General features: G+C 48.0%; 75 protein-coding genes (1 of these 75 running past the window's edge). 30 read left to right on the top strand and 45 right to left on the bottom strand.

Translation table 11 applies throughout. The annotated features are described in order from the left end of the window. The 3 genes in view from ICL07_RS09270 to ICL07_RS09280 are tightly spaced (at most 28 nt apart) and all read left to right on the top strand, a layout consistent with a single transcriptional unit that may run on beyond the window. Positions 1–241 carry the 3' end of a SusD/RagB family nutrient-binding outer membrane lipoprotein gene (locus ICL07_RS09270; protein WP_188087627.1) on the top strand. It extends 1,337 nt beyond the left edge of the window, so only the last 241 of its 1,578 coding nucleotides appear in the window; its start codon lies off the left edge, out of view; its stop codon occupies positions 239–241. Between the two features lie 28 nt (positions 242–269). Then, on the top strand, positions 270–1,304 hold the full coding sequence (locus ICL07_RS09275; RefSeq protein ID WP_188087628.1) for a DUF1735 domain-containing protein: 1,035 nt from the start codon (positions 270–272) through the stop codon (positions 1,302–1,304). A 20-nt stretch (positions 1,305–1,324) separates the two neighbouring features. Further along, positions 1,325–2,104 (top strand): zinc metalloprotease, encoded by a 780-nt coding sequence (locus ICL07_RS09280; RefSeq protein ID WP_188087629.1) that lies wholly within the window; start codon positions 1,325–1,327, stop codon positions 2,102–2,104. Between the two features lie 178 nt (positions 2,105–2,282). Here the strand turns inward: ICL07_RS09280 and ICL07_RS09285 are convergent, their stop codons facing one another. Next, a complete protein-coding gene (locus ICL07_RS09285) occupies positions 2,283–3,686 on the bottom strand; it encodes an outer membrane protein assembly factor BamB family protein (protein ID WP_188087630.1) in 1,404 nt (467 codons plus the stop codon). Positions 3,687–3,887: 201 nt separating this feature from the next. Between ICL07_RS09285 and ICL07_RS09290 the strand changes: the two genes are divergently transcribed. Continuing rightward, positions 3,888–4,229: a DHCW motif cupin fold protein gene (locus ICL07_RS09290; RefSeq protein ID WP_188087631.1), complete on the top strand. Its 342-nt coding sequence runs from the start codon at positions 3,888–3,890 to the stop codon at positions 4,227–4,229. A gap of 3 nt (positions 4,230–4,232) precedes the next feature. On the opposite strand, the gene ICL07_RS09295 is transcribed toward ICL07_RS09290, so the two are convergent. The 3 genes from ICL07_RS09295 to ICL07_RS09305 all read right to left on the bottom strand — a co-directional run bounded on the left by ICL07_RS09295 (position 4,233) and on the right by ICL07_RS09305 (position 6,093). Further along, positions 4,233–4,640 carry a hypothetical protein gene (locus tag ICL07_RS09295; RefSeq protein WP_223151789.1) on the bottom strand — a complete coding sequence of 136 codons (408 nt, stop codon included), beginning with the start codon at positions 4,638–4,640 and terminating at the stop codon, positions 4,233–4,235. A gap of 3 nt (positions 4,641–4,643) precedes the next feature. Further along, positions 4,644–4,994 (bottom strand): DoxX family protein, encoded by a 351-nt coding sequence (locus tag ICL07_RS09300; protein ID WP_188087633.1) that lies wholly within the window; start codon positions 4,992–4,994, stop codon positions 4,644–4,646. A 154-nt stretch (positions 4,995–5,148) separates the two neighbouring features. Beyond that, positions 5,149–6,093, bottom strand: coding sequence for an FkbM family methyltransferase (locus ICL07_RS09305; RefSeq protein ID WP_188087634.1), 945 nt, complete (start codon positions 6,091–6,093; stop codon positions 5,149–5,151). A gap of 243 nt (positions 6,094–6,336) precedes the next feature. Between ICL07_RS09305 and ICL07_RS09310 the strand changes: the two genes are divergently transcribed. The 5 genes from ICL07_RS09310 to ICL07_RS09330 all read left to right on the top strand — a co-directional run bounded on the left by ICL07_RS09310 (position 6,337) and on the right by ICL07_RS09330 (position 15,936). Beyond that, positions 6,337–7,209 carry an archaemetzincin gene (locus tag ICL07_RS09310; RefSeq protein WP_188087635.1) on the top strand — a complete coding sequence of 291 codons (873 nt, stop codon included), beginning with the start codon at positions 6,337–6,339 and terminating at the stop codon, positions 7,207–7,209. A gap of 301 nt (positions 7,210–7,510) precedes the next feature. Further along, complete coding sequence (locus ICL07_RS09315) at positions 7,511–9,613, top strand: T9SS type A sorting domain-containing protein (protein WP_188087636.1); 2,103 nt, start codon at positions 7,511–7,513, stop codon at positions 9,611–9,613. Between the two features lie 5 nt (positions 9,614–9,618). Further along, positions 9,619–12,870 carry a SusC/RagA family TonB-linked outer membrane protein gene (locus ICL07_RS09320; RefSeq protein ID WP_223151790.1) on the top strand — a complete coding sequence of 1,084 codons (3,252 nt, stop codon included), beginning with the start codon at positions 9,619–9,621 and terminating at the stop codon, positions 12,868–12,870. Between the two features lie 2 nt (positions 12,871–12,872). Then, the gene (locus ICL07_RS09325; RefSeq protein ID WP_223151791.1) at positions 12,873–14,636 is read left to right on the top strand and encodes a RagB/SusD family nutrient uptake outer membrane protein; all 1,764 of its coding nucleotides are present in this window, start codon (positions 12,873–12,875) and stop codon (positions 14,634–14,636) included. 208 nt (positions 14,637–14,844) lie between these two features. Then, positions 14,845–15,936: a hypothetical protein gene (locus ICL07_RS09330; protein ID WP_188087638.1), complete on the top strand. Its 1,092-nt coding sequence runs from the start codon at positions 14,845–14,847 to the stop codon at positions 15,934–15,936. A gap of 62 nt (positions 15,937–15,998) precedes the next feature. Here the strand turns inward: ICL07_RS09330 and ICL07_RS09335 are convergent, their stop codons facing one another. Together ICL07_RS09335 and ICL07_RS09340 are read right to left on the bottom strand one after the other, a co-directional pair. Further along, entirely contained in the window at positions 15,999–16,757 is a 759-nt protein-coding gene (locus ICL07_RS09335) for a rhamnogalacturonan acetylesterase (protein ID WP_188087639.1), read from the bottom strand. Between the two features lie 18 nt (positions 16,758–16,775). After that, positions 16,776–18,185 (bottom strand): Gfo/Idh/MocA family protein, encoded by a 1,410-nt coding sequence (locus ICL07_RS09340; RefSeq protein ID WP_188087640.1) that lies wholly within the window; start codon positions 18,183–18,185, stop codon positions 16,776–16,778. A 129-nt stretch (positions 18,186–18,314) separates the two neighbouring features. Here ICL07_RS09340 and ICL07_RS09345 point away from each other — a divergent pair, with 129 nt between their 5' ends. Continuing rightward, on the top strand, positions 18,315–19,514 hold the full coding sequence (locus ICL07_RS09345; protein ID WP_188087641.1) for a Gfo/Idh/MocA family protein: 1,200 nt from the start codon (positions 18,315–18,317) through the stop codon (positions 19,512–19,514). A 2-nt stretch (positions 19,515–19,516) separates the two neighbouring features. Here ICL07_RS09345 and ICL07_RS09350 read toward each other — a convergent pair whose 3' ends face one another. The 5 genes from ICL07_RS09350 to ICL07_RS09370 form a co-directional block, all read right to left on the bottom strand. After that, complete coding sequence (locus tag ICL07_RS09350) at positions 19,517–22,156, bottom strand: carboxypeptidase-like regulatory domain-containing protein (RefSeq protein ID WP_188087642.1); 2,640 nt, start codon at positions 22,154–22,156, stop codon at positions 19,517–19,519. Beyond that, positions 22,153–22,665, bottom strand: a complete 513-nt coding sequence (locus ICL07_RS09355) for a DUF4402 domain-containing protein (protein ID WP_188087643.1) — start codon at positions 22,663–22,665, stop codon at positions 22,153–22,155. The genes ICL07_RS09350 and ICL07_RS09355 overlap by 4 nt, the downstream gene beginning before the upstream one ends. 12 nt (positions 22,666–22,677) lie before the next feature. Then, complete coding sequence (locus ICL07_RS09360) at positions 22,678–30,678, bottom strand: hypothetical protein (RefSeq protein ID WP_188087644.1); 8,001 nt, start codon at positions 30,676–30,678, stop codon at positions 22,678–22,680. A gap of 79 nt (positions 30,679–30,757) precedes the next feature. Then, entirely contained in the window at positions 30,758–31,588 is an 831-nt protein-coding gene (locus ICL07_RS09365) for a fimbrial biogenesis chaperone (protein WP_188087645.1), read from the bottom strand. A 153-nt stretch (positions 31,589–31,741) separates the two neighbouring features. Further along, positions 31,742–32,257, bottom strand: coding sequence for a DUF4402 domain-containing protein (locus ICL07_RS09370; protein ID WP_188087646.1), 516 nt, complete (start codon positions 32,255–32,257; stop codon positions 31,742–31,744). Between the two features lie 261 nt (positions 32,258–32,518). On the opposite strand from ICL07_RS09370, the gene ICL07_RS09375 reads away from it, so the two are divergent. From ICL07_RS09375 to ICL07_RS09390, 4 genes are all read left to right on the top strand, one after another. After that, positions 32,519–33,334 carry an AraC family transcriptional regulator gene (locus ICL07_RS09375; RefSeq protein ID WP_188087647.1) on the top strand — a complete coding sequence of 272 codons (816 nt, stop codon included), beginning with the start codon at positions 32,519–32,521 and terminating at the stop codon, positions 33,332–33,334. 70 nt (positions 33,335–33,404) lie between these two features. Further along, the gene (locus tag ICL07_RS09380; protein ID WP_188087648.1) at positions 33,405–34,106 is read left to right on the top strand and encodes a hypothetical protein; all 702 of its coding nucleotides are present in this window, start codon (positions 33,405–33,407) and stop codon (positions 34,104–34,106) included. Further along, entirely contained in the window at positions 34,103–35,035 is a 933-nt protein-coding gene (locus ICL07_RS09385) for a c-type cytochrome (RefSeq protein ID WP_188087649.1), read from the top strand. Before ICL07_RS09380 ends, ICL07_RS09385 begins: the two co-directional genes overlap by 4 nt. 28 nt (positions 35,036–35,063) lie before the next feature. After that, entirely contained in the window at positions 35,064–35,477 is a 414-nt protein-coding gene (locus ICL07_RS09390) for a DsrE family protein (RefSeq protein WP_188087650.1), read from the top strand. A 64-nt stretch (positions 35,478–35,541) separates the two neighbouring features. Here the strand turns inward: ICL07_RS09390 and ICL07_RS09395 are convergent, their stop codons facing one another. The 5 genes from ICL07_RS09395 to ICL07_RS09415 all read right to left on the bottom strand — a co-directional run bounded on the left by ICL07_RS09395 (position 35,542) and on the right by ICL07_RS09415 (position 48,428). Next, the gene (locus ICL07_RS09395) at positions 35,542–38,508 is read right to left on the bottom strand and encodes a LamG domain-containing protein (RefSeq protein ID WP_188087651.1); all 2,967 of its coding nucleotides are present in this window, start codon (positions 38,506–38,508) and stop codon (positions 35,542–35,544) included. A 16-nt stretch (positions 38,509–38,524) separates the two neighbouring features. Continuing rightward, positions 38,525–40,855: a YyaL domain-containing protein gene (locus ICL07_RS09400; protein ID WP_188087652.1), complete on the bottom strand. Its 2,331-nt coding sequence runs from the start codon at positions 40,853–40,855 to the stop codon at positions 38,525–38,527. Next, positions 40,852–43,407 carry a hypothetical protein gene (locus ICL07_RS09405; RefSeq protein WP_188087653.1) on the bottom strand — a complete coding sequence of 852 codons (2,556 nt, stop codon included), beginning with the start codon at positions 43,405–43,407 and terminating at the stop codon, positions 40,852–40,854. Before ICL07_RS09405 ends, ICL07_RS09400 begins: the two co-directional genes overlap by 4 nt. A gap of 69 nt (positions 43,408–43,476) precedes the next feature. Next, positions 43,477–45,267 carry a RagB/SusD family nutrient uptake outer membrane protein gene (locus tag ICL07_RS09410; RefSeq protein WP_188087654.1) on the bottom strand — a complete coding sequence of 597 codons (1,791 nt, stop codon included), beginning with the start codon at positions 45,265–45,267 and terminating at the stop codon, positions 43,477–43,479. A gap of 44 nt (positions 45,268–45,311) precedes the next feature. Next, a complete protein-coding gene (locus ICL07_RS09415; RefSeq protein WP_188087655.1) occupies positions 45,312–48,428 on the bottom strand; it encodes a SusC/RagA family TonB-linked outer membrane protein in 3,117 nt (1,038 codons plus the stop codon). Positions 48,429–48,655: 227 nt separating this feature from the next. On the opposite strand from ICL07_RS09415, the gene ICL07_RS09420 reads away from it, so the two are divergent. Continuing rightward, positions 48,656–49,558 carry an AraC family transcriptional regulator gene (locus ICL07_RS09420; RefSeq protein ID WP_188087656.1) on the top strand — a complete coding sequence of 301 codons (903 nt, stop codon included), beginning with the start codon at positions 48,656–48,658 and terminating at the stop codon, positions 49,556–49,558. On the opposite strand, the gene ICL07_RS09425 is transcribed toward ICL07_RS09420, so the two are convergent. Genes ICL07_RS09425 through ICL07_RS09440 form a run of 4 tightly spaced genes read right to left on the bottom strand, consistent with a single transcriptional unit; the run spans position 49,549 to position 53,621 of the window. Further along, entirely contained in the window at positions 49,549–49,971 is a 423-nt protein-coding gene (locus ICL07_RS09425; protein WP_188087657.1) for an L-rhamnose mutarotase, read from the bottom strand. The two genes, ICL07_RS09420 and ICL07_RS09425, sit on opposite strands and share 10 nt — an antisense overlap. A 6-nt stretch (positions 49,972–49,977) precedes the next feature. Then, positions 49,978–51,537 carry a sodium:solute symporter family transporter gene (locus tag ICL07_RS09430; RefSeq protein WP_188087658.1) on the bottom strand — a complete coding sequence of 520 codons (1,560 nt, stop codon included), beginning with the start codon at positions 51,535–51,537 and terminating at the stop codon, positions 49,978–49,980. 16 nt (positions 51,538–51,553) lie between these two features. Beyond that, positions 51,554–52,726 carry an enolase C-terminal domain-like protein gene (locus ICL07_RS09435; RefSeq protein WP_188087659.1) on the bottom strand — a complete coding sequence of 391 codons (1,173 nt, stop codon included), beginning with the start codon at positions 52,724–52,726 and terminating at the stop codon, positions 51,554–51,556. Further along, positions 52,719–53,621 (bottom strand): aldo/keto reductase, encoded by a 903-nt coding sequence (locus ICL07_RS09440; protein ID WP_188087660.1) that lies wholly within the window; start codon positions 53,619–53,621, stop codon positions 52,719–52,721. Before ICL07_RS09440 ends, ICL07_RS09435 begins: the two co-directional genes overlap by 8 nt. A gap of 136 nt (positions 53,622–53,757) precedes the next feature. Between ICL07_RS09440 and ICL07_RS09445 the strand changes: the two genes are divergently transcribed. From ICL07_RS09445 to ICL07_RS09465, 5 genes are all read left to right on the top strand, one after another. Then, complete coding sequence (locus ICL07_RS09445; RefSeq protein WP_188087661.1) at positions 53,758–54,357, top strand: RNA polymerase sigma factor; 600 nt, start codon at positions 53,758–53,760, stop codon at positions 54,355–54,357. A gap of 59 nt (positions 54,358–54,416) precedes the next feature. Beyond that, positions 54,417–55,595, top strand: a complete 1,179-nt coding sequence (locus tag ICL07_RS09450; protein WP_246485054.1) for a FecR domain-containing protein — start codon at positions 54,417–54,419, stop codon at positions 55,593–55,595. Positions 55,596–55,894: 299 nt separating this feature from the next. Further along, positions 55,895–59,146, top strand: a complete 3,252-nt coding sequence (locus ICL07_RS09455) for a SusC/RagA family TonB-linked outer membrane protein (protein WP_188087663.1) — start codon at positions 55,895–55,897, stop codon at positions 59,144–59,146. A 40-nt stretch (positions 59,147–59,186) separates the two neighbouring features. Next, entirely contained in the window at positions 59,187–60,599 is a 1,413-nt protein-coding gene (locus ICL07_RS09460) for a RagB/SusD family nutrient uptake outer membrane protein (protein ID WP_188087664.1), read from the top strand. Between the two features lie 21 nt (positions 60,600–60,620). Further along, positions 60,621–61,739, top strand: a complete 1,119-nt coding sequence (locus ICL07_RS09465; protein WP_188087665.1) for a TlpA disulfide reductase family protein — start codon at positions 60,621–60,623, stop codon at positions 61,737–61,739. Positions 61,740–61,824: 85 nt separating this feature from the next. Here the strand turns inward: ICL07_RS09465 and ICL07_RS09470 are convergent, their stop codons facing one another. The 5 genes from ICL07_RS09470 to ICL07_RS09490 all read right to left on the bottom strand — a co-directional run bounded on the left by ICL07_RS09470 (position 61,825) and on the right by ICL07_RS09490 (position 66,966). Then, positions 61,825–62,061 carry a GlsB/YeaQ/YmgE family stress response membrane protein gene (locus ICL07_RS09470; protein ID WP_188087666.1) on the bottom strand — a complete coding sequence of 79 codons (237 nt, stop codon included), beginning with the start codon at positions 62,059–62,061 and terminating at the stop codon, positions 61,825–61,827. Positions 62,062–62,227: 166 nt separating this feature from the next. Next, positions 62,228–62,908: a hypothetical protein gene (locus ICL07_RS09475; protein WP_188087667.1), complete on the bottom strand. Its 681-nt coding sequence runs from the start codon at positions 62,906–62,908 to the stop codon at positions 62,228–62,230. 16 nt (positions 62,909–62,924) lie between these two features. After that, the gene (locus ICL07_RS09480; RefSeq protein ID WP_188087668.1) at positions 62,925–63,098 is read right to left on the bottom strand and encodes a hypothetical protein; all 174 of its coding nucleotides are present in this window, start codon (positions 63,096–63,098) and stop codon (positions 62,925–62,927) included. Positions 63,099–63,168: 70 nt separating this feature from the next. Further along, positions 63,169–65,568: a DUF5686 family protein gene (locus tag ICL07_RS09485; protein ID WP_188087669.1), complete on the bottom strand. Its 2,400-nt coding sequence runs from the start codon at positions 65,566–65,568 to the stop codon at positions 63,169–63,171. Positions 65,569–65,844: 276 nt separating this feature from the next. Then, the gene (locus ICL07_RS09490; RefSeq protein WP_188087670.1) at positions 65,845–66,966 is read right to left on the bottom strand and encodes an alkene reductase; all 1,122 of its coding nucleotides are present in this window, start codon (positions 66,964–66,966) and stop codon (positions 65,845–65,847) included. A gap of 93 nt (positions 66,967–67,059) precedes the next feature. On the opposite strand from ICL07_RS09490, the gene ICL07_RS09495 reads away from it, so the two are divergent. Continuing rightward, positions 67,060–67,995, top strand: a complete 936-nt coding sequence (locus tag ICL07_RS09495; protein WP_188087671.1) for a LysR family transcriptional regulator — start codon at positions 67,060–67,062, stop codon at positions 67,993–67,995. A gap of 62 nt (positions 67,996–68,057) precedes the next feature. Here ICL07_RS09495 and ICL07_RS09500 read toward each other — a convergent pair whose 3' ends face one another. The 4 genes from ICL07_RS09500 to ICL07_RS09515 all read right to left on the bottom strand — a co-directional run bounded on the left by ICL07_RS09500 (position 68,058) and on the right by ICL07_RS09515 (position 77,710). Next, positions 68,058–69,977, bottom strand: coding sequence for a SusD/RagB family nutrient-binding outer membrane lipoprotein (locus ICL07_RS09500; protein ID WP_188087672.1), 1,920 nt, complete (start codon positions 69,975–69,977; stop codon positions 68,058–68,060). 18 nt (positions 69,978–69,995) lie between these two features. Further along, complete coding sequence (locus ICL07_RS09505) at positions 69,996–73,121, bottom strand: SusC/RagA family TonB-linked outer membrane protein (RefSeq protein ID WP_188087673.1); 3,126 nt, start codon at positions 73,119–73,121, stop codon at positions 69,996–69,998. 112 nt (positions 73,122–73,233) lie between these two features. Next, a complete protein-coding gene (locus ICL07_RS09510; protein ID WP_188087674.1) occupies positions 73,234–74,427 on the bottom strand; it encodes an ROK family protein in 1,194 nt (397 codons plus the stop codon). Between the two features lie 397 nt (positions 74,428–74,824). Next, positions 74,825–77,710, bottom strand: coding sequence for a triple tyrosine motif-containing protein (locus ICL07_RS09515; protein ID WP_188087675.1), 2,886 nt, complete (start codon positions 77,708–77,710; stop codon positions 74,825–74,827). Positions 77,711–77,969: 259 nt separating this feature from the next. Here ICL07_RS09515 and ICL07_RS09520 point away from each other — a divergent pair, with 259 nt between their 5' ends. Genes ICL07_RS09520 through ICL07_RS09540 form a run of 5 tightly spaced genes read left to right on the top strand, consistent with a single transcriptional unit; the run spans position 77,970 to position 85,741 of the window. Continuing rightward, complete coding sequence (locus ICL07_RS09520) at positions 77,970–81,185, top strand: SusC/RagA family TonB-linked outer membrane protein (protein WP_188087676.1); 3,216 nt, start codon at positions 77,970–77,972, stop codon at positions 81,183–81,185. Between the two features lie 11 nt (positions 81,186–81,196). Beyond that, the gene (locus tag ICL07_RS09525; RefSeq protein WP_188087677.1) at positions 81,197–82,696 is read left to right on the top strand and encodes a RagB/SusD family nutrient uptake outer membrane protein; all 1,500 of its coding nucleotides are present in this window, start codon (positions 81,197–81,199) and stop codon (positions 82,694–82,696) included. 18 nt (positions 82,697–82,714) lie between these two features. Then, positions 82,715–83,803, top strand: a complete 1,089-nt coding sequence (locus ICL07_RS09530) for a PKD domain-containing protein (protein WP_188087678.1) — start codon at positions 82,715–82,717, stop codon at positions 83,801–83,803. Between the two features lie 12 nt (positions 83,804–83,815). Beyond that, positions 83,816–84,697: a PKD domain-containing protein gene (locus ICL07_RS09535; RefSeq protein ID WP_188087679.1), complete on the top strand. Its 882-nt coding sequence runs from the start codon at positions 83,816–83,818 to the stop codon at positions 84,695–84,697. 3 nt (positions 84,698–84,700) lie between these two features. Continuing rightward, positions 84,701–85,741, top strand: a complete 1,041-nt coding sequence (locus ICL07_RS09540) for a family 16 glycosylhydrolase (protein WP_188087680.1) — start codon at positions 84,701–84,703, stop codon at positions 85,739–85,741. A gap of 24 nt (positions 85,742–85,765) precedes the next feature. Here ICL07_RS09540 and ICL07_RS09545 read toward each other — a convergent pair whose 3' ends face one another. Next, positions 85,766–86,791, bottom strand: a complete 1,026-nt coding sequence (locus ICL07_RS09545) for a helix-turn-helix transcriptional regulator (protein ID WP_188087681.1) — start codon at positions 86,789–86,791, stop codon at positions 85,766–85,768. Positions 86,792–86,898: 107 nt separating this feature from the next. Between ICL07_RS09545 and ICL07_RS09550 the strand changes: the two genes are divergently transcribed. Next, entirely contained in the window at positions 86,899–88,416 is a 1,518-nt protein-coding gene (locus ICL07_RS09550) for a TROVE domain-containing protein (protein ID WP_188087682.1), read from the top strand. 717 nt (positions 88,417–89,133) lie between these two features. On the opposite strand, the gene ICL07_RS09555 is transcribed toward ICL07_RS09550, so the two are convergent. The 11 genes from ICL07_RS09555 to ICL07_RS09605 form a co-directional block, all read right to left on the bottom strand. Beyond that, entirely contained in the window at positions 89,134–89,952 is an 819-nt protein-coding gene (locus ICL07_RS09555; protein ID WP_188087683.1) for a hypothetical protein, read from the bottom strand. A 63-nt stretch (positions 89,953–90,015) separates the two neighbouring features. Beyond that, entirely contained in the window at positions 90,016–90,528 is a 513-nt protein-coding gene (locus ICL07_RS09560; protein WP_188087684.1) for a hypothetical protein, read from the bottom strand. A gap of 158 nt (positions 90,529–90,686) precedes the next feature. Beyond that, a complete protein-coding gene (locus ICL07_RS09565) occupies positions 90,687–95,114 on the bottom strand; it encodes a DUF6443 domain-containing protein (protein ID WP_223151792.1) in 4,428 nt (1,475 codons plus the stop codon). A 45-nt stretch (positions 95,115–95,159) separates the two neighbouring features. Continuing rightward, entirely contained in the window at positions 95,160–98,621 is a 3,462-nt protein-coding gene (locus ICL07_RS09570) for a hypothetical protein (RefSeq protein ID WP_188087685.1), read from the bottom strand. 82 nt (positions 98,622–98,703) lie between these two features. After that, the gene (locus ICL07_RS09575) at positions 98,704–99,237 is read right to left on the bottom strand and encodes a hypothetical protein (RefSeq protein WP_188087686.1); all 534 of its coding nucleotides are present in this window, start codon (positions 99,235–99,237) and stop codon (positions 98,704–98,706) included. After that, positions 99,237–99,932, bottom strand: coding sequence for a hypothetical protein (locus ICL07_RS09580; protein WP_188087687.1), 696 nt, complete (start codon positions 99,930–99,932; stop codon positions 99,237–99,239). Before ICL07_RS09580 ends, ICL07_RS09575 begins: the two co-directional genes overlap by 1 nt. A gap of 6 nt (positions 99,933–99,938) precedes the next feature. After that, positions 99,939–100,907, bottom strand: a complete 969-nt coding sequence (locus tag ICL07_RS09585; protein WP_188087688.1) for a hypothetical protein — start codon at positions 100,905–100,907, stop codon at positions 99,939–99,941. Positions 100,908–100,948: 41 nt separating this feature from the next. Continuing rightward, complete coding sequence (locus tag ICL07_RS09590) at positions 100,949–101,530, bottom strand: hypothetical protein (RefSeq protein WP_188087689.1); 582 nt, start codon at positions 101,528–101,530, stop codon at positions 100,949–100,951. A gap of 130 nt (positions 101,531–101,660) precedes the next feature. Beyond that, positions 101,661–102,398 (bottom strand): LytR/AlgR family response regulator transcription factor, encoded by a 738-nt coding sequence (locus tag ICL07_RS09595; protein WP_188087690.1) that lies wholly within the window; start codon positions 102,396–102,398, stop codon positions 101,661–101,663. A 14-nt stretch (positions 102,399–102,412) separates the two neighbouring features. Next, positions 102,413–104,320, bottom strand: coding sequence for a tetratricopeptide repeat-containing sensor histidine kinase (locus tag ICL07_RS09600; RefSeq protein WP_188087691.1), 1,908 nt, complete (start codon positions 104,318–104,320; stop codon positions 102,413–102,415). 121 nt (positions 104,321–104,441) lie between these two features. After that, positions 104,442–105,449: a GlxA family transcriptional regulator gene (locus tag ICL07_RS09605; protein ID WP_188087692.1), complete on the bottom strand. Its 1,008-nt coding sequence runs from the start codon at positions 105,447–105,449 to the stop codon at positions 104,442–104,444. Positions 105,450–105,600: 151 nt separating this feature from the next. On the opposite strand from ICL07_RS09605, the gene ICL07_RS09610 reads away from it, so the two are divergent. Together ICL07_RS09610 and ICL07_RS09615 are read left to right on the top strand one after the other, a co-directional pair. Then, positions 105,601–105,813: a KTSC domain-containing protein gene (locus ICL07_RS09610; RefSeq protein WP_188087693.1), complete on the top strand. Its 213-nt coding sequence runs from the start codon at positions 105,601–105,603 to the stop codon at positions 105,811–105,813. An 81-nt stretch (positions 105,814–105,894) separates the two neighbouring features. After that, positions 105,895–107,229, top strand: a complete 1,335-nt coding sequence (locus tag ICL07_RS09615; RefSeq protein ID WP_188087694.1) for a DUF2252 domain-containing protein — start codon at positions 105,895–105,897, stop codon at positions 107,227–107,229. Between the two features lie 239 nt (positions 107,230–107,468). Here ICL07_RS09615 and ICL07_RS09620 read toward each other — a convergent pair whose 3' ends face one another. Then, complete coding sequence (locus tag ICL07_RS09620) at positions 107,469–108,737, bottom strand: DEAD/DEAH box helicase (protein WP_188087695.1); 1,269 nt, start codon at positions 108,735–108,737, stop codon at positions 107,469–107,471. A gap of 284 nt (positions 108,738–109,021) precedes the next feature. Further along, entirely contained in the window at positions 109,022–109,423 is a 402-nt protein-coding gene (locus tag ICL07_RS09625) for a c-type cytochrome (protein WP_188087696.1), read from the bottom strand. Between the two features lie 184 nt (positions 109,424–109,607). Between ICL07_RS09625 and ICL07_RS09630 the strand changes: the two genes are divergently transcribed. Continuing rightward, positions 109,608–110,435, top strand: coding sequence for a methylated-DNA--[protein]-cysteine S-methyltransferase (locus ICL07_RS09630; RefSeq protein ID WP_188087697.1), 828 nt, complete (start codon positions 109,608–109,610; stop codon positions 110,433–110,435). Positions 110,436–110,583: 148 nt separating this feature from the next. Here ICL07_RS09630 and ICL07_RS09635 read toward each other — a convergent pair whose 3' ends face one another. Both ICL07_RS09635 and ICL07_RS09640 read right to left on the bottom strand, forming a co-directional pair. Next, complete coding sequence (locus ICL07_RS09635) at positions 110,584–112,044, bottom strand: RagB/SusD family nutrient uptake outer membrane protein (RefSeq protein WP_188087698.1); 1,461 nt, start codon at positions 112,042–112,044, stop codon at positions 110,584–110,586. Between the two features lie 8 nt (positions 112,045–112,052). After that, positions 112,053–115,181 carry a SusC/RagA family TonB-linked outer membrane protein gene (locus tag ICL07_RS09640; protein WP_188087699.1) on the bottom strand — a complete coding sequence of 1,043 codons (3,129 nt, stop codon included), beginning with the start codon at positions 115,179–115,181 and terminating at the stop codon, positions 112,053–112,055. Positions 115,182–115,343 lie beyond the last annotated feature (162 nt).

The raw sequence follows: 115,343 nt of genomic DNA on the forward strand, positions 1-115,343 counted from the left end.
CCCGTTACAAACGATCCTTTCTCAAAAATGGATCGCTATGAATGGCGTCAATTCATTTGAACCTTACGCCGATTTCCGTCGCACCGGATGGCCTACCTACATCTATGGCTCCAAATATCCGGGTGCACCGGCACTACCCAAAAGAGTATTTTATCCCAGCCTGGAATATGCTACCAATACCGCGAATGTAAAGGCCCAGGGAGAAGATGTACTGACTAAAAAAATATTCTGGGGCAGATAATTTTTGAATGGTTCTTAAATATTGAAAGATGAAAAAGTACTTTATATATATCAGTCTCCTGACAATCACCTTGCAGTCCTGTCTGAAAGACAAATTCGGCACATCGATGTCAGACATACCAGGCACCAACATCGTGGAATTAGCGCCTATGGATGATGGCGCCACTTCTTCCACAGATAGCCGCGTAAAAACACTCAAGCGGCTACCCTCCACACTCAAAGCTGTAGATACGATTACCATCCCGGTTTATCTTGCCGGTTCCACCGGTACCCTCAACCAGGACGTGACAGTAACACTGGCCCGGGACATCTCTGCTATTACCAAATACAACCTCGCTCAGGGTACAGATTGGACGTTCTTCCCGGAGAATACCGTCATCAGTGAAAATTTAAAAGTGACCATCCCGGCAGGTAAAAATGTCGGTTACTTTACACTGATAGTCAACACCAAAGAGGTAAAATCGGACGACAAGTATATGGCCGCCTACCGTATTGCAGAAGTGCCCAAACCACTGTCTATCAGTACCGACAGGTTTTATGTGTATTACAAACTGATCGTTAAAAACAAATACGACGGCTTTTATTCCCTACGCGGCGGTGGTATGACCGACTATCAGTTCAGGGAGAACACCGTCATCAGCAGCACCACGGTAGACCTGGTAACGATTGATGACTCTACCTGCCTGATGAGAGATGCCTACATGTTTAAAAACGGTTACACCGATCCCAATAACAAACCGTTAAATGCGCATTTGTACTGGAGCTCAGCCACCAACACCTGGAGTAACTGGTACGACTACTTTTGCCCGGTGTTGCATTTTGACCCCAGTGGAAATGGTAAGATCATCAGGGTCACCAATTACTTTGGTCAACCGGAAGCAGTACTGGGGCGTTCGGCAGCGTTAAGTCCTAATCCCACAGAAGCCGCCGCTTCCGCCTGGGACCCGGCCACCAGAAATGTGAAGGTATATTACCTCATGTACGACGGCACTTTTAAAGGAGGATGGCAAGGCTGTAAAACATGGTTCTACGATAACCTCACCTTCCTCAATGACAGACCCTAATCTATAAACACGTTTTTTCTATGCAACCAAAATATATCATCGCCGCAGCACTATTGCTCTGCTTTAGCTGCAGCAAACCCAGTAAACAGGAAGAGCTGTCCTTCGAAAACAACCTGATCAACATTAAGCCGGCAGACAATATCTGGTTTAATAAAAAAGTAGATTTCGCCAGCAGCAGGAACATCACCGTTTTTGTTGACAACCGGCTGTCCGGCGCCGATGGAAATGCAGTAGCTCAGGCTATTAACGCTGCTATCCCGGTAGCCCGGAAGTACCTGAGCCAGATATCTCCCAATATTAAGATCACCAGTATCACTTATGGCGACGTAATTCCGGCACCGGGCACCGCCTACGATGTGGTAATCAGAGCGGATAATAGCGGCACAAGATCGGCGCCTGCATTCGCACATATTCCCGATGGCAGCGGAAAAACAGGAGATTTGATTTCGATCAACCTCGATCTTAATCAAACAGATTTACGCTGGGCACATGTGTATTATACCAGGTTGATCATTCACGAGTTTTTACATACCCTGGGCTTTGGACATACCGGAGCAGTATCCGGTGGCGACTACGATACCAACGCTGCGGAAGTAGCCATTCCCAACACGCACCAAACAGAACAGGATCCCTTGCTGGCTATCATGTCCAGCTATGGCGCCATGTCTTCCCTGACAGGGTATGTTGGCGCCCCGGCCGATTTTGATGCAGGCACCAATCCGTATTATGTTTTTACGAAGGGGGACCTTGCACAGTTAAACTGGTACTATACTGTGAATCCACCGTATAATGTTTATTAAATAAAAAAGAACGGCTGTATCATCAAATAATACAGCCGTTCTTTCGGTTAATATTCTTTATCAGTTTTTAGCCTCCGTTATCAATGTCGTTCAGATAATTCACAGCTAATTTTCCAGGAATGCAGTGTAAAAAACAGTGTAACCAAACTCCCTTATAATACACAGATGTCCTTATTTCCTAATTCTTTGTACTCATAGGACTTCTCGCCGGGTAAAATACTTTTTCATTTTTGTACGCCACAGGTGAATAAAAGTAATTAGCAGAACCGTTGACCACTCTTTTAGACTGGCCGGTAGCCACATTAAAGGCCATCACCGTTCCCCGGATCCCGCCGGAGGTAGTAAATACATTCTCCTCAGTTAGAGTAATACTACCCGAGAAATCCCCGGATTGGGACCAAATAACTGATCCATTCGCAGGATTTACCTTGATTAGTTGATTATTCCCACAGGCATAGATACCTGTTGCATCAGCCGCCAGTTCATCTACTCCCGTGTAAATGTTCTCTAAATATTGCTTCCATACCAGCTTACCATCATTGGCATGGAAGGCATAGAGCAATGTTTTGTTGACCAAGGACGACGTTTGCAGCACCGGAATATAAATGATATCCCCCAGAATAACCGGTGCTCCCGATTCTTCCACAAACAGGGATGAACCAGGAAGTTCATAACGCCATTTTTCAATACCGGTATTGGCATCAAACGCCAGCAGATAATCAGGTTTATCCCATGATGCAGCCTGTGTAAAGTAAAGCATACCATTTTTAGCCACTAACGCCGAAACGGCGGACGATGAAAGTGACACACTCCATTTTAACATCCCGGTTTTTAAATGGATGGCTTTCAGGTGAACTTTCGCCTTATCATTAGCATCTACATCTAATAAATACAAAGTCTCATTCCCAATCGCAAGATCTCTCCGGCTATCACAATTCATACTCCAGATGGTAGATCCATCTACTACATTTAAGGCATGCAACTTTGCGGCAGCTTCCACGTACACAATACCATTATGGAGCATGGGATATCGTATGCGGCCGGTAGGCATATCTTTTTTTATCCAAAGCATTTCTCCATCGCTCGCCCTTGCCGCAATGATACTGGACCCCATTGAAACGATGAGGGTATCACCAAAGACGACTGGCGCCCCTCTGCAATCCCAATTATGCTCCCAGGCACGATTTCCATCCAGATCGAAGCTGGCGAGATGGGAAATCATCTCATAAACAAGCAATTGCTCTCCATAGGGAATAATCTCAAAATCAACGATACGCTTCAACCCTTTAGGATCGGTGGCTATCACCTTCCCTTTGTAACCTTGATACGGTAATAACCCCGTGATTTCATATTGAGTCACCGTTAATCCATTTACCAAAGACTGTCCCTCCAGTTCTACAGCAAATGTGAGTGTATCGCCATCCGGATCAGTGGCCCCATTCCAGGTGAGCTTCGCAGTGGTAGCTTTTCTCGCAACTACCACAGAAAACTGGTCCGGAGGGAAATTAATTTTCTCTGCTATTTTTTTGCAGGCTGCAAGTGCCAATATAAACGTTGCTACAAAAAATAATATCTTATGCATAGGGAAGGGAGTTACAATCAATGTAAAATAGGTAATAATTGTCATTGTTTTTCTTGCAGAGAAAGATTGATAACCCAGGAATCTGAAAAAGCAACCTGCACCCGGACTTCACCTCCGACGCACCGCCCATAAAAAGCACCCGCATCACCGGACGCTTCTCTTTGTCTAAAAATCAGTATCATTGTTCCGAAAACATCTCCTATGCATAACATTCCTTTCCAGGCAATTGACTGGACACAAATACCCAAAACAACCCACCCCGGCGATAAAGGCCTGGCTTATTGGCAAACACTTCAATTTGACGGATTGCGGATCAGGATCGTGGAATATTCAGCAGGATATATAGCAGACCACTGGTGTCAGAAGGGACATATCGTACATTGCCTCAAAGGCGATTTTATCAGTGAACTCGAATCCGGAGAACAATTTACACTCACAGAAGGTATGAGTTATGTAGTATCGGACAACCTGAGCTCACACCGGTCGCTGACGACTAAAGGAACTACGCTGTTAATCGTGGACGGCGCTTTCCTGGGGAAATAACGGCTATTTTGCCTGACCGATGTCCAGCCGGTCAAACTTACCGCCTGCGCCCTCATGGAACTTAAAAAACACTTTGAAAGTTCCCCAACTGCCGGCTTTAAAGTTGCCATACACGTCCTTCCCGCCATTTTCCACCTTGTCAATTGACAGAAACTTCTCATGGCCCAGCGCTTTCGCAAAGAAGGATTTAAAATCAACAGCATTGCCATCGTCTGTCATGGCCGGGCTCTCCGTAAAAAATGAATACCAGCTTTGATCACCGGCTTGCAGCGCTTCAATGGCCTGCTTTACGGTTTTGTGGGTTATTTTAGATAAATCCATCGTTTGTTTTTGGGAAGATGATGAAGTGATTTTTTGTGCATGGGTGATCATGGGAAAACATCCGATGATAAAAAGCAGGAGCCGAAACATGGGTCAAACATTTTTTAACGGGTGCTGTAAATAGATGATCACCAGGTTCAGTAACAGGAAAGGCAGTTCTATTAAAACGCCTTTTAAATCTTTATCCATCAGGTGCAAACAAATAATCAGCAGGATACCCAGCGCCATCAGGAAATTGCCCCATACAAAAGTTCTGGGTATCAGTATCAGCCCGGCTGCCAGCATAGTAACAATACCGTTGATCATAACGCCGTTTCTGTTAAAACCCCATTTCCCGAACATTTCCAGCATGTCCGGCTTACCTGAAAACATCGCGCATCCTTGTTTACAGCCCATATACACGGCAAAAAGGATCAATACAGTATTGATAATTTTTAATACCATAATCAACTGAATTAAAATAATCCGCAGGAAAGTCACATTACTAAGTGCAAAACTCGACAATATAATTTACTGAATTATGGTGAACTTTCCGCTTTTTCCGGGCAATAAAAAGCCCGCTTTAAAAGCGGGCCGGTCATCTTTATACAGAAAAATTTTAGAACAACTTCCTCCACACGTGGCTCATGAAACGAAGTTTCCATAAGCTGCGGCGTATATGCTTTATACTTCCCCGGCGTAACTCTTCGAAAATAGGCGCCTGGTATTGTTTCGTACCCTGCTCAGCAATCTGCAACGCTAAACCGTTTTCTTCGTTTAGGGTAGCCACCACCCAACCCAGCAGCAGGTCGCGTTGGGAATGGGCATCGCTGGCATTAAAATTATTCAGATACACCATTTCTCCCCAGCCGGCAGTTTCTTTATGGGACGCGGCCAGCAGTTTTTGCAGGAAGGGGCTGGAGCTGATACTTTGCAGTTGTTCCTGCGAAATGCGGTTGGGACCTTTGACCGTGATTTCACTCAGGAAAAAAGGAAGGTTGTCCATATGCCGCAATACAGCATGCAACTTATCTTCTCCCTGGTAAGCGTGCATGATGCCCGGCTCAAACTCCGCGATTTTAATATGACGGGCCATCTTATCTTCCAGCGACTGGAAAATGCGAAGGTCTAAACCCTGGGAATCGGTCTTAAACCAGTCGATATAGCCAATATTCAGTTCCTGTAATACTTCCGGGATGGTGCGGGTCATCAGCTTCGTTTCCCGTTCTATGGCAAATTTATCGGCAAAAGCATAAGGCTTCAGATCTTCCATACGGGGCACCAGGAAACTGGAACAATAGGGCGAATGCGTCAGGTAAAAAGGTTCCCCGTCGCTGGACTTGTCGGCCACTACACAGTTAAACACATACAATTTCCGGTAGTTGTCATTCTCTTTAACAATGTAACCGTATTTCCTGTCATCCGGATCAAACGCAATACAAACGGCATATTTCGCGATCTTTTTCCACCGGGCGTGAATAGCGCCCGATGCTCCGATATCCACCAATACTGGCGGCTGATTGGTTAATTCCGGTGTATGGAGTACTTTTTCTATTAATGACATCTGTATGTTTTGCTGTTTTAAGTAGATAACCTGCTGAAATGCCGGTAAATATAAGCACGGTTCGCAATATATAAAAATAACAGTACCGGCCACAGGCGGCTTCTCCCGATACTTCAGGGCGATAATAGCTTCGCCTGTGGGCTGACAGTTATTTTCAGCAGGGGATTTACCTGATAAAGTACAGAAATTTTTATTTTGATTATGGAATTGAAAGATCTTTTCATCTGGAATAAAACAATCCTGATGCCCGTTCCTAAAATCCCCCTATACCTTGGCCTTGTTTTCCTGTTGACAGCCTGCGGCCACAGGAGTACCCAACAAACCCAATACTTTGAAGCCGTAGCGGCTAATGATATTCCACTGGCCACGCCACGGAAAGGAGAATGGCGCTTTGAGCATCCTGAAAAAGTACAGACTTTTGAAGCCTACCAACAGATGCACCCGGTAAAACCATCTCCCGCCAGGTCAGTCATCTACCTGCTACCCATTGGCGATTTCCCTCCGGCCCAGGAAAAAATATTGAAAGCCACCGCTGAGTATACAGCTATTTTCTTCCAGTTAAAAACAGTGCTGCTACCCGCACAAACAGACAGCGCTTTTCCGGGCAACACCTTCCGGCAACGGGAAGATGGCCATATTCAGCTGCTGGCGCCTTATATACTGGATACTTTACTGAAAGGAAAAATCCCTGCCGACGGCATTGTACTCATGGGTATCAGCGCCCGGGACCTGTACCCGAAAAAAGAGTGGAACTATGTATTCGGACTGGCATCCTATGTCGACAGAATAGGCGTATCATCTATTTACAGATTACAGGATACCACGCACGGGCAGCAGTGCCTCAAACGACTGATCAAAGTCACCTCACATGAGATCGGCCACATGTTCTCCCTCCATCACTGCCTCCATGCCCGGTGCGCTATGAATGGCTCCAATAGCCTCCAGGAAACCGACCAGGCCCCTAATCGTCTCTGTTCCGATTGCCAGCAAAAGTTATACTGGAACCTCCAATATGATAACCAGAAACGGCTACAGCAACTGATTCAGTTCTGCCAGCAACATGAGCTGCAACGGGATGAAAATTTACTCGGAAAAGATATGTCTGAAATAAAATAGGTCCCATACATCTCCCCTCATTTTCATTTTCCGGTAACGTTCTCGGAAATATATCTGCCCCAATGGTTGCAAAGTACCCGCTTTCAAACGTAACTTGTTTTGGAGAAACAACTATATCAACCAACATTATACTATAGCATCGGGAAAGTAGAGAAGAAGAAGCCTGTTTACCACGTCTTTCATTTTACCGACAGTGCTCTTCCATGCAAAGTGGAGTGAAACAAGCCTAATCCGGCCAATAGGCCCGGCCGGCAGCGCTTTCCCGCAAATACTGGTGTAAACAATATCCGGGAAAATATTTATGAAAAAATGGCTGCTTCATTTACTGCCGGCAACGCTGTTCGCCGCTGTCACTAACGGTAACGCCTATGCCGAACCGCCGCTCAACGATACCACCCTGGCCTTCCCCGGCGCTGAAGGCGGGGGCAGATTCGCCAAAGGCGGCAGAGGTGGTAGTGTGTATTATGTGACCAATCTTAACAACACCGGCGCCGGTAGCTTCAGGGATGCAGTAAGCCAGCCCAACCGGACCATCATGTTTAAAGTATCCGGCACTATCAACCTGCTCAGTACGCTGGTCGTTGCCCGCGACAATATCACCATAGCCGGACAAACAGCGCCCGGCGACGGTATCTGCCTGGCCAACTACGGCCTGGCTATCCGGGCCAACCATGTCATTATCCGCTATATCCGGAGCCGCCCGGGGGATATCATCCTCAACCCCGCAGATACCGCCAAAGCAGTGGATGCGATGTACAACAACTTCGGCTCACCGGTCACCAATCCCTATTCCAATATTATCGTGGACCATTGCTCCCTGAGCTGGTCCACCGACGAAGCCGGATCTTTTTATGCGATCTCTGATTTCACACTGCAATGGAGTGTGTTGAGCGAAAGCCTCTATAAATCCAAACATGTAAAAACAACACCACATGGTTATGGCGGTATATGGGGCGGCCAACAGGCTTCTTTCCATCATAACCTGCTGGCCAGCCACAGCAACCGTAATCCGCGTTTCTCCGGCAGTGCCAACACCGGTCAACCTGAACGCGAGTACGTCGATTTCCGGAACAATGTGGTCTATAACTGGGTAGGCGCTACCTATGGCGGAGCCGGCGGTCATCATAATATGGTCAACAATTACTACAAACCCGGTCCGGCTACTACCGGCAGTGCATCCTGCGCCACCAGCAACCGCCGGCACCGTATCCTGCTGTACACCACTTTTAGCGTGTCTGTTGGGGGAGATACGATTCCCGGCGGGAAGTTTTATATCAAAGGCAACTACGTACCCGGATATCCCTGTATAACAGAAACGACAGACACGTCCTCCAATAACTGGACCTATGGCGTACATCCGGATAGTCAACCCGGCGCTGCCGCCGCACTGGCTGCAGCCCGTGTAGACACGCCGTTTCCTTATGCACCTGTAGTCACCCAAACTGCCGTAGACGCCTATACGTCCGTTACCGCCAATGCCGGCGCTACACTGCCACGCCGCGACACTGTAGACCGCCGCATTATCCGGGAAACACGCACAGGCACCGCCACTTTCGAAGATACCAGCTACCAGGCATCCGGTATGGGACACCCTTCTGGTATCATCGACAGCCAGAATACTGTCGGCGGATGGCCCGCATTCACATCCACCACCTACCCCGATGATACGGACAACGATGGATTGCCCGACTGGTGGGAGAAAATGAACGGCGGCGATTCTACCGGCATCAATGCCAACAGCGTGGATGGCGACGGCTACACCATGCTGGAAAAATACCTGAATGCGATCCAGTCCCCCGATCAACCGGTGACCTTCACCCAGGCCAGCGCTATCCGCTCCGGTGGCGATACCGTCAGCCTCAGTTTCAATACCGACTGGGCTAAAGATCTTTTTACCTTCGGCATCTTCCGGTCTACTGACAATGTTAATTTTACGAAGATCGCCACCCTTCCTTCCAATATCAACCAAACACACTATATCACCGATGACACCCATGCACCGGCACAAAACTGTTACTACAAAATCGGCGGCTATCGCACTGATGGCAAAGGAGATACGACCTACAGCGCCACTATCAACCTCGGCAACGCACTGATGATGCGTCAGCAAGCCGACAAAGCGCTGATGAAAGCCATGTCGTCCGCCAGCCTATCCAAAAACAATGACCTCCGCATATTTCCTAATCCGGCGGCAGACAAACTGGTGGTGAATCATGCACCCGTAAAAGGCAAAGCCGGTATTTCACTCTTCACGGTGGATGGACAAAAGGTGAAAAACTACACAGCCGCCGCCGGCACCACAGAAACCAGACTTAATATCGGTGAACTGGAAAATGGAACCTACCTGCTGGTAATGGATAACGGAGGCATCAGAAACGGAAAGGTGTTTATAATTTTTAAATGATTGTCATGATGCATAAAAAGGATTTTATCAGGCTGCTGATCACCTGCTCGCTGCTATGGCTGGCGCCAGCTTCCATAGCGCAGTCGCAGACCACCACGATAACGGGAACGGTTACTTCGGCAGAAGATCACAAACCACTGATTGGCGTTACGGTAAGGGTAAAAGATACGAAAGCGGCCGCCATTACGGATGAAAACGGCCACTACAAACTAAAACTACCGGCCAATGGCGAAAGACTGATATTTTCGTATACCGGTCACGTTACACGTGAAGAACAAATCAAAGGCCGTACAGCCGTGGACGTGTCTATGACCATAGCGACGAAAAACATCAGCGATGTGGTGGTAGTAGGCTACGCTACCGTAAGAAGAAAAGACCTGACCGGCTCGGTATCATCCGTCAATGCCAAACAGCTGAAAGACATTCCTGTCAATTCCGCCGCTGAAGCCCTCACCGGCCGACTGGCCGGCGTTCAGATCACTTCTTCGGAAGGGAAACCGGGCTCGGATTTTACGATCAAAGTGCGGGGCGGCGGCTCTGTTACACAAGATAACTCACCGCTATATATCATCGACGGAGTACAGGTAGAAGACGGTTTTGCCGGCATCGCGCCACAGGACATCGAATCGGTAGACGTACTCAAAGACGCTTCCGCTACCGCGATATACGGCGCCCGTGGCGCCAATGGCGTGGTAATCATCACTACTAAAAACGGGAAGGAAGGTAAAACCATTGTCAGTTACAACGGTACCGTAGGCGTACGCCAACTGCCTAAAAAACTGAAAGTGCTATCACCCTATGATTTTGTGCTGTACCAATACGAAAGAAGCCGCGGACTGACAGCCGACAGCCTCTCCTTCGCCAACATCTATGGGGAAGACCTGGAAAAATACAAGTCCGTTCCCGGCATCGACTGGCAGCAAAATGTCTTTGGCCGCAAAGCCCTGATGCAAACGCATAATGTCAGCATCGCCGGCGGTACCCAAAGTACCCGCTTTAACCTCTCCTATACCAACAACCAGGAAGAAGGCATTATGATCAATGCCGGCATGAAACGCAATCTTCTTAACTTCAAACTAGATCACAAAGCCAATACCAAACTACGGATAGGCCTCAACGTAAGATACAGCGACGAAACCTACAACGGCGCAGGCTCTTCCAATGAAGGCGCCTCTGCATATAATGGTTTGCGGCATGCTATCAAATACCGCCCTTTCAACCTCGACAATAACAATGCGGAAGATGAAGACGATGTAGACTACTACAACGACACCAATGCCGGCAACGGATTGGGTATTATCAATCCCATACTGCTCAGTGATGCGCAGTACCGCAGGAGGTATACCCGTATCTTTAATATCGGTGGTTACCTGAACTATACTTTCAGCAAACACTTCTCCTTCCGGTCAACGATTGGTTATGACCGCAATAACCAGGAATTGAACGCCTTCGATGGCTCCATTACGTCCAACTCCCGGCTCAATGGCGCCAATTTGCCATTGATCAGCAATATCCTCACCAATCGCAGCTCGCTAAACAATTCTAACGTTTTCACCTATACGAACAGAGCTAAAAGCGGGCATCATGTAAACGTTTTACTCGGGGAAGAAACCTATACTACCACTTCCGGCATGCTGGATAATGAACTGCGTTATTTTCCCGCAGGCATCACACCGGAGAAGGCTTTCGGGCAGTTCAACCTGGGAACAACAGTGCCCCTTTTTCCGAAAACAACCATACTCGAAAGCAGCATGTTATCCTTCTTCGGAAAAATTAATTACGATTACCAGGATAAATACCTGCTCAGTGCCAGTCTCCGGGCAGATGGATCCTCCAAATTCGCTCCGGACAAACGCTGGGGTTACTTTCCTTCCGCCGCCCTGTCCTGGCGTATCTCGCAGGAAGCATTCATGAAGGAAGCCCGCTTTATCTCCGACCTGAAACTACGGGTAAGTTATGGTTTGGCCGGCAACAACCGCATCGGCGATTACCTTTACCTGAATACCTATTCCGCCAATGCACAATACGCACTCAATGAACAAATCACGCCCGGATATGCAGCTAACAGCCTGGCGAATAAAAACCTGAAATGGGAAACAACCATCTCCCGGAATATAGGACTGGATGCCGCTTTCTTCAAAGACAGGCTACAATTCACCGCCGACCTGTATTACAATAAAGTAAAAGACCTGCTGATCCCTATCCGCATACCTACCAGTTCAGGTTACCTGGAACAACTGCAAAATATAGGTACAACTACCAACAAAGGCATCGAACTGCAACTGGCAGCGACCATCATTCAAAAGAATGATTTCAGCTGGAACAGCACTTTTAACATCGCTTTCAACCGGAACAAAGTGGAATCGCTTTCCGGCTACCTGACCCAGTTCTACAGGAATTCCGGCTGGGGTATTTCCGGCCAGCCGGCCGATTTTATTGTCCGGACCGGCGAAGCAGTGGGCGCTATGTACGGCTTTGTAAACGACGGATTTTATACGCTGAATGATTTTAACTATGACGCCAATACGAAAATATATTCCTTAAAACCCGGCGTGACGGATGTATCCACCGCTATCGGTGTAGCACAACCCGGCTGGATGAAACTGAAAGACCTGAACGGCGACGGTATCATCGATGAAAACGATAAAACCATTATCGGCAACGCCAATCCAACCTACAGTGGCGGCCTGAATCAGCAGTTTACCTATAAAAACTTTGATCTTAGCATATTCCTGAATTTCGTAGTTGGCAACAGCATCCTCAATGCCAACAAGGTAGAGTTTACCAATGCCTATTCCCGCCATACCAATATGCTGGGCATCATGGGAGACCGCTGGCGCACCATCGACGACAATGGGAAAGTGATACAACAGGTAGTCACCATTGGCGGTAAACAGGCAGTCACCGGTGCTTCTCCGGAGGAACTGGCAGCAGTTAATGCCAACGCTAAAATATGGATGCCGCTCTCCGGCGCCGGCGCTTTTTATCCTACCTCCTGGGCGGTAGAAGACGGCTCCTTCCTACGGGTCAACAACGTCACCATCGGTTACACTTTTCCGTCCAAATGGTTGAGCAGGGCGAAGATCGGCAGCCTGCGCGTTTATGCTACCGGTAATAACCTCGCTGTACTCACCCGTTATACAGGCTATGATCCGGAAGTGAATACACGCCGTTCCACACCCATTACGCCAGGCGTGGATTATGCCGCCTATCCCCGCAGCCGTTCTTTCTTTTTTGGTTTAAACCTTACATTATGAAGATGATGAAGATAGCTTATTATGCCGGATGGATAGCAGTGCTGATGACAACTGTCTCCTGCAAAAAATTTCTCGATAAGGAACCGCCTTCCGCCTTCGACGAACGGTATATCTTCAGCGATGTGCCCAATGCTACCAGCGCCGTCATCGGCGCCTATGAACCGCTTACCCATCAACAGGCCTATGGTAGCCGGCTGAGCCTCATGTATCCTTATGATAATGATGAGATGATCGGTGTAACCAACACCACTGCACCCGATAACAGTTCCCGCGATCTTTCCCGTTACAACCTGCAGGCCACCAATGCGCAGCTGCCCGGGCCTTTCCAGCAGTTGTACCTGGGTATTGAACGCACCAATACCTGTATCAAACATATTCCGCTGATGGCGCAGTATAAGAACGGCAGCACCACTGAGCAGCAACAACTGCGACGCCTGCACGGAGAAGCCCTTACCCTGCGGGCACAGTATTACCTGGAGCTGATCCGCAACTGGGGCGATGTGCCTGCCCAGTTTGAACCGTCTATCGATCAACCGGACCTCTTCCTGCCGAAGACCGACCGCGATACCATCTACAACCAGCTGCTGGATGATCTCAAACTGGCTGCCGACCTCGTTCCCTGGCGCAATGAGCCGGGTGTAGCCGCCGATGAAAGAATCACCAAAGGTGCGGTAAAAGGACTGCGTGCCAGGATAGCCCTCTTTAGGGGTGGCTACTCCCTTCGCCGCGCATCCCGTAAAATGGAACGTACGGCCGATTACCTGGCGTACTATAAAATAGCCCGCGACGAGTGCGCCGATATCATGCAACGCCGGGATAAACATACACTGAACCCCAGCTTCCAGAGCGTATTTAAAGACGGACTGGACTCCTATAAATTAGATCCTTACGGTGAGGTGATGTTCGAAATAGCCATGGCCGTCGGACTTACCGGCAACCTGGGCTATTACGACGGCCCGCGTTTTTTTGTAGCCGGCAACGCAGGCCAGCTGGGCAATAGCTCCATCCGTGTGATTCCCACCTATTTCTATTCTTTCGATTCACTGGATACGCGCCGCGATGTCACAAATGCGCCTTATTATAACAATGCCGACAAAACGAAAACGGTGCAAACCATTGTGAATATGGTCAGCGGAAAATTCCGTGCCGACTGGATCACGCCTGCACCCACTACTACCGCACAACAGCTGGGCATCAACTGGCCGGTATTGCGTTTTTCCGATGTACTGCTGATGTTTGCTGAAGCAGACAATGAATTAAACAACGGTCCCACCGGCGCTGCCATAGCGGCATACGAAGAAGTAAGGAAAAGAGGATTTAAAGGCAATGAAACCAAAATAGGTCCTACCCCCTCCACCAAAGAAACATTCTTTACAGCACTGGTCAACGAACGTTCTTTTGAATTTGGCGGGGAAGGCATCCGGAAGTATGACCTGATCCGGTGGAATCTCCTCTATCAGAAAATACAGGAAACAAGAGATAACTATACGAAAATGATGAACCGTCAGGCGCCGTATAACACACTGCCACAGGTGATGTATTACAAAACCGGTGCTACCGCTATCATATGGGGAAATTCCCTGTACCAGCCCACGCCGGCTACCGTACCTTCCGGTTATGCAAAAGCCAACTGGATCAGCGCCATTAACGCCAGCTGGATCACCAATGTGGCCCAGTTATTTACACCCAATCGCAGCGAGTTATTGCCCATACCACAAACTTCGCTGGAAGCCAATCACAAGCTCACACAGGACTACGGATACTGACGTTCAGGATAAGATTAATCATTTCATGTAAAGGCTGATCTCCGCTATGGGGTCAGCCTTCCTGTTGGATGATATGCCATCGCAGTTGCCCGCTTTATTTTTAACAGGACCGCATTTAACAGCGGTGTGCAGAAAGCCCGTTCCCTATCTACCAAACCCGTAGAATGTTCCCGCCAATTTATTCATCATCTATAAAACCCAACAACACATGACCAAAATCAAGTTTGTTTCGCCACTGAGGCCTGGCGCCCTTTTATTGTTATTGAGCGCGTTGTGCATGCTCAATGCCTGTAGTAAAAAACTGAATAATGATCTGGAGCAGGACCGCCTGGCTGCGTCTGGTAAAACAGCCGCCAATCTTCAACCCCTGGCAGAACCGGATGTATATGTAGTAGGTTACCAGATAGGTACCAATGGCATTTCCGAAGCCAAATACTGGAAAAACGGCACAGGTGTTACGCTGGCCACCAACTATGCGGAAGCCCGTGACATTGCCATTTCAGGCAATGACGTATACATTGCCGGTACTGAACATGAAGTAGCCAAATACTGGAAAAATGGCGTGGCCGTTTCGCTGAGCAATACCGGTACATGGGGAGCTTATGGCCTCGCTATTGCGGTATCCGGCGCAGATGTGTATGTAGCCGGTGTAGACAATGGCAGCGATGGTGTGGCCAGACCTGTATACTGGAAAAATGGCACTCAGTACGCCTTACCGACCGGAAGTTATAACGGCGCCTGTAGCGTAAGAGACATTGCAGTATCAGGCAATGATGTTTATATTGTCGGTATTGTGAATGGTATCGCTTCGTTTTGGAAGAATGGCGTACTGTATAATCTGACTCAAGGTCCCTGGGGCACTGCAGCCAATGCCATTCTGTTGTCCGGCACCGATGTCTACATAGCCGGACAAAGCAGTAACACTATCGCTGTCGCCGCCACCTACTGGAAAAATGGGGTAGCGACTATGTTACCCACAGGCATTCCCGCCTATCCTAATGCCACATCCGAAGTTTCCGGGATTGCACTATTGAACGGTAACGTATTAACATCAGGTTATGTCAATACTTTTGCGCCTAAATATTGGGTCAATACTACTCCTAACACACTGAGCAGCCTCTCCAATGAGGCGAGAGCACGGGGAATGGCCGTATATAATAACGATGTGTATATTGCAGGATACGAATGGACCCCGCAAGGCCTTATACTGGCGAAATACTGGAAAAACAATATACAAATGAACTTAACGGATGGTACCCGTGCAGCAGAAGCTTATGCTATTGCCATAAAACCTAACTAAAGTACATTAAATAAAAAAGGAAGATGCTGCATGCATCTTCCTTTTTTATTTAATGTACATATTCAGAAAACACCTAACAGCTTCAAATCGGCGACGGCAAGTTCTGCTACTTTCCTGGCGCCGAATTCACTCAAATGCGTATCATCTTTTTTACCATCCGGTAATTTAGGGAAGATACCCGGCGCGATGTGTAAAAAGAGCTTTTTGGATGCCTCCGGGCCATAACTTTCCACCAATGCAGCGGTCTCCTTATTCAGGTCTACCAGCGGCACTTTCAGTTCGGTAGCCACTTCCCGTACCACCCCGATGTAATCGCCATGTGTATTTGGCACCTTTCCGTTACTGTCAAACTTCCTGCGAACAATAGAAGTAAATAGTACCGGACGGGCATCTTTGGCTCTCACTTCCTTCACATAATCGATCAGGTTCTGCCGGAAAGTAGTATGCGGATCGGTATGCCTGGCGGTATCCGGCTTTTGATCGTTAGGACCGAACATAATAAAAACATAATCGCCCTGTTGCACACTGTCAATTACTTTTTGCCAGTGGCCTTCTGTCCGGAAACTTTTGGAACTTCTGCCACTGCGGGCGGCATTATGTATTTCCGCATTAACGGGCACGAGTACACGCGCCATTTGCATCCAGCCGCGGATAGGGTACAAACTATCCCCGCCAAAACCAGTCAGGTATCTTTGATCATAATCACACATGGTGGAATCGCCGATAGAGAAAATACGCACTTTCTTTTGCTGCGGTAAAAAGCTGCAAAGCAACAGGCCTATGCCGGCGAGCATTACCCGTTTGATGTTGGTCAATCGCATGAAATTTATTTTTGATGATCAGATGATGTTGGTAGTACCGCCTTTAGACAAGGTCACATCTACCGGTTGATTTGTTTTCCAGGCGCCGCCGGTGAAGTCAGGTACATCGATGGAGTTGGAACGATGCGCTACCGACCATTCACTCAGCGGACCGATAGCACTCCACAGCGCGGCATCGTACACATCAATATCCAGGGGCAGTCCATTCCGCAGGCAATCGATCGTACGCCAGTCCATGAGGAAATCCATCCCGCCATGCCCGCCAAACTTACGGGCCATGGCGCCTATCTGCCGGGTGATGGCCGGCTCGTATTTTTCTTTCAGCGCGTTGTACGCTTCCGGCGTCATCCAGTCGTCACCGATAGCCACGCGTTCCGGCTCCGGGTATTTCTGTGCAGAAGCTTTTGTGCCTACAATAGTATGAATACGCGAATAGGGCCTTGGAGAACTGACATCATGTTGTATCATGAGCGTACGCCCTTTATGGGTACGGACAGTAGTGGTGTTCATATTTCCCCGGAAAGACTTATCCACAAATGGCTGGAAGAAAGGATCTCCCGCAGCGTATTCTTTTGCTTTGGCGCTCATCAGAAAATCGTTGCCCGACATGGAAGTGAGGTATTCCATTTTATCGCCCCGGTTCAGGTTCATGATCTGGCTTACAGGTCCTAGTCCGTGGGTGGGATAGAGGTTACCATGCCGGAAATTTTCTTTCAGCCGCCACATATCCCAGTATTTGGTTTTAGAGAAATTCCCTTCCAGCAGGTCGTGGATATAAGCGCCTTCGCCATGTATGATTTCCCCGAAAAAGCCCTGGCGGGCCATATTAAGGGTAAGCAGTTCAAAAAAATCGTAACAGCAGTTTTCCAGTATCATACAATGGCGGCGGGTACGTTCAGATGTTTTTACCAGTTGCCAGCATTCATCGATGGTTTTAGCAGCCGGAACTTCCACACATACATGTTTACCGTGCTCCATAGCATAAACAGCCATGGGCGTATGCAATGCCCAGGGGGTGGCAATATAAATCAGGTCGATATCCGGGCGTTCGCACATTTTTTTCCAGGCTTCCGGTTTGCCGGTGTATATATCCGGTTTAAATCCCGGGACCTTGGACAGCTGTTGCCTGACGGCATCTACTTTTTCAGGGCGCAGGTCACAGAGCCCTTTGATATCCACCCCTTCTATATGCGCCATCCGCTTTACCGCAGCAGGCCCACGGTTACCCAGCCCAATGAAGCCGATGCGAACAGTTTCCAGCTTCGGCGCTGCATATCCGCACATATTGAATGTTTGTGAATAACTATCTTCTCCGAAGGCAGTCAACGTTGCTGCAGGACTGGCATAAGTTTTAGTGATGCCATTGCCTGTAAATCCAAGACCCAGTAGGCTGGCCAGTTTCAGGAAATTTCTGCGGTTTGCTTGCATGGTGGTTTTGTTTTCACTTTAAATATAATCAACAGTGGAGAGCATTACCAGTACCGGGCCGATAAAAGAGCGAGAACGTTCTCGCTCTTTTATCCCCAACGTCCCGTTTAAATGTTTATTTTGTTTGTCATGCAAGACCACCTTTTTTCCCGCAGAAAGTTTTTATATACCGGGGCCACCGCCTTATCAGGGGCTATGCTGGCCAGTGCGTTGCCTGTATGGGGCCAATCGACATCTCCACTGAAAATCGGTATGATCGGCACCGGTAACCGTGGTGGCGGTATGGCCAAACTATTGCAGAAAATACCGGGTATAGAACTGGTCGCCTGCTGCGATGTAATTCCCGCACACCTGCAACGTGGCATGTCGCTGGCTGCCAAAGGCGCTAAAGCGTATACGGATTACCGTCAGCTGCTGGATGATAAAAAGGTGGAAGCAGTGATCATCGCTACCCCGCTTTATCTGCATTACCCCATGGCGAAAGACGCACTGAACGCAGGCAAACATGTATACGTAGAAAAAACCATGACCTACGATATACCACAGGCGCTGCAACTGGCGGCGCAGGTAAAAAAAAGCGGATTGGTGTTGCAGGTAGGTCACCAGTACCGGTATTACGATCTTTATCACCGTGTAAAAGAAGTGATCGCACAAAACTGGCTGGGGAAAGTCACCCATTTTGAATGCCAGTACCACCGCAATTCCGACTGGCGCAATCCCGTTCCTGATCCTTCTATGGAACGCCTGGTGAACTGGCGCATGTACCGCGAATATTCCGGCGGACTGGTAGCGGAACTCTGCGGGCATCAGATCGATATGGTGAATTATCTTTTGGACGCTCATCCGCTTCGCGTGGTGGGTATGGGTGGTATCGATTTCTGGAAAGATGGCCGGGAAACGTGGGACAATGTGCGGACGGTATTTGAATATCCCGGCGGCGTAAAATCCAGCGTAACGTCTATTCTCAGCAATGCTTACAAAGGATATAACATCCGCGTGCTCGGCGACCGCGGCACCCTGGAGATACAGCGCGACAAAGCATTTGTATACAGTGAAGAAGGGAAAAAAGAACTGGCTACCGTAGATGGTGTCACCGGCGCTACGAAAACCGATCAGACCGGAGAAGGCGTACCCCTGAAATTCGGTATACCCGGTCAACCGGAACCTACTACCTCTGCCTTGTTGGCATTTGCGGACAGCATCCGTAAAAAGATACCGCCGGCGTCCAGCGCAGAAACGGGGAAAATAGCCGCTATCGCGGTTCATATGGCCAATAAAGCCATAGAAACGGGTGTCAGTCAATCATGGCTATCTTCGTATGATGTTTAGCATTACTGGTCTGCCATTTTCTTTAACCGGAAATTAAGTTTTTTCACCACATCACCTTCTGTTTTAAACCGGACCTCAAAAGGCAATTGTGCCGGTTTGGCCGTTAGCCCGAGCTTATGCAGCTGTATTGTGTCTGGCCTGACAATGTATGTACCCGGTTGTAATCCCATATAACTGAAAGAGCCGTCAGCCTCCGTTCGTACACTCGCCACCTGTACAGTATCCTGCTTAAAAAACTGAATTGTAATATCGCCGGGAGCTTTTGTACCGGCTTCATCTTCAAATTTCAGGCAACCCGATACTTCTGCCATCACGCTCACGGGCACCTCCACAAGCTTCATCTGATTAGGGTCTACCGCTACGCTGAGTGCCGGTTTACGGATCTGCCAGGCGATATTCTCAAAACTGTTTTTTATCAATCCGATGAAATAATATTCGTAGGGTTCAAGATTAATGATACGGACGGTACTATCTCCTGATTGATACAGTATTCTCCCGCCATTGCTATTTATTTTCAAACCATATACCTTAGGTTCTCCGGGATCACGACGGCCATTATCATTCACATCCAGAAACGGAACCAGCACAATCCCTCCCGTACCTACGCTAACACGGTTACTGAAGCCGACAGACCGGGTAACATCGTCATAAACCAGGCTGCCCCTTGCCGATTCTACCAGGGTTGACATATTGGTCCCCTTCCAGGCAGAAAACCCGATCTGGGTAAATGAAAAGTCATAACGTAACCCCAATCCCACATTCGTAATCTGGCTCTTGTAATTATGTTCATAGAAGGTGTTGATATAACCATGCCTGAACACATATTTGCCAACCTCCCCCCTTATCGCCATCAGGCTCCCGGTATTGTACTCATACTGGACCTGAGGGGTAATCAATAAGGCTCCCGGCAGCCGCCAGGTAAGGGCGAGGTTCGTATATACATAGGCCGGTTCCGGTTTTATAAATACAGCATAGGTGTTTATATTAAATCCTATGCGGTAAACAGCGCCGGACAACAACCAATTGGCAGTAGCGTAACGTGTGTCCGGCAAAATAATCTGGTTGTAGGTCAACCGGTTAAACATCGTTATTTTTCTCAACAGGAATGGCTTTGACAACACTATTTTTCTTTCTTCCAGATAATTATAGATAATAGCCTGTTGTCCTTTTTTGTACCTGGTATAATATAGTTCCAATTGCAAACCGGAAGGCATTCTATAAGTCAGTATTCCCTGCCCCCTTACTCCGTGGGTATATTCTCCCGAGAGCAACAGATTGGAGGCCAAACGGGCAGAGGCCATCACAAATGGCATCGTTTTGTCTTTTGAAATAGATGACAGGTATTCCACTCCTCCTCCTACAGTGATACTGCGGGTAGCGCCATAGTTGGCCTGTACCCTTGAGAAAAAACTGTTCTTTCCATCCTCTACTACACCGGCACTGGCGGTATATTCAAATTCATGCGCAGGAAGAAAGTTAAATGGAATGGAAATATTTTCTTCCCGGAAACGCTCCTCTCCCCAGGGCCCGAAAAAACGCAGCCTTACCACGGAATTACCATATACCAGCGGCACCTGGAAAGTATAAAAACCAGCCGCGTCGGCTACCGTGTAATCTACCAGGGCATTGTTGACATATAGTTCCACCGTCCACCCCGGCTCTGTATAATTACTGATCGTATAGGACCCGAATGAGCGCCTGTAGGAAGTAGGTGTATTGGTAAGCTGAATACCTACAATCGGATCAAATATTGATGCAATGGAAGGCACAAAAATTTTACCGGCAATAATTTGCCGCAACGCCTTATTATCATTGTTCACATAACGCCAGCGATAAAACTGCCTGCGCTGGTCAAACGGTTTTATCAGTGCACTGTCATGAACATACGCCCATTGTTGCTGTGCATAATTGTTATAGTTGAGTGAGACACTGGTCTCCCCTCCCAGCAACATCCCGCCCAATGACAGATTTAACCAGGTATCATTACCTCCGCCTTCCGGACGTTGTGTGGAAATCACCGACCAGTCAGCCATCCCTATACGAAACATGGAATGCGTGGGCCTGATGATCGTATCTGCCCGCTGTTGTCCTTTTAAAAGACCAATATTCCGCCGGATGGTCTCCTGTTTCTTTTCCCTCATAGCAGGCAATTCCTGCTGCGTGACCAGCCTGATGGAGAGAGAACGGAAACTGAACTGGCAGTCAAGCCCGAATATAGTCCCGAAACAACCGGTCCTCAGGTATACGGCAGTAGCGGTTTTAATAATATCACTCTCCTTAAGCGGAAAATCCTTCCCCTTATATTGCACCAGGCGATTACCGGCATCTATGAAAAAAGGCGCTTTTTCCGTGATAAAAAAACCGGAGATAGAGTCCATTCCCACAGAAATGGTATTACGTATTTTCAGGAAATTAAACATATCCCGGATGGACAAATAAGCAGAATCATTATTGACAACAGCCGGTATGTCCCTTCCTCCTATTCCTTGTACCACCACAAATATGGATGTTTCATAAAAAACAGGATCAGGGTCTCCCGGGCCTCCTGCCTTTGCAGACAGACACAATACCACACAAATTATCGTTAACCACATGGTGCGGAAAAAATGGTCAGGGGCTTTATTGATATCTGTATACTTCATTCCTGGATAAACGTAACTGTAAATATGCCGCTGTAAGACCCCGATGGATTAGCCGCCGGACTGCCTACGGTAAGCGTACCGCCTATTTTCACTGTATTTTGTGCCGGCGGCGTAGCACTGGTCACAAAGGAGCTTCCCGTACTGGCAGCTCCTACATGGAGACTCAGCGTACCGCCATTGCTGCCGGTAAGTAATACGTCCGGGCCATTCAATATAGATACGAGCGTCCCGCGGTTGGCCACTATTTCAAAGATGGCCGGCGAAAAAGGATATCCCAAATTTGCCTGCGTAATACTGCCGGTAACAGAGCGGGACCCATCCGGGTAAATGATTACAGTACCACCCGATAATCCCTGAAAAAAAGCGCCGAAAATAAGTCCCTGTGCCGGGTTAACATACACGGCAATAGGACGGGGAGGCGGCTCCTGTGCCGCTACTACATTCACCGTCACTAATAATATGAGCAACAAAAATCCACCCCTTCCTGTAATGGTCCTGCTGTGTAACATGACTAAAAGCTGTTATCGATTTCCTATAAATACCTTTCTGGCCACCACTTTACCATTTACCTGAAATGAAACAATGTATATCCCGTTGCTATAACGGGAACCCAGGAAATGACGACCGTTACCGGTAAATTCTTTTTGACCGTAAGTCTGTCCTGCAATATTCGTCACGCTGATATAACATTTTTCTCCCGGTACTTTATCAAAGTAAGCATACAAGCCACCTGCAGTACAGTAGGCACTGAATACCGGCGCTCCGGAAGTCATGACATCACTGCCTTCTTTACGGAACACGATAGCAAAACGTTGATGATAACTACCGGCTTCAAGGTACAAGCGGTACTTTGCTCCTGCCGTTAACGCGGTATATTGTCCGGTAACGGCATCTCTCAGATATATCGGCTGATCATCCGGGATACGTTCACGGCTTACGGTATTGAAAGTGATCCAACCCGCCCTGGCAATCCTGATCCCTACCGGAATAACCAAAGCTGTATCCCATACATCAGACCATGCCCCGATAGCAAGACGGGAGCTATCTGTTGCCAGCGTGTATACATTGGGGATAGCCGGATCTGTATTCATCAGTTTGATGGCATCCAGTTGTTTCTCAAAGGCCGGCGTCCCGTCAGCATCAAAGTATACGACGAGGGGATCATATGGCGCGCCATCATCCGCAAAAGCGGCGCCCATCCGCAACACAGGCGTTAGTTGCGATACCCGGTGGAAAACAGGCGACAACGCGTTGACTCTCGCATTGTTGTTAATCGTAATCGCTCCCGTAACCGGAAAAGTCCCATTGGTAACATGTACAAAAAAGCCCTGCATAGACCCAATGATGTTATTGGCGATACCATCGCTGGAAACACCATTGATATAGGTGCTATAGGTACCGGTGTATTGATCGGTAGTACCGGGATTAAAATAATACACTGCGTTATCCACATTTGTCCGTGTCCATCCGGAGGCTGCATTCCAGTCAATAGGCGACGGGTAAGGATTCCCTATCAGGTTAAAGCCCTGTGTATAAGGTTGATTGTTATTCGTGAGCGAAGGGGCTGTAACAGACCCGTTATTGACCACACCGGTAATATCCACCGTAATGGGGGCTGTTGAAGTTCCCATCTGCGCAGCATACCCCTGCATGGGTGTCAGTACATTTGCTGTATTGGTATAGGACACCCATCCTGTAGACGCCCTTGTTTCGTCGTACCGGTATAATGAAGGAAACGACGCATTCAGATTAATGTCATTAGCCAATTGACTGACAGTGGCCGCCTGAAAAGGAGAACTGAGATACCGGTAACCGAAGGCGTTGGAAAGATAACGCTGCATGGTTACATTGCCGGTTACCTGTCCCGTGCCGCTGCCAGTAATCAACGCTGTAGCAGCGGCAGTAGATAGCAGCGTGAGAAAACCGGCAGTACTGAACTGTCCGGCGGTGGGAGTCAGTATACCGCTGATTTTGAGTGTTCCGGCCAGCGTCACCCCGGCTGCATTGTTAATGGTCAGAGATTGCAGGGTATTGGTAGCAAAGATGCCGGCGGGGATGGTCTGTGCCGTCACGCCATTCAATACAATGGTACCCGCAGTGGCGTTAATGGCGCCAGGACCGCTGATAGTACCTGCCAGCTGCAGGATGGCATTGCTGACGGTAACAGTAGCTCCGGTTTGAATCGTTATATTATTGGCGGTGGCAGTGCCCGTACTGACCAGTGGATAATTCACCAACGCAGCAGGAATGGTCACATTGGTATTGATGGCTGGTATCGCAGCGGTAGACCAGTTGCCGGTAACAAACCAGTTAGTACTGATTGCTCCCGTCCAGATAGCGCCCAACGACAGTTCTCCCACTACCAGGTCGCCCAATGCAGTAAGCCCTGTAGCCTGTATGGATGTTGCCAATGGAGCGCTGACAGCTGCCAATGTCCAGTTGGTACCATCATACCTGGCTACCTTAAAATTAGCGGTATTGGCGCCTGTTCCCACATCGGCAGCTACCCAGTTCAATGTAACGTTTACCGTTGTAAATACCGTTCCGCTATTGATGAGCGACCAGTAGCGGTTTACCTTTTTGGTACCATCGATACCGGATGTGGCAATATTGGGATGGCTTCCATCAGTGACCACCCCGGTAATATTACCGGCGGTGGTTACACTGGCAAACAAGGCAGTGGCAGGAGAATAAATAAGGCTGTCTCCTACTTCAAATGTCCTGGAGACAGCAGCCCCGCCTGCCACATTTTTTTGCAAACGCCCATACACCCATCCTGTGTTTTGTGCGGCTCCTGTTATCGTGGCGCCGGCGGGCATTATCAAAGTATTGCCGCCTGTCCTTACATTACCGGTGGTAAACGTGAGAATGCCATTTACCGTTACATTGGTTTGCAACACCACTTGTCCCGATGCCTTTTTTACCTGGATATTATTGAACGCTCCGGTTGAGGAAACCAGCTGGTCTGCCCGTCCGGAAAAATAAATAGTAGCGCCTGTATTGGTAAAAGTTCCACCGGTCATTGTCCAGTTCCCCCTCAGCGTATCCGTAAAACTGCCCGGGATGAACGTGCCATTGCTAAGGGTAAAATTACTCAGTATGGTAATAGGTGCCGACGCCGTTTTATTGCCGGCAGCAGAAATGACGAGGTTGCCATACGGCGTAACAGTAGCGATAGCCTGGGTAGTTCCGCCGTATTCCACGTAACTCAGGGTATCCAGGGCATAGGAATCAAAAGCGGGCAGGCTGTTAACTCCTCTCACAATCAGGCGGGCATTGGCGCCGATTATAAGCGCACCGCCATTGGTCACGTCTTCTGTAATGGTGGAATCTCCGGTATCCAGTACGCCTGATAAAATATCCAGCGCTGTCATCAGCGATAATGACCGGCCCAGTGACACGACTGCATTATTGGATTTTTTTACTTCCAGGGTAGCCAGGTTGAAGGGAGCAATTGTACCGCCAATCAGGGACGGGCCTGAGCCCACCATTACAGGCATACCTACAGACGCATCCAGCGTATCATTCAGCGTAAGATTATTGATGACGTTAAAATTGGAGCTGGCGGTCACATTTCCATTGACCACAAGATTATAAAAAGTGGTACTGTCGCTACCGATCAAAATGGCGGAAGGAGCGGCCATCGTGAAAGTAGAGGTGCCGCCATGCAGCGTTCCATTACTCTCAACATTTCCGTTCACGATAAAAGTATTGGCGCCTGCGTAGAATACGCCATTACCATTGATATGAAAGTCGGCACTCTGGGTCCATCCCGTAGCGGGAGTAACGCCGGCGGTGTTGGCAATGGTAACGGTAGCCAGGTTGGTAGGCGTTCCCGTAATGGTTATCGGTGCTGTGCCGCCAAATATCACGGTACCGGTACTGTTAAAGGAAGTCCCCGTCAGTTGAATAGTTTGCGCAGAAGAAGGAGTAAAGTTCAGCGTTCCGCTGCTGGTAACAGTACCATTGTTGGTAAAACTGCCACTGATAGTATGCGTAGATACACCACCGTTAAATGTAGCGCCGCTGCTGATATTAAATGCCATCAACACCGTCCAGCCCACGCTCGCGCTCACCCCCGCCGTATTATTGATATTCAGGGTCGCATAAGTGGGGGAGCTGGTAGAATTCAATACCGGCGACACACTACCATTAAAGTTGATAACCCCTGAGGAATTGGACACCAGCGCGTTAACAAAACGGATTGTCTGCACAGCAGTACCGGTAAAGGTCGTCACCCCGTTACTCACCAGCGATCCGTTGTTGATAAGGTCGCCGTTTACAGTGGCATTCCCGCTGCCGCCATCATAGGAACCACCGGTAATGATCTGAAGGAGGCCATTGTAGGTAATATTGCTACCGGCCACACTATAACTTCCATACACGGTAAGCCGGTTAAAGGTAGTTGTGCCGGTAATGGTTTTAGTACTGCCATTCAGGGTTATTGTACCACTGCCGCCATTGAAGGTGCCTGCATTGTTCCAGTTACCATACAGGTTAATGGTATAAGTACCGGCATTGAAAGTTGCCCCTGCCCCTATCTGCAAATCGCTGTTGACGGTGATGTTTGCAGCCAGGCTCTGCGTACCGCTGCCTGCCAGCGTAAGATAACCATAGGAAATTCCACCGTACACCGTTTGACTGCCAGTCCCGTTGTAAGTAACAGTACTGCTGTTGCCCAGGTTATATTGTGTATAGTTGGCGGGGAAATTCCCTGTCCCGGCAACGTTCAGCGCTGCACCATTAGCCAGTGTAAATACACCACCGGGAGAACTACGGTTAAGGTTATACGTAGATAAGGTCATTGTTCCTGCATTCACAGATACATTACCCATTACCACTACATTACCGGTGAGTGTGGCAGCGCTGCCTGTTTTATTGATGATAAGGTTATTGAACGTGGTAGCGGCGATATTCTGTGCATTGCTACCTGTAAAATTAACAGTGCCGGAGGCTGGCGTAAATACGCCACTGTTATTCCAGTTCCCTCCTACCGTCAGCGCAATAGCGCCACCATTGGACGTAGCGCCGGAACTGATGTTCATATTGCCGCTGACAGTTGTTGCTGCGTTGAAGCTCAGGTCTCCGCTGCTAACGGTAACATTGCCATTGACCGTGGTTGCGCTGCCAATCTGGGCACTACCGGCAGTCTTACTGATGGTCAACTGATTGTAGGTTAAACCCGCCACGGTCTGGTTGGTGCTTCCATTGTAGGTAACCGTTCCTGTACCCGGACTGAAGGTACCGCTGCTGTAATTAAAATTACCGCCGATATTGATGGCGCCGGTACCAGAGCAGGTGATAGCTGCATTTCCCGACTGTGTCAGCGATCCGCCTACGGTTATACTGCCATTTCCTACGTTGAGCTGTATATTATGCCCGGTGGTACCGTCGCTCAGCGCGAGGTTGCCATTCACGGTAAGGGCCTGGTTATTCACATTGATCGTATGTGATACGTTGGCCGACCAGATGCCGGCGATATTGCCCTGAGTGGTCAGCGAGCCGCCGGTTGCCAGTGTGAGCGTAGCCGCCTGCACACTGCCGAAAGAAATACCGGCTACGCTCACAGCGGTGCTGATAACCGGTTGGTTGGTAAATGCGATGGTACCTATTTCCACAACATCTCCGGTACCAGGCGGCCGGGAAGGGCTTCCCTGTCCAATGGTCCAGTTACCGGCGGTATTCCAGTCAGTACTGACAGAGCCATTCCACCTGACTACGTTGGCAGTGGAAGCCAGCGTATACCTGCCGGTAAAGCTGAGTGATAGCAGGGTTGTCTGTTCCACATAATTACTGGTTGTGCTACTGGCAGTATTACCATAAACAGCCCACCCCGATCCGGTATTCCGCCAGATAGTCAGATTGGATTTATTGTTGCCGTTCAGTTCTGCATCTTCATAATGGAAGCGCAATGTTGTTGCCGCCAGCGTAATACCGGAAGATGATATATCATATTCGCGGTTGATGGCTGTACCCGAAGGGAAATCAGCCACTACTCCCGGGTTTACGGACATGGTGATAGACCCGGTAAGGGTAAGGCCGGTTAGGGTAATGGTGGTATTAGGCCCTTCAAAGGCGTAAGCAACGCCCAGGGAAAACGTGTGGGAATGCTGGATATTGCCGAGTATAATGCCGTTACCGCTTCTATTGCCTGTGATCGTAAGCGTATTGGTGCCGGTCATCATGCCACCGCTGGTCATTGTCAGCGTTTGCACAGAAACATTGTTCTGCAGGGTTACCTGGTTGATAGTAGCTGTTTTGTTAAGCACCAGTGTATTAAAGGTGCTGGCGCCGGTCACCGTTGTATTGGTGCTGCCGCTGAGTGTTACTGTTCCTGTGGAAGCTGTAAAGGTGCCATTATTGATCCAGTTGTTCAAAATCGTGAGTACTTGTGCAGTACCGCCGTTGAACGTAGTGCCGGAGGCAATGGTAAAATCGTTGTTCACGGTAACAGCACCTCCGAGTGTTTTTGTACTGCTATTGCTGACAGTGAGGTTGTAGAAAGTACTGGCGGAAATGGTTTGGGCAGCGGTTCCGTTAAAGTTGACTGTATTGGGTACAGCGGCGGTAACATTCAATGTTCCGGCGGTGACCGTATAGGTGTTGGCGATGCCCAGCACAGCATTGGCCGACAGCTGTAACGAGGTGCCATTCAGCGTAACATTGTAAAGATTGGCGGTGCCATTGAGATAACTTGTCCCGGAAAAAGTGGCTGTCCCCGCACTGGCGGAAAACGTGTTTTGTATATCCAGTGTATTGCTGATAGTGAAACTGGCAGAAGAAGAGACAGAGCCGGTGATGGAAAGTGTGCCGAAAGTGATGGTACCGGTTCCTGAAAATGTTTTACTGGTGCCGGTCATTACTACGGTTCCTCCGGTTCCGTTAAAAGTGCCGTTGACAGTCAGGTTACCCGTCAGCGTTATACCGGATGATGCCGTCACGGTACCGGACACAATAAGGTTCTCCAGCATAATACCGGTACCGCTGATGGTTTTACTGGTGCCGCTCATCGTGAGTGTTCCTCCGCTAAGGAGGGTAAATGTACCAGGAGAAGAAGTGGCCAGGTTTCCGGTAAGGGTTATCGATAAATTGGCGGCGGTTGTAATATTGGTGGCGGCAGCGGTGACGTTGTTAAAATTGTGTGTTCCGGATCCGCTGATGGAAGTGCCACCGCCTGTCATGATTACAGTACCTGTATTTCCATTGAACGTACCGTTGTTGATCCAGTTCTCACCGACCGTGATATTATAACTACCGCCGGAGAAAGTCGTGCCTGTCCCTATCGTCACGTTACCGCTGATCGTTATATCAGCTCCGGCCGTATAGGAAACTGAAGTTCCGCTGGCCAGGTTGGACAACAGATTACCGGCTACGGTAAAAGAGGAGGACGGGAATGTTTTCACAGCCGCTCCGCTACCGGACGACAGCGTCAGGTTGCCGTAGGTTTGCTGCGTTACTGTCTGGTTAGTCCCGGAATATTCCACGGTGCTCGTCAAACTGAATGATACGGTCCTGTAGTTAAGCGGCAGACTGTTGGTCCCTCCTACTTTCAGCGTGGCATTATTGGCTACTGTCAATGCTCCGCCGGCCACGGCAGTTCCCCTGTTGGCGGTAAAGGAGGAAAGGTCCAGGGTACCGGAGGAGACGATGATATTACCGGAGGTCGCGGTAGTGGCATTCAGGCTATTAAGATTTCCAGCCAATGTTTTGGTGCCGGTACCACTGATCATCAGCGTTCCATATGTCAGGCTATTGCTGATGGTCTGATTTACCAATGTACCACTATAGTTAACAATACTACCGGGAGATAATGTAACAGCCCCTGTAAGCGCATAATTACCGGCCAGTGTCGCTGCATTCACCTGCAACACCGCGCCATCCAGCATGGACAAGCCAGCATTCCCGGAAACGACAACGGGTGTTGCCAGGTCAGCAGGTATAAAAGTTCCCTCTACACTAAAGGCGCCAGACACGGTGATGTTCACTTTTTGGGTCGTAACGCTTCCTATCGCAATATCCAGCTTCCTGAAAGTGGTAGTAGCTGTTCCTCCGATGGCCTGTGTTATACCGGCAAAAATGACTTTTGCATTATTATTGGTGGAGGTATAGGTCCCCCCATTGGTCCAATCCCCCTTCACTGTGAGTGAGGTACCTTTCTGGGTCAGGGTACTTCCGGCTGCAATAACAAGATTCCCGGCCACAATAAGGTTTTTGTTGATAGACAGGGTTACATTGGTACCTGCGCCTACTGTTAGTGACCGGCAAGAGGAACTTTCATTTACCGTTGGTGCAAAAGACCCGGTAAAGTTAGCGTCCCCGATAACAGCATCGACCGTACTATTCGGCACGCCCGCTGTCCAATTGGCATTGTTGGACCAGGCAGTACTGGCACTGCCTGTCCAGCTGGTCTGTGCCAATAACAGAAAAGGCAATAACAATAGCCCTGTCAACAGCATTAATCTGATACCGGAGAACGCCCATCCTCCGGTAGCCTTCCTGCTGCGCAGTAATGGTATGAACAAATGTAAAATCACTGCATTAGAATTACTGGGCTGACCAATCTTCGTCTGGCCACACCTTTCCGATCCTCTTTTTCCGGTGTTATTTTAGCTGCAATTCGGCCTCTGCCAATGGTGTAATCCGAGAGGGAGGTGCCGCGGAATAGGTCACATGAAGTTTTCCGGTATGGAAATCTATCCCTGGCTTATTTTCCAGTGAAAGGTGCAGGTAACGCTGCTGGTTAGGGGTATAAACTGCCAGTCCCTGAGCTGATCCGACCTGTATTCTTTTACCCTGGGGAGAAATATAATCCACGGTCACATCACCGTACACCGATGCATTCCCTGACCGGTTAAACAGTATTGTCAACAGTGGTCCTTTTTCGAAGTCCAGGGAGAGGTCTGTCAGCTGCACGGAAGCAGCCGTATTACCAATACGAACAATAACCGGTATGGTGATCCCAAATACGGGAACAAGCCGCACGTTGATACCACTGCTATCTTTCCCTTTATTTTTATTGGCCATCAGCCGCTCATCCGGCACAGCCCTGAAATACAGGTGAGACCTGTATTCACCGGGTGTCAATTGGTTAGTTTCAGTGACCTGAAGTTTCACCACCTGCGCCTCATTGGGCCCTAACACAACACTATGGGGAAAAAACCGGATATATTCACTGGCAAACAGCTGACCTGAATCCGGTTCAGTGATCCGTTCAAAAGTGCCGCTTTTATTCATCCGGATCTCTACCATGGAGATGACAAACCGGGCGGTGTCTTTCCCTGAGTTTGCAATATTAAGTTCTGTGGATCGCTCCTGGCCTTCAAAAACAGCCCGTACCGGAGTTACCATCAGATTTCCCTGTGCAGTCGCCTGTTCAGGTGATGAAAAAAAAACAATCGCATACAGGATGATAAAAACAACTGCGGGTTTCACAATTCCCGATTTTGGTTGTACCGGTAACAAAGCCATATTTTCTGGTTATCTCATCAGGAATAAGCGTGTCATCCACCAAGTAGCCCTATCCTCGCAAATGCCATTGCATCCGCAGAAAGGACCCTATCCATCCTCTCCATGATCAATACACGATTAATTATAATTTACCGTTACGTCGAACGGTGTGCCTGACACATAAGTACCGGCAGGCTGTGCCGCACTGACATTTAATGTAGCGCCTACGTGCAGGGCCTGGGTACCGGAGGAAAGCTGCCCCACACCAGAAGGAGTACTAACAAAACCAGATACGGTCATCGTATTGGACCCGCTGGTGATACTAACAGCAGCAGACGGCAAGCTAATACTGTAGGAGTAATTACCGGTTCCGTTTACGGTAAAGGCTGCCGCCGTAACAGTTCCGGTAGCGGTACTGGGCAAAGTTACACCACCGGTCACGGTACGTACACCGCCGGGAGTTAATACCACCGTTCCCCCGGTAGTAGACTGTACAGCCACATTACCGAAATTCATGTCTACATCCTTGGTGATGCTAATAGGTGTGATAATGGTTGCAGTCGCCGTGGCAGAAGCCGTTTCCTGTGCCCGGGCACTGGTGATAGAGAGGGTGAAGGCCGGCAATACAACAGCCAGCAGACGAAGTACTTTCATAAGATTTAATTGAAGGGGGTATAGAATATGGTATAATGACGAGTCTGTTTATAAAACGCCTTCAATCACCTCATTTTCGAACATTTCAATAGGGCCAGGAAAATATTTTAATCGCAAGAAATAGCAATAGTTTGAAGTTAATACAAAAACATTAATTATTCCTGTTCATTTTATTCATTTTACTCAGGTATTTTTTAGTGCCCCGGAAAAAAAAAGGACCTTTGCATTAGATCTCACCGTGCCCCAAAGAAACCCATCCATATGTTCAACGTACAAACATTCCGGCCTCATCAGCGGCTCCGGGACTACCTGCTTTCCTATCAGTCGATAGCGGGTAATTTTTCCGGGGAAGACAGATGCCTGACGCTCCTGCCACATTTCATTCAAAGCATGTGGCTTAACCTGGGTACTGAACATGCGCTGTACAATGTCGACCAGCAGGAATATGCATCCCCCGCTATGCTGACGGGGCCCCGCAATCATATCGGTGAGTGGCGCATCAACGGTGAAACACGTTTGCTGACAGCGCATTTCAGGCCCGGCAGCTGGTCCAGAATGTTTAAAGTACCGGCAGAATGGTGCAACAACCATGCTATCAACCTATACACATTGTTAGGAAAACGAATCTTATCACTCACCACCGGAATCAATGAATGCAGTAGCCCGGAGCAACAAATACAACTATTGGAATCCTGGCTACTGGAGCAATTGACAGGCAATCCACCCAACAACTGTGACATTGAAAAAGCCATACAGCTCATCTTTGCTTCCCACGGCAATATCACCATCCGTCAGTTGGAAACCAGCGTATTCCTCACCAAACGCACCCTGGAAAGAGCTTTCCTGAAACAGACAGGACTGCGTCTCAAAATGTTCTGCCGGCTGGTGCGTTTCAGAAAAGCGATCGACTACATGCTGCGTATGCGGCATCCGCAATGGAGCCTGCTGGCCCATAAAGCCGGCTATTGTGATCAGACACATTTCATCAACGAATTCCGATATTTCACCCATCACCTGCCTCATCAGTTCTCCGGGCTGCTGCAAGCGGAAACTGATTTTGTCACTTTTATCCGATAGACGCCTGCCGCCTTTCCCTACATTTATATTCTTCCGCCGTTTCTGTAACACGCATCAAATTTTTAATGTTATGGACCATACATCAAACGGAACTACCAACCGCCGCGACTTCCTGGGGAAAATGCTGGCGGGCGCCACTGTCCTCAGTATTCCTTCTTTTGTGGCATTGGACCTTCAACACACACAGGCACAGGAAAGCAAACAAATGAGTATCGGTACCCCTGAAGCCTGGGTCAACAAAATAAAAGGTAAACACAGGATGGTGATCGACATGCCACGGCCGCATGAAATCTATCCATTCGCCTGGGCTAAAGTATTTCTGCTCACCAATCAGGCTACCGGTACACCGGAGAAAGATTGTTGCGCAGTCGTAGTAATGCGGCATGAAGCTATTCCCTACGCCATGAAAGATGAACTGTGGGAAAAATATAAATTCGGCCAGTTGTTCAAAGCTGACGATCCCAAAACAAAAGCGCCGGCTGTGCGGAATCCTTTCTGGCAGCCTAAACCGGGCGATTATAATATTCCCGGCATCGGTAATGTAGATATCGGCATCAACGAACTACAGGCCAGCGGGGTCATGTTTGCGGTGTGTAATATGGCGATGACGGTGTACAGCGCCGCCGTAGCCAAAGAAATGGCACTGGACCCGGTAGCCGTAAAAAATGAATGGTTAGCGGGCGTACTGCCAGGCATCGAAGTCGTGCCTTCCGGACTATGGGCTATCGGGCGGGCACAGGAAAAAAACTGCGCGTACTGTTTTGCAGGATGATAAACAGGCCGTTGTGGATCATCTTTTTCGGGGTACTGCCCATTACCTTGTTTTATTGCCGTCGTACAGCCCAGCCGGGACAACCCTGGCAGGTGCCGGATACCGCTATGATCCCCCATACAGCGGCGGGTGACGATATCCGTTATGGCCGGGCGCTCATAGCGCATACCGCGCTATACCTGGGGCCTCAGGGCAGCGTTGCTCACATCAGCAATGGTATGAACTGCCAGAACTGCCACCTGGACGCCGGTACCAAAGTCTGGGGCAATAACTACAACAGTACAGCCGCTACCTTTCCCAAATTCAGGGCAAGAAGCGGCACCATAGAGTCTATCGAAAAAAAAGTAAACGATTGTTTTGTCAGAAGTCTGAATGGTCATGCGCTGGATAGCAACAGCAAAGAATTAAAAGCTATCATCGCCTATATACAATGGCTGGGGAAAGATCTTCCTAAAGGTTATAAAACACCCGGCAGCGGTATCCGTGAACTGCCCTATCTGCCGGTCGCCGCTGATACGGGGAAAGGCAAAATTATTTTCCTGCAACAATGCCAGCGATGCCATGGGGCAGACGGCAGCGGACAACGGGAGGCGAATGCCGCTGAATACCGCTACCCGCCTTTATGGGGACCTGACAGCTATAATACCGGCGCCGGATTATACCGCCTGTCCAGGTTTGCGGGATATGTAAAAGATAATATGCCATTCGGTGTAAACTATCTGCATCCGCAGCTCAGTGATGAGGACGCCTGGAATGTGGCTGCTTTTGTGAATTCACAGCCCCGGCCGGTAAAAGCTTTTCCGGCCGACTGGCCCGATATCCGCACCAAACCACCCGATCATCCTTTCGGCCCTTACAGTGACACCTTTTCGGAGGTACAACATAAGTATGGCCCTTTCCGGCCCATTGTCCGGCAACATAAAAAATAATATCCGCTTCATTCAAAACCAATCTGTCATGAAAAAGCTGTTTATATTTTTATCGCTTCTATTGGGTAGTATCACCTGTTTTGCACAGGCCGACTATAAAGTCATTTTCGATATCACCAGTAAAACACCGGAAGCACAACAAACCGTTATCCGGCAGGTGAACGGTATTATCAAAGAAAATCCCAACGCACAACTGGAAGTAGCCGTATACGGAGATGCGCTGGATATGGTGCTGAAAGACAAATCCACCGTGGCTCCTGCCTTATCCGAACTAATCAGCGGCCATAAGAATGTAAGTTTCAAAGTATGTGGCGCCACCATGAAAAGAAATAACAAGACCTCTGCTGAACTGATTCCTGGCGTACAGGTCGTGCCGGACGCCATTTATGAAATCATTACCAAACAGCGGGAAGGTTGGGGATATATCAAGGTAGCCCATTAAGTTAATATAAAAAACGAAGACTGCATGGATGCTTTTCCATGCAGTCTTTTTATATCCCTTAGCCTCATCCCGCTTTCATCACATACCAGGAAAAACCACCAGCAGGTATTGACACTTCCAGGAAAATATCCTGCTGATGGTCTGGTATATACTGTGTGGTATTACCTGCACTATCGGTCACCCGGGCATTACCGGTAATACCGGTATAGTATAAAGGCACTTTAAAACGACGGGTGATTTTTTTATCCGTAGGATTAAAAATCACCAGCATTCCTTTCTCTTCCAACAGGGAATTAACATGAAACATGGCATCGAGATCTCTTCCCGTAGGACGGGCCAGGTGAATAATGTCCGATGTCAGGATTTCCCGGTGTTCCTTAAACCAGTTAATCCAGCGCTGCACCATCTGCCTGGTTTCGGGGGTATCATACAAACGTTTACCCCTTACGGTGAACTGGCAGCCGCTGGCCAAATGCTGGAACAAACCTACCTCATACCGGTCCAGGTTGGCAGATAAAGGCTCCAGACCTACCCGGGGATCATTGGAATAAAAACCTACCAGCTGTAAGCCCAGCCATCCCATGGTGGGAGTTTTGTGCCAGGTGCCGTCGTAAATATACTGGCGGCCCAGCAGCAGCTGTTGTTGAGGGGTGAGATTAGCGCTGGCTTCGCGGTACCCCATACCGGTAGCGGATTGTCCGTTCAGGAAATACCAATCCGGAATGGGAACATACATGTTCCGGCGTTGCAATTCATGTAATACCTTCACCTGTTGTTTCCATTGTTCCCATTGTGAATCGAAGAGATTACGATGATACGGATGGTCCGTAGCCGCACAGGCGTCGCCATGATAGGGACCGTCCATATTGTAGGTTTTAAGGCCCGTCTCTTCAAAAAATTTCCACATGGCCGGATAATAAATATCCTGCCATTTGCTGGCGATACAAACGCTTTGGCCGAACAAACTACCGGGTTTACTAGTCTGCGGATCAATACAATCATAGGCTGCTCCACGCCCGCGGGAGGCCACCTGCAGCTCATATCCACCCATCACGATCCCTTTGGCGGCAGCGTAATCCGCCACGTCTTTCCACAGCCCTACATATGCGGTGTCCAGCCGGTCGTGCGAAATACCGGGCCACGCCTGGATATCCAGTCTTTCAAAGCCCAGTTCATGCATCTGGTCAATAAACCTTTTAATTTCCGTACGGTCTTGTGAGGTGATCCCACCGGTGATGAGCGACTCCGTTACCTGTGGCGCCAGTTTACGGTAAAATCGGCGGTGCGCCAGGCTTTGCCGCTCCCTGTCGTCGTTATCGTGCAACAGTTCAAACGTCACAAAAGAGCTAAATACCTGTCCGGTAGGAAGCATTTCAGCAGGCCCCATCGGTACGCGGCTGACAAGCAGATTATGATGCGGAAAGCCCAGAAATTTATCTTCCGCCTGATTATGGGAAGCCCAGGTATGATACTCCGGATCCTCCCGCCATGCAGTAGTGGAACGTCCCGTTTGATAGGCAGGAGGTGTTCCTTTGTAGTGCATCAGCGCACTCCCTTCCGGATCGGCATTCGCTAACGCAAACGAATAATCGCTTTCCACATGGATCCGGGATAACTGGTCCTGGTTGACGGCCAGCACCTCGCATTCGGTTTCGCTCACCAACACCGGTTGCCCGCTCTTATTCTCAATGGTGAGCCATTTAGCGATCACCGGCATTCCTTCGTATAGCTCATAATGGACCGCCACGGTAAACTTATCTTTCCACGCCGGCATGGTCACCGGCGCCGTATAATACATGATCAGATGCACACCTTTCGGAGGCCAGTCTGTATGCGCAGCATGGTATTTCAGCTGCCAGGGGTAACGCGCTTCCGGCTTACGTATATCCATACCCGTAAATCTGAAAGCGCCAGGATTGGCCACCAGTGAATTATACCAGCTCTCCATCAGGTAAGAATGCTCCGGTTGACCAGACAAACCACCGATATCGAACCAGGTACTGTCCAGTTTTATCCGTGCCTCCGGTTTTATTGCCCGCAGGTATTCCGCATTATTAATACGGTTGTTAAACCCGACACAGGCCAGGTTTTCGCTCACCAGAAATTCACGGGATACCAGTCCGTTGGATAGCTGGATTTTCGCACTCATCCCATCTTCGGCTGGTTGTACATACACCTGTGCCGGCGCGGTTACCGGCTTCACCAGCCAGTCCCCTTCTGCCGCCGCCACCGGCATTTTCGCTACCCCCGGCGTCGCTGCCAGCCTGGCTACCAGCTGCCGTTGTTGTGAAAGAGCCTGTTGTTTTTTTCCGGTTACCTGTTGTTTGTTGTACAGCAGGTGTTTGCCTGCATCAAATTTTCCACCATGCCACTGACTGAGGCGGACCTCATATATCAATCCACGGAAACCACGCGTGTTACCGGTAGCGCCCAATGTCAGCCCATCCAGGTCACGGGTGGACAACCGGAATGTTTGTTGCCGCTCGCTATTCACATATAAACTACCGGTTTTACCATCTGTTACCAACGCGATATGATACCACTCACCCGGCTTCATATTCACCGGTTTGCTGCTTGCAGGATCTCCATCTGTCATTACCACCAGTCCCTTGTCGTCCTGCCGCAGTTCATATCCCTGAGTGCCATTACCCAAAGATAACAAGGCAGATTCTCCTTCTGTAGCTTTTTGCTGGCGGGCATTCGCCTGCACCCATAACTCCAGGATAAAAGGCTGGTGCTTGTTCAGCAGGTGCCGCTGTAAACGGTAACCAGCATCTTCATCCAGCAATACCGCTCCTTCTCCCAACATTTTTTTATCTGCCGGTGCGTCTGCAAAAAATACCGGTTGCCCTTTTTTTATTAGCGTATAGCCATTCGCATTAGCATCCATTATGCTATCAGGGGCTATCGCATAGGTAACAGCACCCGCGCGGCCCATATTAAAATGCGCCACCACTTTTTGTTGTGCCTGTAGTGGCTGTATCACTAACAATAATCCTGCACAACATAATCCTAACTGAAGAAACCGCATGAAGCCTGTTTTTTGTCTACCTAACATTTATTTTACCATTACGGGAGATCCACAATTGCACCTTTTCACCGGCTTTCACCTGTACCTGCGGCCATTGATGAAATGCGGCCGGATTCAACGGCACCCTGGCTTCCCGGCTTGTCTCCGCCATTACTGACACCCGCGCATCGTAAGAGGTAGGGTTATGCAAATTTATTAACATTCCCGTTGCATCTTTCCGTATCACACCGGCAGTAAGGTGATCAAATACATACACATTTCCCTTATCTGTTTGTACGTACATCCCTGGCAGTTCCATAGCCATCAACATCCCGGCAGTTTCGGTCCAGGAATTACGAGTGTGGATAAACTCCCCGATGCTGCCTTTTCCCTCTGCATCGCCGGGTTGTATCCGTTCCATGGACGATCCGGGCAGATAGTTGCTGGTGATATGTCCGGGCCGGTTTACAGCCTCTGTGTGTGCATGCTGGATATCACGCACCAGGTCGGCATACCGCCGCTCACCGGTAGCGCGGAAAAGCCGGAAAAGGCCATCTCCTGAACCGGTACAGATACCGGGTGCCGCGTGTTTATTTTGGATACTGGCCCACACCGCGCCGGTGATATTACTCTTCAATTGCCCTAACCTGCTGCCGGCGGGAAAATCGTAAGCATAGGACATCGTCCATGTGGCGCACAAGGCAGCCGTTGTTTCCGCCATTTTTAGCCATTCCGGATCATGACTATAATCGTATAGCGCCATCAGCGACTCCAGGAAACCGAAGGCCGATTCAGAATTGGCGTCTTGCGAAATATCCCCACAATCGCCGCCCGTCAGGCCCTGTCCTGCCACATCCCGCCGGTAATAAAACCGGGCTGCTTCGCTGGCAATGGTAAACCATTCGGGCCGGTTAAAATAACGGGCTGCCAGGGTAAGTCCCGCTGGCGCAATCGCTCCCGCAGTAGAATTATATACGGCAATTTCTCCGCTGGCCGGTACAATATACTGCCCAAATTCCCGATGTTGCCGCCAGGTGCCGGCAAAAGCACCGGCCAGCCGTTGCGCGGCAGCTTCCCAGGAGGGATGGATCTCAGCTGCATGTCCCTGCACTTTCAGCAGCAGCAGGTGCTTCATCAGCCACAATAATACGTCTCCGTTCTTGCGCACCATTGCCTGCACCGCCGGAAAAGCCGGATTTATTTTCTCCGGTATAATTTCTCCGTTCTCTTTGATCCCACCAAAAAAATAACCGCTTTTCCCTTGCAGGTTGTTTACCACAAAATCCAGCTCTTCTCCCACGCGTTGGCGCTCCTGTACTGTATTCATCGCCAGCATGGGGTAGGTATTGATCATACCGCTCACCCATCCCAGTTGAAAATCATTGTTGTTTTCCGGTTTATAGTAATTACCCCGTGGTGTATGAAAAAAGTTGCTGCTGCAGATGTCCCTTCCCATCTGCAACAGCTGGCTCATAGGAAGCTGGTCACGCAACGCTGTTTCCGGCGCCAGGTCTTTACGTACCTGCATAAACCGTCGCAGCAATGCTGGTATACCATCCGCATCAAATACGTATACCCGTAACCGTATCATGCATTCATCTCCCGGCGTCCAGGCCGGCGCCAGGTCGCCGCTGGGGTGAAAATCACCAAATCCCGGCGCCATCTTACGTACCGCCGGTGATGATACCCTGATATAAAAGCTGTCCTGTGAGGCATTTTCCTGCAGGGTAATCCCGTTGTTACCCCATGAAGTTTCCTGTGTAGTAAGTATAATGACGCCTTTCCTGGCCGCCGGCGAAAAAAAACAAACTGCCGGCGTGGCCATGTTCCCCGTCTGCAGCGCTATTTCAGCAGCTTTTCCTTTTTCAATGGACAAGCGGGGATTATTGGAAATAGTGAGCGGTACCGAAGGGTTATAGTACATCTCTTTCGGATATTCAGGGTTATAACCATTACCAATAGCGCGGTAACGGTTACCGTTATATACCGACGCAGGCACCAGCAGATAGTTAGCCGCACTCCATTGCCCAAACCGCAACGCCACGGCTACTGCAGCCGACCGGGCATTACCCGTACTCAGGCGGAAACCGGCATCAATATCCGCGGCATCCTTTTGTCCGGGCACCGCCTTCACCTGTAATGACAACTGCCAGGAACTACTGTCCGTATGCATTTCCCTCCCGGAAAACAGATGCTCCGCCACCAGGTCTGTACCCTGATATTCCTGCTGCATAAAAACAAGGGAACCTTTTACCAGCCCCAGTACCTTGTTGGCTTCCTTATCCGGCAACTGCGCGGCAGTAGTCTGAGCAACTGCCATCGTCAGCAGTAATAATCTGTATCGTATATATTTTATGCTGCTGTTCATTTGTTTACTTTTTCTGATGAAACAACATAAGTGGCCACCAGCTCCATTTTCACCGCATCATTTGCCGGCTGTAAAGCCTCCAGTGTAATGGTATCCATACCATTTCCGGCGACTGTTTTTCTTTTGACCGGTAACGCAGACAACACTTTCCTGTTCTTATCCGTCAACTGCCAGGCGCCATTGCGGAAAATAATACATTGTCCATTGGTCAGCGGATGATCTACCTGTATCTCCGTATTATCGGACAAACGAACGACTAATCCTGCTACTGAGCTTTTTTCGGGAATGGTCATCCGAATGGCCAATTCCTGCACACGGGCCTGTGGTGGCACACCTGTCCGCAGCGGCGTGGAATGGCCGTAACGAAGCTCCGGAAACCGCCGCTCTTTCAGGGTATACAGGATATATGAACCTTCACCGTTACGTTCCAGATGGTATTTGTAACGGAGATCTTTTAGTTTTTCCCGTTGTTGGGTGTTGAACATACCGGCAGCCCGGGCATCCTGCCAGTCACGGAAAGCGCGGAATATGGCCTGCTTTTCCCCGCTGCTTTCTACCGTCTCCTGGCTCAAACCCAGCATATACGTAGCATTCCAGCCAATAGATTTTGCCTGCAGGTTTTCTGCATCATACAGGCTCCAGCTGCCGCTGTAGCTCATAATTCCAAAAGTGGCCGGGAAATAATTACTTTCAAAAACATAACGCATATCCTTGCCTTCTATACCCCATTTATTATGCACCGGATCAAACATATGATCACCACCACCAACGTTACAAACACTCATATAATGCCAGTTGCCCTCATATACGCAGGAACCCATTACCCGCAAATAATCACCACCGGTTTGACGATAAGTGTCAAATAACTTCCGGAAAAAACGTTTGAAGGAATATTGCCCATGCCCCTGGTAGATACAACTTTCCAGCCCATCGAAATCAATATAGTCCATATGGCCCTCCGTGAGCCAGCGGCCATAATAACCGGCGTAATCTTCCTGCAGGTCCATGTTGGGCGCAAAACCGCGGTAACAGTTGGGTTGTAGTTTCACCACAGTAGTGCCGGCGGGAAATGTGCCTTTCACAGTACCATGAAATCCACGATTGACGTGCAAAAATGTATAAGGCGGCGTAGTGGTGATACCGTTATATTCAATCAGCTCTTTCCCAATTTTCAACACATTGGTATGATTTCCTTCCCATCCGCCAAACTCATTAAAATAAGCGGTATCAGTAACCATGATCATTGTATCGTTTGGCGATAACGCGTGAGCCAGCGTGGTACGCTGCATAATTGCCAGGCTGTCGCTGGGTACCGGCGCTACATCGCTATTATTGTCCGGTTGCAGAAATTCACACAGCGTATGCAGCCCGTAACGGACGCCCTCCGTTTTCATTTGCCGTCCGAAATCGGGGATAGACATAGCCGGACCGTGTGCAAAGCTGATCTTCTTCTTTCCCCAACGATTGGCCGGATTAGGATAATATTCTCCCCACCCTTCATCCTGCACGGCCTGCAACCCAAGCTGGGCAGCATAAGACGCCAGACTGTCATGCGCACCCCACCAGGCGATGTCTGGCTTAAAAGCACGGGGGTCTTTTATCCAGATACCATCTGATTCCGGATGCGGGAGACCTTCGTTCAATACAATACGTTCAATAGTGGCAAGCCCCCGTTGGTCAGGGCAGGCATACAGCGCAATAGCGGAACCATTAAAATCGGCATCTGTTGGCTCCACCAGCTGATAACGGGCTGAATTAAAGCCGCCATCAAGGTTATCCGGCAATACCGGGTACCGGATCATTTGTTCTTTTCTGCGGTCACGGGAATGCAGGCAGATAGTAGAACCAAAAGACGGCTCCAACCTGGCGCCATCACCATAACACATCCTGAAATATTCTTCGGGCTGGGAATAAAAGGCGATGTCGCTGATGCCATCTCCTCCTATCTTAAATGTTTGCCCTTCTTTCAAATGAGGCGGCAGCGGGTATTTTACCGGATCGGGAGAATGAATATAATAATACATAAATCCCATATCCCCATCAGTCGGCGGGCCGCTGGTGGTATTATCATTGAGCGCCATCATGCCAATCGCAAAATGATCATCACGCACAACGGAAATAATTTCCCCGATCGTTTTGGATATGTTGGTTTTATAAGGTCCCCATACAATATTGTCTGCATGACTGCGATTATCTACCGCCACCAGTTGTAACCGGAGATATTCCTTTTTTTCGTCGCTTTTGATCGTGGCAATAGAACCGTCTGTGTAAGTCAGTTTCACCAATGCACCGTCAATAATGGCTTTCACGGGATATATCCATTGTTTGTCTTTATACAGGCAAAGTAAGGGAGAAGACATTCCCGCAGGGCAATACTCTTTTCCGGTACGTTTGTCTTTGATGGAAGTAATGTATCCACGGCCATCGATCGTAAAAGATGCGTGCATAGTCCTGAAAACCTTACCCTGTGCCGATGTGCCGGCGGCAGAAAGCAGCAGCCATAATATCATCAGCCATGGCAGCCATCGTTGTATGTTATTTTTCTTCATCATCCTGTTCTATGAAAGGGATATACCGGAAAGCCCGGTATATCCCTTCGTGATTAAAGCATCCCGCATAGTTTATTGTAGCGGGTCAAAAGCACCGCCCCACTCATTGTTCTGTTGCAATACATTTTTCGACTGGGAGATTTGTGACGGCGGAATAGCATAGAACCAATGGTGCAGGTCCAGGTTGAACTTAAACGCCGGATCTCCATCCAGGTTATCAATATAGTTTGCGGTAAAACGAGCCCGTACGGCAGCTGTCATGATGTTATCCGAGGGGCTTACCGTTTGGTTGTTGTTCAGGGTGAGGTATAAGCCATGGCGGGCTCCCTGGTTGTTGAGGATATCGAAACGTTTCCAGCGGCGCAGGTCGTCGAGGCGTTTGTTTTCAAAGGCAAACTCCGCCTGGCGTTCTGTAATGTAAGCATCCCGTATATCCTGCACAGCGGCGGCGGTAATACCATAGTTGTTGTTTATGCCCGGCTGGATACCTGCCCGTTGCCGGATATTTCTCAGCACCTGCAAGGCTTCTGCTGTTTTCCCCAACTCGTTGGCACATTCGCCATAATTCATCCATACTTCTGCAAAACGTATCTCCGGCCAATCTGTCTGCGCCTGTTTACCGAGATTAGCGGTAACCGTGGTATCCAATCCTTTGCGGTCAAAGAAACCTGTCAGACCGGGGTTACCAGGCATTCCCGGATGTATGACATTGAGGATGTTCACATACCTGCCGGCGGCAACATCATATTTCCATGCATTCCAGAAACTGTTACCTTTAACATATATCGGCGCCACTTCATCCGGAGCGGGATAAGGGGTACCGCCACAAAAAATGGTAGCATAAAAACGATCGTCCCGGTTGGTATAAAAATCGGTCAGGAACTCCGCATTATACGCGGGATCCGCCAGTCTTGCTTTATCCAGTAGCATAGGCGCACCGTCTCTCTTTGGGAAAGCCAGTAACAACGACAGCAACGGCTGATTGTTGTTGGACACATCCTTCGTCATCGGCTCCGGCCGGATATAATTGAAATAGGTAGGATTGTTGGGATACTGAAACTGATTGACCATAATCACCTCCGGGTTACGTTCCTGGTACCAGATATTCCGGTAGCTGGGAAACAAACCATGACCCTGTGTTACTGCAAAATCCACTGCCGCTTTATTGGCATCATAGGCAGCCTGCCAACGGGCTGCATTACCGGTAGGATTAAAAAGCGGGCTGGCATAGGATAATAATACCCTGCCTTTAAAAGCCATGGCCGCTACTTTGGTAATACGTCCATAATCCTTGCCTGCATTGGCATAAACACCGGGCAACAGCTGAATGGCATCGTCCAGGTCTTTTACGATCTGCGCTATACATTCCGATGTTTTATTGCGTGGCACAAAAAGCGCATCCACATTATCAGCTGGTTGTGTGTGCAGTATTAATGGCACCCCACCGAGATTCTTCACCATTCCCCAATAGGCCCAAGCCCGCCAAAATTTGGCTTCCCCGGTAAACTGCTGCTTTTTAGCGTCTGACAAAATATCGGATGACAGCGTCTGTAGCTTGTCCAGGAAAAAATTGATTTTGTCGATGTTGGTATAATCGAGTTTGGAATTGGTCGTAGAAATAGCCAGAATCCCCCGGGAATAATCCGGCATGCTCCTGGCATTGGAGATACCTTCGTCGGAATCTGCACCATTAAATGTCCAGCCGGGCATCATATTACCATAGATATCACTTAAGAAGGCGCCAATCATGGTAGAGTCCTTCCACACATTGTTCGGATTAAGGTTATTCTGATTGTCATAATCCAGTCCCTTCCTGCAGGACACCGTTCCCGTAAGCAATGTAATACCGGCGATTACGGGCATTAATAGTCTTTTATATCGTTGTATCATTATCAGCAGAATTGTTGTTAGAGAGAAACATTGATACCAAAATTGAATGTTTTCATAATGGGGAAAGAGAAGCCATTAGCCATTTCAGGATCGTAATACTGTTGTTTGAACTTGCTCAGCACAAACAGGTTGGAACCGCTGAAATATATTTTCGCACCAGACATACCTACTTTGTTCATGATTTTCCCAGGGATGCTATACCCCAGTGAAAGGTACCGCAGGCGCAGGAAACTGCTGTTTTTCAACCAGAAAGTACTCTCGTCGTTCGTCACCCGGCGGCTGTCGTCATTGGCGGAGTAACGGATCGGTAATGATCCATTGGTATGTTCAGGGGTCCATCCTTCCTGATACCATTCTTTCCACATGCGGTTCCACTCAACGTTACCATCTACCAGGTTATTCACAAACTTCCATTGGTGCAATCTTCCGCTGAAGGTGGCATTCAGGAAGAAACCTTTCCAGGTCACGCCCAGGTTAAGTCCCAGGAACACCGGGTTATTATTGGCTTTCACGGCTACAATGTCCCAGTCGTCGATGATGCCGTCCGGTTTTCCATCGGGACCGCTGATATCCTGATAAACCAACTGTCCGGGCTTAGGTGTAATGCCATAGTAGTTATATCCGGGATGTGCCGCCAGGAAAGCATCTGCTTCCTCCTGGGTACGCAACATGCCGGTATTAATGTGGGAACTGATCCTGGTCGTGGAGGCTCCTTCCGGCTGCTGATAAGGGTAGGTCATAATGGAATCTCTCACAATGAATTTTGCGCCGCCGTAAGAGGCATTCAGCTGAACAAAATATTGCAGGGCTCCTGTTTCGTTCTTGTATCCCACTGATAGTTCCATGCCTTGTGCATTTACTTTTCCATAGTTGGAGCTGGGCAAGGTACGGCTGAAAGTAGGTGGTACAGACGCATTTCTTGCACCCAGGATATCATAGGTATTGATGTTATAGTATTCCAGCGTGGCATTGAAATGTTTCAGGAACTCCACATCCAGCCCGGCATTATAGCTGCGTGTTTTTTCCCAGGAAAGGTTTTCATTCACTATAGGTCCGTAGGTAATACCTGCGTTGGTCTGCGGATCCGTGCCGAAATACCCGTTCTTTCCGGGTTGATAGGATTGTTGCCATTGCCATCCGCCTACGGCATCATTACCGGTAAGCCCTACAGAAGCACGCAATTTCATAAAATCGATGGCTTTCCATGATTGCATAAAATTTTCTTTGGAGATCACCCAACCAGCGGAAGCGGAAGGGAAAAATCCCCAGCGTTTGTCGTAAGCAAAGTTCATGGAGCCATCGTAACGATAGGACAAATTAAGCAGGTATTTACCATCGTAATCGTAGAACAGTTGTCCTACCCAGGAACGACGGCCCGTTTTCTGTGTTGTTTTACCATCGTTGTAGGAATCCAGCCTGTCTCCGCTGGTAGCCCACCATTGATCGGTAGTATATACCGGGAATTTATCCCGTCCTGTTTTTACGCCACCGCTCTGGCCTTCATATTGCTCGTATACCATCATGCCTTTTATATGATGCAGATCATGAAAGGTACGGTCGTAGTTCAGCATAAAGTTGAGCTGATAATTATTGAACCAGTTATAATCTTCCTGTAAATAGGTATGTGGAATCTGGGATGATTTTTTCAGGGTCACCCGGTCTGCGTCATTGGTGCTGATCTGGCGCACACCGGTAGTTTTCATCACCCACATATCGTATTGTTCTTCGAAAGTCCGGATGCGGCCATTATAATAAAACTTACCGAACTGTGAAGAGGCCGACAGGCCTTCTATACCAGGTATTTTATACGTCAGTTTCAAATTGATCCCGGTATTGAGATTATTGTTTTTGATATATCCTCCATCACCTCTTATTTCCGCACCCACGTTACCGATCCAGCCGTAATCAATGGGGTTACCGCCATCCGTCCATATTGGTTGTTCCGGTTGCCATAACAGCTGTTTGCGGTAAATATCACCAATGGTGGGTGCAATGGCAGTATTGGGAGGACCATCGGTGAGACTGTTGTTCAGCGAAAGTGCAGAGAACAATTGCAACCGGTCAGTAATATCAGTGGTAATATTGGCACGGATGTTATATTTATCCAGCGACAGGTTCTTCAGCATCGCATTTTGTTTCACGTACGATCCACCCACGTAGTATTTAATTTTTTCCGTACCGCCGGAGGCACTCAGGTTATGTGCGGTAACTGATGGGTCGCGCCATACAGCACCGAGCTGATCGTATCCCCATCCGTTATTTATCTTCCGGAAATAATCGAAATCGGAAGGTGTCCAGATAGTGCTGGAATTAGGATTGATGCGGTTATAAATTTCGCCGGTTTCGATGGCACTGGTCAGTGGTGCATTGCCACCACGTTTATCGACCCCGGTATTAAAGGAATAATTAATCCTGGGCGTGCCGTTTTTACCCTGACGGGTGGTCACCACTACTACGCCGCCGGAAGCCCTGGAACCATATACCGCAGCGGAGGCGGCATCTTTGAGCACAGACACATTATCGATATCGTTGGGGCTGAGGTTATTAAAATCATCGGCGGTACTGATAATACCATCGATCACAAACAGTGCGTCCTGCTTATTCCAGGAGGAGCCCGTACGGATAGTAATACCAGGATTGGTGCCAGGGATGCCCGAAGGTGTTTCCACGTTTACACCGGCCATCATACCGGCCAGCAAACTGGTTGGTGAAGTGGCAGGTGCATTGCGGCGGTCGTCGTCCATTTTCATGGTTGCCACCGAACCGGTTACCAGCGCCTTTTTCTGGGTACTGTACCCTACCACCACCAGGTCTTTCAGGTCTGTTGCAGCCACTTGCAGCTGTATTTTCAGCGTAGCCTTATCTACTACGGCAAAGGCTGTACGAAAACCAGTCATGGAGATTTTCAACCGGCTGTTAAGGGGCACATTGAGTTCAAAAGCGCCGGTGGGATTGGTCACTGTTCCGTTTCCGGGGACGCCTTCCTGGCTGATAGTAGCGCCCGGCAAAGGCGTACCGGCGGAATCAACTACCAGGCCTTTCACTACGACTTTGGCCTGTGCAGCGGCATTGGTGGAATGAAGGACAAAACACAACAATGCGATTGTCCATAAAAGCAATTTAGATCGGTTCATAAAAAGTAAATAGGTGGAAATGTTTGTGGAATTATCTAATAGTATCAGGCGTACGCTGTCCAACCTGCCGTAAAGATGCAACGATCGCCAACGGGGCACAACCCATAATTTGACTATTATAAATGGTATTTTTGCAGCTGTATTACCATCAGTACATAAAGCCAACACTATATTTGCGGGTTTTCTCTATATTTGAAATGACTGATCACCGGAAAATAGCGCCAACAATGCAGTATATATATGAGAATTTTACTTTTCCACCCGACCAATCTTTTACGGTCAGGTCTGATGTGCTTGAAATAAAAAAATATACTGCTTTAAAATCCCATATCAACTTTGAAATCGCCTTACTGGAAAACTGCAGTGGCAGAAGATTTATCGGCGATCACATTGAAGATTTTGAAGGGCCGGAACTGGTATTACTGGGCAGTTACCTGCCCCATTGCTGGCAATACTATAAAGCCATCGATCCGCGTGTACATCCGCAGGCCGTTGTTATTCATTTTTTCCCTGATTTTATGGGAAAGGAATTGCTGGAGAAGCCGGAAGCCCGGCAGTTAAACAAACTCCTCCGGCAGGCGGCCAAAGGGATATTATTTACCGGCAATACATTGCAGGAGGCACAGATGATCATGCACCAGATGCTGTTTGTGTCCGGTCTTAGCAGAATGGCGCTAATGCTGCGTTTATTGGATGTGCTCTCTCAGTCGGAATCTTCTCATATTTTATCTTCTCCTTATTATAATACGGTGGAAAACTCCGGAGAAGCCGGAAAAATCAACAAAGTATTCGAATATATCTTTCAGCATTTCAGGGAAGAAATTGCCTTACAGGAAGTAGCCAACCTGATACCGATGTCTGGCGCCGCCTTCTGCCGTTTCTTTAAACGCAGTACCAACCGCACCCTGCTGGACTTTGTAAAGGAAGTACGGATCGGCCATGCAGCCAGACTGTTACTGGAAGGACAACACAATGTAGCAGAGGCCTGTTATAACAGCGGGTATAACAATATGTCCAATTTCAACAAACATTTTAAGGAGATAAAAGGGCTTTCACCCAGAGAATTTCTCCGGCAGTACCAGGCGCCCCCATCGCATAAAGGCAGCACTACGGCCCCTGATCAGGGATGATCAAAGGTGTAAAATGGTTTTACTTCCACCCATTTCTGTTGCGGCGCGGTACCCGGTATCCCTTGCTGGTAGGTATCCATTAACCGGTTCCATTCGGCACAACGTGGGTCATAGGATTCGGCGATCTTGCCCATCTGTGCCAGGTCCGCTCCTTCGGGGACCGTCACCGTCATTACCAGCAAATGATCATACCGGTATAAGGTGATGTTATGATAACCGGCCTTCTTAAACCCGGCTTCCACTTCCGGCCATATGTGCGCATGATAGTCCAGGTACGCTTTTAATTTCACGGAATCCGGCACAATGTTCACCACAAAAACATGCTCCTTCAGCGCCGCCTGTTGCCTGCCGGTACCGCAGGAAACGAGCAACAACAATAACATACAGCCCATTGACCAACCTGTCTTTCGCATATAAAATCAGTTTAAAACGATGTAGATGATCACCATGATAACCGCCAATATTCCCCATCCCAACCATAAACCTCTGCTCATCGCCAGGTTTGAACTGATGCCGGAAACAGACGGCAACGCACCTGTTGCAGGCTGCCTGCGGGCTACCGTAACTGATGCCATCACCGCCGCAAGTCCAATAAACAAATACACCGACAACAACAGGAAATGCGGCCAGTAACCTTTATACGGATAATTCAACACATAACAGAAGCCAACTACCAGGCAAACAAAACCGCCGCCAAATAACACCAACTCCGCCCCCAGCCTGTCCGTACGAGGCCAGAATATTCCGCTCAAAAACACTACCGACAATGGCGGGGCCAGAATAGAAACAAGTCCCTGCGTGAGTTCAAACAAACTTTTACCCGAATAGGAAAACAAGATGGCAATACCCACACTCAATAAGGCTGCTACCACTGTCAACCACCGGCCAATACGGATACTGTCCCCTTCCTGCAAGGGCCGTAACTGCCCTATCACATCCAGGGTAAATACCGTACTGAAAGAATTTAACCCGGCCGATACCGTATCGATCAACGCCGCTATCAGCGCGGCAATACAAAGCCCCCGCAACCCCGGTGGCATCAGGTTGTTCACCAGCGTAACATAGGCATTGTCCGGTGTAGTGCTATTACCATATAATAACCAGCACAATATTCCCGGAAAAATAAAAATAAAAGGAGTGATAATTTTAAGTCCTGCCAACAACAAAATTCCATACTGTCCCTGTCTCACATTCCTGGCTGCCAGTACCTTTTGCACAATAGTCTGGTCTGCACACCAGTAATAAACCGCTACTACAGGATATCCGGCAAAAATGGCCATCCACGAGTATTCCGGATCTCTGTCCGTATGCAACAGCTTCCAAAAATCCGCCGGCACCGGCGTATTCCATACATGGGTGGAAATGGTTTTTCCCAGCGCCAACACTGTCAGCAGGCAGGATGAAACAATGATGATGAGCGATTGAAATACACCTGTACGGACGACTGCTTTTAAACCGCCCATGGCGGTGTAACTGGTAGCGATAACAGCCACCAGCAAAACAGCCTCCAGCAATGAGCACCGAAAAATACCCGATATGACTAACCCTCCTGCATACAATGCACTGCCTAACCATACAAACAGGATAGAGAACAGGCTGTATATCACCAGGAAATTATAAGACCGTCGGCCATAACGCCATAATAAAAACTGCGGGATCGTACTGATACCGGTTGCAATATAACGTGGAATAAAAAATGCAGCCAATAACATCAAAAACACCCATGCCAGCCACTCGAAATTAGCACCCACCACTCCCTTTGAAAACCCCAGGCTACTCAAGCCTATCAGCATCATCGGGCCAGCATTGGCGCTGAACATGGAAAAACCTATTTGCCACCAATTCAAAGATCTTCCACCTAAAAAAATATCCGTACCCGACGCAGCACGGCGCGACTTCAGATAAAATCCAAAGATGAATAATGCAACGACATATATAAACAGGACCAGATAGTCTATTCCGGCAAGTGTAATCTTCACAAAAAAGGCTTATGGGTCACAAAGATACGACAGGGCGGTATTCCCTGACATTCCGTTTATCCCATACCTTTTTATGGATTACTTTATCCTGTTGCTCCGCTTCCTGCCAGTTAACCCGTACCGCCAAACCCGGTACTTCCGGTAAATAAAACCGTCCGTTCTTCCATTCCGGCCGTGTCCCGAAATAAGTCTCCAGTCCAGCCATGATAGCATGTAAATACTCTACCTGGCAAGCCTCTCCGGCAACAGCCATCAACGATGCCGTGAACAGGGAATACCCTCCGGACGAGAATTCCAGCGAAAAACGACCTGCCAGCTCCTTCACCGCACTCCATTCTTTTATACCGGCCAGATGTCCCGGCACAGGCTGTAAATGTGATACGCCGGCGTTGACCAGAGCAGGGAATACTTTTGCACTACGCTCAGATTCTCCGTAGGCGATCTTCATATCTGTACGCTTGCACAATTGCGTGATCTGGTCCAGTGCAGCGGAGTGAATCGGTTCCTCCAGCCATGCCAGCTCCGCTGTTGCGGTCAGCTCAATAAACCGTAACGCTTCATCCGTTGTCCAGATTTGGTTGGCATCAACTGCCAGTCTTATTTTATTACCCAGCAAACTTCTTACAAAAAGCACCCGCTCTGCATCTTCCTGCATACAGGTACCGAAGCCCTTCCCCACCTTCATTTTATAGCAGTCTACCCCCATGCCGGTAAAATAAGCCACTTCCTGTTCCAATTCCTTGTAACTGTAGTTGGTACCGCCACCGCTACCATACACCTTCATCTCGCTCCTTCCGGCGCCCAGATAACGGTGCAGCGGCACGCCCTTACGCCGGGCAGCCAGGTCATGCAGCGCCATGTCTATTTGTCCCAGCAATGCAGATGCGGGTCCTCTGAAGCCCTCGTTGCGGATAGACCAGTACAGCTGTTTGTACAGTTCATGGTATGGCATACCATCGTTATATAACAACAGCGGTACCAGGCTCGCTTCGAGAATATTATCATAGCTGCTGTATACCGGTACTTCACCCGTATAACCATCTTCATCCATGATCGTCATCAGGGCAATGCCAAAAGCCGGGAAAGGCCCCATGGTGGCATCCTGGATAGGTATCACCGCTTTCACCGGCGCCAATACCCGTATTGTTATACTCCGGATATAAAATATTTCCTGATCAATGCTATACATCTCCCTGCTTTTTATCGCTGATACAGGAAAGGACCTGTTGCATCAGCTGCTCCGGTAAAGGTCCGCTAGCAAAGTCACTCCATGTATTTTCCAATTCTGTTGTATCAGACGCGCCTATAACAATGGTAAACGAATAGGGCAATGAGAGCAAAAAACGATGGGCCATAGCGGGCAAGGTAAGACCAGCATCACCGGCCAGTTGCTCCAACCTCGCGGCAGTCATCAGCTTATCTTCTTCCAGCCATGCCGGGCGCATTTCACGAAACTGCCGGATGCATCTTCCGAGCAGTCCCATATTCAATGGACTGGCTACAAAATATTGCAAACCATGTTGCATACAATAAGGCAGCGAATCTGTCAGTCCCTCCGTGCAGCAGGCATTCACCCGGTTGTATTCCATCATCACATCAAACCATCCTTCATCCAGGTATTTTTTCATCCATACAGGCCAGTTGCCACCCACGCCGAGACGCTGAACCCATCCCCGGTCACGGAAGCCCGCCAGTGTTGTCATCACCCTTTCCACCTCCGCTACGGGAATGGCTTGCGGATCGTGGATAAACAGCGTATCCAGGCAGGAAACCCCGAGTGTTTGAAGACTCTCCCCCACACTCCGTGTCATTCCCTCCGGTGTATAATCATAGTGCCCTTCATCTGCGGCATATGATTTTAAACGGCCTACTTTGGAACTCAGCATCGGCATAGTGCCTTTCCATTGCCGCAAAGCAGCGCCCACATAAGCCTCCGCATCGCCGTAAGCCGGAGCGGTATCTATACCATCCACGCCATACTCCAGTGCCGCCAGCACTGTTGTTATCGAATGTGCCGGATCTACCGCACCCCAGACACCGCCTAGACCGGCTGTGCCCAATACCAAAGGTTTATTCATCATCATGCATCATACATTCCTGTTATCAAAACTAAGGAAGATCAACCGATGGGGCCACCTCAAAATTGACGGGCATCGATGTTTTATTTGCTTCCTGATTCTCCCGATTTTATTCTATGTTTATACCTATATATCAGATATTTTGTTGGAGCAGAACGACTTGTATAACGAACCTGCCCTGCTGTTGCAGGTGGCAGCAGGTAATGAAGCGGCTTTCAGCGCCCTGGTAGAACGCTATTGGCCGCGGATATACGGCCATGCATTGGCCTATGCCAAATCCTTGCCGGCAGCGGAAGAAATTACCCAGGACATATTTATGGACATCTGGAACGGCCGCGAAAAACTTCCCGGAGTGGAACATTTCTCCAATTATCTTTTTATTGTGGCCCGCAACCGGGTGTTCAAAGCGATGCGGAAGAGACTGGAAGAAACCACCGCCCTGGAAGATATTCATCCGGCGGCGGATATATGGTTGCCCGATCAACAGGCCGAATACAGGGAAATACATGCCCTGCTGACAAAAGGCATCTCCCATCTTCCCCCGGCACGCAGACAGGTATTTACCATGAGCCGGATGGAAGGCAAAGGATATGAGCAAATCAGCCAGGAGTTGCAGATCTCCCGGAATACCGTCAAGGAACATATTGTGAAAGCGCTCCACTTTCTCCGGCACTATATGGCTCAACACGGCCGGCCCATGATTTCTATACTGACAGTAATAACCGGTAACCTGTTGCGATAATTTTTTTTTCAGACAACCACCCTACCCGGAAAAAACCGGGTCTTTATAGATAAGCAGTGATGATAACACCTGAAATATTACAGCGATTACTGGATGAATATGCCATGGGCACCATTTCACCGGAAGACCGGCAACAGCTGCTGGCCATTCTGCGTGATCCCCAATGGGCCGACGAAGTGGCCGGCATGTTGCAGCGGGACCTGGAAACCGGCCGCTACGATGTAGTGGCTGCCGAACTGCCGGAAGTACAACAACGGATCAGGCAACGGTTATCAGGGCTTACAACATCTGCCCCGGCACCTCGCGGCATTTTCGCCCTTGGCTGGAGAAAAGTAGCCGCCGCGGTCATACTCGTGGCCGGCCTTTCCACTGCGGTGGTATACCTCACCCGGTCCGGCAAACAACCTGCCACTAAACAACCAGCGGCGGTAGCGGTGAATATTGGTCCGGGGGGCAACAAAGCCATGCTCACCCTTTCCGATGGCAGCACCGTTCCCTTGGACCAGGCCAGCGACGGACTGATTGCCCAACAGGGAAATACACAGGTGGTGAAACTGGCCAACGGGCGACTGGCCTATCAGCCGCAGGGTGGAGCCGATACCGCCATGCGCTGGAATACCATCAGCACGCCCCGGGGCGGCGAATACCAGGTAACCTTGCCCGATGGAACCAAAGCCTGGCTCAACGCAGCATCATCCATCACGTTCCCCGCTGCTTTCGCCCAACACGAACGGCCAATAAAAGTTACCGGCGAAGTATACCTGGAAGTAGCACAGGTGGCGCGCCAGCCTTTCATGGTAACAGCCCGTAATGTAACGGTCAACGTACTGGGTACCAGCTTTAATATCAACGCTTATAACGACGAAACATATACGAAAATAACACTGGTGACCGGCAGCGTAAAAGTAAAAGTACACAGCCGGGAATGGCAACTGAAGCCTGGCCAGCAGGCCGGCATCAGCGATACGATTGTCAACATACAGGCCCATACCGATATAGAGCAAATCCTTGCCTGGAAAAACGGGCTGTTTAATTTCAACGGCGCCGATCTCCCCACTGTCATGCGACAACTGGAACGCTGGTATGGTATACAGGTCAAATATGAAGGACCTGTACCAGGTATCATTTTTAAAGGTGAAATGTATAAAAATGTAAATCTTTCAGATGTAATAGAGATGCTAAAAGCGATGGGCGTAAAATTCACGCTGCAGGACAGTACCTTAACCGTAAAAGGCTGAATTGATATCAACCATTAGTTAAAAACAACGATTCCGTAAGGCTTCATACCACCATTCACCGCGTTGCTGCCGCAACCTGCGGGAATGTATTGCCAGCCTTCATCACCATCAAAACAATTCTCCCAAACAAAAAACCGGAAGTGTTGGAAGCACTCCCGGGTATATGTCTGGCCGAATAATAACAAGGTCCCGTAAAGACTGCTTATTCATCAACCAAACACCGTAAAATTATGCAAAATTCTGCGATTCATGCGCGGAGGGCCAGGAGGCGCCCTGACATCACCAAAATCCTGTTCGTCATGAAATTAATCATGGTACTATTGACTGCCGGTTTTATGCACGTTTGTGCTAAAGGCGTGTCGCAGAGCATCAGTTTTTCCGGCAGGAATGTGCCGCTGGAAACAGTGTTCTCAGCTGTCAAACAACAAACCGGGTACGTATTTATGTATACCGAGCCGCTGTTACGTGTATCCAATCCCGTTACCACCGATGAAAAAAATGTGCCGCTGGAAAAATTCCTGACAAACATCTTCAGCACACAACCACTACAGTACAACATCAAGGGGAAAACCATTTTCGTATATGCCAAAGCATTACCGTTAGTACCCGCTGCACCCGCCGTGATAGCCCAACCTATTACCGGTCGCATTACCGATGCAGACGGGCAGCCGTTGCCCGGCGCTACGGTAGTCGTCAAAGGCACCACCCGTTCCGCCCCTACCAATGCGGACGGCGTGTTTACGCTATCTGTCAATCCCGGCGAAGTACTGGTCATCAGTTTCATCGGTTATGAGAAAAAGGAATACAACGTTACCGCAGCAACGATGGCCGGTCATACGATCACGGTTTCGCTGGCACGCGCTACCAGCGTGCTGGACGATGTACAGGTGATTGCCTATGGTACCACCACCCGGCGGTTAAGTACGGGCAGTATTGCCAAAATAAGGGGTGAAGATATCCGTAAACAACCGGTAGAAAGTCCGTTACTGGCCCTGGGTGGCCGGCTACCGGGTGTACAGATATCCCAAACCAGCGGCCTGGCTGGCGCGCCGGTAAGTGTGACGATCCGCGGTAAAAGCTCTCTGGGCGCTGGCTCTGAGCCTTTGTATGTGATTGACGGCGTTCCATTTGCACACGCACTGGGTAGTGTCACGCTGTCCAACGGCTTGTCCGCCCAAACCATGGGAGGCATGTTGGGAGCAACGGCCGGTACCAGTCCCTTCGTCAGCCTTAATCCGGCTGATATTGAAAGCATAGAAGTATTAAAAGATGCCGACGCCACCGCCATCTATGGCTCCAGGGGCGCCAACGGCGTGGTGCTCATCACCACCCGTAAAGCCAAAGCAGGCAAAACAAATGTGGACGCATCCTATTACACCGGGTGGGCCAGACCAACCCGTATGCCACGCATGATGAACACCCAACAATACGTGACCATGCGTAAAGAAGCTTTCCGCAACGACGGTATTGTACCCACTACCTCCAATGCTACTGACCTGATGTTGTGGGATACCACCCGTTATACCGATTGGAGTAAAATGCTGGTAGGCAAACAGGCACGCAGCAACGATGCGCAGGTACGTATATCCGGTGGTAACCAGCAAACACAGGCTTCCCTGGCTGCCGGCTTTCACCGGGAAACACCTATCTATTATGGCGACATGTCAGATAACAGGGCAAACGTACACACCAGTATCGTACACCGTTCTACCGACAGTAAATTTTCCGTTTCCTTTAATGCCAGCTATAATACCGACAAAAACAATATCATCACCACAGACCTGATGCAGCTGTTGACAACCATCCCCAACGCTCCTTATCCCTTCGATTCCAGCGGTAACCTGGTATGGCGCGACCAGGGCATCAGCTTCTCTAACCCACTCGCCTATACGTTTAAAAAATTTATCGCCAATACCGACAACCTGCTTGGCAGCATGAATATGCGGTACCAGGTCATGAATGGTCTGCAATTGAAAGTAGATGCGGGCTTCAACTCTATCCGGGTAGATCAGACCGCTACCAATCCGCTTAAATCCCAAAGTCCTTTTAGTACTACCGCCAACAGTACCGCAGATTTCTTCTCCAAAAAATCGAATAACTGGATCATCGAACCACAGGCGGAGTATTCACATACCTGGGGAAAAGCAGCCGTACAAGTACTGGCGGGCGGCAGTTTCCAGGAACAGCTAAACCAGGAAACCACCATCAATGCCAGTGGCTATGCCAACGATGATTTGTTAATGACACCGGGTCCGGCTGCCACGAAAAACGTTAGCAGCGCTTATAACAAATATCATTACGCCGCCTTATTTGGTCGGGTAAGTATGAACTGGGACGGTAAATACCTGCTCAATGCATCTGCCAGACATGATGGCTCCAGCAGGTTTGGCCCGGGTAAACAATTTGGTACTTTCGGGGCAATAGGCGCCGGTTGGGTCTTCTCCGAAGAAAAGTTCATGAAAGGGCTCTCCTTTCTCAGCTTTGGTAAGTTAAGAGCCAGTATGGGCGTAACCGGCAACGATCGTATCCCTGACTACGCATTTCTTGCCCAATGGCGATCTGTTAATGCAGCCATTCCTTATCAGGGTACCAGCGGTCTTTATCCATATAACCTCTTCAATCCGGATTATGCCTGGGAACGGAACCGTAAATGGGAAGCAGCCCTGGAATTGTCTTTCCTGAAAGAGCGAATCTATGTGAGCGCCAATTATTATCTCAACAAAACAGATAACCAGCTCACAGGGCTCACCCTTCCTTCCCAGGTTGGCTTTACTTCCCTGACTGCCAACCGCGATGCCATCCTTCAAAATTCAGGGTGGGAACTAATGCTCAGCACCACCAATATGGAAAAGAAAAATTTCAGCTGGAAAACAACGTTTAATATCACCGTTCCGCGGAATAAACTCCTTGCTTACCCCGGACTGGAAGATACCTATTACGCCAGTATTTTTAGTATCGGGCAACCCGTGACGATTTCCAAATTTATCCCCAACCTGGGTGTAGATCCTAAAACAGGTGTCTATCAACTGGGCGGTATGGCTATCCCCAAAGACCAAACACAAAGCTATGATATGGCACAACGTCATTATGGCGGTCTTCAAAACACCGTTACCTATAAGAACTGGACACTTGATTTCTTCTTCCACTTCGTTAAACAACGGGGTAAAACAGCCATCCTGTTCCAGGCGCCCGGCAGCCGTAGCAACCAACCCGTGGAAATGCTGGACCGTTGGCAACATCCGGATGATATTACCGATGTACAACGTTTTACTACTACCGGTATCGCCGCTACTACCTATAGCTACTACGCCAACTATTCCGATGGCCGCGTAGCCAATGCTTCGTTTGTCCGCCTGAAAAACGTATCACTGTCTTATCAGTTCGACCGCCGCATTGCCCGCCGCATCAAAGCGGAGAATATCCGGGTGTATGCGCAGGGACAGAACCTGCTCACCTTCACCCATTATAAAATCGGTGATCCTGAAACAATGTCCTTCAGCAGCATGCCGCCTATGAGAATGCTGACAATCGGTGCACAGGTATCATTCTAAACAACCATCTAAAAAAATCATCATGAAAAATATATTATACATGCTACAAAAAAAAAGCTGGTGGTGGATAGCCCCTTGCTTGTTGCTGATCTTCATATTTTCATCCTGCAAAAAATTCGTTGTGATAGAAACCCCTCCCACGGTGCTGACTGACGATAAGATTTTCGCCAACGATAAATCAGCTACCTCCGCCATGGTTTCTATTTATATCAATATGATGAATGACCAGTATGGCAGCAATGGTTCCTTCGTTTGTTTTTCCATGTCATCGCTGGCAGGCATGTCCGCCAATGAATTGACCTGGACGCAGAACAATACCAGCGCACCGGATTACCAGCAATTCAACGACCATGGGCTTACACCGCCCAACCGTTATGTGGGCAGTTTCTGGTCAGACGGTTACAAATACATCTACCGCGCCAATGCTATTATCCAGGGCTTATCTACCGCCACAGCTTTGAGCGACAGCGTAAAAACACAGCTGGCTGGCGAAGCCCGGTTCATGCGTGCCTTCTGTTATTTTTACCTGGTGAATCTTTTTGGAGATGTACCCCTGGTGATGGGCACTGCTTACCAGGAAAACATGCTGCTGCCAAGAACACCGGCCGCAGCAGTATGGGAGCAAATCATCACCGACCTGAAAGATGCGAAGGCACTGTTGACGGATAAATATTTTACTGCCGAAAGGCTACGCCCTAACCGTTATGCCGCCTCAGCGCTGCTGGCAAGGGCATACCTCTACAACCGCCGCTGGCTGGAAGCAGAAAATGAAGCTACTTCCATTATCAATTCCGGCGTATATGGGACCACGTTACCTCCGCTGGACCAGGTCTTTAAAAAAGGAAGCCCCGAAGCTATCTGGCAACTGCAGCCAGTTATCGCCAACGCGAATACCCCGGAAGGCGGACAGTTTGTGGTGACCGGTACTACCCGGCCCAATTATGAATTGACACCACAACTACTCAATGCTTTTGAAGCCGGTGACAACCGCAAGGCAGCCTGGATTGGTTTCAGTGACATTACCAACAACCCCTCCTGGGCTTACCCGGCCAAATACAAGGCCGGCACCGGTCCACTGACGGAGTATTACATCGTTTTCCGCTTAACGGAACAATACCTGATACGCGCCGAAGCGCGTGCCCAGCAAGCCGGTAAAATACCACAGGCGCAAGCCGATCTGAATATGGTCCGTAGCCGTGCAGGCCTGAACGTTACTACCGCCAACGATCAGCCATCTATGCTGCAAGCCATCGAAAAAGAGCGGCAGACAGAATTCTTCGCCGAATGGGGACATCGCTGGCTGGACCTGAAACGGACCAACCGGGCAGAAGCCGTGCTAAAACCGCTCTCTCCGCCCAATACCTGGAAACCAGGGTCGGTATTATATCCCATTCCAGACGTAGAAATCAGGGCTAATCCTAAACTTACACAAAACGATGCTTATCTTTACTGATAAAATCAAAACCACCAACACATGAAAAGACTGTTCTTTACGGCCTTGATGGCCAGTCCTATCGCTATGATGGCACAGGACACCACCTTTACCATCAAAGGTTCCATCGGAAAACTGAATGCTCCTGCCAAAGCTTATCTATCTTATTTCACCGCCACCGATAGGATAGTTGATTCCGTGGTGCTGAAAAAAGGCAGCTTTGAGTTCAAAGGTAATGTCACCTCACCGATGATGGCTACCCTGGCCGTATCTCACACGGGCGAAGCGATACAACGCAACTCGGATGCTCTCACCTGTTACATTGAACCTGGCAAAATACAGGTGATCGCAAAAGATTCCATTAAAAATGCGGTCATCAAAAATTCACCAATCAATAATGTGTATCACGGATACCAGCAGCTGCTGGCGCCGGAAGATGCCGTACTGAAAAGCCTGGATGCCCGTTGGGCACAATCTACTGCGGAAGAGAAAAAAGGCTCTGCCCTGCGTGACAGCCTGATGGCCGTTGCTTCTCCCGCTATGGAAGCGAAGAAAAAAAAGCAACAGGAATATATCCGGCAACATCCGGATAGTTATTTCAGCCTGGTAGCATTAAAAGAGATTGCCGGCAGCGCACCGGACTACAACACTATCGCTCCGGTTTTTAACGGTCTGAGTGCTGCGGTTAAAAACACCAAAGCCGGTGTTGATTTTGCGAAAAGGCTTGATATCGCCAAAGCTACGTCTGTAGGAGCAATAGCGCCCAATTTCACCCAAAACGATGTAAACGATCAACCGGTAAGCCTGTCTTCCTTTAAAGGTAAATATGTGCTGGTCGATTTCTGGGCTTCCTGGTGTGGTCCCTGCCGCGCCGAAAACCCTAATGTCGTAAAGGCTTATGAACAGTTCAAAGACAAAGGTTTTACCATCCTCGGCGTATCGCTGGACCAGAAAAAAGAGGCATGGTTAAAAGCGATCGAAGCAGATAAACTCTCCTGGACACATGTGTCTGATCTGAAGTTCTGGAACAATGCAGTTGCCCAACAATATGGTATCCGTGGCATCCCCGCCAATTTCCTGCTGGACAAAGAAGGTAAGATCGTCGCCCGCAACCTCCGGGGTGAAGAACTGGAGAAAAAACTGGCGGAAGTACTGAATTAATCGTATAGTGATCAACGTTAAAAACAGTAAGGGTCGGCAATAGTTGCCGACCCTTACTGTTTTGATTCATCCGTTCAAACTGGCGTCATCGTTTTATGAGTCGTACCAGCCAAATCAATATAATGGAGCCTATCAGCGCCACAATCAACGAACCTATCAGGCCGTTGCCCATGTGCAGCCCCAGTTTGCCGAAAAGCCAGCCACCCAGCCAACCGCCGATAACTCCCACAATAATATCTACAATGATCCCAAATCCGTCACCACGCATAATTTTACCGGCCAGCCAGCCAGCGATGCCTCCGATAATAATAGTCCAAATCATAATGATGAGGTTTTAATGTACACATCAATTTACAGGAATTTTTTCATGTTATTTGTTATTTTTTGTTAATACATACTAACAAAGAAATATTTATAGATGTCGAATATTTAATTTGTAACGCGCTATCCGTTGAAAATAGTCACTTTCAGTGTCTTCATAAAGTATATCATGCAGCGTCACCAGCTACCTTCGCAGTTTGACGTTGCTTCTCCCATATCATAAAATCAATTTCCTTCCTGGGCTTGAAGAAGCCGAGGATACAATTGGGATTCCGGATACATATCTGAATATGCGTCTTTTCAAAGAGACCGGCGCCCTCAAAAATGGGAGCGCCTTCTATGAAAACACCACGGGTGGAGTCGAAAACCCTACTGTTCCCCGACTGCCCATTCAGCTGATTTATCTCATTCACTTTCCAGGTTTTCCTATGCATAAATTCAATTACTGCACAATCAAGATACCGTAAAACCATGTCTTGGGTTTCTTTCCCAAACAGACCTTTGTTTTCCGGTAACATTACACCCAGCGCATCAAATTCCCTTGCCATATCCTCAAAATTACTCGCTAGTAGTTGAAGATAACGGGTTTCCATAAAATCACAACAATACCCCAGGTTTAATACCGCACCAACAACAGCCGGGTGCCGGATCGCCCCCCGTTTCATTTTCTCTTCCGCCCATTCCAGTGCTCTGTTGTAATTATTTTCCCAGAAATAGAATCCATGTCCCAGCCAGTCAAAGGGCTTCTGGCTCATCTTAAATTCATCGGGGTTACTTAACAGCATATCTCTTACCTCGGCTTCACATCCATGGAAGCCGATGATAAGGTGGGGCTTAACATCGTACATTGATTGTTTTTTTGGGTTAACTTTTTGGCGGTACTCTTCTTACAAAATATGACTCCAGTATAGTATAAGGCTCCCTGAAATTGCCTTTTTCATCCAGGATGCCCGCACCTACAAATACATCCATCGCTTCCTCCGGCGTCATCTTTTTTTTAGCTATTTCCATTAACGCATTAAATTCTGCATCGGTCATAAACAATGATTATACCTACGAATATACCGCATTCCCTATTCACGCCAAAAAAAATAATCAGCACTCCAAACTAAAACTGCAACCGGAAACTACCGAACACACCGAAGTCTCCGGTATGCCCCAGCGGCGTTTTCTGCGGATAAAACCGCCATACGGCATCTACCCGGAAGAAGCGGAAAATATTATCAAAACCAGTCCCCACCTCGGTATATACGTTACCTTTAAGAGAGCGCATTCCATAACGCCCAAACTCCATTTGATTATACACCCGGTTGCGATATGATAAATCACCGATCACAGATTTCACATTCCAGAACTGCCGCACACCTGTTTTACGCATAAAGGGCAACAGGTTCAATAACTTCCCTTCGAAATTATGCTCAATGTTGATACCTGCATAACGATCGCTGAAGAACTCGTACTTGTTCATCAGGCTGAAAGATTCTTTGTTGTAGTAATAAGTTTCATTACCCGGATGTACCTGCAACAGCATAAAAGGCAAACGGTCGGCGAAGATCCTCCCGCCGTAGATCATATAGTTAACCCGTCCCCAGCGGGAGATAGGGAACTGCTGCCGCAGACTGACATTCACTTTATGATACTGGAATTTACTGTCCAGCACACCGGAAGGCGCCCAGGACCAGGCCATCTCCGCTACCGGCAGATTACTGCGCACCCGCTTGGTTTTACGAAAAGTGCGGACTACTTTTTCACCCGGTGCATAGCGGAATTTCAGTTGAAACTCCGTATTGACTACCTGCCCTTTTTCTTCCGACAAAAACATTTTGTGCGAAGGCAACGGATCAAAAGTAGTATACCGCGTACGGGAAACTGTTCCCTGTAAAGAAAACTCCTGTGGAAATTGTTTGATGGCTGATAAACGGACATCCGCCTCACGGATGAATTTCTGGGGAATACCCCGGCGACGGACCAGCTGACCAAAAATATTATCCAGCGATACTTCTTCTCCGTTAAACCCTCTTTGATTGTTATCCAGGTCATCTTTGTAAGATGCCAATAGCTGCCATCCATTGTCTTTAGGCCAGGTATAGGTTACGGCCATCTTACCTTTCAGGGATTCATCTTTCATACCATAAGCGAGGTAACCATTCAACCGCAGGTTACGGCTGAATTCCGCCGTAGTACCCAAATCAAACCGCAGCCTCGGTCCTTCTACCCGGTTACGGCTCACCCATTTATACCACGGACCAATCTCTACTTTCCCCAGCTTAATATGTCCGTCTACCAGGAAAGTAATGGTGTTGCTCAGGCGCTTGAAGGAAGGTAAAGATTTTAGTGTATCCACTAACGTTATAGCATGTCTTTCATTACGCGTGAGTATTTCCGGACGATGTTGCTCAATATAACTTTTACCGGCAGCCAACGCACTGTCCGGAATCACCACTTCTTCTTTTCTGCGGTTGTTATTGAGTTTATCTGCGATAAAATCCTGGTTGGTAGCAATATGGCTATACAAGGTTGTTTTACGGCCGATGAAAGTAGTCCGGTTTTTACCCATAGGCGCCAGTTCCACGATAAAACGGTCCTTGGTCACCACCCATTCCTTTTCCCGCTGCTGACTGAATTCCTGGATAATATCCAGTCTTTTGACGAAGTTAATATTCACAGCTCCGGCGACCGACAAACTGATTTTCTGTAAAGCCCAGGTGGAGGCCTGTATCCAGCAATCGCCGGCAAACAGGTTTTCGCCCTCCCGGCGTGGTGTGAATGCCAGATGATAATATTGTTCGCCATGCTGCAAAACGGTATCCAGTCCTTTGTAATGATAGTAGCGGTCACCTACGCTGCTGAGCGGACTGATAAACTCCCGGCCGAAAATAAACAGGGAGTTCTGATAGGTATTTATTTTCTGGTGAATACCCCCCAGGTATTCCATGACGGACTCGTTTTTGATACCGCTGTTGTTCAGTGCGCGGATTTCTTCTCTTACTCTGGGAGGGTTACCGGAAGTATAATAATCTGAAACAGACTCGCTTAGAAATACCGGTAGAAAGGGACGCTGTTCAGAGGAGGTGTCTATCCGCTCTGCTACGAAGGCATACGGCTTCATGATCCGTGATTTCTCCCATCGTTGCCGGTTGATATTGGAAACATCTATTTCCAGTTTATTATAGAGCTCGGCATAATAACTATCGTAATGTCCGGGAGCATTGGTTGCCTTATGAGCCACCAGCTGACGCCACCATACCAGTCCTTTATCCATTTTGGCTTTTACTTCCACCCCCATTTTTACGGTCGCATCCAGCTGAATCACGAGCGGAACGATGTTGGTGGCCGCCAACGGTATTAGTTTGGGATCATATCCTACATAACGTACCACCAGCGTGTCTTCCCGCCTGGAACTGCTGGCTAACCGAAAAAAACCGGCACTGTCCGTCATGACGCCGTAACCGGCGGCTTTCCAGTAAACAGTGGCGAAGGGTAGCGGCTCTTCTGTGAATTTGTTCACTACTCTTCCGCTTGTGGTAGCGGAATGCTGTGCCCAAACCTGATTTGCTGACAAAAGCACACAAAAAAACACGATCCAGGCCTTGCAAGTACAGATGAAGGTTTGCGGCATCAATTAACAGTTGTGGTACTATTAAGACGGAAATTTGCAAACCTCCCTCCATTACCCGGACAGAATTATTGAAAAGAGAGAGAATAAGCCGCCAGTACCTGCCTGAGGCACCCATAGGAAATAAAACAAAAAGGGCTGGACAAGCATATCCAACCCCTATCCGTTTTAAGCCATTACAGGCGCCGCTTGCTGATAACGTGTGTAATCCGTATAGCCTTTGGCCGTACCTCCAAAGAAGGTAGACGGATCCGGCGTATTCAGCGGCAGATCGTGTTCCAGACGGTATGGCAAATCTGGATTGGCGATGAAAGGACGACCGAAACCAACCAGGTCAGCCCAACCTTTATCCAGCGCCTCCTGCGCCTTTTGTTTATTGTATTTACCGGAATAAATCATGGTACCCTTAAAAGCCTCCCGGTAGGCTTCCTTGAAGGCTGCAGACATCACCGGCGCATTTTCCCAATCGGCTTCCGCAATGTGGATATAGGCAATGCCTATCTCATTCAGTATGTGCGCAGCAGCGATATAGGTTTCTTCCGGATGATCATCCTGTGCTCCCATCAGCGTTGTCAACGGCGCCTGGCGCACGCCTACTCTTTCTTTGCCGATAGCATTGGCCACCGCGGTGGTGACTTCCTTCAGGAAACGAAGCCGTTTTTCCAGGGTACCGCCATATTCATCGGTACGGTGGTTGGTTTGCGAATCGATAAATTGTTCGATCAGGTATCCGTTGGCGCCATGCAGCTCGATACCGTCAAAACCGGCAGCGATAGCGTTTTTAGCCGCTACAACGTAATCGTTGATGATGTCTTTAATCTCGGGAATCGTCAGTTCCCTCGGCATGGAATGTTGTTCCATACGGATATTACCGGCTGCCGGGCCTCCTCCCGTGGCATCAATGACCACCTTTACTCCTTCGGCAAGGATGGCAGAAGGCGCTACCGGTGCGGCGCCATCCGGTTGTATAGATACATGCGATACACGGCCCACGTGCCAAAGCTGCGCAAATATCCGTCCTCCTTCCCGATGCACCGCATCGGTAACTTTTTTCCAGCCTGCTACCTGGGCAGGGGAATAAATTCCCGGCGTCCATACATATCCCTGACCTTGCCGGCTGATTTGTGTACCTTCTGTAATGATCAAACCAGCAGTAGCCCGCTGTGCGTAATATTCCGCCATCAGATCGGTGGCAACATCGCCTTCGCCGGACCTGGAGCGGGTCATGGGCGGCATTACAATTCTATTGTTAAGTGTGATTTGTCCTACTGTATGTTTCGTAAAAAGCATTGTTTTATTTTTTTGATAACACAAATGTCAGCTTAAATCAATCATTATACAAATAAGTTAAATTGTACCTTTGCATCAGAAAAATAATAGACTATGAACCTCAATATGGAATGGTTACGTACCTTCAAAACCATCTACGAAAAAGGGACCCTCACGGCTGCCGCACAGGCGCTTTATATATCACAACCCGGTGTCAGCCTGCATCTCAACTCGCTGGAGGTGGCTACCGGATACAAACTGTTTGATCGCTCCGCGAAAAAAATGGTGCCTACGGAAAGGGCCAAAGTTCTTTACAACTTCATACAGGAGCCTATGGGCCGCCTCGAAATGGCGGAACAGGTATTTCATCGCAGCAGCCGGGAAGGCCGCTCCACCATCAGCATCGGCATGTGCTTCGAAACATTTCAGTTTACGCTGGAGAGGTATATCTCCACCCTTCCATTTAACATCATCGTTAAATTCGGGCTATATCCGGAAATGATCCACGACCTGGACAAGGGTGTATTGGATATGATCGTCACTTCGGAAAAAGGGGAACAAACCAATCTCGAATTTAAACCTTTCTCCCGTGAAAGGGTGGTGATGGTATGCGGCGCCAGTACCAACATCAAACCGCTCAAAGGACTGCTGAAAGAAATCGATACAAAAGACGAAAAGCTGAAAGCCATCAAAATAACAGCGCTGGAAAGCTGGTTGAAACAACAGATATGGTATAGCACCGCCGCTGATATGGACCATCTGAAACGCTTCTGGAAAACGAACCTGCGGCAGAACATCGACTTCAAGCCCAATTACATCGTGCCCAATATCAGCTCTATTGTGCGTTGCCTCAGCGGCAATGAAGGTTTTGCGATCATGCCTGATTTTCTGTGCCGGGATGAGATTAAATCCGGCCAAATCAAATCGGTATGGGCAGGTGATATCAAAGTGGAGAATACGCTGTACTTCGGGTCCCGCAAAAAAACCATCTACAACAAGGAAATCACGATGGTGGAAGATATCTTCCGGAAAGAAATGGGAGCGCTGTAAAAAAGTCAGCCGTTAGTTGTAAACAACTAACGGCTGACGTGACAGTTATGGTGTAGCAAAAATTATTGTTGTTTGGCCCACCAGAGCGGAGTGGTTACTTCTTCTGTACCACCCAGGGCTTTAACCGCCTGATCATATCCTTTACCATTGGCATTTCTCATGCTGGACGGGTATCTGATACGTTGTGGATAAAACTTGATGTTGGCGGTCATGTAGTTACCGTTATTCAGCGCAGGCAATCCTGGTATCGGTTGTTCTACAATTGGCGTTTCAAAGAATGGTAAACCAAGCCTGCGTTGATCGCTCCATGCTTCCAATGGCAGCCATGGCATATTGGCGATATACTTCTGCGTGATAATTTTGGTCAGCAGGTCATTTTTCACGCCCCCGCCTTTATACAGGTTGTTAGCCGGATATTTAATGGCAACGGTACCTGCAGCACCGGTATAACCATTTTTAAAGTTCATGATATGTGTAGCCGGAGGCTCAGCAACATGATCCCAGCTAACGGAAGTACCCACCATGTTAAAGTCGGTAGAAGCCAGGTAAGAACCCACAAATTGGGAAACACCCCAATATTCGAAGTTTTGTGAGATACCTTTTTCATATGCCGCTTTACCGGTCATCGGCACATTCCATCCTCTTACGGAAGCTTCTGCTATCAGGAAATAAGTTTCCCAGGGCGCGAAGAATATACGTTTGCTTGCGCTGGTGCGGAATTGCTGTGTCATACGCGGACCAGCACCGGGCCAGCCATACCAACGGTTAAGGGTACCTTTAGTTCCCCAATCACCGTCTGTTTGTCCATTCCAGGCCATTTTACCTTCCAGCAGTTTAGCGGTATCCTTATCGTTCGCCATCAGCGGACGGGCAGTTTCTTTCCATACCCTTTCACTATAAGAAGGATAACGGGAGAAATTCGCATTAGCGAAATCACCTGCAGGGATAAACGCTTTATAAGCGCGCGGATCTATGGTCTGTGGTAAACCATCAAACCAGAAGCCTGCCATTGGATCGTTGGTAGTAGTCGGGAAGTGGTTGGTGAACTGTAAACCTGCCCAGTCAGCCGGTCTGATATAAGGCTGATAAACAGCATCGGTCAGCTGATCAGCCGTTTTCACACCACCCAGGCCGTTGTAGATATTCTCCAGTGTGGTAGACAGCAGTTGTTCATTCCACTCACGGCTCATAACCCCGGTCAGCGCGTCCCATCCTGGTTTTTCCTGTACCTGGAAAGTCTGGTTCATGTCGGTCAGTAAATTACCGGCAGCAGCATCTTCAAATTCTGCTTTGGCTTTAGCAGCATCTACTTCAGATAAACGCATAGCTAAGCGCATACGCATAGAGTTGGCATAACGTTGCCAAAGCTTGAAGTCATATTTATAGGCAGGATCCAGCTTCTGCATATCTGTGGTAGCTGCCAGGTCCAGTTGCAGTTTGGCGCTGGCATCTTTCAGCTCGGCCAAAGCAAAATAATACACGTCTTTTACGCTGGCAAAATCCGGGTTGGTACCGTTGACATAACCATTGATGGCTACAGGTCCATAGTTATCGGATATTTCGCTTAACAGGTAGGCACGCCAGATACGGGCTACCTGCAACAGATTATTCGTGTACTCGCTAACGTTACCACTCTTTATTTTTTTCTCGCTAACATCAACAGCAGCGTAAATACTGGTCAGCCAGCCAGTTACCTGGTTGTAATAGGCATCAGACCAGCCATCATTATTACTACCGGAAGTAATACCATCATCCAGCTGCTGGTGAGCGGCCGCCTTCCAGATCAGTACGAAGGAACGCTCTGCTACATCAGGGTTCATTTGTGCGTTGATGATAGAACTGTTGATCAGGAACTCTTCCTGCACCTGGGTTTCATCAGCTACCTTAGGATTATGGTTGAGATCTTCAAATTTGCTGCAGGCGGACAATAACAGGGAAAACGCTGCCAAAGCCACACCTGATTTTATGAATATTTTTTTCATGTCAGTTGCAATTAATGATTAGAAACTAAGGCTAAGGTTCAACAGGAATGTACGGGTGGTGGGAGGTGCACCATTTTCAAAACCGGTAGCGTTGGAACCAATTGCAAATACAGATTCCGGATCGAGGCCATTCATATGGCTGGAGATCATCCATACATTATTGCAGGACAGACCTACTTTTGCTGACTGTACCGGCAGGCGGCCCAGTACGCTCTTAGGCAGGTTATAGTTAAACTGTACATTTCTAAGGCGGATGCTGGTAGCGTCATAAACGTTGATTTCAGGTGCACCCAGGTTACCCGCGGTCATTGCATTCCAATATTGTTGTGTTGTAACAGATTTAGTATTAGGCGCATATTTGCCACCACCGGCATCTACCACACCACCTACCACGAGGTCATTTCTTTCTCCACCGGGAGCAGTAGCAGCGGCAGTACCGGATTTCTGCATCATCAGCTGGGTAGTAGAGAAAATGTTGCCGCCGATACGAGCATCCACCAGGAAGCCCAGGCTGAAATTTTTATAGGTGAAAGTGTTGGTTACACCCACGAGCGCCTTCGTTCCCTGGTTACCCAGATACTGGCCACCGGATGGTGCATCTACCACTACCGGCAAACCATCAGCATTCAGCAGCAGCTGGCCATAATATTGGCTGTTTACGTCTGTTACACGTTGCAATATCCTATTGGCATAAATATCACCATACAGGGAACCTGTTCTGGCCACTACGGATACGGCATCAAAACCGCCTAACGGATAATTATTCACTCCTTCCGCCTGGCTGATGTCAATAATCTTATTACGGTTCATGGAGAAGTTACCGGCGATGTTCCATATCAACCCTTTAGGATTGTTAAGGATTCTGGCATCTGCCATAATCTCAATACCACTGTTTTGAATATTACCGGCATTGATTTTACGGAAACCATAACCTGCAGCGGGGTCTAATGGCAAATCTATTAACTGATGGGTAGCGTTGGACTTATAGTAAGTGAAATCCAGTCCAAAACGATTATCCACAAAACGGAATTCGGCACCGAATTCATGAGATTTGATCAGCTCACTTTGTACACCTTTGTTAAAGTATTTTTTGTTACGGGTGGCAATCGTGTTCTGATTTGGGTCCTGGCTGATTTCAAAATAGTTGTACAGCTGGTAGGGAGGTAAGCTGTTACCTACGGCAGCATAGGAAGCTCTCAGTTTACCATAGCTCAACCAGGAAGGCAGGGATTTAATATGTTCTGTAAACAGGTAAGACAAGCTCACAGAAGGATAGAAGAAAGAGCGATTTTCCGGCGCCAGGGTAGAAGTCCAGTCATTACGTCCGGTAACATCGAGGAACAGGTAACCATCCCAATTCAAACCTGCCGTTCCATAAAGTGAGTTAATACGTTGATCCGTCAACTCATCTGTTCTGCTGATAGAGCCTTCCGCATTACCAATGGCAAACAGGTCTTTTACCACCAGGGAACCAGTACCAAAGCCAACATTAGAAGTTTTCTGTTTCATCAGGTTTCCACCCACGCTGATATTACCACTCAATTTACCAAACAGGTTATCCTTTTTGGCAGTGATCAAGGTACTGTAGTTCAGCTCAGAGAAAGTATATCTTCCGGTGCTGTAACCGCCTTTTACAGCAGCAGGGCTACCGAAATAGGTTTTACTTTCTGTATTGGTAGTGTACATATCACCTCCTGCTCTGATTTCAGCATCCAACCAGCTGGTGAACTGATATTTCATGGATCCGTTCAGGATAAAGCGGTTACGGATATCTTCGTTGAGCCGGTATTTGGTGGCCCAATAAGGATTCACGTCATTGCCTTTACTATACCAGTACATTTTACCGAATTCATTCACCGGATCTTTAAATTGGGTGATGTCCATCGTAACAGGCATGCTGTACATCAGCGTTGCATAGTTCCAGGGGTTAGTACCGGATGCTGGCCTGTTTAAAGAATTGGAATTGGAGTATTGTACCTTAAAGTCTGTAGAGAGACGATCCTTTGCACCATACTTGCTGGTGATTCTGCTGGTAACATTCAAACGGGATAATTTAGTTCCCGGGATCATGCTTTTATCATTCAGATAATTCAGGGAAGTATATACGGATGTCTTATCCAGTTGTTGCTGGAAAGAGATATTCTCGTTATGGCTTAAACCTGTGTTGTAGAAAGCTTTTGCGTTGTCATAGAAACGCATATTCTCTTTCTTACCATTCCAGTTGGTGAGTTCCTGTCCAGCTATTTTCGGACCCCAGCTGCTGCCGGAAATCGGGTCAAAGATGCCGTTTGTACCCTGGCCGTAAGTTTTCTGCATATCCGGACGGGTAAAGAAAGTCTCTACTCCTAAAGTAGAAGAAACGGTGATACCAACGCCGGAATTTCTTTTACCTGTTTTAGTGGTGATGAGAATAACCCCATCGCCTGCACGGCTACCATACAACGCAGCAGCGGCAGGGCCTTTCAGTACTGACATGCTGGCGATGTCATTCGCGTTCAGGTCAGACAGACCGTTACCCATGTCCAGGGAAGGATTCCAATAGTCATTGGTACCATTTGTGGCAACACCGGTGGCGTTATCCATCGGTACACCATCAATCACAATCAACGGCTGGTTCTTACCATTCAGGGAAGTGTTACCACGCAGGTTGATTTTGGAAGACGCTGCAGGGCCGCCGCTGGAGCGGGTTACCTGTAAACCAGCCACCACACCGGTCAGTGAGTTGGTGATATTGGTTTCATGCGCTTCTACCAGGGTATTGGCTTTTACTTCCTGCATGGAATAACCCAGTGATTTTTTCTCACGGGTAATACCCAAAGCAGTTACCACCACTTCGCTCAACCCTTTGGAATTATCTTCCATCACCAGGTTGAGATCAGCGCTGGCTGGTACTTCCAGCTTGGTGAAGCCTACGCTGGTGATGACCAGGGTAGCATTGGGCGCTACCTGCAACCGGAACGCGCCTTTGTCATTGGATGTGGCACCGTTAGTAGTACCTTTTTCAATAATTGTTGCATAGATTACAGGGGCGCCGGAGCGGTCCTTCAGGGTACCAGAAACCCATTTTTTCTCCTGCGCGTAAGCGCTTTGACAGCAAATGGCCACCAGACAAGCCAGCAGCGCAAAGCCTAACCACCTTTTCATTGCGGTAAATTTTGAATGTAAATAATAAAATGTTGACACGTTATAGTTACAGCATAAGAAGCCCCTATACAGCTTTTACCATGCTGTTTATTTTGATTGATTGCTTATTTATTTACGACTTTCTCTGTAAGCTTTTATCTATATTTTCCATAACAAGTGCCGCGGCGCCTAATCGCTCTGCAGCATAACCCAGGGACGAAATTTTTATTTCTACATTTTCTGCGATTTTAGGAATACAATGCTCATTCAATGCGTGCTGCACCGGCGCCAGCCATAGTTTGCCGGCTTTGGTACCCCGCCCGCTCAAAATCACCAGCTTGGGATTAAATAAATGTATCAGTATGGCAATCCCCCTGCCGATGTGATAGCCTGCGGCGGATAATAATTCTACTGCGTACTTGTCGCCCTTGATAGCGGCGTCCATAATCTGATGATACGTGGTAATCCTGTTGTCCATCGACAACCCTTTCATAACGGTGGTCCTGCCTGCTGCAATACCGGCAATGGCCTTCTCTGCAATCACTGACAACGATGTCTCCGTTTCCAGGCAACCCATTTTTCCGCAACTGCATATTTTGTTGTTGGTGAAAAGTGGTATGTGACTGAATTCCCCGGCAAAACCATTCTCTCCGCGGAATAAACTGCCGTTCAACACCATGCCCAAACCAATCCCCCAGCCAATATTGATCACCAACGCATGCTGACGGTTTCGGGCTTCTCCCAGCTTCCATTCTGCCAAGGCAGTCAAACTGGAATCATTGTCAATGCTGACCGGTACTCCGGTTACCTGCTCCAGGTATTCATTAATACTACCGGCCGGACTGTCAAAAAAAGAGTAATTCACCCCCTTGGTCACATCCACAAAACCAGGCATCCCGATACCAATACCCGCAAACTTCTCCGCAGGAATACCCGACTGCTTCATCACCTTTTTTAACTCCTCCCCCAGAATGGAAATTCCGTCAGGATGTGCCGATAAATCCAGCTCCAAAACATGTTCCTCACCTACCATCCGGTTACTCATATCCAGCATACAAATACTGGTCATGAACTGGTCCATCGCTACAGATAAAATATACAGATAGTCCTGCCGTACAGAATACATCTGCGGACGACGCCCCCCTGTAGATATCGCGTAACCCGATTCTATCACCACCCCCTCCTTCACTAATTCATTGAGCGCTTTCGTTGTATGCGGAAGACTTCTGCCGGTCAACTGCGTTAAATCCGTACACGACAACTCCTTATTGAAGTAAAGATGTTTTAGTATAGTCTTCTTGAATAACTCCTGGCGGTCAGACACCATTTTGATTGATAATTTGCCTGGTCACAAATTTTATTTTCGCCGTTTTTTATAACAAGTGAATCAGCTTTCTCTCATAATTCCGGTTCAAGTTAGATAAACTTTCTAAAACTAAACAAGAACTTCCATGAAAATTTTAATTAGTTCGATATAATTATCAAACTTTTGCTTAAAGTTATTATGTAATTGTTAATTTTCTATCAGAAAAAAGCAAAAAGCTGGTCAAATGGGATTGCTAAAACGTGTAAGCAGCTAAAACGTTGATGCAAAAGGGTTAAAACAAAAAACACGTGCTTATTTGGCTAAAATATGCCTCATTACGGAAGCAAAACCAGGACAATAAACACCCTAACCCTGAGCTGGGAAACCCGGGGAAAATAGGGGAAGCAATAAAATCTACCTAAATAGTATAAAAGAAATCCGTCATCTGCTGCTCGGTAGGCAAATTCAATTTCTTACGCAACCGGTACCGCTTAATCTCTACGCCACGCACAGAAATCGCCATCAACTGCGCTATCTCTTTGCTGGAAAGCTTCAACTGCAAATACGCACACAACTTCAGATCGGTATTGGTCAATACCGGAAAACGCTCCTTCAGCTTCTTCAGAAAATTATTGTTGATCTCATCAAAATGAGAAGCAAACTGCTCCCAACTGGCATTGTTCTTCTCCACATCATTCAATAACAACAAGGCATTACGGATCTCCGGATTGTTATCATTCTTCTTATACGCACTGGCTAATATATCCTTTACCTTCACCAACGCATCCTCTTTCTCCACCAGATGCAACGATGCATCCGCCAAAGCACTGTTCTTAAAACGAATCTCACTGGCCAGCTTCTCATTTTGTAGCGCGATAATCTCCTTCTCGTTCTTTTCCAGCTCCAGCTGATGAATATATTTCAACCGGGTCTGCTCTTCATCAAACTTACGCTGCTGCGCGGCCAGGTTCCGCTGCTGCCAGCGATATAACAGGTACAACAGCCCTCCCAGCAACAAACCATACACCCCGTAAGCCCACACCGTTTTATACCAGGCCGGCATAACGCTAAACCGGTAACGTAACTCTACCGACTCATGCCCCAGGTTATCCCTCGCTTTCACTTTAAAGATGTATTTGCCATCCGGCAGATTGGTGTAATCCTTTTCGGGCCTGGGCGACCAAACAGACCAGCGCCCGTCATATCCTTCCAGCTGATAACTGTATTCTATATTATTCTGCAACCCATACGCCGGTGAACTGTACTCGAAATGAAAGGAATTATCACTTTTAGGCAACGCCGGCGCCTCCTGGTCCTCCTGTATATATCCCGCCGTCGTACGTTTGAAATAACCGCCGAAAATAAGGCTGTCCGATTTGCCCGACACCCTTACCTGCCCCAGCATAATACGGACCTGCTGCTGGTTACCGGCGTATTTTTCATAGTTCAGGTGTATCATCCCCTTCTCCGAGCCAATGAAAATATTCTCTTTGTTGTAAGCATAAATATTCTCAAACCCCAACAATATCCGTCCATCCAATTCGGGGATATAGGTAATGGTAAACGGTTTGCCGCCCGATGGCCGCCGGAAATCCACTACCCCTACCTTTTTACCACTGCAAAACCAAAGGTTTCCATCACCGTCTTCGTTGAGATAACGGATATCCATATGCCCGAAAACAGGCTGCAGGAAAGCAGATGGTACAAACCTGCCGGCAGTGGCATCAAATTCATATATGCCCTTCGCGGTGCCAAATACCACCCGGTTCTTTACTTTAAATACAAAATTATTCAGCGCGGAAGGCAACCCCGCACTATCGGTAAACAAACGATAGGACAACGTTTTACGGTCGGGCGACAACTGCAGCTGATACACCCCGCGATAAGGATGGGAAGCCCAGATAACATTATTGTTGTCGATCTCCAGGAAACGGATGGACTCCTGCAACCCCGGTATCATCCCTTTATCGGTAAACCGGCCCTGTTCGTAGGCGAGCATCCGCACACCCGCATAAGTGCCGGCCAGTACCTCCGTGGAAGGATATACGGATGACATAGGCTTGAACAACCAGGTTCCCGGCCCATAAGCCAACGGTATATCTACACGGTCCTTCACTTCAAAACAACCCACGTGCCGCCCCATCAACAGATGACCGTTCACTTCATCGAAACGCCATACTTCATGCTGATTGCCGGGAATACGCGCGAAATCACCTTTGGAAAAACTCAGGTCGCCGCTGCCGGACAACGGCACATAATACCCGCCATCGGAAGTAGCGATATATAATTGTCCCTTGAAAACCCGCGCCGAATAACCGGATACCTCGTTGGTCTTACTGGGACTGATATATTTTATAGCGGCATTATAGGCAATGAAACTGATCCCGTTATTGAGCCCTGCCCACAGGTTTTTGTCTTTGTCCAGGAAGACACTGAGTACATTATTATTCTGCAACCCTTCCGTCCGGGACAGTTTCTGTACGATACGGCCACTGAAGTCCATGACCAGGCAGCCTTCCGAAGTGGTTGCCGCCACCAGTTCGGAAGCATTGATAGGCGTACATACCGTGATACCCGCGGGCAGACGGCTTTCCTGCTTTTGTACCTCGCCATCCGGCTTGATCAGGTAAAGGCCATCGGTTTGTGTGGTGATCAACAGACTATTCCGGCCCGTTTCCATAATTCCGGATATCAATATATTATTCAGCGGCTGCCGTAGCGGCACCGGTACCCATTCATGGCGCACCAGCTGCAACAGGCCATTGGCTTTGTCCTGTGCATATAATTTGTTACCCGCTTTATGTAGATACATCCATTCACTGGTGGTAGGATATACTTTAATACTGTTGTTGCGGAATTCCATCAGCCGGTCCGAGGCCTGGAAAAAAACGGACTCCCCGAATATCTCTATGCGCCAGATATCGGCGAACCGGTCCTGCGATTTTGGCAGTAATTTTTTCAGGGAAGTATAACGCAATATCCCGTTAGTACCTCTTTCAAAATACCCTATCTCATCCTGGCCACCGGCATACACGCGGTCTTCCTTGTCCATTGCCAGGGCGCGGACGATCGTCTTATTCGGCAACGGATATGCGTTCCAGTGACTGCCGTCATAGGTCAGCATTCCTTCATTATTGGCAAAGTACATCATACCTCTGCTGTCTTGCCGGATATCCCAGGTTTGTGTCCCTGCCTTAAAATCACTTTTACTGTAATTGATGATCTGCGGTAGCCCTATTGTGTTTTGTCCGGCACAGGTCAACGTGCATAGGTATAACAAGATAAGCAAACACCCTATTCTCATAAAATGAAGATATACAATTCGGATGATGTAGTAATGATGTAGTCAATCTTTATTGATAATCAATTATTTGCTAAATAATGATGTAGTAGAGATGTACCGCTTTTATTGGGCTTGAAAGCAGGAACCGATAATTTTACCGCATCCAAACCAACAATCCTGTCAACTAAAATCCAGGCAAATTCTTAAAAAAATTTAGAAACGAAAGATCAGCATCCACATCGGAGACCCTCCGTATGAAACTGAAAAAACTGACTCACGTATGAAAAAAATTCTTGCATGCATGCTGATGCCTGTACTGTTGTTTTTTGCCAATATGTCATGGGCACAAAACACTCCCGTTACCGGCAAAGTAACCGACGAAAAAGGGGAGGCTATCCCCGGGGCATCGGTGGTGTCCCGCAACAGCAAAACAGCCGTCGCCGCCAACGCTGACGGCACCTTCCGTATCAGCGTACTTCCGGGGGAAAAAACACTGCATATATCCGCGGTAGGATTTATACAGCAGGAAGTAACCATCACGGGCGCCCCGCTCCACATCCGGCTGCAAACATCACCCAGTGACCTCAATGAGGTACTGGTAGTAGGCTACGGTACCCAAAAAGTGACCAAGGTATCCGGTGCGGTATCCACCATCAAAGGCAGCGATATCACGGCACTTCGGCCGGTACGCCCGGAAGAAGCCCTGCAGGGCCGTGCCGCCGGCGTAAATGTCATCCAGAGCGGATCTCCCGGTTCCAAGCCCACGGTGCTGGTCAGGGGTATCCCTTCCTACTCCGGCACCGATCCCCTCGTGATCATCGACGGCGCGATGCAATCACTCGATGATCTGAACGCCCTCAACGCCGCGGACATCGAGTCCATCAACGTACTGAAAGATGCGGCTACTACCGCTATCTACGGCGTAAAAGGCGGCAATGGCGTGATTGTAGTCACCACCCGCGGGGGTAAAAAGAACCAGAAGCCGGACCTGACCATTAACGCGAACTATGGTATCCAGGAAGTGCTGAAAACCACGCCGGTACTAAATGCAGCGGAGTATGGCGCTATCATCAACGAAGGCAGCGTAGCTGCCGGTGGCGATATCATCTTCCCCGATCTGGCTAAACTGGGCGCCGGTAGCAACTGGCAAAAAGAAGTATTCCGTACCGCTCCTATCATGAGTTACAACGCCAGCTCCCGCGGCGGCAGTGAACGAATGACCTACTTCCTCTCCGCCGGGTACCTTGCACAGGATGGTATCGTAGGCGGCGGCGGTAAGTCCAACTTCAAAAGGCTCAACGTGACTTCCAACATCTCCGCAGACATCACCCGCAAACTGAAATTCATCCTGAATACCAGTTTCGTGAATATCAAAAGCAAGGGCCTGCAGGAAAACTCGTTCAACTCCATCATCGGCAGTGCACTCAACTTTGACCCTACCGTACCGGTATATAATGAGGTACCCAACACAGTAGGTAGATACAGCTTCAGTAACCTGCTCCAGTCAGAGATCTTCAACCCGCTCACCAAACTGGAAAACACCTACAACCTCAACAACGGGAATAAACTGTATGGTAAAGCAGAATTACAGTATGAAGTGATCAAAGACCTGAAACTGACCGGCCGCTTTGGCTATACCAACTGGGATAATACCAGCAAAACCTTCACCCCGTTGGCATTCTACGGCCCGCTGAACGTGGAAAACACTATGACGGCAGACGGTTCACCGGTGGTATACAGAAACCCGCTGGGAGGAATATCCTCTACCGCTCATAACAGCGTTTCACAAACCAAGGAAAGTAATTTCAGCTTTACTGCGGAAGCATTCGCCAATTATACCTTTAATGTAAAACAACATCACCACTTCGATGTAGTAGCAGGTGGCGCGATGTATAAAACCACCGGTAACGGCATCACCGCCACTGCACAGGATGTACCTTTCAACTCCTGGGCATTTGCAGACCTTAGCGCCGCTACCGGAACCAACAGCGCCGGCCTGGTCTATTACCGCGATACTATCATCAACGGTAAAGAGATAAAGGTGCGCGATTCCGATGGAGACGTGGCGCCTAACCTGAACGCCCGTACGAACAGTAATTCACATTACTTCCGCCGTAACCTGTCTTATTTCGGCCGGATCAATTACGATTACCGCGACAAATACCTGGCTTCCTTTACCGCCAGAAGAGACGGTTCCTATGCCTTCGGCCTGAATAATCCGTATGCCAACTTCTTCTCCGGTTCCGCCGGCTGGGTAACATCACAGGAAGATTTTTTCCGGTCAGATTTTATCAGCTTCCTGAAAATAAGAGGCAGCTATGGTACTGTAGGCAATGAAAACGTAAACCCCGCTCCCATTAAAATAGTGACCGGCGGTCCCAATTACGATGGCGGTAACAACAACGGCTATACGTTTGGAAATGTGTTTGTGCCCGGCTCCACTGTTGGCTCTTACGCCAATCCCAATATGGCCTGGGAAAAACAGACACAGTTCAACATCGGCTTTGACATTACTTTCTACCAAAACAAATTCTCTGTATCAGCAGACTATTTCAGGAAAGAAGTAAAAGGATTGTTGTTTATTTCGGAACCATCCCTCTACCTCGGTACGGCCAAAGTGCCCGAATCCAATATCGGCTCTACCCGCAGCAGTGGCGTAGAATTTACCGTTGGATATAACGAAAACATTACCCGCGACCTGAAACTGAATACCAACGTTAATTTCACTACCTCCAAAAATATCGTGACTGCTACCAACGAAGACGGTACGGCCTATGTTACCGGTGGCAACTACTTCAACGGCCAGTCCCAGGACGTAACCCGCTTTGAAAAAGGCAAAGCCCCCGGCTACTTCTATGGTTATAAAACCGCTGGTCTGTTCCAAACCACCGATGAAATTGCCAAAGCCCCTAAACAGGATGGCGCCCAACCCGGTGATATCCGTTTCGCAGACATCAATGGCGACGGTGTTATCAACGACAAAGACAAAACCCAGATCGGCAACCCCTTCCCGAAATTCACCTTCGGCTGGAACCTGTCGCTCTCCTATAAAAAGTTTGATCTCAATGTATTCACCTATGCTTCCGTAGGTAACGATATTTATCGCGCCTATGAAAGGAACGCCAACTTCACCAACAAGTTCCGCGATGTACTGAACAGATGGACCGGTCCGGGCAGCACCAACGATGCACGTTATCCCCGGTACTCCTTCACCGATGCCAACAGTAATATCCGGGCTTCTGACCGTTATGTAGAAGATGGCTCTTTCGTGAAAATCAAAAATATCATGTTCGGCTATACGCTGCCCACCAGCTTCTTCCAAAGAGCCGGCTTCTCACAGGCACGCGTATACATACAAGTGAAAAATGCTTTCACTTTCACGAAGTACTCCGGCTATGATCCTGAAGTATCCGGTTTCATCATGAACACCGGCGTGGACCGTGGCGCTTATCCACAAGCCAGAACATGGTCTGTAGGCATTGATTTCAAACTGTAAAAAACAACAACATGAAAAACGTACTCCATATAACCGGACTACTCATCGTTGTGATGCTCCTTTCTTCCTGCAAGAAGTGGGTAGACTATGATGCACACGAAGATTTTCTGGTAACCGAAAAAGACTACCTGCAAACAGCGGACGATTATAAAACCATGGTGGTGAGCGTGTATTCTCCCCTACAATGGCTCAATCAGGCGGTTCCTATTGGCGACATTGCTTCCGACAACGCCGTTACCGGTGGAGAAAATGCATCGGATGTACTGGGCCTGCAGCAGATAGATGATTACACCCATACCCCCACCAACGATTATCTCACCGAGCTATGGAAATCCGCCTACGAGGGCATCAACCGCGCGAATTATCTCACCCAATACAAAGACAAAACGCTGTCCGGTAAAACCATTGATTTCACCGGTAAAGAGGCGCTTTATGGAGAAATATATTTCCTCCGTGCGTATTATTATTTTACCCTGGTGAAATTTTTTGGAGATGTACCCTTGTTTTTTGAAAGAAGATTGATCCTCTCCGATTCCAAAACCCTGCAAAGATCACCACAGGCCGATGTGTACGCACAGATAGAAAAAGACCTGAATGCAGCCATCGTCGTGTTACCGCCATCCAATTCCCAGCCTGGACGCGTCACAAAATATGCAGCACAAGCACTGTTGGGAAAAGTGCTGATCTACGAAAACAAATTCGACGCTGCGGCAACCGTACTCGAAAATGTAGTAAACGGACCTTTCAACCTGGTCAGCAATTTCGGAGACATCTTTTTACAAGGTGGTGAAAACGGTATCGAATCGGTATTTGAGATCCAATACTCCAACCTCTTTCCCTATTACAACTGGGGCGCTGCCACCCGTGGCCAGGGCAACTATGCTGTACAACAATGCGGTATCCGTGGTCTCACCGGCTCCAGTCCCTATGCACCGGGATGGAGTACCAACCTGCCTACACAGGAGCTGGCCAAAGCCTATGCAGCCGGCGATCAGCGTAAAAATGTAACAGTATTGGATATAGAAGCCTACAGCACCGCTCATCCTGAATTCACGATTAAATATCAGGTGGCGCCCTACAAAAACACCGGTCTGTATAACCAGAAATACCTCCCGCGTAAAGGTGAAACCAGCGGTCAGATTGAACTGAATTATCTCAACAACTACCGCACGATTCGTTTTGCGGAAGTACTGCTGTTAGCGGCAGAAGCCAACAACCGCGCTACTTCACCCAACGATGCCAAAGCCCGCGACTACCTGAACCGTGTACGCCGCCGCGCTTTCCGCGATAACCTGCACGATGTAACGGCATCCGGTAACACACTCAAACAAGCCATCTGGGACGAACGCCGCCTCGAACTCGCCATGGAAGGCGACCGCTTCTTCGACCTGGTACGTACCGGCCGCGCCGCAACCGTTATCAGTGGCTTCAAAGCAGGTAAACATGAACTGTTCCCTATCCCACAGCGGGAGATAGATATCTCCCAACTGAAACAGAACCCTGGTTATTAACAGCCAAAATCCAACAGCATGAACAAACTGATTTATATACCGCTCCTGCTGCTCATTACTTTGGGCAGCAGCTGCACCAAAGATCACTTCGACGATACGGACTTCCTGAAAACAGGTACCGCCCCTACCGACGAAGCTATCAGCTTTAAAATCACGAACGATAACTCCGGCCTGGTAACCATTACGCCCAACAGCGCCGGCGCTACGGCTTACGATATTTATTTTGGAGATGCCACCAAAGACCCGGTCACCGTACTCCCCGGTAAACAAACCTCCCATATTTATAAGGAAGGTACCTACCCGGTGAAAGTAGTGGCTTCCGGTATCACCGGTCTTAAAACAGAGATCACCAAACAACTTGTTGTAACATTCCGGGCACCTGAAAGCCTCTCCGTTACGGCCAGCGCGAACGTACATGATCTTACCGTGTCCGCCACCGCACTGTACGCTACAGGAGGATACAAAGTGTACTTCGGCGATGCGGACAATGAAGTACCCGTGTTAATCGCTGAAGGTGCCCATGTTACACATACCTACGCCAAAGCCGGTAAATATCAGCTAAAAGTGGAGGCCCAAAGCGGAGGCGCTGCCATCACTGCCGCTACGCAAACAGTCACCATTTACGATGCACTCGTATTGCCCATGACGTTTGAATCACCTACTGTCAACTACGCCTGGGGCGATTTTGGCGGTAACATTACCTCCGTCATTGCCAACCCCTATCCCGGCGGTATCAATACCAGCGCCACCGTCGGTAAAATGGTGAAGCCCAAAGGTGAGACCTGGGCTGGTAACTATATCATCATGAGCAACCCGATAGATTTTACCAGCAATAAAAAATTCAAGGTAAAAATCTATTCCTGGCGCCCCGGCCTGCGCATTACGCTACAGCTGGAAAGAACCGGTGATAATTCATTCCAGGAAAGTACCGAAGCCGTTACCACCCAAGCCAATACCTGGGAGGAACTCACCTTCGACTTCAGCGGTAAAATCACCGATAACAGCAAGAAACTGCAAAATATCCTGTTCTTCCTGGACAACGGTACCCAGGGCGATGGCAGCCTCAATTATACCATCCTGTTCGATGATATCATATTAACCAACTAATTGCGCACACGTATGATCCACACTATAAAACAAACGTTCCTGCTCCTGGCAGTCCTGCTCTTCGCCGGCAGCTGCGGCAAAGACGATTATAAAATGCGGGACCTCGCCACACCCGGCAAACCGGTGGTAACCCTCACCATCACCGGGAAAGACGCCACCCATCCCAATGGTGACGGCTCCGGTACCATACAGCTCAGCATCAGCGCCGAACACGCGTATAACTACAAAGTGGATTTCGGCGATGGCAAACCAGCCAAATTCGGCACTGTCAATACTTTCAGCTATACCTACGATTTTACCGGCACTAAAAAACTCACCATCACCGTGATGGCTTCCGGAAGCGCCGGTATCACCAGCAGCACTACTGTAGAAGCAGAGATATACCGCGCTTATACACCCGATCCCGAACTGGTGCGTATGCTGACAAATAACGGTACCAAAAAATGGCGGGTAGATAAAGATGAACCCGGTCACCTCGGCGTATCTGCTGCCGATGTGTTTACACCCGCCTGGTGGGCCGCTCCGCCAAATGACAAAGCCGGTCTCGGTATTTACGACGACGTATACACGTTTAACGTGAAAGACAACGTATTTACCCACACTACCAACAACGACCTGTTTGGCAAAAAAGAATACCTGAAAGACTTCGACCCTTCCCTGAGTGGTACCGGCGATTATACGCTCACCGGTCCTAAAGCTGCCGACTATACGGAAACGTTCGGATATGATGGCAACGCTACCCAGGAATTTATCACCTTCGCAGTAAAAGGCCACCTTGGCCTTTACCTTGGCGTACATAAATACCAGGTACTGGAAAGAACGGATACCCATATGACACTGCGCTGTGTGCAGGACCCGGGGGCATGGTATGTAAAACTAATCGCAATTCAATAGCTTATGAAACATGTAACTGGAATGATGATGGTGCTGCTGGTCAGCCTCAGCGCCTGTGGCAAATCAAACGACAACAAACCGGCAGAAAAAGTAGCGCCGCAAAACCTGACGGTCAATACCGTTGTCAGTACCGATAGTAGCGGCACGGTCACCTTCACAGCCGTCGCCGACCATGCGGTGAGTTATGACTACGACTTCGGTAACGGCTATATCAGAACTACCGCCAACGGTAGTACGAGTTATACCTACAATACGCCGGGAGCCAATACCTACAAGGTGCAGGTCACTGCTAAAAGCGCTGATGGCCTTACTACCTCTCAATCGGTATCTGTTGTAGTTCCGGTGTCTACCAAACTCCTGTGGTCTGATGAATTTAACCAGGATGGTGCACCCGACCCGAAAAAATGGGGCTATGACATCGGTACCGGCGATAACGGCTGGGGCAATGCAGAAGCACAGTACTACACCGACCGTCAACAGAATGTTTCGGTATCTGATGGTACGCTTAAAATCATAGCGCAAAAGGAAAGTTATAACGGAAAAGATTATACGTCAGCCCGTATGCTCACGAAAGGGAAGTTCAATTTCACCTATGGCCGGGTAGAAGTCAGTGCCAAACTGCCGGTAGGCGGCGGTACCTGGCCCGCCATCTGGATGCTGGGCAGCAACATCGCCACTGCCGGATGGCCCGCCTGCGGAGAGATAGATATCATGGAGCATAAAGGCAACGAGCCACAGAAAATATATGGAACCGTACATCATCCGGACCATGCCGGCGCTAACGGCGACGGCGGTACGACCATGGTAGCCAACGAAACCGGTGCGTTCCATAAGTATACCCTGGACTGGTCGCCCAAACAACTCCGCTGGTATGTAGATGATAAACTGTACTTTACTTTTAACAACGCAGCCGGACTGCCTTTCAACCACGACTTTTTTATCCTGCTCAATTTCGCAGTGGGAGGCACTTTTGGTGGCGCCATTGATCCGGCCTTTACCAAAGGGGTGATGGAAGTGGATTATGTGAGGGTGTATAAAAACTAACATATGGGAAGGCTGATCTTAGGATCAGCCTTCCTTATCCTTCTGATATTTTTCCGCAGCATGTTTTAACCGCCACGCTATCGTAGCACGCAACTTCTCCGGTCCCAGCACCTTCATCGCCTCCCCAAACCCGAGAATTTCCCTTTCCAGCTCAAAATTGTGCTCCACCTTAATAGTAACGATGGTGCCTTCCGCTCCTTCAGACACTACCTCCTGGCTATGATGCAGCGGTTTGGTCAGCACGTAGGGGGCATGTTCCGGCGTAACCAGGATGGTCACTTTCATGGGCCTCCCATTACCAACGGTAGGACCAATCACATGCTCATAATAGGTTTCCGGCGTGTGCCCGTCCAGGTTAGGACGGTACGGCTCGGTCTCATCGATTTTTAATTCCAGTATCCTGTCCAGCGCCAGGGTTGTTACCGCAGGGAATTGGTTTCTGGTACCCACCACAAACCAGCGGTTTTTAAACTCTTTCAGCCACCAGGCATGAAAATGCATGGTACTGGCAGCTTTAGCGCGAAACGACTGATACTTCACTGATAACGTCTGCTCCCGGACAATCGCATCATAAATCATTCCCAGGTGCGACAGTCCCCGCAGGTGTTCATTTTTTTCAAAATCAATGATAGTGCGCTGATCATGCGCAGAGGCGTATACGTGCCCTTCCAGTTTCTGCACCACCTCATTCAAATGCTGGAAATGAGAAAAACCCTTGAATTGTTTCAGTACCTCCACTGCTTCTGTCATACGGGTGAGATCATGCTCACTCAAGGGAATATTGGTAATGCTATAGTCCGCATCTTCATAGGTATAGTATTTTTTTTCCACGATGATGATCGGGGCGTTATATCCCAACTTATCACTGCGCATCATTTGGATATCCGCCTGTATGGTGCGGCGGCTGATTCCTTTTTCCATGCCTTCATAGTCATAAAGGGCATCCGATACTTTGTCGATCAGGTTCTGCAAAGTCCAGCGCCGGCGGCGGTTCCGAAGGCAGGTGTCAATGGTTTTATATCTTATTAAAGCGTTACGGTTAACAGGCATCGACAAAAAATTTCAATAAAAATAAATAAAAAATAGACCTGCGCAAAAAGACTGCGCACATATAGGAACATCTTTGTATCATCAATCACACAGTAATACAAAATGATATGAAATTCAATCTTTTCACCCAAGGCACCCAAAAGGTAACCAATCATGCAGGCGGGCCGGCTTACAGGATAACGCCGGAGCTGGAACTGTACACCAGCGTAGTGACAGCCTCTCTGAATGACCAGTTCTATGAAGGGACCGGTGAGAGATTGGCTCGTATCCGCCGGCTGATGGACCAGAACGACCCTGCTTTTATAGCCCGGCTGGCGGTGTATGCCCGCGAAAAAATGTATATGCGCAGCGTTCCCATGGTATTGGCCGTGGAAATGGCCCAACGTTTCAGCGGTAATGCACTCGTAGGAAAAACAGTAGCGCGTGTAATACAACGGGCGGATGAAATCACAGAAATGCTGGCCTACTATACGCTGGCCAACGAACGCACCCGGGTAAAAAAGCTGCATAAGCTGAGCAAACAGGTACAAAAAGGGTTGGCCCAGGCCTTCAACCATTTTGATGAATACCAGTTCGCCAAATACAACCGTAAAACAGCCATCACGCTGAAAGACGCCTTGTTCCTGGTACACCCTAAAGCGAAAGACGAAACACAACAGGAACTGTTCAATAAAATTGTGAACAACACCTTGTCTGTTCCGTACACCTGGGAAACATCTTTGTCTGCCGTGGGGCAGCAGTCCTATTCGTCCGAAACGCAAAAACAGGCGGCTATGCGTCAGGCCTGGGAAGACCTGATCCTCAGCAACCAGCTGGGATACATGGCTACCATGCGTAACCTGCGCAACCTGCTGCAAAACGATGTCGGCGCCACCTATATCAGGATGGTATGTGAACACCTGACCAATGCCACCGCAGTGCAGCATTCCAAACAGTTGCCTTTCCGCTACCTGGCGGCCTACCGCGAGCTGAAGGGAGTCGTGCACGGACTTACCGGTCAACTGATGCAGGCCCTGGAAACCGCTGTTAAAACCAGCGTGCAACACCTGAAAGGTTTTGACGCCAACACCCGTGTAGTCATCGCCTGCGACGTGTCAGGGTCCATGCAGTTCCCCGTGTCACCCAAAAGCAAAATCATGGGCTACGACATTGGTCTGATGCTGGGAATGATACTGCAGCACAAATGCCAACACGTGATCAGCGGGTTGTTCGGAGACACCTGGAAAACAGTGGCACTACCCGGGGACAGCATCCTCTCCAACGTAGACGCATTCTACCGAAGAGCAGGGGAAGTAGGTTACTCCACCAACGGATACCTGGTACTGGCTGACCTGATCCGGCGACACTATGTCGCAGACAAGGTCATGATGTTCACCGACTGCCAGTTGTGGAACAGCAACAACACACAAGACACCTTTGCACAACATTGGTACCAATACAAAAAAATAGCGCCCAACGCCAAATTGTATCTCTTTGACCTGCAAGGATTAGGTACAACACCGGTGACATTACATCAAAAGGATGTATACCTCATCAGCGGCTGGAGCGACAAAATATTTGAAGTGATGGAAGCCATTGAAAACGGCCAGTCCGCCCTGGCGCACATCCATAACATAACCCTGTAATATTCATCCGGTTTTGTTAACTACCTGAAAAAACAGCGCGTCAAAAAGGGCGCGCTGTAAACGGCCCGGTAGCTTAAAAGGAAAAGCTACGGTAAAATTATAGTCACCGTGGAGTGTATGGAATATATCGTGCCGGGTATGCCCCGCCATGATCAGAGTTTACAGTGCACCGACCGCTTACATGCCAGTAGGGAAGCGTATTTACAGCCATACTGTCCAGCGATGGAAATACAGGTTCGAATCCTGTCCGGGCAACTATATCAACAACATAACAACAGGTGCCGTATATAACGGTTACTTCTCTACAGTCTGAAACCGCAGGTTCGAATCCTGCTTCCGGTGAGCAGATCCCGGAATAGTAAGTGGTAAACAGCAGAAACAAGCCCGTTAGTGCTATTGCCCCGTTGTTATGTTGAAACATCTTTATCAGGTGTCGTCATGATGGGCTACTTCAACTCCAAACTGAAACTCCTCCTATCATATTTGTTACCCTGATAATTTTATAACAACAGCAGGTGCCGTAGTAATGGGTTACTTCGATCCAGGCGGGAGATGCAGGTTCGAGTCCTGCTCCGGGCAACCGGATAGTTTAGATGGCAGAACGTCGGCAGCCTGCGGCGGAGAAATCCGGGTGCAGGTCTTAACCTATTGCGCTTTTTGCCCTGCTGTTGTTATAATTATAATCAAATAGAACAGCGGGTTCGCAACTCTCCGGATTTACCATTTGTATGGCCCGTTTGAAAGTATCACCTCAAATGTACTCTTCTGTTCATAGGGGGTATCCAATTTCACCAACCAATACAACGCTTTTCCTTCCTTATCTCTCAGCGCTTCCCATTTTCCACGCCGATACGTGATAGCACGAATTCTATAGCAGGCACTATTATCGCATTCCAGGTTCTTATACTTTCCACCTTTTTTCCGGATTGCTCTCATGGCGTCCAGGTCCATTCCCTGCTGAATATCCAGGAAATCCAGCCATCCGTCATGGTTAATATCACCATACCTTAGCCCTGTTATATTGTCTGTGTATGATAAGTATTGAACGCTCGTATCCGCGCCGAACTTTGCAATTACAGCATATGTGTAAACCCTGCATAAACTTCCGGAACAATCATCAGCCGGCTCCGCCATTCCCGTAATAAAAGAAGCACTGTTGTAGGAAAAAGAACTGTGTGCATCATATTCAAACCGCGTCCAACACCTCATCGTATCTTTTAAAAATACCTTTTTACCTATTCCCAGAAAACTATTACAGTTATCCAGATCAGTAACGTTGGTTGACTTATCTTTTAATTTATAATACTGCTTCACCAGTCCATTATTACGGACAATCTGGTATTGGCCGTTGGCAAATATCGTATCTATCTTTACTTTCGCCGGCTTTTTGTTATCGAAGCGAAGACCTGTCGTGTTCGTAAGACTGTCAATGAACGCTTTAAAAGGCTTTCGTTTTACAGGAGCTTGGCTGACACCGTCGGTAAGCGTTATCAACATACAACAGATGAAGGCAATCAGCAACAACCAGTACTTCATATAATTGTTTACAGTTCTTCTCCCTAACGGATACACGTTATATAAAAAAACATATTCTTTCCCTTAATCAAATATACCAGGAACTTGTCGCCATAATGTCAGCGGCTCACCTTGTACTTCTCGTAAGTCCAAAATCTTATTCAACAGAAAAACGCTGACTGGTGAGGAGGTATCTTTGATATACACCAGTTTATCCCGAAATACATTCTTTTGTACCGCTGTGATTGCCAAACCTTTTATCCATTTACCAGATATGTAAAATACCTGATAACAATACCTGTCTGATTTATTCAATATGTAATATTTGATAGACTTCAATCCGGGACAAGTATCTCTGCTTACCTTTTCGGTTTCATTTAGAAACTGGGCATTAAATATCGAATAATTCGCACTAGAACAATAAAGATAAATTGCCTGGTGATTCTTGTGCGATAAACCATTAAGTACCCGATCCAAATCCTCCTCACTGGCATTAGCAGGAAAAAAGAAATCTTCAGTTTTCGTATCAATGGCTATTTTAAAAGGTTTTCCGGTCAATCGGTTTTTCCTGTTTTGCTCCATATCGAGAACTTTCATCTTCTCAATCTTTTTTATGTAATAACCTTCCAATCGCACCAATGAATCAACATTACTCCGATTAACTTTACTTGCAAATTGAGTGTCTTGCGCGTAAATCCTATGACTAATTGTCAATAGCGTCGCTAGTAAAAAAAAACATATTGATTTCATTGCTATTAATTTCTGTAATGCAACATTATTGGCCCCACCGGGCTTTGAATTCTATTAATAAGTGTAGGTAAAAATTTACTGGTTACATTAACCCTCTCCACATAAGGCTCCTGGATGCCAATACTACCCAATTTCGGCCTAAAACCCATCTGAATATGCCCACTTCCCATTGGCCCAGGATCTCCATGCTCTCCTCCCATGTTATGTCCAATTTCATGTCTAAACATGCTTCTTAGAATCTCAGTACCAGAAAGACCCTGATCTGTTGCTTTTTTTATATTATCGTTATAGACTTGTATTTCCTTGGAACCACCTGAAGCCCTCGACCCTCTAACATCAGATCCAAGTGCATTATTTCCGGTTTCATTGTCTATTGCAACAATCTTATTCCCATATCCACTTGTTCCTCCCATCTCATTCGTATATGTATCTCCGGCAACCGCTGCATTTACTTGTTCATCAGTATCAAACCCCCGAGCCGTTATTTCGAACTTTGTAACAGTATATGTTCCATCACTTGACTTCCCGGAAGTTTGAGTTGTTGAATTAAAGTCGGCCACTGCATTATTTAAGGCGTCTTTTTGCGCACTGCTTAAGTTTCCATTCCTATAGTAATAATTGGCTTTGATTGTTACAACATTTGGATTTTTCTTTGTACCATTCCCATTGGTTCTGGTCACCATCCCATCACGCCCATCCGGATCTGTAAACAGGACCGGGTTGTTAAATGTATAGTTGTATGGTGTGGATGATGTATATTTATCCGCTAATGGGTCTATCACATGCCACCTTCCTATCTGCGCGTCATACATCCTCGCCCCATAGTCATACCATTCCAATCCGCTACCATCTCCAAATTCCTTGCTCTGCAACTCCTTCCCGTTGTACTTCAATCTGTTCTCCGGATAATTCTTTCCCATCAACGCATTCGAACTTATCCCCGCCATCGTTAACCCATACGGATAATAATGCGTCTCTTCCAGTACCTTTCCTGTTGCCTGTGTTACAACCAGGTTATCAAAGAATACGTCCTGAGGCGTTTCATTACTCGTATAAATATACAGAAATCCGGCTTGTTTCATGACCATTTTGTCGACCGCCAACGTCTGTAACTGATCAGGTTCGTTTTTTACCTGTTTTACACCGCTGTTATCTTCCACCAGTTTAAACTGATCGTCAAACAAAGCAAAATTAAGATAGGCTTTCGGTTTATCGGCCCTATGCTGATCCGGATCTTTTTCCTTCATCCGTTGGTAGTCATTATTATAGAAATTGGCATTAAAGGGGGTCTGATTATTTGCCATCGCTTCTCCATGAGAAGGTGTTGCGCCCGATTTACCACCAAATGCCTGTACCAGGTCCACCAGCATACTTTCTGCCGGCACGCTGGCTGATTTTTTCTCCTGGGGGCCCTGTGATTTATAAAATGCTTTGGTGCCGATCTGAATGGTATCCCCGGCCATCACACGCAACACAATAGAGGGGCCTATTTTCTTTCCTCCTGATTTGGCATTCAGTTTGGCCACATACTCATTTTTTTCTTTGCTTTCATCAGCCGGATAGCCGGCAGGTTTAGCAGCACGTGTATCGTCTATATTACTAAACAAAGCCACTTCTTTTGCTGAGGTCGCAGCCTCCATAGTGGCAGTATATACGGATAAGTCACTTTGCTCTGTGAGCACCATGCGAACATTACCCAGGTGATCTTTCACGAAATAGTCATAAAAATAGGCGGGCGCTGTACCTGTTTTGTAAACCCACCTGATACGTCCTTCGTTGTGACCTATAAACTGAAGGGTATCATTCTGATAAACGGCTCCGTTGATATAGGTAGTTGTAACAACCCTCGGCTGAGCGAGTGTATTATCCGTTACCACCTTTTTCAGCTTGTTTCCCGCAGCATCGTACTGATAAAGAATACTTCCTTTATTATCCATCGTGATCAGTACAGGAAGATTAAGATGATTATAAGTGATCGCTGAAATAGATTTATTAAGGTCTTTGTTAAGGTTTCCGTTGCGATCGTAGGTATAATCATCCCCGTTTTTATTACCATCCTTAAAATCGCCTAACGGCGCTGGCTCCGGACTATCATCCTTCACAGCGGTTAGCTTATTACTATTGGGTGCGTAGCTATATGTCAGCTTATCCAATAATACGTTCCTGGTGCCGTCCATTCCCCGTTGTGTCAGCCGGGTAATATTGCCGTTAACGTCATACGTCACTTCCTCCACGGAAAAGTTCATCTGATCCTTTAGCCATGGACCGTTAGCTGTGTTTTGTTGATTAAAATCTGCCTGGGTAAGGCGGGAGGCGCGATCATAATCAAATCCGTAGGCCCTCTGTTTGGGATCGTTCCAGCCTTTCCAGCGTATCCCGGCGATATTGCCATTAAAATACTTACCGGTAAAACCTACATCGTAACTCATTTCCTGTCCGAAATGCGAAACGTTACTGCCGTTATTCAGATAACCTTTATTAATACTGCTAAGCCATCCGCGGATATTGTATTCATAATCCAGCTGCTCTATTGCCTGGCTTGGAGTCTGCACTCCCAATACCTTGGTTTTCAGCTGCCCGAGTTCGTCATAGTCGCTGGCGGCAATCGTTTTCTCCGGATTATCGTTACCGTTAACCCTGGTTTTCACACTAACAACCCTACCAGCGGCATCATAACTCATCTTTGCCAGGATGGTTGTTTGTGGTGTCAGATTACTATGATGGTTGGTTTGACGGGTAAAAGTACTGATTACCCGGCCGCTGAAATCATACAAGGTTGTCGTTACATCTTTGCCACCAGTAACATTATCGCTGATAACCTGTATAGGCCTGCCTTTATCATCATAATAGGTAGTGGCTGTCAGCCATTGGTCTGTTCCCAGCACCCGTACTTTACTGCCGGTAGGCAATCCCTGCGTTTGGGTACTTACACCCGCCGGTATATCCGGGTAACTATTATCTCCTTTATCCAGCTCCCTAAAATCATCTACCCGTGCGTGCGCTCCGGTATAACTATAATCATCAAAAAAAGAATAGGTAAGCGGGGTCAGGTCCTGCGACGCAATTCCAGGTAAAGGGTTGGTGGCGGTTATTATAACATTCCCACCGCCATTGGCATCCAGATAGAAATCCCTGTCTTCATTTAAGGGTGTCACATAACCATCTTCCAGCGTTATACTGTTGGAAGCAATGTATTGGCTTCGGTCATCGGTTCTAACCACCAGGTTCGCCACTACCGGGAATTGATAAGACACGCTGCCACCGGACAAGGCATTGTTCATCCCCGTCTGTAGTGCTTCTCTGGATGCACCGGAGTTATACAAAGCCGTTTCCACAGGCCTGTTCAGCGCGTCATAAAAAGTCACCAACCAGCTATTGCCGAAAGGAGGACGCATATTCCCATCCCTGGTAAATACTAACCGGTCCCGCACATCATACACCATTTCAGTGGAATCAGCACCCGGGATTTTTTTCATTACCATGCGCCCACGACCATCATAACGATACTGGAAACATAAATCTGCCGCTACGGTAGTCACATCCCAGGAACTGGTTATTTTCTCCACAGCCAGCGGAGGTATAACAAACCGAAGAACATTCAGGTCGTCAAAAACATAATAGGTAGAAAGCCAACCCATATGTGCCGCGCCAGGGGAGTCGGCCAACTGTACTCTTTTTAATACAGTCCTGCCCTCTTTATCCTTGTACTCCTGCACCTGGTTTCCGGCTTCATCTGTCACCACCTGCTTATTAAGTTCACCTGCATTATATATGGCCGAGGTAACCGGCATGTTGCCAGACATTTTCCATATTCTCACAGAATCACTGATGGTATTAAAGAGATATGCTTGCTGAATAGGGTGACTGGCCCCCGTTTTAGACCAGCTGTTACCCGGCGCATACGTATTCAGCACCCTGTTTAAGGGAGATGCTTCAAAATCAGTTTGTGTATAGTATATCTTCTCTCCTTTTGCACCGGGATTCAAAGCCTCGCTCTCATAAAAAGCCTTCTGCTCATTAAAAGGGTCCATTTTAAACTTACCATCTTTGGTACCACTTGCATAAGGCAGGTATTTAAACTGCTCCCTCCCAAAATCGTCATATACAGTGGGCTGTACCAGGTCGTTACCGCCACCGCTGCCACCTTTGACAACTGTCTGCAAAGGCCGCCCCAGCCCGTCGAAATATTGTATTGACTGCGGCACCTCTTTTACATCTGTACTACTGATAACCGAAGCCGGATCTGTAAAAGGCCTCGCAGGGCTCCAGGTACGGATAGCATTAACAGTAGGATTGACGTATGCACCGGGAACCGCATCCGGTTTCGTTGGTAACGCCGGAGCAACGGGAACATTCTGCGACCAGCTCCACTGGGTGATCAGTAACAAGCTTACTATCGAAAAAAACACCTTGGGTAACACGGATAAACGCATATATAGAGATTGATATAGGATGATAGTCTTATTTCATTCGAAAAATCACAACCCGCTACAATTCTCAGGTTGGCCATAATAATCATAACAGATCATCTTCAGGATTTTCCCATCCTGATCTTTGATCAGTCTCAACCTGTTCATGTTGTCATACTCATAAAAGAGCAACTGATTATTCTGGTCACACTGACTGGATATACCCGTCAAAGGAATATAGGTATAAGTACGCATCTGAGCATCTGCGGGATACAGGCGAAGTTCATCGATGGTATTATTACCAGAAACAGTCACAACACCAGCTGCGCCGATTGTAACCAGATGTTGATAATAGGTATATCCCCTGATATTTTTCCCGGTTGTTGTTTTAACCACGGCAGCTCCCTGCAACGAGCACGCGCCATTCTGGCTCCAGTAAGAAAGCAGATAAGCCCTTCCGGCTGACAGGCCAGGGGAAGAAATGGCGCCATTGGATAAATTATACGATTTATCTCCGGTGAGTCCCCCGGTAGCATTTCTCGCATCAGAAGGCACCACCCAGTTCCCATCTGCATCGGCCTCAAAAGAGGTATAGGCCACCTCCGCAGCATTAGCATTATCTATCTGCGCTATCGGATAACCAGCCCTATAATTCCATAGATAGGAACCCGTCATATTATTGGGTTTATGGAAATCTTTCAGATTACCTGCCATATCATAGTTATCAAAATATGCCTCTGGTACGTAAGCGGAATGGAGTACCGGCAAACTATTGCCCGTAATAGTAGATGCACTTGTATCAGCTAATGGTGCAGCATTTTCAAGCATATACACCGCTGCCGGCGCATAAGAACCATTGCTCAACAATTTATACGAAGTAAACTTGCCTCCCGTAAGATTTTTAGTGGTATTATCAGCAATCAGCGTCTGTTCTTCGATCACCGGAGAAATCATATGCCTGTTCTTCATCTCTCCAACAAATGAGCCCGCACCCGCCTGCGGATAGTCGTCCGGGTACATGTATTTTGTGATCAGTGTCCTGCCGTCGCTTTTACCAGTTTCCATCCTGGTCATTTCCTTATGTGCAATGTTTCCATAGGTAAATGTTTTGGTGGTAGTGGACTGGTTACCATTTACATCATAAATAGTATTGACTTCTCTGGACGGCACAAACCATGAGGATGTATTTCTGTAAAACACGCCATACAATGCAGGATTCTGATTACTGGTAGGCAAAGGATCAAATGTATACAGTTTCACGCCACGCAACCAGGTCTGATTATTCATACTATATTCATAGGTAGTTTTGCTGACAGGTTTCCCTGCCGCATCATATACCTGTTTGGACAACAGTTTGCCATTAAGGGCGTTATGCATAGTCGGAATATATGGATGCGTATAGGCGTCCTCCGAAGCACTGTACCGGTATTCTGTTTTGCCATTCTCTCCATTTTCACCCAGCAGCTCCGTCACTTTGCTATATCCTACAATCGGGCCTCCTGCACCCTGTACGATAGAATTGGACTCCCTTACCGTATAGGTCACATCATATGGTAGCATCCCTCCATCAGCCGTATGGTACAAATCCAGGCTATAATCAAATTTAGGTGTCACTATTTGTGTCCCCGAGCTTACTCCTCCATCTGTATACAGGAACTTCCGCGCAGCAACTTTTTTACCGCCTTCATAATTGATGATCGATTTAATTCTTACTCCACCGCCTTTTCTCTCTGTAATAGGCACCCTCGCTTCATAGGAAATATACATACTGGTCCAGTATCCCTGTATGTAACGGGCGTAAATAGCATAACTACCAGGAAGTAATACCTCTTCATAATAAGGACGGTCTTCATCCCAGTTAGAGTAAGAGGCAACAACATTTGTACCTTTGTACAAATAAGCATACACCGACTGTAAGTTTTCATTCATAAGATCCGGCGCATCAGGATCGACCTTCGTATGACTGAAAGATATACGTGCTGTGGGCGTATCTGTAACCGGGATCGTAAAATTGATCCTTCCCCGATCAGGCGTAAAGCCGGAACCAGCCTGCGCAACCTCATTGACCCGGGTCTTTACATACTTCTCGTCCCCATGCAGGTTTGAATAGGAATTAAGCTCATAATCAAATTCCGTCTTTCCTCCCGTTGGATAAGTAATGGAAAAAAGCAGGCCTGCTTTCATTTCCACATCATTCGTATTGGAAAGCCTGTTACCACCCGCTAAAAATTTCGGCGATCCTGTATTGGGAAAAACAGTAATGGCAGGTACTAAAAAGGTATTATTGGCATTATTAAAATATCCCCAGCCATCAATACTTTTGGAGTATCTGGGAGGAAGCGTACCTCCGAAATAACTGAACTTATGAGGTATTCTTCCGGTGGTTCCTCCTCCTATCTCTACAATAGAATCCAACCTCAATCTTCTTTCAGTACCCGTTCCAAAATAGTCCTGGTACAACTGAAACCGTTTTATAATCCGGTTATCTCTGTTTTTGACAACAATGTCAGATAATCTGCCAGGTTTGTTACTCACATAATCCAGATCTTCCCGTGGTGCCGTACTGAATTCAACTGTCCCCTGCCTGAAAGAAATGGCTTTTAGGGTCATTTCATTAGTGACCTGCCTGTTTGCACTATAAGTAAAATAGTGTGCGGGTGGAATACCAGTACTACCGGCCCTTACCTCTGTGAGGTCAAACGATTTCTCCGACTTATTAATAAGACTTAACACCGATCCATTTAACTGATAAGACAAAATGATGGTATCAACACCAGGGTTAATAATAGAATCAAGATGCCAGGCAGTAGTAACAAACGGCTTACCGCTGATGGTAAAATCACTTAGCGGTGCATTGTCACTTATTTCCTGGCTGGTCATACCTAAATAATAGTCCTGTGCTACATCCTTGGTGGTAAAGCAATATCTTATTCCATTCCCGTCTGTAATACGCCAGCCATTGTTCAACACTATTTCAACCTGAAGGTTGTTCGGCTCATCCATATACACCAATGAACCATCATTCTTTTTCCCTATTGAAAACCTGCCGGAATATCCGGCAAAATTATAGGAAATCATATCAGGCTCCCCGTCACGGTACCCTTGATTGATACTGCTCAGGTATGGTTGGTCCGAAGAAGAGGGGTTATCCGGTGGCAACGCAGCTGCCAGATAGTATCCCTCTCCATTCCAATCATCAAAACCTCTGACTGACCGGGTAATAATCCCGCCGGCAAATAAAGACCAGCCAAGCCCCACCCAACTGGCGCTTTCACCTACTTTAATACCGGTAGAAGAATACTGTAACTTTAAAGGAAGTTGAAGTTTGTCGGATTTGATGTCATATAAAGGGATATTGATATCAGCAGTACCCGAAAAATATCCGATAGGAAACTCTCCGTACGCCCCCAGCGCGGCTGAAGTAGGAGCTGGCGGTATAATTTTTCCGGCTTTGTATCTTTCTTGTGCTAAACCTTCCTGGCGGACACAGACATAGGTCAGTAGTAAAACAAACAACTTTAAGTACTTCATAGAAACAGGGATATCTTATTTCCAAGATAGTAATTAAATGAAAATTATTCAATCGTTTGTTTTATTTTTTGGAAGAACAGCATTATCTCAACACATACACCCTTTTCTCCACTCCCTTCATCTCTTCTACCACCGGCTGATACTTCTCCAACTCAAAAAACTGCTCCAATGCCTGATGTACAAAGTCATGCCTTATCGCCGTACCTGCCGTATAAATGGAATAGGTAGTGCCTTTTGCATTAAAAAGATAACTGGTAATCATACCGGTAGCCATTTGCTCACTGATAATAAACTGTGTAATATCATCTTTCCGGAAAATCATCTTATAACCCCGGCGTACAAACGCCAGGCTATCTTTTGTGATCACCAGTTGTTCACATTGATATATCACCTTGGCCAGGTACCAGATCAATGTCAGGAGAGCGGCGCAAAACGGGAGCAACAATAGCAGCATGCGGAACAACCGGGGAATACCATAGGTGGCTAATACGCTATCATAAGGAAATACCCGCAAGGCATAAAACCCGGACAACAGCGTAAAAATAACCAAACCGGCTATCAACTTCAACCTGGGACTTTCTACCAGCCAATACCGGATGTAAAAAATATCTTCCATCAATCCATAAAATAAAACAACACCTGCAACATCAGGAAAACGAACAATAAGCCGAGTGCCAGGCCGAAGACGATTACCTGTCCGGGTGTCATTTTGTTAATAAAACTGTATTTAATGGTCTCGCTTTTCACGATATATACCCCAAAATTGGGGAAGGCAACGGGCACAATCTTGTTCTTCAGTATTTTCTGGTTGAAGTGTTTATCGATATAAGGCTTGAGATATTTGATAAACTGATCTACGGTGTGCAAATCTTCTTCTTTGGAAAAAGGCGTCATCGCAGTAACGCCGGCGCGTATACGAACCTGCTGACCGTCTTTGGTAACCAGGGTCAGATACCGGAAACCTTGCTGACCCATATTCTCAATACGCCGGAGATTCTCCAGCGGTATATCAAAACGCTGGTCTCCGAAGGTAATCAGCAACCGGTTATTCACCACCCGGATCACCCATTCTTTATGAGGAGCGCGCTTCACCACCAATCCGTAGATAAGCAGTACAAGACCAATGATCATGGCAGTCATCAACTTCACAGGTAACCTGTCAAAGTTAATGGAAAACCCCACCCACATGCCAATAAAGGCGCCACCCACCAGGACAACTGTAATCGGGATCACCATCAGCGACAATCTCATCTCTGTCCGGCGGTCCAGTCCCTGGAACCTGAATTCTTTTTCTTCTATATATGAAATCATCTTAGACTATTTTATGCTTCCGGGAACAGGAGTGGTAGTAGTAGGCAGTGGCCCGTCATGTGGCGGTGCAGGCTTTTCCAGCGGTTTATAGCGATATGATTTTTCCGGGTCGCCACAATCTGTATAAAAAATGGAGGACAACCCTTTCTCACCTAACATCTTATTTTCTCTCTTCACCGGCAGTATACGTACATATTTCCGCAATGCGCTCACATCATTGTAGTCTGTAACCACTTCATTCCGCTGCGTACCTGGAGTAAGGTATTGTTGCGATACAGCATCATAGGCATACTCGTCTTTTTCGATTTCTTCCAGCAACTTATAATGACGATTAGCGTACAGTTCGTTCAGTTCCTGAGGTTTACCGCCAAAAGCGGCTTTCAGCTCTTCCATATCCTTATTGTCCGGTACTTTGGGCCACAGCCTGCTGGTAAGGGAAACCCGGAGCACCGTCTCTCCCTCTTCTTTGGTAACCATGCCCAGGAAAGGCGCGTGATAACGGTCTGGTTTATTGTATAGCAATACAAAATCATTGTACTTCTTCTCCGGCGTATACACCTCTGTATTGTTCGTTATTTTCACCTCTTCACCGTCATACTGGTAAGATAGCGCAATGCGTGTAGGCGCTACCGTACTCTCATACACAAAAGGCGACCCAAAACAATTCGCACCTTCGTTAAAAACACGCTGCATTTTTTTGTCTCCCAGCTGTACAAAAGTTTCGCCTCGTTCAAATCCCTTGAAGCACATCCGAACACTGTCTCCCAGTGATTTATTTTCGCAGGCGAAGACGCCAAAAGTAGTCGACGCATTATCAGGCTCAAAACGGATCTTATCCTTTTCTACATGATAATTTCCCGGCACCATGGTGGCATAGCCGTATAGCACATACCGGCCATTTTCAAAAAGACAGATACCTTCCAGGTTGCTGCCATACATACCGGCATATTGTTGTGCAGATAGTCCCTCGCTCATAAAGGATAAGATGGTTAAACAGATAAAGTAAAAGATGCTTTTCATAAATTATGCTGACTACAATATTCAAAAAAATCCGGCAAGCGGAAAATCCGGGTGAGATAGGCATAGTCCGGATTCACCTGCTGGTAACTTTGGGCTGAAGGCGCCTGTACGTCCAGGTTGCCTCTGCCAAGGGTACGGTCAGGGATAAACAGGGCATTCGTCACCTCCGGCTCTCCCAGCAACGAGTATACTTCGCGGCCTTCTACAGCGTAGGGTTTATATCGCGCACTCAGGTCCTTGTTTGTATGAATGGTATTATAAATCACATACTTGGACCGGGAAGGATTCACTACCCCATAGGCAGTCAACTCCAGGTTAAGTTCCTGCTGCTGCAGCCCTAAAGCCTCGCAACTGATGTAATGCACTCCCTCCGATAAATTTATCTTGATAAAAGACCGGGCTGGTACAACATAATTTTTTTGATCAATCTGAACGGTAATTTCCTTACCGGTGGGGTTATCAACCAATGTAGATCCATTGAGTGTTGGTTTCAGTAACAACTCGTAACCGGCGTAACATCCTATCAACACCAATGCCAGCAACAGTCCAATGAATCTTTTTCCTGCTATTTGCCTCATGGGATCATTTTTTTTCCTGAAATACGGCTTTCAATGTTAAAGTTAACAAAGGTCAGCTTCCCGCTTCAGGCAGATCAATTTTCGCATAAGGTGGGTCAACATCTGTTGACGGCGGCCCAATATCCGTTTTTTATATCCTGTCAATAAACCCCAGCACTACTTCTTTCTTCCGGTCGGATACCGGCACCTTTTCCCCGTTGGTGATCTCCAGGTAACCATCTTTGTAATACCGGGTCACATAGTTGCCATTCACGAGGTACGACTGATGACAACGCACAAATGTTTCTTCCGGCAACAAAGCCTCGTACTCTTTTAACACTTTGGACACCAGGATGGAACTGCCGTTCTTCAGGTAGAAGGTGGTATACCCGCGGTCACTTTTGCAATACAGGATATCTTCAATGTCGATAATCTGGGTATACTCCGCACTCCGGAGTGCTATGCGCCGGGGTTTGCTGCCACCTTTATAATGCGTGGCGGCTATTTCCAGCTGATGCTGGTTAAATTTCTGTTGTTCGCTTTTTTTGAAACAACGGTCTGTAGCCTCATTTAACGCTGCTGTTTCAATAGGTTTCAGCAAATAGGCAAAAGCGCCCAGGTTCAGTGCCTGCAAGGCATACTGATCATAGGCGGTGATGAATATGATCTGGCTGGAAGACACATCAATCCGGCTAAACAATGTGAAACTGTTGCCATCTTTCAGTTGAATATCCGCTAGTATCAGCTCGGGCTGAAGTGCCGGTATTTCAGTCTGTGCTTTGGCGATATCCCCGGCATAGCCCACTACCTGCAAATAAGGTATCTCATCTACCAAAGCCATCAGGTGTTTCAGGATATTGATTTCATCTTCAAGAATATAAACAGTCATGGGACTTGGTTTTTTTAATCGGTTAATAAAGGTAGATAGATCACTACACGGAATCCTTGTTCTCCTGTTTTTGGGCCCACCTCAAAATATGCCTGGCGGTTCGCTTTGTTGAACAGGAGGTCCAGCCGTTCCTGTACGATAATACGCGACAAAGATTTTTTCTCCCGCGGACCATGGGTTTTGGCCTTTTCTCCGGCCCCGTTATCATCGATGCAGATAACCAGTTGCGTTTGCTCCTGGCGGAACGAAATCGTCAGCATACCGGGATAGTCGATCGATTTAAAGCCGTGCTCTATGGAGTTCTCCACAAAAGGTTGTACCAGCATGGGCGGAATCAGGATAGCGTCTACGTCTGTATCTTCCGTATCTATCTGATAAGCAAAAGCGTGTTCGAAACGCATTTGCTGCAATTCGATGTAGTTTTTCAGGGAACCGATTTCATCTTCCAGTGGAATCAGGTCATGACGGTTCAGCTCCAGCACATTGCGCATCAGCTTGGAGAACGAAACCAGGTAAGCATTGGCTTCGCGCTTTTTATCACTGCTGATAAGGCCCTGCATATTGGCAATGGCGTTATAGATAAAATGCGGGTTCAGCTGCATTTGCCGGGTCTTCTGTTCCAGCAGTAATCGTTTGTTTTCGATCTCCAGCTTTTCATTTTTTTCTTTGAGTAACTTCTGGCGATACACGTTGTAGATATAAAATGCGATGATGGCTAACAGGATACACACAGCCACAAAAATCCAGCGCTGCTGTGAAATGACCTTTTTATTCAGCTCATTATTCATTTGCAGGGCGGCAATGGCCTGATCCTTTTTCTCTGTCTGGTATTGGGTGTGCAGTTCTTCTATTTTGGAGGCTTCAATGGCTTGCATGTTATGGCCATATATGTTAAAGGCGGTTAGTAAAGCATCCAGTGCATGCTCATAATCACCTTTCTGTTTATAAGCCTCGTGAAGGCCCTGGTATTCAGGCAACAGGTTCATGCGCTCCGGTTGTGCGCCTGCCCATAGGATCGCTGCCTTGTAATAATAGATCGCCGAATCCGTCTGATGGTTGCGCACAAAGGAAGTAGCCAGGTTGTTGAATGCCGTTTTGTGTAACAACTGATGCGTTTGCAGATAGTTGAAATAACGTTTGGCTGCCACCACAGCCTTTCCATAATTTTCCTGGTAGGCATATAGCTGCGCTTCATAATCGTAGGTGCGTGCCAGTGCGAGGCTGTCATCTATCTGCACGGCCAGTTGCCGGGCACTGTCCAGGTGCCTTTTCATACTAGCGGTATCCCGTTGCTGTACAGACAGCATAAACGAAATATCAAAATAACGCTGACGGATAATCGGGTGCGACTTAAACGGATGATGGTTATAATACTGTACGGTATACTCTATAGCCTTCGGAACATTGTGGTTATTGTAATAGGATTTGGCCAGCAAATCGTATAGCCGGTAGGTAAACACACTCTGGTGTTGTTCTCCTCTTTTTACCGCTGCCAGCAAACGGGTCACCAGGTCGGCATTGGCAATATTGGAACTGCTAACGGCGCGGTTAAGCAAAGCGTAATCTTTGAGTGTCTGCAACTCAGTTTGCTGGGGAGCCGGCGATATCTGGCGGAAATAAAGAGAGGCACTGTCAAATTTGTTCTCCTGTACGAACAGGCTGCCCCGGAAATAATAGTACCAGGGACTGATGGTTTTATCTCCCGGCAACGCAAAACGGCGCAGCATGGCCTGAAGGCTATCCGCATATCGTTTTGCCTTAATGGTATCGCCCGACAGTACGAAGGTCGTATATGCTTTATCGGATGCGCCGGTATCGGCAGCGGCGGTCGTTTGTTGATCCGCCATTCTGCAACCGGCGATCCAATAAAGGGCAACAAACAAAGGAAGAAGGAAATGATGTTTTCTGTACAGTTTAATCATATTGTATTTCCGGATATCCTTGCTTATGATGACAAAATTAAGAAGTGATACAGTTCCCTGCTGACCCATGTAATATCCGCAGAGGGTCAGTTAATATTCGCAGCGGTGGGAAAAATATCCGCTAGGAGGCCATGCTGGCAGTCACCATTTGCAGGCGGTTACGGCCATATTTTTCCTTGTAGGCTTTGGGCGTCATGGCCACATAACGCTTAAATATCTTTCGGAAAAAGCTCATATCCTCATATCCGCAGCGGAATGCAATCTGTTCCACGCCCTCCTGGCTGTTTTCCAGCATCTTCTTCGCCGCTTCAATCCGTACCCGTTGCAGATAGGCCAGCGGAGTGTTGCCCGTAGCCTGCTCAAACCGGCGGATAAAATGACGGATACTCATGTTGTACCGGACTGCCAGCGCTTCTATGCTGATAGTGTCAGCATATTTTTTTTCGATGTACTGCTGGGCTTTGATAATCATGTCATCCGCATGATTATGCTGCAAACGGAAGATGGAAAAAGCATCCTGTGGCTGCTGATGTACATTGATCATCAATATTTTCGAGGCGATAATAGCCGCCTCATGCCCGCAGAATTTCTCCAACAGGTACATGATAAACGTCGTAAAGCTGAAAGCCCCGCCACAGGTGTAGATACTGCCCTGGTCCACAATGATTTTATCATCCTGTATCTCTACTTCCGGGTACATATCCCTGAACCGGTCGGCAAATAACCAATGGGTGGTAGCTACTTTACCGTTAAGCAAGCCGGTGGCGCCCAACAGGAAAGCGCCCACACAAATGCTGGCCAGTTCGGCCCCTTGCTGGTGCTGTTGCCGCAGCCAGTCCACCAACCGCTGTTCCCGCTCTATCACCTGTACAATCTTGTCGGAATGCATGGCCGGTACAATCACGAGATCATATGTCTCCTGCCGTCCCACTTTGGAGCTGACAGCGGTTTGCATATCCCTGCGATGCAGCTGGCCGTCTTTTTCCGATACAAAGTCAATATCGAAACGAACGGCAATAGGGCCGCCGGTCAGCATAGGACCTGTCCGCATCATGGATGCAAAAATGTCTGCGGGGCCGGCTACAGCTGAAGAGACAGCATGTTCATAATCCAGAATAGCGATGCGCATATACTTAAAGATAATTTGTTTACAATGGCAAATTCAACATGATTCGGGGCAATTACGCCATATAAAGATAGCTTTTCCCCCTTATTTTCCTGTTAATAAATTCCGGCGGGTATGATAATTGGGGGCCAATTCCGAAAAAAGCCAGGGAACCATGCCGTCATCTGTGATCCGTGCATTTTATTACGACGCTCCGCATGCGGTTCTTCGGATCGTGTTTGTATCGGGAGCAGTGTATGATTACCAGGCCGTACCGGCATCTGTATATGAGGCCATGCGGAAAGCCTTCTCCAAAGGCACCTTTTTTAATAATGAGATAAAAGACAAGTTCGAATTCTCCCGCTATAACAAGGATGAAGGGAGATAACCGGTAACAGCCATATTCGTGAGTTATCGTATATTTAGCAACCGGTCAGCCGCTATGTTAATCACTGACTGGCCCTGTCTTATGGCTGTTGAAAAAGATACCCCCGGCAAAAAGCTCAGAGCTGCCGTACCGCGCACTTCCCAGGGCGATTTTACGCTTTCTCCCCAACGTCCCGGTGTAGTGGAAGCTATCCGCTTATCCAACGAAGACCGGGTGAAGAAACTGATTCCCATCCGGCATGGCCGCATGAGTGCGTCCCCGTTTGCTTTTTACCGGGGCATGGCTGGCCTCATGGCCCGGGACCTGTCTGCCCTTCCGCATACCGATCTGAAAGTGCAGGCTATCGGCGACTGCCACCTATCCAATTTCGGTGGCTTCGCCACCCCGGAAAGAACGCTCATCTTCGATGCCAACGACTTCGATGAAACATTACCCGCCCCCTGGGAATGGGACGTAAAACGGCTGGCTACCAGCTTCGTACTGGCAGCCCGGCACAACCAGCTAAGGGAAACCGATGCCCGCGATATGGCGGTGAAAGTCGCTGCTTCCTACCGGCATAGCATGTACGAATATTCACAATTACCGATGCTGGACCTCTGGTATAAAAAGTTTGAAATGCATGCCCTGCTGGAAAAAACTACCAGCGAAGAAGTACGCACCCTGCTGCGCAACGCCATCGATAAAGCCGAAAAGGCAACACCACAGAAGGTCTTCTATAAAATCACCCAAAGCGTGATGGGCTCCTTTGAAATTGCAGACCAGCACCCGCTCATTTATCATCCGCCTGAACTGGAAAAGGAAAAAAAACATTTCAAAACCTTCTTCACTGGCTATGAACGCACCTTACAGGAAGATCGCCGTTTTCTTTTCAGCAAGTACCAGATGGTGGACGTTGCCCTCAAAGTAGTGGGCGTAGGCAGCGTAGGCACCCGCTGCATGATAGCGCTGCTGATGAATGATAAGGAAGAGCCGCTTTTCCTCCAGATAAAGGAAGCCCGTGCCAGTGTACTGGAAAGCTTTACCGCCAAAAGCAAATACAAACATGCCGGTGAACGGATAGTACAGGGACAACGCCTCGTACAGGCCGCCAGCGATATTTTCCTGGGCTGGAGCACCGGCAGCGATGGCCGCTATTATTACCTGCGACAGTTGAGAGACCGTAAAATAGCACCGGATGTGGAACACTTCGATAAAGAAGTGCTGATGGCCTATGCCGGTTTATGTGGCCGCATGCTGGCACGCGCCCATGCCAAAACAGGGCCGGCACAGCAAATCAGCAATTATATGGGGAAAGGGGAACTGATAGATACCGCTATCGGTAAATTTGCAGTGGCCTACGCCAATCAAACGGAAAAAGATTTTGAGGTGTTTACAAAGGCTATCCGCGATGGCAAACTACCGGCAGAAAAAGCATAAAAAACACGTGGATGGGAATGCCCGGAAACCCAGGGGCTGAAGCCCAGGGCTAAGTTGTTATTCAGTTGCCATTTGATGGCCAAAGGCTTCCCGTATAGCTGTATTTTTTAAATAATTGCATCCATTAAAAAAGGCTTAATTAAATGAAACATGTCTCATTTAATTAAGCCCCTGGTATCTTTAAGATAATTGAACGACATCTTAGCCCTGGGCTTCAGCCCAGGGTTTCCCGGATATTATTAAAAATCTATTTTCTGATCGCGTTTATCCACTTTGTCTTTGCGACCGTAGCGGTTGCGGTTGCGTGGCTTCGGCCTTCTGGGTTCTGCCTTCGGCGCATCCGGATCGGCGTTATTAGCCTCAATCAAAGCAGATTCTTCAAATGGGTGGCGTACGGAAGGGATCTTCTGTTTGGTCAGCTTGTTGATGCTGTTCAGGAAAGGACGCTCTTCGGTAGCGCAGAAAGACAATGCATAACCGGTGGCGCCTGCTCTACCGGTACGGCCTATACGGTGTACGTAGGTTTCTGAAACATTGGGCAGGTCGTAGTTGATCACATGTTCCAGTTGCTCTACGTCGATACCACGGGCCGCGATATCGGTGGCAACGAGTACGCGTAAACGGCCATTCTTAAAATTAGCCAGCGTATTCTGCCGCGAAGCCTGCGACTTATCACCATGTAGCGCATCTGCATTGATATTCCGCTTACGCAGATTTTTGGCAATCCTGTCTGCACCATGTTTTGTTTGTGTAAATACGATGGTACGTTTGATGTTTTTGTCCTGCAGAATATGGTCGAGTAACTGTTGTTTGTCTTTTTTCTTTACAAAAAACACGCATTGATCTACCCTTTCGGCGGTGGTGGACACCGGCGTGATCTCTACTTTCTCCGGGTTATACAGCAGGGAGCCGGCCAGCTTCGCAATATTGGGGGGCATGGTAGCAGAGAAGAACAACGTTTGACGCTGCTGCGGCAGCTCACGCACCACTTTTTTAATATCATTGATGAAACCCATGTCCAGCATACGGTCTGCTTCATCCAGCACAAATATCTCCAGGTGGTCCAGGTAAATGTAGCCCTGGTTCATCAGGTCCAGCAGCCGGCCAGGCGTAGCGATCAGCACATCGGTGCCGTTACGCAGGGCAATGGTTTGCCGGTGTTGTGGTACACCACCAAAAATAACGTCGTGTTTTAACCCTGTGAACCGGCCATAGGCTTCAAAACTTTCATCGATCTGAGAAGCCAGCTCACGTGTAGGCGTGAGGATCAACGCCCGGATATGTTTATATCCACCTTCCACGCCGGAGCGGGTTTTGTACAACTGTTGCAGAATAGGAATCGCGAAAGCGGCTGTTTTACCGGTACCGGTTTGTGCACATCCCAACAAGTCTTTGCCTGCTAAAACGATGGGAATAGATTGTACTTGTATGGGGGTAGGTTGGGTATAACCTTCTTTTTTAATTGCTTTTAAAATGGGCTCAATTAACCCTAATTGCTCAAATAGCATATTGTGTTATAATCTGGTAATAAAATTAAACGCCTCTTTGTAACCGGCGTTCAGCATTGAGGAGAGCAGAAAGAAAGATTCTGGAGAGAGCGCTTTATGCTTTAAACTCAACATCACAAAAGTAAAGATACGGATTTTCCTGTCAGCAAAGCCGTTACAGGATGGATAATGGTTATATGTGAAAATCATTCTAACAAAAAACGCTATCTATCAGACACTTACATATAAAAAGAGGCTATTCCCTTATAGAGACAGCCTCTTTTCCGTAAGGTCATCGGCCCGACTTACTTAGTCGCAGCTTCATCTGGTTTGGTTTTTGGCTCTTCATTACCATGGTGGCAGGTATAGCAGCTCACAGACATCACTTCGGTTCCTTTAAAGAACTTCTTGTTAATACGATTGGTCATCTTCATCATAGACCTCGCAATGTCTTTGTGTTGGTTTTCATCACTGGCAAAATCCAGCTTCTTAGGATCATCTTTTTGTGCTGCGTGACAGTAACCGCATTTTACGCCCAATGCCGCGTTGAAGCCGCGCATAGTGGCAATCAGCTCCTCGTGACTGATGTTTTTTGATAATACTTTGAGGTTTTTAGGCTTCTCATTTTCCTGAGGTAAAGCCAACGAACACAAGGTAACTGCTGCCGTTAACGCCGCCGCTACCATGAATGTTTTTTTCATTTTCATGACCATGGTTTTAATAGTTGTAATGCTTCCTGATACGGAATCTACAAAAAATTATATATGTAACGGAATTTTTTTGACAGGCGGGATGAGGAAACCAGCGGCTGGGACTGCCTCCGTATATCAGCAAGTTCCGGGTTTTTTACCGATTTTAGCAGCGGTAACTTTGTCTTAAAATGATAAAGCCATGAACAATTACGATAAAATAGCTACTGCCATTACATATATCAACGACAATTTCAGGGAACAACCGGAACTGAAAGACATGGCGGCTGCGGTGCATATGAGCCCGTTCCACTTTCAACGGGTATTCAGTGAATGGGCAGGGGTAACACCGAAAAAATTCCTGCAATACCTTACGCTTCATCACGCCAAACAATTACTGAAACAGGAGAAAACCACCGTATTCGACGCAGCCTTTGAAACCGGATTATCCGGTACCGGCAGGCTGCACGACCTGTTCATCAATATTGAAAGCATGACACCCGGCGAATACAAAAACGGCGGAAAATCACTGCATATCAACTATAGCTTTGCGGAAAGCCCGTTTGGCAATATCCTCGTGGCCTCTACCAGTAAAGGTATCTGTCATATGGCTTTTGCGGATGACCGCGATATGGCCCTCCAGGAACTGATCGCCAACTTCCCTAATGCACAGCTGACGCAGATGACAGACCTTATTCAACAGAATACCCTCTACATCTTTACCAAAGAACAACACCGGCTTTCTGAAATCAAACTACACCTGAAAGGCACCGCCTTCCAGCTGAAAGTATGGGAAGCATTGCTGAAAATACCCATGGGCAACCTCACGACCTATCAGCAATTAGCCGCCGCGGTAGACAATCCCCGGGCTTCCAGGGCGGTAGGCACCGCTGTAGGACAGAACCCCGTGGCATTCCTTATCCCCTGCCACCGCGTGATCAAATCTACCGGCGAGCTCGGTCATTACCATTGGGGCGATGTTCGCAAACAAGCCATGATCGGCTGGGAATCTGCCCAAATAAATAAATAAATGGATCAAATAAAATCCCCAAATCCGTAAATCCATAAATTCCTAAATAAAAAGGGCCGCCCACTCGTGAAGGGCAGCCCTTATTTGCTTATGAAAGAGGACCAGCACTAGAAAGTGCCCGTCTGTTTATTAAGAGGATAATCTTTCCTTACTGGTTATCTACACACAACTTATTGTACACCATCTCATCGGAAGACAGTGGCCAGATGTAAGTCGGAGAGCTGGACGGCACCTCTGGTATGGTAGCCGATTTCTTGGGGAATGGAATACCCTGGCGGATAATTTCCATCGCCCTGTTACCTTCTCCCAGTAATTCAATATGTTTTTCTTTCAGAATAGTAGTAATCAATGCCGCGGCATCCGTAAAATTGGCAGCAGTGTATACGGTAGTCGCATCTGAACGGCCATGCACTGCATTCAGCAGGTCAATAGCGCCCTGATCTACGGTATTGGATACACGTACTTTGGCCTCCGCCAGCGTCAGCAACACTTCTGCCCAGCGCATCACCGGAGCATAATCCAGGAAAGGACTGCCGCCGGCATATTTAATCAGGTAGTTACGGGTAGTATTAGCATTGATCTGCACCGGCAAAATAAATTGCCTTCTCAGATCCGTTGCTTTCCAGGTTGGCTCTGCTATAATACCTGCGGTGCTCAGGTAATACTCACCATTGGCGCCACCACCCAATGCACTGGGACTATAATAATAACCCAATTGCGTTTGTGTTCCAGGGGCATCTCCGGGAGCAGGACCAAAAGGCATATATATCACCGCTTCCTTACCGGAATATTTGGGCGTGTAAAGATTCTTCAGGTCCGCTTCCAGCTTATGCCCACCCGTAGAAGTAAAGGTACCGGTAACAATCTTGGCGCTTTCTGCGATCACCTTGTCATACTGACCCATATACAGGTATACTTTCATCTTCAGCGCAATGGCACTGTAGTAGTTACCTTTAACAGCGGAAATAGACTTGGGCAATAACGTCTCTGCTGAATCCAGGTCACGGATGATCTGATCATAGGTTTCTTTTACCGTACTGCGTGCCCGCGCGTAACTACCCAACTTGGTATGTGGCTCCCAGAACAGGATCAGACCCGGTTTGCTGCCGGCGCCATCCCAGTAAGGACGCGCAAACAACTGCAACAGCGAAAAGTAGGTCAGCCCCCTCACAAACTTCGCATCACCGGCATAAATCTTGGCGAGTGAATCACCGGCTACGGCATTACCCTTGGCCGCCATACCCGCCAGGAAAACATTGGCGTTATTAATCGCCATATATCCCTGTGACCAGATCTCTTTAATCTCCTGGGACTCGCCCGTAGCAGTCATCTTCCAGGTGGCATTCAACGTTACGTTGTTGGTCAATGCATTCACAAAATCTTCTCCCCTCACATCGTTGGCTATCAACACCTTTCCACCCAGGAATTTGCCATTCTTCATCACCGTATATAAACCGGTAGCTTCATTGGCAATCCTTTCCTTCAGGGTAAAGGCCTCCCAGTCAGGAATATCAGTAGTAGGCACCGGATCAAGCAACTCTTTCTGACAAGCGGTACCAAGGCCTGCTATGGCTAATGCCAGTATATATGCACTAAGTTTATTCATCATCAATCTTTTTAGAAATTAACATTTAAACCCACTGTTACGGTACGGCCATTACCCAGGGTATTACGGTCTATACCCTGACCGGAAGCATTGTTCCCATTGGAAGATACTTCAGGGTCCGGACCAGGATATTTGGTCATAATCGCCAGGTTCTGACCTCTTACATACACTTTTGCACCACTCAAATGAATAGATTTAAGCGCTGTTTCCGGCAGAATATAAGTCAGCCCAACAGTACGGAGTTTGAGAAAATCTCCTTTGAACACGTTGGCGGCAATAGAAAAAGAAGAACCGTTGGAGATATTATCACCATAAACCACTTTGGGGATATCGGTCTGATCATTTTCTTTCTGCCACCTGTTCAACACGTCTACACTGTTATTCCAGTAACGCTGATCTTTCAAACCGGCATAACTGCCATAGTATACATAGAAACCAGTTTGATAGGTCAGCAACACATTCAGCTCAAAACTTTTGTAACGGAAAGTATTCTCAAAACCACCTACAAACTTGGGATTGGTATTTTTATACGCTACGGCGTCTTTGGTACCAACAGGAGAGGCGGCTTTACCGTCAGCGTAGGTATACGCCTGGGTTACCGGATTATAGTATACTTCTTCGCCTGCTTTGTTGATGAAAATTCTTCTGCCTGTTTTCGGATCAACACCATTGGTACGAACGGTGTAAATCATACTGGCCGGATGCCCTACCTGGTTCACGCTGGTTTGTTCCAGTGAACTGGTAACGAATGGTATTTTGTCCAGATCGCCTGCCAGCTCAGTGATCTCGTTTTTGTTGTAGGCAATGTTGAAAGAGGTATTCCAGGTGAAATCTTTTTTGGTGATAGCTGCTGCGCTGATACTAAACTCCACGCCCTTGTTATACATTTTGCCCACGTTGGATGGAATAGTAGCGATAGATGAACCGGAAGGAATACCAGCGGAAGGGATCTGCGGTACGAACAGCACCAGGCCATCAATGTTATTATAGTAGTAGCTCAGTTCACCACTGATCCTGTTATTCAGGAAACCATAACTGATACCAACATCTGTCTTTTTACTTACTTCCCAGCCCAGATTCGGGTTACCCGCCTGGCTGAAATACAGGGAAGGCTTTTCGCCATAAGGTACCGGTCTGTAGAGAGACAATGCATCGAAGTCACCTAAGCCTGCGTAGTTACCTACTTTACCGTAGCTACCACGGAGTTTCAAAGAAGAAAATACATTGGCCAGTTTACTGTCGGCCCAGAAATCTTCTTTGGTGATTTCCCAACCTGCGGAAACACTGTAGAAAGTACCTTTTTTATTGTCTTTACCAAAAGCAGAATACTGGTCCTGACGGATACTGGCGCCCACAAAATATTTCTCTTTGTAGTTGTAGTTCAAACGGGAAAACCAGGACAGCAGGTAGTTTCCACGACGCAGCATACCACTGCTCAGGTCTGTCAACCAACCACCTTCTGAGTTATTGAAGTAAGGGTCCATCTGATTCTGACGGCCAATACCATAACGCTCACGCTGATCACGTTGTTGTTCTGTACCTACCAGCAGGCTAAGGCTATGCTGGCCAAATTTCTTGTCAAACTGCGCGGTATTGGTCCATGTCCATCTCTTGTATTGTGAGTAAGTACTGGTGGCGCTGCCATTGCTGCTGTAACCGTCCCCGTTTCTGTTATTCTGGTATATATCGTTGTTCATCAGGATATAGTCAATACCATACTGTGTGCGCAAAGTCAGCCACTCCCATGGTTTCAGCTGACCATATACACTACCTTGTACGTGATTCGCTTCCGTATTGGAGTGATCCAGGTCCAGCAATATCTTGGGATTGTAAATACCTACCGGCAGGGAGTTTTTACCACCGCCAATACCGGAGCTTCCGTTGGTGTTATAACTACCGTCGTTGTTATAGGGAGATACAATCGGAGATGTCAGGAATGCCAACCTTGCCAGACCACCGGAGTTAAAGGCCTCTCCTTCCAGGGAACCCGAAGAACCGGAGATAAGGCTATTCTCATTGGAGTAGGCGACTTTTGTTCCGAGGGTAAATATCTTGCCCACTTTCTGATCTACATTCAACATCAGGTTCTTACGGATGAAATCATTCCCTTTCAGAATACCTTCCTGTTTGCTGTAACCGGCAGAGAAATAGTAGCTGGTGCTTTCTGTACCACCGCCTACGCTCAGCGTATGGCTATGGGAGATAGATTGGTCGCGGTAAACGAGGTCCATCCATTTAGTATCAATGTTATTGCCGTTGGCATCCTGGTTAAACACATAACGACGGCTATCGCCGGCATTGGTAAGGCCCTCGTTTTTCATATCAATATACTGCTGGGCGTTTAACAGTTTAGGCAAGCGGTTAGGCTTTGTCATACCTACCCAACCATCATAAGCCACCCGGGGACGGCCGGCTTTACCTTTTTTGGTCGTTACCAATACTACACCATTGGCGGCACGGCTACCGTAGATAGCAGTAGCGGCGGCGTCTTTGGCAATATCAATGGATTCGATATCTGAAGGGTTGATACTGGACAATGGGTTTAACGGCGCATTGGACGCTCCTACGTCACCACTGAAAGTGGGTACGCCGTCAATCACGATCAATGGATACGCACTCATAGACAAAGAGTTCGTTCCCCGGATTCTGAATACCGGCGGGTTATTCACCACACCATTCGGAACGGTGATCTGTACACCGGCTGCACGGCCACCCAAACCCGCTTCAAAGCTGGGCACAGGCAACTCCGCCAGCGCAGCGCCTTTTACAGAGGCGATATTACCGGTCACCTCTTTTTTGCGTTGGGTACCGTAACCTACCACCACTACTTCCGAAATAGCTTTGGTGTCTGCGGTCAATGAAATAGTACCCATATTGTTGCCGCTAATAGGCAGTGTTTTAGCTTCATACCCTACAAAGGATATACGCAATGATTTTGCTTCGTTAGGTACGGATAAAGTGAACACACCTTTACCATCTGTTACAGTACCGGTTTTACCACCCGGCAGGCTTACCGATACACCCGGTAGTGCGGCGCCCTGCTCGTCGGTGATTTTCCCTGTAACAGTACGGTGAGATTGCGCCAGCAACGTTGATGCTAAATAAAGCATACTGGCTACCACGAGTAAGAATTTCCTCATGTGATTGCAGATTTTGGTTTAGAATGATTAATTAAAGTCGGATCAAATTTTGGTCATAGATCATCCACCACCATAACGGTCGGTTATGATGATACACGAGTTAAAAAATACGGCTTAGCGAATAAACATGCAGTGCCTGGTCACAGCTGCAAAAACCATTGC

It is taken from the genome of Chitinophaga qingshengii, from assembly GCF_014529935.1.
Lineage (GTDB): Bacteria > Bacteroidota > Bacteroidia > Chitinophagales > Chitinophagaceae > Chitinophaga > Chitinophaga qingshengii.

Bases quoted from the DNA above. Each gene is read 5' to 3' on its own strand.
- ICL07_RS09275 (WP_188087628.1), top strand. From the start codon at position 270: ATGAAAAAGTACTTTATATATATCAGTCTCCTGACAATCACCTTGCAG.
- ICL07_RS09280 (WP_188087629.1), top strand. From the start codon at position 1,325: ATGCAACCAAAATATATCATCGCCGCAGCACTATTGCTCTGCTTTAGC.
- ICL07_RS09285 (WP_188087630.1), bottom strand. From the start codon at position 3,686: ATGCATAAGATATTATTTTTTGTAGCAACGTTTATATTGGCACTTGCA.
- ICL07_RS09290 (WP_188087631.1), top strand. From the start codon at position 3,888: ATGCATAACATTCCTTTCCAGGCAATTGACTGGACACAAATACCCAAA.
- ICL07_RS09295 (WP_223151789.1), bottom strand. From the start codon at position 4,640: ATGTTTCGGCTCCTGCTTTTTATCATCGGATGTTTTCCCATGATCACC.
- ICL07_RS09300 (WP_188087633.1), bottom strand. From the start codon at position 4,994: ATGGTATTAAAAATTATCAATACTGTATTGATCCTTTTTGCCGTGTAT.
- ICL07_RS09305 (WP_188087634.1), bottom strand. From the start codon at position 6,093: ATGTCATTAATAGAAAAAGTACTCCATACACCGGAATTAACCAATCAG.
- ICL07_RS09310 (WP_188087635.1), top strand. From the start codon at position 6,337: ATGCCCGTTCCTAAAATCCCCCTATACCTTGGCCTTGTTTTCCTGTTG.
- ICL07_RS09315 (WP_188087636.1), top strand. From the start codon at position 7,511: ATGAAAAAATGGCTGCTTCATTTACTGCCGGCAACGCTGTTCGCCGCT.
- ICL07_RS09320 (WP_223151790.1), top strand. From the start codon at position 9,619: ATGATGCATAAAAAGGATTTTATCAGGCTGCTGATCACCTGCTCGCTG.
- ICL07_RS09325 (WP_223151791.1), top strand. From the start codon at position 12,873: ATGATGAAGATAGCTTATTATGCCGGATGGATAGCAGTGCTGATGACA.
- ICL07_RS09330 (WP_188087638.1), top strand. From the start codon at position 14,845: ATGACCAAAATCAAGTTTGTTTCGCCACTGAGGCCTGGCGCCCTTTTA.
- ICL07_RS09335 (WP_188087639.1), bottom strand. From the start codon at position 16,757: ATGCGATTGACCAACATCAAACGGGTAATGCTCGCCGGCATAGGCCTG.
- ICL07_RS09340 (WP_188087640.1), bottom strand. From the start codon at position 18,185: ATGCAAGCAAACCGCAGAAATTTCCTGAAACTGGCCAGCCTACTGGGT.
- ICL07_RS09345 (WP_188087641.1), top strand. From the start codon at position 18,315: ATGCAAGACCACCTTTTTTCCCGCAGAAAGTTTTTATATACCGGGGCC.
- ICL07_RS09350 (WP_188087642.1), bottom strand. From the start codon at position 22,156: ATGAAGTATACAGATATCAATAAAGCCCCTGACCATTTTTTCCGCACC.
- ICL07_RS09355 (WP_188087643.1), bottom strand. From the start codon at position 22,665: ATGTTACACAGCAGGACCATTACAGGAAGGGGTGGATTTTTGTTGCTC.
- ICL07_RS09370 (WP_188087646.1), bottom strand. From the start codon at position 32,257: ATGAAAGTACTTCGTCTGCTGGCTGTTGTATTGCCGGCCTTCACCCTC.
- ICL07_RS09375 (WP_188087647.1), top strand. From the start codon at position 32,519: ATGTTCAACGTACAAACATTCCGGCCTCATCAGCGGCTCCGGGACTAC.
- ICL07_RS09380 (WP_188087648.1), top strand. From the start codon at position 33,405: ATGGACCATACATCAAACGGAACTACCAACCGCCGCGACTTCCTGGGG.
- ICL07_RS09385 (WP_188087649.1), top strand. From the start codon at position 34,103: ATGATAAACAGGCCGTTGTGGATCATCTTTTTCGGGGTACTGCCCATT.
- ICL07_RS09390 (WP_188087650.1), top strand. From the start codon at position 35,064: ATGAAAAAGCTGTTTATATTTTTATCGCTTCTATTGGGTAGTATCACC.
- ICL07_RS09395 (WP_188087651.1), bottom strand. From the start codon at position 38,508: ATGCGGTTTCTTCAGTTAGGATTATGTTGTGCAGGATTATTGTTAGTG.
- ICL07_RS09400 (WP_188087652.1), bottom strand. From the start codon at position 40,855: ATGAACAGCAGCATAAAATATATACGATACAGATTATTACTGCTGACG.
- ICL07_RS09405 (WP_188087653.1), bottom strand. From the start codon at position 43,407: ATGATGAAGAAAAATAACATACAACGATGGCTGCCATGGCTGATGATA.
- ICL07_RS09410 (WP_188087654.1), bottom strand. From the start codon at position 45,267: ATGCCCGTAATCGCCGGTATTACATTGCTTACGGGAACGGTGTCCTGC.
- ICL07_RS09415 (WP_188087655.1), bottom strand. From the start codon at position 48,428: ATGAACCGATCTAAATTGCTTTTATGGACAATCGCATTGTTGTGTTTT.
- ICL07_RS09420 (WP_188087656.1), top strand. From the start codon at position 48,656: ATGCAGTATATATATGAGAATTTTACTTTTCCACCCGACCAATCTTTT.
- ICL07_RS09425 (WP_188087657.1), bottom strand. From the start codon at position 49,971: ATGCGAAAGACAGGTTGGTCAATGGGCTGTATGTTATTGTTGTTGCTC.
- ICL07_RS09435 (WP_188087659.1), bottom strand. From the start codon at position 52,726: ATGTATAGCATTGATCAGGAAATATTTTATATCCGGAGTATAACAATA.
- ICL07_RS09440 (WP_188087660.1), bottom strand. From the start codon at position 53,621: ATGATGATGAATAAACCTTTGGTATTGGGCACAGCCGGTCTAGGCGGT.
- ICL07_RS09450 (WP_246485054.1), top strand. From the start codon at position 54,417: ATGATAACACCTGAAATATTACAGCGATTACTGGATGAATATGCCATG.
- ICL07_RS09455 (WP_188087663.1), top strand. From the start codon at position 55,895: ATGAAATTAATCATGGTACTATTGACTGCCGGTTTTATGCACGTTTGT.
- ICL07_RS09460 (WP_188087664.1), top strand. From the start codon at position 59,187: ATGCTACAAAAAAAAAGCTGGTGGTGGATAGCCCCTTGCTTGTTGCTG.
- ICL07_RS09465 (WP_188087665.1), top strand. From the start codon at position 60,621: ATGAAAAGACTGTTCTTTACGGCCTTGATGGCCAGTCCTATCGCTATG.
- ICL07_RS09470 (WP_188087666.1), bottom strand. From the start codon at position 62,061: ATGATTTGGACTATTATTATCGGAGGCATCGCTGGCTGGCTGGCCGGT.
- ICL07_RS09475 (WP_188087667.1), bottom strand. From the start codon at position 62,908: ATGTACGATGTTAAGCCCCACCTTATCATCGGCTTCCATGGATGTGAA.
- ICL07_RS09480 (WP_188087668.1), bottom strand. From the start codon at position 63,098: ATGACCGATGCAGAATTTAATGCGTTAATGGAAATAGCTAAAAAAAAG.
- ICL07_RS09490 (WP_188087670.1), bottom strand. From the start codon at position 66,966: ATGCTTTTTACGAAACATACAGTAGGACAAATCACACTTAACAATAGA.
- ICL07_RS09495 (WP_188087671.1), top strand. From the start codon at position 67,060: ATGAACCTCAATATGGAATGGTTACGTACCTTCAAAACCATCTACGAA.
- ICL07_RS09500 (WP_188087672.1), bottom strand. From the start codon at position 69,977: ATGAAAAAAATATTCATAAAATCAGGTGTGGCTTTGGCAGCGTTTTCC.
- ICL07_RS09505 (WP_188087673.1), bottom strand. From the start codon at position 73,121: ATGAAAAGGTGGTTAGGCTTTGCGCTGCTGGCTTGTCTGGTGGCCATT.
- ICL07_RS09510 (WP_188087674.1), bottom strand. From the start codon at position 74,427: ATGGTGTCTGACCGCCAGGAGTTATTCAAGAAGACTATACTAAAACAT.
- ICL07_RS09515 (WP_188087675.1), bottom strand. From the start codon at position 77,710: ATGAGAATAGGGTGTTTGCTTATCTTGTTATACCTATGCACGTTGACC.
- ICL07_RS09520 (WP_188087676.1), top strand. From the start codon at position 77,970: ATGAAAAAAATTCTTGCATGCATGCTGATGCCTGTACTGTTGTTTTTT.
- ICL07_RS09525 (WP_188087677.1), top strand. From the start codon at position 81,197: ATGAAAAACGTACTCCATATAACCGGACTACTCATCGTTGTGATGCTC.
- ICL07_RS09530 (WP_188087678.1), top strand. From the start codon at position 82,715: ATGAACAAACTGATTTATATACCGCTCCTGCTGCTCATTACTTTGGGC.
- ICL07_RS09535 (WP_188087679.1), top strand. From the start codon at position 83,816: ATGATCCACACTATAAAACAAACGTTCCTGCTCCTGGCAGTCCTGCTC.
- ICL07_RS09540 (WP_188087680.1), top strand. From the start codon at position 84,701: ATGAAACATGTAACTGGAATGATGATGGTGCTGCTGGTCAGCCTCAGC.
- ICL07_RS09545 (WP_188087681.1), bottom strand. From the start codon at position 86,791: ATGCCTGTTAACCGTAACGCTTTAATAAGATATAAAACCATTGACACC.
- ICL07_RS09550 (WP_188087682.1), top strand. From the start codon at position 86,899: ATGAAATTCAATCTTTTCACCCAAGGCACCCAAAAGGTAACCAATCAT.
- ICL07_RS09555 (WP_188087683.1), bottom strand. From the start codon at position 89,952: ATGAAGTACTGGTTGTTGCTGATTGCCTTCATCTGTTGTATGTTGATA.
- ICL07_RS09560 (WP_188087684.1), bottom strand. From the start codon at position 90,528: ATGAAAGTTCTCGATATGGAGCAAAACAGGAAAAACCGATTGACCGGA.
- ICL07_RS09565 (WP_223151792.1), bottom strand. From the start codon at position 95,114: ATGCGTTTATCCGTGTTACCCAAGGTGTTTTTTTCGATAGTAAGCTTG.
- ICL07_RS09570 (WP_188087685.1), bottom strand. From the start codon at position 98,621: ATGAAGTACTTAAAGTTGTTTGTTTTACTACTGACCTATGTCTGTGTC.
- ICL07_RS09575 (WP_188087686.1), bottom strand. From the start codon at position 99,237: ATGGAAGATATTTTTTACATCCGGTATTGGCTGGTAGAAAGTCCCAGG.
- ICL07_RS09580 (WP_188087687.1), bottom strand. From the start codon at position 99,932: ATGATTTCATATATAGAAGAAAAAGAATTCAGGTTCCAGGGACTGGAC.
- ICL07_RS09585 (WP_188087688.1), bottom strand. From the start codon at position 100,907: ATGAGCGAGGGACTATCTGCACAACAATATGCCGGTATGTATGGCAGC.
- ICL07_RS09590 (WP_188087689.1), bottom strand. From the start codon at position 101,530: ATGAGGCAAATAGCAGGAAAAAGATTCATTGGACTGTTGCTGGCATTG.
- ICL07_RS09595 (WP_188087690.1), bottom strand. From the start codon at position 102,398: ATGACTGTTTATATTCTTGAAGATGAAATCAATATCCTGAAACACCTG.
- ICL07_RS09600 (WP_188087691.1), bottom strand. From the start codon at position 104,320: ATGATTAAACTGTACAGAAAACATCATTTCCTTCTTCCTTTGTTTGTT.
- ICL07_RS09605 (WP_188087692.1), bottom strand. From the start codon at position 105,449: ATGCGCATCGCTATTCTGGATTATGAACATGCTGTCTCTTCAGCTGTA.
- ICL07_RS09610 (WP_188087693.1), top strand. From the start codon at position 105,601: ATGCCGTCATCTGTGATCCGTGCATTTTATTACGACGCTCCGCATGCG.
- ICL07_RS09615 (WP_188087694.1), top strand. From the start codon at position 105,895: ATGGCTGTTGAAAAAGATACCCCCGGCAAAAAGCTCAGAGCTGCCGTA.
- ICL07_RS09620 (WP_188087695.1), bottom strand. From the start codon at position 108,737: ATGCTATTTGAGCAATTAGGGTTAATTGAGCCCATTTTAAAAGCAATT.
- ICL07_RS09625 (WP_188087696.1), bottom strand. From the start codon at position 109,423: ATGAAAATGAAAAAAACATTCATGGTAGCGGCGGCGTTAACGGCAGCA.
- ICL07_RS09630 (WP_188087697.1), top strand. From the start codon at position 109,608: ATGAACAATTACGATAAAATAGCTACTGCCATTACATATATCAACGAC.
- ICL07_RS09635 (WP_188087698.1), bottom strand. From the start codon at position 112,044: ATGATGAATAAACTTAGTGCATATATACTGGCATTAGCCATAGCAGGC.
- ICL07_RS09640 (WP_188087699.1), bottom strand. From the start codon at position 115,181: ATGAGGAAATTCTTACTCGTGGTAGCCAGTATGCTTTATTTAGCATCA.